A 111,478-nucleotide genomic window follows, 5' to 3' on the forward strand; every position below is an offset into this window, starting at 1 on the left:
TTCTTCCAGACGCTCGTAGGGTCTGGGGGAAAGAGGGGAGTGGAAACTTCGGGGTCAGAAGTTCGCAGTTTTGTACCGAAGTGGCTCTCCGGCCCGAATCAAACTGCGAACTTTGAATCGTCGATCCCCTCAAAACTACGCCAGAACCTCGGTGGAAGATTCGGAAGCGTGACGCGATCGAGCGCCGCGCAGCCGGCTAGCTGACCGGCCGAAATCTCTCAGAAAAAGCTCCGCCGCACTTGTGCTGGAAAATAGTGAAGTCCCGATGAATGAGCTGTCGACGCCATCAATAGGATTGTTACCGCCGTTTTGATTATCCCAGTAGTCGCCCGTGATGTCCTCGTACTTCGGTGAATTTAGGAACTTACTGTGGCGACGACTAAGGTTGCCTTGGGCATCCCCAGGGGAACTACATGATCTCCAAACAATTTGGTCTTGACCAAACGAATTTGCATCAAAAGCGGCTAACCCCACTCGGAACTCCGGCTTGTTCAGATGGTTGGACACGCGGCGTTTCCAGAACGATCGGCATCTGAGGAGGGCTCTTTGACATATAACGATGATCTTCACCCGGTGAACAACCGTCTGCGCTCGACAGTGCGGATCGCGAGTCGTCCTGTCCATCCAATGCTGGTGCCATTTCCGATCGTATGCTTCGTCGGTGCGCTGGTGACCGACATCGCCTATGCCCGAACAGCCAACGTGATGTGGGCGGATTTTTCCGATTGGCTGCTCGTGATCGGCATGATCATGGGCGGGCTGGCGACGATCGCCGGCCTGATCGATTTTCTCGGCAATCGTTTGATCCGTGCGCAAGCCCCGGCATGGCCCCACATGATCGGCAATATCGTCGTCCTGCTGCTCGCACTGCTCAACACCCTGGTGCATACGCGAGATGCCTGGACGTCGGTGATGCCCGTCGGACTTATTCTTTCGGTGATCGTCGTGCTGATCCTGCCCATCACGGGCTGGCTCGGTTGGTCGATGGTTTATCGTCACGGCGTCGGAGTGATCAAGTGATGTTTGCTGCAATGGATATGGCGCGGGCAACCCGGCTCGCGAGCCTCATGGCTTTTTGTGCCTCGGCCCTTTGCCTTGCTGGATGTAACGATCAGGGCGGCGATCCAAAGGCCCAGATCGGTCCTCATCCGAACTTGCCAGATCTGAAGCAATATCTCATTCCGCCCGTGCATATCGCCCATGTCGTCGGATGGAAAACGGACGAAACGCCGACGGTCGCGCAAGGACTCAAGATCCAGGCGCTGGCCAAAGGTTTGCAGCATCCGCGGTCGCTTTATGTGCTGCCCAATGGGGATGTCCTGGTCGTCGAATCGAAATCTCCGAATACGCAGCCTATCGCGCGGCCCAAGGATTTCGTGATGAGCCTGGTGGAATCATGGGCAACGTCCGGAGGCGATACCGGGGCCAGCAACCGCATCACGCTGTTGCGCGATGCCAATGGCGACGGTGTTCCCCAGACCCAGAGCGTATTTCTTGACCATCTCCACTCGCCATTTGGCGTGGCGCTGGTCGGCAACGATCTCTATGTCGCCGACACCGATGCGATCGTGAGATACCCCTACAAGGAAGGCGACACAAAAATCACCGAGGCCGGCACGCAGCTCACCGAACTGCCCGGCGGTCCGATCGACCATCATTGGACCAAGAGCCTCGTAGCCAGCCCGGATGGCTCGCTGCTGTATGTCGGCATCGGCTCCAACAGCAACATCACCGAGAACGGCATGGAGGCGGAGAGGGACCGCGCGGCGATCTGGCAGGTTGACCGCGCGACCGGCCGCCATCGCATCTTCGCCAGCGGTCTGCGTAATCCGAACGGCTTGAGCTTCGAGCCGCAGAGCGGCGCCCTGTGGGCGGTGGTGAACGAGCGGGACGAACTCGGCCCCGATCTGGTCCCCGACTATATGACCTCGGTGAAAGACGGCGCGTTTTACGGCTGGCCCTATAGCTATTACGGCCAGCACGTCGATCCGCGGGTCCAGCCGCAGCGGCCGGACCTGGTCGCAAAGGCCATTCCGCCGGATTATGCCCTGAGCTCGCATGTCGCTCCGCTCGGCCTTGCGTTCTACACGGGGTCCAATCTTCCGGAGGCTTACCGCGGCGGGGCATTTGTGGGCGAGCACGGCAGCTGGAACCGCGATCCGCTGAACGGGTACAAGGTTGTGTTCGTGCCGTTTAGCGGCGGCCAGCCCAACGGAATGGCGCAGGATGTCGTGACCGGATTCCTCGACAACGATAATCAGTCGCGCGGTCGTCCCGTCGGGCTTGCGGTAGACAAGTCAGGGGCTCTGCTGATTGCCGACGACGTCGGCAACACGGTGTGGCGGGTGACATCGGAGGGCGGTGGTTGATTGGCGGACTGTCAGCCCAAGGTGAAATCGGAACCGGGGTCTGCGACGACTTCGTTGGGATCGGCCTCGCATGGCTTGATTTCGAAATCATCATCCAGAACCATTTTTCCCTCGGGACCGGGGATGACGAGACCGGCGCGTTCGGCTGCCTTCCAGACCTCATCCCGGGTCGCAAAACTGCGGGTAAGCTTTTCCTCGTCCTCAAACAACGCGTATGACATGACCCTCTCCGAACTGAACCCCTCGCTATCGCAATCGCCGAAGGCGGCGCATGTTCCAGGCTTCGGCCGTTTCCGATCCGGTGCGGGAACGGATCGCCGATGGCCGGACTGTGAGTGATGGCCATCGCAATCATCGATGTTCTGTTAAAACCGATCGCTCGCATCAGGCGGACCTGCGAGATGGTGGGAGTTGCGGAAAAATTCAACCGGACCCTTCCACAACTTGAAACTTACCTCGAAGGCGAGATGACCAATGGCGAAACCAGCGAAACTCGGCTGACCTATGACGGCTCTGTTTCCTGAGGGAAGCGTTCGCGAAATCATAACAACGTCACGAAGCCACGAATCAGTGCAGCCGGCGCTGACGCCGGGCGGCGGAAACTAAATCCGGCCACGATAGCTGAGGCGTCGACTGTCTCACAGGAGCCCTCAGTGCATCCCAAGCGCGTTCTCGAGCTGACGCTTGCTCATCCAGGATCGTCCCTCGATGTGCCGGTTTCGGGCCTCCTGATACAGCTCCTGCCGGGTGTGTCCGTCGAGCTTGCGGGAACGGGAGATCGCCGCGCGATGTCCTCGCGCCGTCTGCTTACGCGCATCCTTTCCGCCCATGGTCCTGGTGCTCTCCCGCTTCCGCGAAGCGCCGACATGGGACTTGCCCTCGCGCTCCTGCTGCGCTGTACGGCCCTAGGTTTCCTTGCCTTCGGTCCGCTGCAGGTTGCGGCGGTTACGGCGCCTGCTTTCGTATTTTGACGCGCCGGCTTCCTCGAGTGCGATGGCAATCGCTTGACGGCGGTTCTTGACTTTACCGCCGCGGCCGCTCTTGAGCTCGCCATGCTTGAATTCGTGCATGACCCTGCCGGTGATCCGTTTCTGACGCGAAGATGGTGCTGCCATAGCTGGTCCCTCCATGGATTGGGCAAGAACCTTCTGCGATCGCCGAGTTCCAGGTGGATAGGAACAGCGGAGGGCGGGAGACGTTGGTCCTGGAGACGAGGAGGCAGCGATGACGAAAGTTCAAAAAATACGCATTCATCAATTTGGTGGGCCGGAAGCCCCACACGCCGACGAGGTCGATCAGTCGCAGCCGGACGCGGGACAGGTGCTGGTCGCGGTGCGCGCCGCCAGCATCAACCCGGTCGATTTCAAGATCCGCTCCGGCAAATATCCGGCCGTGAAGGAAGATCGTCTGCCTTATACCCTCGGACGTGATGTTTCCGGCGTGGTCGCAAAATGCGGCGCCCAGGCGTCGCGTTTCAAGGCCGGCGACGACGTGTTGGGCATGGTCGGGATTTGCGGCGGCGGTTACGCGGAGCAGGTGGTGCTGGCCCAGACCGCGGTTGCGGCGAAGCCGTCCGGTATCGATCATATACATGCGGCCGCCATTCCGCTGGCGGGCCAGACCGCCTGGCAGGGCCTGTTCCGGCATGGCGGCCTGAAGGCCGGTCAGTCCGTCCTGATCCACGGCGGCTCCGGCGGCGTCGGGCATTTCGCGGTGCAATTCGCCAAGGCCAAGGGTGCGCGCGTGTTGACGACAGTATCGACCGAGAATGTCGATTTTGCGCGGTCGCTCGGTGCTGATGTCGTCATCGACTACAAGAAGAAGCGTTTCGAGGAAGAAGTATCCGATCTGGATATGGTCTTCGACCTGATCGACGGCGACACCCGCGAGCGCTCCTGGAAGCTGCTGAAGAAAGGTGCGGTGCTGGTTTCGACGCTGACCGATCCGTCGCAGGAGAAGGCCAAAGAGCTCGGCGTCCGCGCCATGCGTTATACGGTCGAGGCCGATGGCGATGAACTGGCCGAGATTGCGAAGCTCGTGGTCACGGGAAAGGTCAAGCCGTATGTTCAGCAGACGTTTCCTTTGAAGGCAGCTGCTGAAGCCCTTGCTGCGGTGGAAAAGGGGCACTCGGTCGGGAAGGTCGTATTGACCGTTAAATGACCCGGAGAGGAATGGCATTCGGGCGCAGTCCACCAGCTAGAACGAACGGAAGGAACAGGCAACGCTTTTCGCCGTTCTTGTACCGCTTGGCAGAGGAGATCCGAAGATGGGACTGGCTCAGTATGCAATTGTTGCGGTCCGCGACCAATGGGGCGTGCTCCACGATGGCAACATCAACGGTGAATATGCCACGAAGGAAGCCGCGTTCGAATCGGCTGCCGCGGCAGCCTCATTGGCGATCCGCGACGGCCATGAAGTTCACGTCAGCGTGCCGGGCCGCGAAGAGGAGAGGACGGCATGATGATCACAAATGCATCGCCGCCTTTGTCGGATCCGGTGTTACGTGCGTAGACAAGGGGAGGGCAAGGATCGCGCGCGATTTTGTCCGCAATTTCAGCGCGGGAGGCGCCAATGACGAAGAGAAATCGGCAGAAACACGCCATTCCATTCGATCAACGATTGCAAAAAGCTGCCGAAGAAGCCCGCGCAGCCGCAGGAAAATTGCCGCAGAGCCTGGAGCGCGAAGCGTTGATTGAACGGGCAAGGCAGGCGGAAACGGCGGCTCGCATCAATGAATGGCTGACTTCGCCGGGATCGCAATCTCCGAAATAAAAATAGCGAAATGAATAGCCTCGAAGCCCGGCCATCATTCCAACAGCCGGCGTAGTCTGATCGCGTCGGCAGGTGCCGTACTCTTCTGGTCATTGTCGAAATAGACGAACACGTCGCATCCCTGCCGTTTCCACGACTTGATACGTCGTACCCAATCCGCCAGTACATCGGGACGATAATGCCCCTTGTAGCGCCCCGTCGGCCCGTGTCCACGTATATAGACGAAGTCGGCAGTGCGCTTCCATGGCGATGGCGCGTCATGGTGGTCGGAGAGGCAAAGCGAGATGTTTCGCTCGGACAATAATCCAAAAATGCGATTCTGATACCAGCTCGGGTGTCGGAATTCGAAACTGTAACGTCGCTTCTTCGACAGCAGCTTGATGAACGAAGCAAGCCGGTCGGAATCGGCTTCGAAATTCGGCGGCAATTGAAACAGGATCGGTCCAGCCTTGCCGCCGAGCAGCGAGAGACGATCTTCCAGCAATTCGAGGCTGTCGATTGAACGATGCGACAGCCTTTTCCAATGGGTGATGAATTTCGAGGCCTTCCAGGCGAAGACAAATTCCGTTCCGGTCTACGCTTGCCAGCTCGTGACGGCCTCCGGTGTCGGTGTCCGGTAAAAGACCCCGTTTAGTTCGGTGGTCTGAAACTGGCTGGCATAGTATTGAAGCTGGTTCTTGATCGGCAACCCCTTTGGGAAAAAGGCTTCCCGCCAGGAATCGTAATTCCAGCCTGAGGTGCCGATCAGGATGCGGGCCAGGGCTTCTTCATCCAACTGGCTTTTACCTGATTATCGCCCGTTCTCGGTGGTGAGCTCGAAGGATTTGACGCGGAAATGACGGTCGATCATTTGCAGGAGCTCAGTGGGGGGACCGGCCAGCTCGGGCTGCTTCCAGGACAACTCGAACGTATAGTCCATTCCGTCCGCATCCGGACTTTGTCGCTGCTCCTGAAAATGCGCACGGTACTTCATCGGTTGGACAAGCTTGGGCATGTCGACCAGCACATTCCATTGTGCCGGGCCGGTGACGACCAGCCTGGCGCGATGTTCGCGGGGGATGATGCGATCGACCCACTTCAAAGGCCCGAGCGTCAGAACACCCAGCAGGGTAGCGGCGATGCCGAGAATCAATTGGCCGCCACCCAGGCATAGTCCGATCACCGTCATCAGCCACAGGGTTGCTGCGGTCGTTACCCCCACGGCCAGATCGCCCTTCTTCAGGATCGTGCCGCCGCCGATGAAGCCTACGCCGGTCAGGATACCCAGCGGCAGGCGCATCAGGTCCATCACGGCAAAAGACTCCGGCGTCTTGCCGCTCAGCGGCAGCAGGATATTGGCCTGGATCATGGCGAGCGCGGCCGCCAGGCCGACCAGGATGGTGGTTCTAAACCCGGCGGCGTGACCGCGCGCGCCGCGGTTAAATCCGATGACGGCGCCGGCGAGCATCGTCAGTGCAAGACGGATCGCGATGTCAGGCCAGGAAGGTTCGAGGGGCATGTTCATGACGTCGCCCTGTCAAATTGGGAAATCAATGGGTGTCCATGTCCCGGCCGTAGCCGGTAAATCTCCGCAAGAGCCGCTCCGTGGCGACGCCGATCGCAAGCCCGACGACAACGTCGCTGGTCCAGTGGGCGAGCAGCACGATCCGGGTCGCGACCAGACCTGCACCAACGAGCCACACCGCGTTGCGTTGTCGCCGTGACAGCCGAGATGCGGCGGATGCCAGTGCGCCGACGTGGACAGCATGTCCGGACGGAAAGGCGTCAAATTGTTTCCCGGAGAGCGGCACTCCGCGGCCGTGACCTCGGATCGTCAACCGATCCGGGCGCTGTTGATCGAAGATCATCTTGAACAAATGCGGAAGCGCTGACGCGACCAGTGTCGTCAACAGAATGTGGTCAGCGGCCTGACGTTTGGTACGGTCTTGATGTCGCGTATAGAGCCACCATGCCGCCGTGAGCGCGCACAGCACATGTTCGTCCGCGCCCCACGTCACGACTTCCGCGACCTCTTCCGTAGGAGGATTGGTGTGCGATGCTATCGACCTTGCTATCGCAACATCGGCTGCTGTCGGACGAACGGTCGCTAAAGCCACTTCGAAGCACCCCCCTGAATGACAATATCAGTCAAATAAACGTCACATCCCCTTGTCGGTTCCGACAATGGAACGCCGGATCGGGAGCTTCTCGGCTCGGCGCCAATCTCCGCGGCGATGTCTTTGAACAGCCTATGTATGCTCAAGCGTCGGTCGGCCAGCCGTGGCCCGCATTTTGCCGGTGTGGAACGTGTCTTCCTTGAAAAGGTTCTAGACACTCAATCGCTCTGCAAAAGCGAGGTCCCGCGTGTCCCATTCCGTCACGTCTTCCGGCGTACCGATAACCCTGACCATCAATGGCCACCGTCATGAACTGAGGGTTGATCCATGGGTTACCCTGCTGGATCTTCTGCGCGAGCAATTGCAATTCACCGGCACGAAGAAGGGATGCGATCAAGGCCAGTGCGGCGCGTGTACGGTGCTGATCGGCGGCAGGCGGATCAATTCCTGCCTTGTGTTGGCGGTGGCGCGGGATGGCTCCGACATCATCACCATCGAAGGACTATCGGAGGGCGGGGAGTTGCATCCGCTGCAGACCGCCTTTGTCGAACATGACGCATTCCAGTGCGGTTACTGCACGCCCGGCCAGATCTGTTCCGCCGCGGGATTGCTCAGGGAAGGCCACGCCCATACCCGCGCCGATATTCGCGAGCAGATGAGCGGAAATCTCTGCCGGTGTGGCGCCTATACCAATATCGCGGATGCGATCGAGGACGTATTGCAGCAACGCACCAAGCGGGAGGCCGCCGAATGAACCGGTTCGATTATGTGAGGGCGGAATCCGTTGCCGATGCGGTGAAAGCGCTTGCCGCTGTGCCTGATGCCAGGGCCCTGGCCGGCGGCACCAATCTTGTCGATCTCATGAAGTATGACGTCGCCAAGCCATCCCGGATTGTCGACATCAATCGGCTGCCGCTGAAAGCCATCGAAGAGACGCCGAGCGGCGGACTTAGGATTGGCGCGCTCGTCACGAACAGCGATCTGGCTTGGGATCCGCGCGTCGTGAAGCGTTATGCGCTCCTCGCCAGCGCAATCCTCGCAGGGGCGTCGCCGCAACTGCGGAACGCTGCGACCACCGGCGGCAATCTGCTGCAGCGAACACGCTGCTATTACTTTTACGATCCGTCGACCGCCTGCAACAAGCGTGTCCCCGGCAGCGGTTGCTCAGCCATTGGCGGCGTCAACCGCATTCACGCCATCCTCGGCACAAGTGATGAATGCATCGCGGTTCACCCATCCGACATGTGCGTCGCGTTAGCCGCCCTCGATGCCGTTGTGCATGTTGAGGGACCGGGCGGTACGCGCACGATACCGTTTGCGGAGTTTCATCGTTTGCCGGCCAATGAGCCGGAACGCGATAATACGTTGCGGACAGGTGAGTTGATTATTGCTGTTGAATTGCCCGCCGCGACGTTCGGTCCGAACCACACCTACCTCAAGGTCCGAGACCGACTTTCCTATGCATTCGCGCTGGTAAGCGTCGCCGTTGGCCTGAAAATGTCCGGCGGCACCGTCGAGGAAGCCCGAATTGCGCTCGGCGGCGTCGCCCACAAGCCGTGGCGCGACCGCGCGGCGGAGGAGAGCCTGCGCGGTAAGCATGCCGACGAGGAGACCTTCAAGGCGTTTGCCGACGAGGTGCTCCAGCAGTCGAAGGGCCAGGGTCAAAATGACTTCAAGGTTGAGTTGGCGCGACGCACGATCGTCCGGGCGCTGCGGCAAGCCGCCGCCGGAACGCCCCAGGATCAATCCGACAAGACCATTCGCTAGGGAGACAGCCTGTGCAGTCAGCCGAACTCCATCACATCGGGCGCGCCACAAATCGCGTCGACGGCCGCCTCAAGGTCACCGGTCAGGCGAAATACGCGGCGGAATATGCTGCGACCGATCTGCTCTATGGGGTTATCGTATCGAGCACGATTGCCTCGGGCCACATCCGGAAGCTCTATATCGATCGAGCGAGGACGGTTCCAGGCGTAGTCGAAATCTTCACCCACGAAAATCGTGGCAAGGCTGCCCGGCTGGACCGCAGCTGGCGCGATGAGGTCGCGCCACCCGGCCATCCGTTTCGGCCCTTGAATTCGGATCGGATCATTTTTGATGGCCAGCCGATTGCGCTGGTCGTTGCTGACAGTTACGAGGCGGCGCGAGACGCGGCATCGCTGATCCACGCCGACTACCGGGTCGATGCGTACTGTACGGAACTAGAACGCAAGCGTTCCGAGGCGTATGATCCGCCGGAAAAGCGCAGCGGCATTCCGGCGCCCCCAGAGCCTCGCGGTGACGCCGAGACGGCGTTCTCGCAGGCGCCCCATCGGTTCAGCGGCGACTATCGCATCAACGCCGAGCATCACAACCCGATGGAAATGTTCGGCACGACCTGCGTCTATGAGGGTGATGGAAAGCTCACGATCTACGAAAAAACGCAGGGGCCGCAGGCCAGTCAGAGCTACGTCAGCTCCGTGTTCGGCCTGAAAGGCAGCGATGCCCGCGTCATCAATCGCTATGTGGGCGGCGCGTTCGGCTCCGGATTGCGGCCGCAGCAGCAGTTGTTCTTGGCGGTGATGGCCAGTATCGAGCTCAAGCGATCGGTCCGCGTAACGTTGACGCGGACGCAGATGTTCCACATCGGCTACCGGCCGGATACCTACCAGACGGTCTCGCTCGCCACGGACGGCAACGGTCAACTGACCTCCATCATGCACGACGCGGTCGCGGCCACGTCGCATCAGGAGGACTACCAGGAGGCGGTCGTGAACTGGTCCGGCATGATGTACCACTGCGACAACGTCAAGCTGACCTATGCGCTTGCCAAGCTCAACACTGCGACGCCCTGTGACATGCGCGCGCCGGGCGCGGCCGTCGGTATCACGGCGCTCGAATGCGCGATGGACGAGCTGTCCTACGAGGTCGGGATTGATCCGCTTGAATTGCGGAAGGTCAACTTCGCATCCAAGGATGAGAACACCGGAAAGATGTTCACCTCAAAGGCGCTGCTCGACTGCTATCGGCGAGGAGCGGCGGCGATCGGCTGGAGCAGGCGCAAGCCGCAGCCGCGCTCGATGCGCGCAGGACATGAACTGGTCGGACTCGGGATGGCCACCGGCACGTGGGACGCCTTCCTCATGAAGGCGGCCGCAAAGGCGAGATTGACGGCCGATGGCAAACTCGAGGTTTCGACCGCGGCGTCCGATATCGGCACGGGCACCTGGACCATCCTTGCCCAGATTGGCGCCGATGCGCTTGGCTTGCCGATCGAGTCGGTCACGCCGAATATCGGCGATTCCCTGCTGCCCGAGTCTCCCGTCGAGGGCGGGTCATGGACAGCCGCTTCGAATGGATCGGCCGTGCAGGCGGCCTGCGACGCGGTCAGACAGACGCTGTTCAAGCACGCGAAAAAGATGGCCAATTCTCCGTTGGCCGATTCCGGGTTCGAAGAGGTTGAATTCCATGCCGGCCGGATCGGGCGCAAAGACGATCCCGGCCGCAGCCTGTCGATCGCCGAAGTGATGCATGCCGCCGATCTCGATGAGATCGTCGAGGATGGCAAGGTCAGTCCGAACGCCAGGCAGATGCGGAAATATGTCAGCTACACCCATTCGGCGGTGTTTGCGGAAGTCCGCGTCGACGAGGAGCTGGGCATCGTCCGAATTCCCAGGATCGTATGTGCCGCCGCGGCCGGCCGCATCCTCAATCCGAAGACAGCGCGTAGCCAGATTCTGGGCGGCGTGGTCATGGGCATCGGAATGGCGCTGCATGAAGAGGCGATGACCGACCATCGGCTCGGCAAGATCATGAATCATGATTTTGCCGAATATCACGTTCCGGCCCACGCCGATATCGCGGATATCGAAGTCATCTTTGTCGACGAGCAGGACGACAAGGTCAGCCCGCTGGGTGTGAAGGGGCTGGGTGAAATCGGGATCGTCGGTACCGCTGCGGCCGTTGCCAACGCGATCTTTCATGCTACCGGCACGCGCGTGCGCGACTTTCCCATCACGATCGACAAGCTGATTGCTGCATGATCGTGATGATCGATCGGCCTCCGGCGACCAGGCCTGATCGAGACGAAATATCGACACTCAATTCGTGCAAAGTCCAACAGGCGCAGGAACTTCTTGTCCAGGCATCGGGTTTTCCTTGCAATCCATTGAAGGAGATCCGGCCGTGAGACAGAGAGTCAAGGTTGAACATTATGATGGCCCGGCGGGAGGTTGGGGATCGGTGAAGGCCGTCGCCAGCATCCTGACGCAAGAAGAGGTTGCGATCCTCGGCAGCGAAATCCTTCTCAAGCAGAACAAGCCCGACGGCTTCATGTGCGTCAGTTGCTCCTGGGCGAAACCGGCCAAGCCGCATCCGTTCGAATTCTGCGAGAACGGTGCCATGGCCACGGCATGGGAGGTGACGGGAAAAACCGTCACGCCGGATTTTTTCGCTGCTCATACCTTGGCTGAGCTGCGTAGCTGGTCAGACCACGAGTTGGAAGAGCAGGGGCGTTTAACGACGCCAATGCGATACGATGCATCGACCGACAAATATGTACCGGTGGATTGGAGCACTGCGTTCCGCGAAATCGGGGCCGAACTCAGCAGGCTCGGTCCACGTTCGGTCGTCATGTATACGTCGGGCCGGGCTTCGCTCGAAGCGAGCTACATGTATCAGCTGTTCGGCCGGATGTACGGGACCAACAATTTTCCGGACAGCTCCAACATGTGTCACGAGACCACGTCGGTGGCGCTTCCGGAAGTGATCGGGGTCCCGGTCGGTACCGTATTGCTTTCCGATTTCGAGCAGGCGGATTGCATCTTCTTCTTCGGCCATAATACCACGACCAATGCGCCGCGCATGCTGCATCCCCTGCAGGAGGCCGCCCAGCGCGGCGTGCCGATCATTACGTTCAACCCGTTGCGCGAACGCGGGCTTGAGCGCTTCACCAATCCCCAGAATCCGATTCAGATGGTGATGGGCGGCACCCGGATCAGCACGCAGTACCATCAGGTGCGCCTCGGCGGTGATGCGGCGGCGATTGCCGGAATATGCAAGGCCATCATCGACGCCGATGACGCTGCACGGGCGTCCGGATCCCCGCGTGTCGTCGATATGAATTTTATCGAGCAACATACGTCGGGCTTTGAAGAGTTCGCAGCCTTCTGTCGCCAGAACCATTGGAATGAGCTGGAGCGCGTTTCAGGACTAAGCCGTGCGTCGATGACCGACGCCGCCAATGTTTACATGGCGTCGAAAGCAGTCATCGCCAACTACGGAATGGGCATCACTCAGCACAGGCACGGCGTCGAAACCGTCAAGATGATCGTCAATCTGTTGTTGCTTCGCGGAAATATCGGCAAACCAGGCGCGGGTATATCTCCCATTCGCGGCCATTCCAATGTGCAGGGACAGCGTACGGTTGGAATCTCTGAAAAGACGAAGCTGGTGCCGCTCGACCGGCTTGCGGAACTTTACGATTTCGATCCGCCGCGCTGGGAAGGTCTCACCACGGTCGATGCGTGCAAGGGTATTCTCAAGGGCGACGTCTGCGGCTTCGTCAGCCTCGGCGGCAATTTCCTGCGCGCGGTTCCCGAACGGTCATTGATGGAGCCGGCGTGGACGGGATTGCGACTGTCGGTGCAGATCGCGACCAAACTGAACCGCAGCCACATCGTTCCGGGCGAGGTCACGTACCTGCTACCCTGCCTCGGCCGGATCGAGATCGATACCCAGGCAAGCGGGCCGCAGGCGATCTCAATGGAAGACTCCACCACGTCCATTCACGGTTCACGCGGCCAGCGCGAGCCGGTCGCAAAAAGCCTTCTGTCGGAGGTGAAGATCGTCGCCGAACTGGCCAAGGCGACCCTGAAAGCCAACCCGAAACTCGATTGGGACACCTGGGTTGCCGACTATTCGCTGGTGCGCGATGCGATCGAGCGGACTTATCCGGACCAGTTCAAGGAGTTCAACCGGCGGATGTTCGAACCCGGTGGTTTTCCGCGCCCGCTTGGCGCGCGTGAACGGAAATGGAAGACGCCGAACGGAAAGGCAAATTTCACCGTCCCCACATCGGCGCTGAATCCACCCGCGGAAGCGGACGACATCTACGAATTGATGACCATGCGCGCCGACGGCCAGTTCAATACCACGATCTACAACGAGGATGACCGCTTTCGCGGCATCCAGGGAGGTCGCTATGTCGTCCTTATCAATCCTGAAGACATGGCTGAGATGGAGCTGAAGTCGGGTGACTTCGTCACGCTGTCAACGGCGGTAAACGACGGCGTTGATCGCTCTCTCGGCGAACTCCAGGTCGTTCCGTATGACATACCGCGCAAGAGTATCGCCGGTTACTACCCGGAGTGCAACGAACTCATTCCGCTCTCGCATTTTGCCGAAGGAAGTAAAGTTCCCGCGGCAAAATCCATCCCCGTGCGAATCTCAAAAGATAACCCGCTTGAATATGTCGAGGCCGACGAGATTCCGATTTCGGTGACATGAGATCGACATTTTGAGCGCATCAGCAATGGGAACCAAGGTGACGCTTCCGGGATTGACGAAAGACAAATCATTGCTGGAGGCTTTAATGAATAAATTTGCAATCACCGTATCGACAGTAGCTCTTCTCGCATTTTCGCCAGCGTTCGCCCAGTCGATGGGTGAGAAAACCGGCGTCAACTCCGCGCTCGACATCAGCCCGACCACGGCGGATTTTGTCAAGGAAGCGGCGACCAGCGACATGCTGGAAATCGCTGCCGCCAAGATTGTGCAGGACAAGGGCAACGCCGAGGAAAGGAAATTCGCCGCACAGATGATCACGGATCACACCAAGACCAGCACCGATATAAAAGGCATGGTGAGCAGCGGAGAGGTCAAGGCCGACATTCCGGCGAAGCTTGACGATTCCTCGAAGAAAAAGCTCGGAAAGCTTCGGGATACCAAGCCCGACGACTTCGCCGCCGAGTACGATCCGATGCAGGTCAGCGCCCACAAGGATGCCGTCTCTTTGTTCGAGCGCTATTCAAAGTCGGGTGATAACCCCAAGCTGAAGGACTGGGCAGGTAAGACATTGCCGACGCTGCAGCATCACCTCGAAATGGCTCAGGCGATGAATAAGAACCGTAAGTGAAGCGGTCGTCCTGACGGGAGTTTGTCGCAGCTACGCCGCAAGGAGGTTTGGCAGGATGACGGAGCCTGACGTTCGCAAGGGAATGCCGCCTGTCAAACTCTCCCGCGACGAATTCGAAAAGCGCTACCGCCGCCGCTTTTCCGATCCTGTTTTCGCGCCGCTGCAGCGCGAGCTGGCTTCCATCATCGCGGCTGCATGGGATGCTTATAGCCATTCACGCAAGTCTCCGGTCACCCGCAAGGCGGGACCGGGATTCGCCGATCCGGAGTACGAAATCGCGGTGGACTGGCTCGTCGGCCGCGAGGCGATCCTGGATGCGCAGCGGCGACACGACGATTTGAGCGCAGCGCCACGTATCCTGATCATCAATGGTTCATCCCGCAGCGAACATACATGTCCGGGTGAAATGTCCAAGACGTGGCGCTTGGTCAAGCTCGTCGAACCGGTTCTCGTTGAAAAAGGATTCGCGGTCGATATTCTCGACCTTTCTCGGCTGGCGTCGGAATTCGGCAAGGAAATTCATCCCTGCAAAGCCTGTGTGTCGACGTCGATGGCGTTATGCCACTGGCCGTGCAGTTGTTACCCGAATTACTCGCTGGGACAGACCGACGACTGGATGAACGAGATCTATCCGCTATGGGTCGCGGCTCATGGCATCCTGATCGTCACTCCTGTCAACTGGTACCACGCGCCGACGGGATTGAAGGCCATGATGGACCGGCTGGTTTGTGCCGACGGCGGCAATCCAGATCCGTCTTCTACCCACGGCAAGACGGCGGCGGAGGCCAAGGCGCTCGAAATGGCGGGCTGGCCCTATCCGCGACATTTGGCTGGCCGATATTTTGGAATTGTCGTTCACGGCGACAACGTTGGCGCGGAAACGTTGCGTCGTTCATTATCGGATTGGCTCACCGACATGAGCTTGATATCGGCTGGCGGGATGGCGGAGGCCAACGGCTACATCGGCTATATGGAGCCATATGCCACGTCTCATCAAGCACTCGATGAGGACGAGGCGTTCCGGCAGGACGCGTTGAACGCGGCGCGTGCGCTCGGCAGCGCCGTAACGCTCAGCCGGGCTGGCAGGCTTGAAAATCCCGGCAAGGGCCTTGCTGATCCGAACCCGAAATAGTTGCTCAAGGCTGGCCCGAGCCGCCGGCCGCGCCGTAGACCTGGCCCGTGGCAAAGCTCGCATCGGCCGCTGCCAATTGCACGTAGATCCAGCCCAGCTCCGCCGGCTGCCCGGGGCGGCCCAGCGGGGTTTGGCTGCCGAACTTCTCCAGCTTCTCCATCGAGGCGCCCCCCGAAACCTGCAACGGAGTCCAGATCGGGCCCGGTGCGACGCCGTTGACCCGGATGCCCTTCGGGCCCAATTGCTTGGCCAGCGACTTCACGTAATTCATCGTCGCGGCCTTTGACGTTCTGGACTCCGTTGCTTACTGCACTCGGCGCCATCTACCTGCGTATCTCCCCCTTGCGGGCGTGCCCGCCGTGCTACGGCAGATCGTCCGATGGATCGATGACGACAACGAGATCCATCCTCACTCAGCGCTCACGATGCACTCCCCGAGGGAATTCATCCGTGCTCAAACCCAGTAGCCGGGTGTTCGGTGAAACGGGGGACACTCCAGTCACCACATATGGCCTTGAAAACCGGCACCGTTCTCTGGAGTCAACTGAGGCCAAGACGCCAAGGAAAACTGTGATGAGAATTGTAAGGAAAACTGTGATGAGAAAGGCCTTGTTCGCGCTGGCTATATCGGCCTTTTTGTTGCCGGCAGGCGCTTCGATGGCGCAGAGTCTTCCCGAGCCCTTGACGCCCATCGGCAATCTGAGCAGCCCCTTTAACCTCATCATTCCAAACTATAGCAAGGCGCCGCTTCCTTCCTCTTGGCAGGGATTCTACTTCAAGCCATCGATCGGCTATAATAGCATTTCATTCGGCGGCAATCAGCTGAGCGACGCTAAAGGAATCACACTCGGCGCCTCGGGCGGCTACGATTTCCGTTACAATCGCTTCGTGTTCGGCCCGACAGCGGATTTGAACTACGATTTCCTGAGTGGCGGCGAATCCAGCATAGACGGTATATCCGGATACAAAACCCGCATTGATTTCGATGGCTCGGTGGGTGCCAGAGCAGGGTATCTATGGGATCGCACCCTGATCTATGTGACCGGCGGCTATGCGTTCGCCAATATGAGTGTGAAGAACGACGCATTTGGCCTCAGCGATTCTCACACGCTATCCGGATGGACGGCCGGCGGCGGCCTGGAATATCTTTGGAGCGACCATGACAGTCTTCGCTTCGGATACCGGCGCGTACAATTCTTCGACGCGAGCTTTGATTCGCTACCGGTCGATCGCAATAAGGTGAAATTCAATATGGACAAGTTCGATATTGGTTTCGTACATCGCTTTTGACTGCACAGGAAAGTGATCGTCAAAGACAAGCGGGCTGTAGAACAACCGCAACCAGGCGGAAAACCCGTCGATGCCCTTCGCGATCTATCAAGCGCGACAGCTTGTCAGACAATGGCGATAACTTAGCAAACAAAGGCAATAACACTGTGCGCCGGCCTGTTGTATCGGAGACTTCCGCGGTTCAACCTGCAGGCGCAGCCAAGTCCGCTGTTTCGCGGAAAGCGTCGTCGCATCTCCGAACTCCGAAGGCAATATCAGACAGGGCTATGCCTGTCCGAGTCGAGCGGCTCGAAATCTGCTCAGTGGGATGTGAGATAAGAGGCCCGTTGATCGGGAGTCTTCTGTCGAAATCAGATATTCCATCGCCGGTCAGCGGACCTAAAGCGCGCCCCTTCGGCTTCGTTACCCTGGATGGAGGACCCAACGTCTTGGAGCAGGCCGCAGATAGGTCCGAAGCCATTCTTAGGGCCAGAGAGCAGGCGCTTTATGGCGTCGTTGGGATTCTACGGTAACGATCGAGGAGGTTCGGATGGCGTGGTCAGGTGGCGCCGATGTGATTACTGTATCGAAACCTCGATTGATGCTGTCGTTCGTGCTGGCCTCGTCATACTGTTCGCGGCGCTGTCTCCGGGGCGTGCCGTCGAGCCGTCGGCTGCGGGGCTATGGCAGAGCTCGAAGATGGCAAGCCGGTGGTGTAGGTCTTGGTGGTCGATGACGAAGGCATCTTCGAAGGCGTCATCGCCAAGACGTTTCTGCTTCCCGGCGAAGATAGCAATGATGCCTGCACGAAATGCACCGACGATCGCAAGGATGCATTGGTGCTCGGAATTTCCTTTATCAGGGACATGAAACGCAATGGACTGACGTACGAGAACGGCAACGTCCTCGATCCCCGCGACGGCAAGATCTATCACGCCAAAATGACGCTAGCCGCCGGTCGGGGCGGTTAAGCCGCCCGTTGCGGCGAAGAAGAACGCGCCGGCGCAGTTGCCGAGGTAGCGCACCCAAGCGAGCGTTTCGCTCCCCCATCAACTTTGATCCAGAGCGCTGCGGTTCTCGTCCGTTTCTTGCCGGCGCCGTTTTGCCGGACAGAATGAGCACCGAGGTGCGCGCAAGCCGAGCTTGCAGCCGATCAGACAATGGCACCGGCATTGGACTGGGACCGATCATCATCGAACCACATGATTTCCTGCTACATAACAGTTTTTCGAACAGCGGCTTCCCGGAGAGCGATTTTTCTTTTTGCTTTGTGTCGTTGGCGACCGTTCCCGCGCTTCTTGGCCGGGGCGTTCGGCTCGGAGTCGGCAAGACCTGAAGCAAGATTGTTCTGCGCGCGGCGATCGATCAGTTCAACCCGCACTTCGATCTCTCGCAGGTTCTGAACCGTGGCCTTCACGGCGGCCGGCTTATCTCGTCTTTTGATTGCGTCAACAAGACCCGAATGAAAGGGAAGCATGCCGGAAAGCAAACCGAGCTTAAGCACCGCTCCGACGTGAACGATAAAATCATTCGCATGCGTCGCGAAGGCTTTGGTCAGATAGGCGTTGTGGGATGCCGTGACGATGGACAGGTGAAAATCATAGTCCAGCTTCGCCATCTCATCGCTATCTTGGACATCTTCCATGCAGCGCTGCCAAGCCGACATGATCGCATCCATTTCGGCTTGCGAATGTCTTTCCGCCGCGAATCCGCTCGCGGGAATCTCGATCAATTTCCGAAATTCCAGAAACTCAGCGCGCGTCTTCTTAGACGTCGGCGTCAGCAGGTCGCGCTGCCACACCTCTGCACCGGTGACGTAGGTCCCCGAGCCGCTCCGGGCTTCAACAACGCCCAGATGGCCCAATACCCGCAACGCTTCTCGGACCGTGGAGCGACCCACGCCCAGAAGACGCCCAAGTTCGATCTCTGACGGCAACTTCGTCCCGGCCGCCCACGCATCCTCGGCCAGCATCTTTTTGATGACCGCGATGACCTCGTCGACCAGCGAGGTTCTCGCGACACGAGGCACTTGGACTTTTGGTGCTGTGTCCACCTGATCAATCGTCCCTGTGGGAAATGACGCAATCTTACGCACTGTGCCTCGTCTCAACAAGCAGAAGGGCTAAAAAACGGTCTGGCAGTCTGCTTGTCAGACAGCTTTTGCGGCGCTAATCATTAGGCCGAGACGGGCATTCTTGCAAGTGTGGTTGGAACAGGAAGACCAATATGCGTTTGATCCAAGCTCTCGTTCTTTTCTTTGCTTCATGCACCGCGACGATGGTGGAAGCTCAACAGCTCAGCCTCCCGATTATCGTCCCGCTGACAGGGCCTCTCGCTCAGGACGGCACGGCGCAACGAAATGCGACATTATTGGCGAAAGCTCACAGCTCCGCCGGTGGCAACGTCGCGATGGATGTGTTTGATACCGGTGGGGCGCCCGAGGGCGGGACTAATGCGCTGGAGCGCGTCGGCGATCAAAAGGGCGTCGTCGCCGTGGTGGCGCCCGTCTTCGGCACGCAAGTCTTGCCGATGCTGGACGTGGCGAATGAACTCAAGCTACCTATGATCACAGTCTCGGGGACGGCGGCAATCACGGAAAAAGGCAGTCCCTTCATCTTCCGCTATTATCCGTCGGACGCTGTAACCAAATATGCTCAGGCAAAATATGCCGTCGACACCCTCGGGAAGAAGCGCGTCGCCATCTTGTTCAATTCCGTCGCGTACGGCCAAAGCGGTGAATATCATCTGAAAAACTATGCGACCCGTTTCGGCGCAAAAGTTGTCTTTTCAGATTCCGTCGATTTGTCCATCAAGGACATGACTCCCCTGATCGCAAGGATACAAGCCGCTGAGCCAGACGTCATTCTGACGCAATTGCTGCCGACATCGATGGCTCTGTTTGCCAAACAATATGCTCAGTCGGGCGCCAAAATCACCGTCGTTGCAAATACATTCCTGACCTACCCATCGACCACAGCTTTGCTCGAGCCATCGGAGATCGGGATGACCTGCGCCGAGACATCGGCCTGGATCGGAAAAGGCGCATCGCCGGCAATGGATCGCTTCATCGACGACTACATAGCCAAGTTCGGCATCCAGCCGGATGGGAGCGCGTTGCAGCAATATGATGGCTCGATGATGGTCATGAAAGCAATCGAGGGTGGCGCCGCGACAGCGAAAGACGTCAAGGCGTTCCTGGACACACAGACGTTTCACGGCGTCAGCATGGACTTCAAGAATGACGGCCAGGGAAACATGGCGCATTCGGCTGTCGTGGTCTGCTTTGACGGAAAGTCCCGCACGCCGAACCTGGCTGCTCGCTTCGACAACGTCGATATTACGAAGTAGCCGCGTCGCTGCCGAGGATTTCACATGGTTCAAATTCTCTTCAGCACGGTGGCGCTCGCCTCTGCGTATGCTTTGATGTCGCTGGGATTTGTGCTCGTCTTGAATGCGACCCAAGCCGTGAATTTCGGCCATGGAGCAATCGTCACTCTCGGCAGTTACATATCGTTCACGCTCGGCAGCATCCTTGGGTCGAACGGATTGCTGTTGCTGCCGGTCGTGATCCTGCTGTCCGCGCCGATCGGTCTCGTGTTGTATCTGGTGGCCTATCTCCCCCTGCAGAAACAGCCTGTCGTCACGATCTTCATTTCGACGATCTCGGTCGGCACCATCATCGAAAATTTAACGCTGCTGATCTATGGGCCGGAACCGAAATCCTCTCCGCCGATCCTGGGAACGTCGATCCTGCATGTCGGATCGCAGGCGTTCAGCGAGCAATCCCTGGCCGTCATCGTAACGGCTGCGGTTCTCATCGCGATACAATACGTCCTGTTTACCCATACGCGTATCGGCAAACGTCTGCGCGCAGTCGCACAAGATCCGTTCATGGCGGCGGCCTGCGGCATCGATGTTCGGGTGATGGTGGCCTCGACCTTTATGATCGCCACTGCGCTGGCCGGTGCTGCCGGAGCCTTTTTAGGCGCCACCTATTATACGTCCCCTACGGACGGAGCAAATTACACCATCAAGGCCTATCTCGCTGCGACGATCGGTGGCTGGGGAAGCCTGCCGGGCGCGGTGCTAGGAGCGTTCCTGGTCGCGATCTTCGAGATTTTAATTCCCGCACTGCCGGCGTTGTTTCCCGCCATCGATCGCGTTCTGCCGGGCAGCGACGGCATCTTCACGATGACATCCTCGACCGTCGTTCTCTTTGCGGTCTTTATCCTCGTTCTTCTTTTCCGGCCGCAGGGATTGCTCGGAGAGGCCGTTGGCAAGAGAGCTTGAGATGCCTTTCTTGACCGCTCGCATGGCCGTATCGGCTGTAGGCGTCGCGCTTTTGATTGCCTGGCCGATCGTCTTTTCGTCGTTCTACGAACTCCGCGTGTTCGCGCTGGTTGGCGTCTTCGCGCTCCTCGCCATGGGGTATCAATTCATATTCGGTCATGCCGGCGCGCTGTCTCTCGCGCAGGGGCTATTTTTCGGGTTGGGGAGCTATACCACAGCCATACTCGCCGTTCGTCTGGGGCTCGGTTTCCCGGCCACCTTCGCCGCGTCCATCGCCTTGCCCGTGATCGCGGCAGCGCTGATTGCCCTATCCGTTTTGCGGCTCAGCTCGCATTATCTGGCGCTGGCCACGCTCGCCATCAGCCAGATCGTCATGCTCGAGGCCGTCGATCAAGTGTCGTTGACCGGCGGCGCGAACGGCTTGCCCGGCGTTCCGGCCCCGATGATGTTCGGCCTCACCGTCGGACGAGGTTTTCCGATGGTTGTGCTGATTTGGGGCCTGGTTGCGGTGGGAGCGGCATTTGCGCTTTGGGCCACCGGCGGTCTTCGCGGCAAGACGCTGCAGATCGTCCGCGAAGACGAAATCGCGGCGCGCTCCATCGGCATTGATACGGCTCGCATCCGCTTTTTCATGCTTCTGCTAAGCGCGGGCTATGCCGGAGCCGCCGGCGCGCTCTACGCCCACACCGTGCGGATCGCATCCCCGGAAGCGCTCGATCTCAAGACCATGATCACCTGCCTGACCATCGCCGTCATTGGTGGCCGGACCAATGTGTGGGGAGCGATCGTCGGCGCATTGTTTGTCATCAACCTTCCGGAATGGCTCCGCTTCCTCGAACAGTCTTATGTGCTCGTGACCGCGGTGCTGGTGCTCCTGGTTCTGATCGTCGCACCGGGAGGACTTGTGGGTCTGATCGAAAAGCTCTTTCCTCTCGCGCAAAGACCCGTTCCGAAAGATGTCACGTCGATCGGAAATATCGGCTCCGAAGACCGTGGGCCGGCGATCGGCGCCACTCGGACCACGGTCGCCGCGGCGCCATGCTCGCCATCAGCACAGTTACTTGAAATCGCGGCGATCAGCAAATCGTTTGGCGGAATCCGGGCTCTCAGCGACGTTTCATTCTCACTTGGCCACGGCTCCATCACCGGGCTCATTGGCGCCAATGGATCCGGAAAAACCACGCTCGTCAATTGTATCACAGGCGTCGAACACATCGACAACGGGCGGATTGTCCTTGACAGCACCGAGCTGTCCGGGTGGCGGGAGCACGATATCGCGAGAAAGGGCGTCGTCCGGACATTCCAGAATATTCGCCTCGTGGACGACATGTCGGTCTGGGACAATGTTGCCGTATCGAGCTTTTCCGGCCGGAGGCATCTTTCTGGTTACGACGCCAGCGCATCATACGCGCGCGCGGCCGACCTCCTCGATCATGTCGGGATAAGCGATCTCGGGCGGATGTGCGGCGCACTCCCTTATGGCGCGAAGCGACGTGTCGAGATCGCGCGGGCGCTCGCTCTTCAACCGCAGCTTATCCTTCTCGACGAGCCGGCTGCCGGCCTGAACGAATCCGAGCAGAACGATTTGGCCGCGCGGCTGCAGGGTTTGGCCAATACAGGCGCGACGATGCTGATCGTCGAGCACAACATGCCCTTTCTCACCCGGCTCGTGTCACGGATGATCTGCCTGGACCAGGGTAAGATCATCGCAGACGGATGCCCGCAAGACATCTACCGTAACCCGGACGTTCTGCGCGCTTATCTGGGATCGGATTTCACGCAGACGGATGTCCAGGGTAGCTAGATGACCGCCTCCGTTCTGAACATTGCGGGATGCAACGTTGCGTATGGGCAAATCAAAGCCTTGCATGACGTCGAGATCACCGTGGGGCCGGGCGAGATCATCGCGCTTGTCGGGGCCAACGGCGCCGGCAAAACCACGTTGATGAACGCCATCATCGGCCACTTGCCTGCTGTTTCGGGCAGCATCCGCCTCGAAGGTACGGAGATCAGCAGGTTGTCCGTCCACAAGCGAGTGCGGCTCGGACTCGGATACTCACCCGAGGGACGGCGGATATTTCCAGGGTTGAGCGTCAAGGAGAACCTCGATGTCGCCTCACGGGAGAGCTCGCTCGACTCCGCCCGGACCATCGATCAGGTCTATCACTTCTTTCCGGACCTCGCGGCAAGGCAGTCCTCGCTCGGATGGACTCTCTCGGGTGGACAGCAGCAGATGCTCGCGATCGGCCGCGCGTTGATGATGCGGCCGAAGCTTTTGTTGCTCGATGAGCCGTCGCTCGGCCTGTCGCCGAAACTGACCAACGAGGTGCTGACGCGGTTGCCGGAGATCGTCGCATCCGGAATGGCCGCTCTCATTGCCGAGCAGAATATGTTGAAGGCGCTGGATATTTCTCACCGGGCGTATGTGCTGCGGAACGGATCGATTGTTCAAAGTGGCGAGTCGCAGGTGTTGAAAAAGGACGACAATGTCCGGCGTGCATTCTTGGGTGGATCGTAAGGCGCCAATGAGGTGTCGTTTTTGGCTATTGGAGATGTGAAGTGGTTATGCGCTGTTGGGCCGTCGTCGAGCACGGAAAAGATCTGCAGGAAATCGAGATGCAAATTCCTGAGCCGAGCGGGGCTCAGGTTCTTCTGGAGGTGACGCATTGCGGCGTGTGCCATACCGACCTGCATGTTTGGGCGGGTTTCTATGACCTCGGCGCAGGCAAGCGAAGCTACCTCAGGGATCGCGGGGTCAAGCTACCGCTTGCCATGGGACACGAAATTGTCGGCCGTGTCGTCAAGATGGGACCGAAAGCGACTGGCGTGAGCGTGGGCGATGTACGTATCGTCTATCCATGGGTCGGATGCGGGCATTGCCGGCGCTGCCTCGCTGGCCAGGAAAATCTCTGTTCGGATGGACGGGCGATCGGAATATTCCAAAATGGCGGTTATGCGACCCATGTCATGGCACAAGCGTCACGACATCTGGTCGATCCCGGCAATCTCGATCCGGCTCTCGCGGCGACCTATGCCTGCAGCGGCATCACCGTCTATTCCGCGATCAAGAAGGTCTTGCCCTTGCCGCCGGATGAACCGATCGTCCTGATCGGCGCCGGTGGCTTGGGGTTGTCGGCGATCGCAATTCTCAAATCGATGGGACACCGTGCGATCATCAGCGTCGACGTAAACCAAGGCAAGCTGCAAGCTGCGCGCGATACCGGAGCCAGTCACACCGTGGACAGCACTACGCCCGACGTGGCCGACCGCATCCTCGCCGCGGCAGGAGCGCCTGTCATTGCGGTGATCGACTTTGTCAACGGCTCGACGACGGCTGCCTTTGCCGTCGACGTGCTATCCAAGGCAAAAGGCGGGCGCCTTGTCCAGGTTGGCCTGTTCGGTGGTGAGATCAAACTGGCTCTGCCAATCGTCGCGATGCGTGAACTGACGGTCGGCGGCAGTTATGTCGGGACATTGCAGGATTTGTTTGAATTGGTTGCGCTCGCCCAAAGTGGGAAGCTGGAGCCGACGGCCGTAACTATGGTTCCGATGGATCAGGCGAACGACGCCTTGAAACGACTTGAGCGTGGCGAGGTCGTGGGGCGTATCGTGCTCCAGTCTGAGCGGGCATAGACCACGGGCGCAGTTTGGCAAACTACGATTACAAATGCCGTTCGCGGCGATCACGACGAGCGCGGAAGCCGGCTCTTTTGTCACGCCGGTGCGTTCCGATCCCGCCCTCTGCGCTCTAACATCGATGGGCCGGCACAGAAAAACTCAAGAAAATTCCGAGAGGCCTGTACGCATGCTTAAGGGGAGCGCGCCCGCTCAACAACCTCGAGACGTACAGCGGGGCCCAGGAATTACGATGGGCTGGATTTTTGGTGCATCCGACGTCGCAGCCGGATAGGGGGGCGGAGTTATCGTTGGGCCAGGCGCGGCATCCTCGATCGCCTCCGCCGTCGTGCGCGCGCTATCCAATTAGGCGCGGCAGCTCACATAAACGTCTGTACCGGGCCGGGCACCAAAGCCAAGACACTTCTGGTCGTCTCTGGCGTTTGCGGCTGCAATCTGTTGATCGCGCGTCATGCAGCCTGCTACCGAGGTCGCCGCAGCGACCGCAACTAACAATATAAGCGTTTTCATTTCTTAGCCCCAGATTTTGAGTAGCCATCCAGATGCTGCTCCGTCAAGAGATCGGTAAGATCTATGGCGCTCGCGAGCGCACTTGAGGCGCTTTCCTCAACATTTTGGACGACTCTCCGATCAATCCGCGATTGTCGCCGCTGGATCGTCCGCACGCACGGAAGCCGCGATCTTGCCTGGATCAACCTTCCTCGATGCCGCCCAGGTCCGCAGCGCCGGCGGCCGGTAGGTCTTGTCCGCGCGCCAGCGCTCGAACACCGAGGTGTCGATGGTCTCGTTGATGTTGCTGACGCCGGGGCCTTCGTCCCTTGGCGCGATGCCGATCGGGCGATAATAGGGGCGGCCTAACGTCAGAAGGCGATACAGGCCCCACATGAATTCGGCATAAGAATCGGAGATCGGTGCAGCGTCGGCGGTAGCCTCGGCGGCAAAGCCGTCCTTGAAGGTGAGGCCGAGCGCCGCCGCCTTGCGCTCTAGCCATTTGAACGGAAGCTGCGCCAGCGGATCGCTGAAGCATCCGCCGCCGACATTGGCGTGGGCGCCGACGAACCAGCGCTGCTCGGTGCGCTCGATCGGCCGCGGCGTCGCGTGCGTCGCGCCTTCATTGGTCCAGAGCGTCGGCGCGAAGGCCTTGCGGTGCTCGTCGATCGCGAGCGCATGAAAGGCATATTCGTTGTTCAGGCGTAGCCCGGTGTTGAGGAACGGATAGGCCGATCCCTTCAGGCGGCGCAGCAGCGGGAAGGGCACGCCGAGCGCGCCGACCGTGTCGAACACGCCGAGGAATTTGATCGGCACGGCCTGCGCGAATTTCAGCATCCAGGATTCCTCGAAGCTGAAATCGGTCTTGCCGTTGTCCCGATCGGCCATCAGCTCGCGAATGGTTCGCTGGCCGGAGCGGCGGTAGCGCATGAACAACTGGTTGACGCCGAGCGGTGCGCCGCTTTGCAGCAGCCCGCATTTGGAAACGAACCCTGAGAGGCTGCGCGCGGTGTAGGCGCCGCGGCTGAAGCCGAAGATGAAGATCTCGTCGCCGGGCTGATAATGCTCCATCAGCCACTCATAGGCGCTGGTGATCGCGGTATCGATGCCGGCGCCGAACATGCCGCCGCTGATTTTTTCACCGAACTTGGTACCGAGGCCGGTCGAGTAATAGGCGCGCTGCTCGCGGCCGTCGGAGCCAACCGGCGAGAACAGCGCGCGGAAGCGCCAGATGTTGGTGTTGTCGCTGACCTCGTTCCAGGTGCCGTCCAGAAACAGCGCAAGACGTTTCATCGGTAGCTCGGGCATGGTCAGCCCCTCGAATCGAGAAATATTACCAAGTTTATCTCGCCGGCATGACGGATAGCCACGTAAGCAGATTGCCCGTCGGATTTCGCGGTTGCTTGCTCGCCAAGCGAAGGGGATGCTAGAAAGCAAAGAGAAAAGAGAGATTTCATTGAAAAAACAGGGATTTATTCCTCGCCTCGAATCTCTGCGCGGGATCGCCGCCCTCACGGTGGTCGGCTATCACGTCAACAACCAATTAGCGGGTGGCAGAGCGAACGGCTGGCTTGACAAGATGGCCGGCCGCCTTATTGGCGCCTGCGCCAATGGCACGGGGGCCGTGGTTACATTTTTCGTCTTGAGCGGCTTCGTTTTGGCACGCTCGCTCGACGGCAATTCGGATCCAGTCCGCTTCCTGCGCAACCGTCTGCTTCGGTTGTTCCCGGCCGCTGCGGCAGCCGTCGCATTGCTGACCGTGCTTTACTGGAAGTTCGGATTTTTCGTCGGATTCAGGGCATCATTCGATCCGATCAATGTCGTCCTGAATATGCTGCTGATCCGAAGCGACATCAACGTCGTGATGTGGTCGATGACCGTTGAATGCGTGGCGACACCGCTAATCCTGCTCAGCGTCTGGACGCTGCAAAAACGTAGCGACCCGCAACTGTGGGTTCTGATAATTGTCCTGATCGGCCTATCTTCCGTGGGACCCTATGTGCATCTGCTCGGCGGCTTCACCAACCTTGCGCCGCTCTACGCCTTCATCGTCGGCGTGTTGATTCATTTTAGGGGGGAGCAACGTGCGTCGTCGCTCAGCCCAAGGCTTGCTGTCGCTGTGGCGATCATCTCCATCGCGTTGTTTTGCTTCTGCGGATCGAGAACGCAGAGCGCGCTGGTTCTCCTGCTGGAATGTTTGAGTTCCGCGGCAATAATTGCACTGATCGCGTGGCGGCCAGCCATGGCTTTGTTCAAACCGCTCGATTCCCGGTTGGCTCGGTTTTATGGGCAGGTTTCCTATAGCTTCTACTTGCTGCACCTGATCGGAATCTCGATTGCCTTCCGCTTGACAGATCCTGCCGCACTGAATGCTGCGGGGCTTCCGCTATCCCTCACCGTTATGTTCGCAACCGCCGTTTCGATACTGCTGACAACGCCCGCGGCCTATCTGTCCTGGAGATTCATCGAAATGCCGGTGATTAATTTCGCAAAGTCGGTTGGCAGGAGACGCAGCCAAGACGTGATAGCAGCAAAAGAACGGACGACCGAACTGGATACGAACTCTAGTCTGATATAAGCCGATTGCCGTTATTACAATCCGTCTTAGAACGCGGCTGCGGGGAGGGGCATCTGGCTCAAGCTGCCTTCGGCAGAGCAAAATCAATCACCTGAGCTGATATCAGCGATGTGCTAACGAGCGAGATGACTTAACCTTTCCAACGCCAGATTTGAGAGCGGTGATTTCTTGGAGATTCCCTACGCTGGATATTGCCAGCGTGCTCACTGTTCGCGGCGATGGGTGCATGTATTGGTGTGTGTATATGATTGAAGCGGTGATCTGGGATTTCGGTGGGGTGCTCACGACCTCTCCCTTCGAGGCTTTTGCGAGGTTTGAGGCCGAACGTGGCTTGCCGGTCGATATCATCCGGCGCATCAACGCAGTTAATCATTTGGAAAATGCCTGGGCCAAGTTCGAACGTGCCGAGATCGATCTCGAAGCGTTCGATACGCTGTTCGCGATGGAATCGATGGCGCTCGGCGCGGAGGTGCGTGGCAGGGATATCTTGCCGCTGCTATACGGCGACTTGCGGCCGGAGATGGTCGAGGCGCTGCGGCGCGTGAAAGCAAAGTTCAAGACCGGCTGCATCACCAACAACCTTCCGGCCAACAGCACCGACAGCCCGGTCGGCCGCTCGCTCTATGTCGCCGAGGTGATCGTGCTGTTCGATCGCGTTATCGAGTCCGCCAGAATCGGGCTTCGCAAGCCGGATCCGCGCATTTACCGGATGATGACCGAAGCGCTTGGCGTCGACCCGAAACATTGCGTCTATCTGGACGATTTCGGCGTCAACCTGAAACCCGCACGCGAGATGGGCATGACGACGATCAAAGTACAATCCTCCGGTCAAGCGATCGCGGAGTTGGAAGCCGCAACGGCGCTGCGACTTCGATAGCTTTGGAACCATAAAGGTGCTGGTTGCCCCGTCGGGCAAATCAGTGATTTATGAGCTGCCTGGCGACTTCCAGGAGGCCTTCTCGTGTCGGATAATTTCTCAGAACTGGTCGAAATTTCTAAGCTGAACGGCGATTTCAAAAAGAATTACGGAAAGCTGCTAGGTGGGTATCTCTACCTTCGCTCGATCAGCGCCGCCCGTGGTCGGACTTATTTTTGGGGCGGCGTTCTCTTTGCCGTTGTTTCGATTGGATCGATTTCGTTGAAGATGCATGGTCTGTCTTGGCTAGGCGTTGGACGAGCGTTCGAATTAGCGTGTCGAAATCTTCGAACTGCTCTACTCCATGATTAAGCCGAGCTTCCTCAGAAAACCGTATTTGGCGTCCCGGCACCAGAGCCGTAGGCACCAGCAAGTAGTCGAGCAGGTCTGTGTTACGTTCAGTAAGCCTGATGGAGACGATCCAACCGGGGAAAAGGTGAGCGCGGACGTTTATCGACCACAAGGCAGCATGAGTGGCTTTCTTGCCTGGCTGCCATCTTGCAAGTCGAAAAGAGATGCCGGTTTTAGCGCTGAGGACGAGACAATTAGTCGCGCTATAGAAGGTGGGGCGCTTGCCGAGCCGCTGAATACTGTCTGCGAGTTGCGACGCCAAGTCGGTCATTAACCCGGCCCATTTTCCGCGAGATTCTAAGTACTCACAGTCTCGCTTGGACGCGTAACCGATTAAGCGATATGCGTTGCGCAGGCTCCCGAAGTGATTTTGGTAGGTTACAACGCAGGGAACACCGATGGCCTGTTCAATGATTGGGCCGTTGAGCTTTCTATGCTTCATCAGGAGTTTACGTAGTCGCGCCAGCATCTCCTCCTCGGATAGATCGACGCGGCGCTCTTCTATAATCTTTGCGGCGCGCAAGAACTCGTCTTGCTTGATAATCGGTTCGATGCAGCCTTCGCTTCTGACCCATAGGTCGGGCGGATTGTATTTTCTCGTTTCCTTGAGCTTATACGATCGGCGGTTGTATACGAGATTTCCGATGTAGTTTTCGTTTCTGAGGATGCGGCCTATTAATCCAGGATTCCACACGCGACCCGTGTTGGTGGGTATGCAATTTTTATTAAGTTCTTGAGCTATAGCTGCTTCTGACTGTCGTTGTAAGAACCGTTCAAAAATCCATTTGACAACCATCACCTCTTCGCAAGCGCCGGGGACGAGTCTTACATGGTCGGTGGCCAGATATTTGCGCTCGCCATTTCTGAGAATCGCCTTGGTCCTCTGCTTCTCGTCCACGAGTATCCGCCGTAGCCCGTATGCAGTTTGACCGCCCCTCGCAAAGCCAAGCCGAGCGAACCGGGAAGCTCCAGCGTGAACTTTAACTGAGAGCTCGCGACTGTATTCGGCCGCCATTACTCTTTTTAGATTCTTGACAATGCTGGACAGCATGGTGCCGTCATTGTCGAACTGCTCGGCGCAATACGTGATTTTAATGCCGGCTTGTTTGCAGAGAAATTCGTAGTGCGCACTTTCATCGATGTCTTGGAAACGTCCCCATCGGCTAACGTCGTAGACCAAGATGTGACTGAAATCGGCGCGGCCCGTGGAAACGTCTGCCAACAATTGCATCAGGCCAGGTCTGTTCTTAAGTTTCAGTCCACTTTCGCCTTCGTCTCGATATGTTCGGACGATAGATAGTTGGTGAATTTGAGCGTATGTCGCCATCACCGCGGCTTGATTTTCAATTGAATATCGCTGGTAGTCTGTGGACATGCGGACATATTGCGCCGCGCGTAGATCGGATTGCGATCGCGGTAGGTGAGTTCTTCGGACAACCAGCTCTTTGCCCATTGATGCAGCCCTGAATTTCGCTAGCAAAGCCTTCTGGCTCGAAATAAACAAAGCAGGTGCTTTTTTAGATGTGCCCGAAACGCAGCCCGGGGGACAATCCGTTCTCCCACCTCTTTGAGAGAGGATGGCCTTCATCTCGAATTATACCATAGCCGGCCTCTTATCGGCGAATTGCCTCAGAATATTTGGGACGTTCAGCACCACATTCACCTATGACCCCAATGGCAACCAGATCTCCAGGTTGGGGCGCAACATCGCCTACGCCTTCTATAACAAGCTCGTGAGCATCACCCAGGGCGGGCGGACCATCAGCTTTCTGGACGACACCGAGCATCAGCGCTTCAAGCAGGTGACGCCGGAAGGGCCGAGGTGAGCAATCCCCGGGGCGTCGACGACGAGCTGGACCGGGTATCTCTCGGTCGGTAGCCGGCAGAATGTGAGCGCTTCTCACCACCACCGTTGGCGCCCGGTGTACCAAGGCAGTACGGCGCTTTTTTGGATCAGCCAACCACGTCTAGCGTTCGAAGCGCCTGTTGGACAGGGTCGGCTGTCCGTCAGTCGTGTTGTCGTTATGTGAAGAGCTACATGCCGATAGTACCCCTCTGGGGGCAGGTTGCTGGTCGATCGGTCGGTAATCGGGCAGCGCCAACAACATCAAGGGCGCCGAGCAACAACAGGACGCGCAAACGATCAGAGATCAGGAGACGGAAAAAAATCGCATCAACGCCTATGTCATGCGGCTCGGCAAAAAGGCCCGGGCCAACCTACTCTATCCGGATGATGGCCGCAGTGGTTCCCCCGTCGTCGCCTTTACCGTCCTTGTCAGCGGCCAGATTCGCCCGGGTAGCCTGAAGATCGCGGAAAGCAGCGGTCAGGCCGCGCTCGACGCCAGCGCGCTGAAGACCATTCGTGCCAGCGCTCCTTTCGATCCGCCGCCGCGCGAGCTGCCGCTGGCGATCACGGTCGACTTCACCCGAAAGCGTTGATCGTCTCTAAAAATGCGGTCCGAGGTCGGGCAGCCGCGCAAGCCGGATCGGCGCGATAGGATGCCCGACCAGTAATTGCACGCTGTTCTGCCCGATTGCGCGATCACGAAACGCGGGGGATTGCGTCTCGATCCATTTTACCCGTTCCTATTTCCTGACGGATTTCATAGGACAGGAAAAAGCAATGCCATACGTTGATGCCTCCGGAGCAAAGCTCTATTTTGAGGAATACGGCGAAGGCTATCCGATCATTTTCATCCACGAACTCGGATCGGACCTTCGTCAATGGGAAGATCAGGTCCGCTACTTCTCGCGCGCATATCGTTGCGTCACCTGCAATGCTCGCGGCTATGTGCCCAGCGATGTTCCTGAAGATCCTGCCGCCTATGGTTGGGAACAATCGATCGATGATGTCACAGCCGTCATGCAGGGGCTGTCGATCGACTGCGCTCATCTGATCGGCCTAAGCATGGGCGCCTATACGGGGCTGCAATTTGGGCTACGACATCCGCGCAAGGTCAGCGCGATTGTCTGCGCAGCGGCAGGATCCGGCTCCCCGCCGTCCCAGCGTCATGCTTGGTTGAGAGAAACCTCAATTCTCGCTCGCGGCTTCGAGCGCAGCACGGATTCGATCTCCGAAAAAGTCGCGAACAGCGCAACACGCATTCAGCTCAAATATAAAGATCCAAAACGCTGGCAAGCGTTCGCAAGCCAATTGCGTGAACAATCGGGCAAGGGACTGTCCAACACGGTCATCCGTTGCCAGGCGATGCGCCCATCATTGCACGACCTGCGTGACCGGCTCGCGAGAATGATGGTGCCGGTCCTGCTGATCGTGGGCGACGAAGACGCGGCCTGTCTCGAAACCAACCTGATGCTGAAATCCACACTTCCAAATGCCGGCCTTTGAATTTCTCCCAACACCGGTCACTCGATCAACCTTGAAGAGCCAGCGTCGTTCAATATCCAGGTTGAAGCCTTCCTCAATGCCGTTGAGCGAGGGAGCTGGCGGCGCGGTTATCCAACAAGCGACTACATAACAACCAGCAGAATGCCCGAACTCAGATTGCTCGCCAACTCCACGATCGAGCTCGGAGAGGACACGACCGATGCCAACGTCGTCCCGTTGCATCAAGGGCAATCGCCGTTCTGAGCTGCTGCCGCTCGCCATTGACTTCGTCGGATCCGTGTCTTTGGTGAAACAACTTCCCGCGCCTGAAGGGAGGGCTCAATGAAACTTGCGGCCACCAGGTCGGCACCGAAAACAACGATCCCGCTTTCGGAGCGGCCGACACTGGCCGTCGATGAGTTTTGCAAGATGGTCGGAATCGGGCGCTCAACTTTCTACAAGGCGGTAGCGGCCGGGGACCTCAAGGTCCGCAAATACGGAAAACGGACCTTCATCACAAGGGAGGAGATGCTGAGGTTTGTCGAAAACATGCCGGCCGGCTGACCCGATGCAGATGCCCCGAAAAGGCGTTTGATGGGACGAAGGTGACGTGGCGCCACGTCATTTCAGAGTGACGACACGGACGCATTCCCTTCGGCGTCACCACGATGGGGCGATTGATCAGAACGAGATGCACCATCAAGGCCCTTAGTGGCGTATTCTTCCCAGGCGGTCATCAATTGGCGACGCTTCGCCAGCGCCGTGCGGCGTCGATATGCAGTCTCAGTTTCGTCGCCAACGGCATGCGCAATCGCGGCCTCCGCAACTTCCCATGCCACCTCCGTTTCGTCGCCGGCCCAGTCCCGGAAGGTCGAACGAAAGCCGTGCGTCGTGGCGGGTGTGCTGGTGTGCCGAGCGATGCGCTTGGAAAGCGACACGTCACTGACCGGCCGGAACGGCAATTGCGCCAGGGCGGCTGCGGTCAGGGGGATTTCATGCTTCCTTTCGCCCTTCATTCGGCCCGGCGGGATTGTCCATAGATCTCCCTTTATTTCGGCTTCAGAATCCATTTCATAGGCTTCATTGAAACGGCAGGCGGTGAGGATGATCCAGCGCAGCATGCGTGCCGCATCTGACGCGTCGGCCGAAAGCCGCTGCCAGAATTTCGGCAGTTCCTCATAGGGCAGGGCGGGGTGATGCTTCACCTCCGACTTGCGGCGCCGCGCCAGCACCTGGTCAAGGTGACCGCGCCAAAGGGCCGGATTTTCGCCCGCGCGCAGCCCTTCGGCCTTCGCGCCGTTCAGTACCGCCTCGATACGGCCGCGGACCCGTCGCGCAGTTTCCTTCTTCACAGTCCAGATCGGCCTCAGCACTTTCAGTACGGCCTCGGTGTCGACGTTGCCGACAGTCAGATGACCGATGTGCGGGTAAGCGTAATCGCGAAGTGAGTTGCGCCATTGCTGCCGGTGCTTCTCGTTTTTCCAGCCGGCCTCTTTTCCGGAAATGAAGGCATCCGCGTAAGCCTCGAACGTGATCGAGCGGGACGCGTCGGCCTTGGCTTCGGCGCGCCTGGTGTTGCGATCTTCGATCGGGTCTTTGCCATTGCGGAGCAGGGCGCGGGCGTCGTGCGCCGCGTCGCGCGCCTTCGCCAGCGTCACGTCGTCGGCGGTGCCGAGGCCCATGTACCGCTCCTTGCCGGTCAGCGGGCTTTTGAACCGAAACACCCAGGAGCGGTTGCCATTCTTGTCAACGTCGAGACGCAGTCCGCCGCCATCGCTCAGCCTGCTGCCAGGTTTGGCATGCTCAACCTGTTTTGCCGTTAGGATCATGAGATGTCCGCCTAACCCACGAGGACGTCGACCTGGCGTGAGTGTCCGCCTAACCCACGCGTCAACCCACGTCGATGAGATGGATTATGCCAGACTTCGGCGAACCCGCGAAGATGCATCGCGAACAAATGTGCTTGATATATCGAAGATTTTTGGACGCTGGCGGACGTTGGTGGATGTGTGCGGACGGGGTGCTGGCGGAGGGGTGTCCGCCGACGAGAAACACAAAACAGCTATAATCATAGGTCTTCTCGGCAGTTTAAGGCATATTGTAAAACAAAAACGTAAAACATAGTGTCAAACAATTGACTATCGAACTGACCGCCGATAGATCTGGCTTCATCATATTGAAGGCAGCGCGGCGAGGCAGAAATGGCGCACGAAGGGTTACGGCAACGGGGTAGTTTCTGGTGGTTCTTCCGCCGAACCCCCAAGGAATATGCGGCGGTTGAGAAGCGCCGCGTTGTCCAGCTCTCGACCGACATCCGGGTTGCCGATGACCCAAAGGCGATCTCCGCCCGCCGGAAGGCGAAAGAGTTGGACACCGAACTTCATAACGAATGGCGCATGATGTTATCGGGCTCGACCGCCGAACAGATGCAGGAATATCGCGCTGCTCGCGACGCCGCCCACAAGCTGCGGATATCCCCTCCGATCAGCAACCAAGCCGACCGTGACATTGTAGAGGCCGCCCGGCGCATTCTGGCCGCCCATGGCGCGAACCTTTTGATGGATCGCCCCACGGCTCTGGCCGTCACCGACCAAGCTCCAAAGCCATCTATTACGTTCGAGGAATGCGCCAAAGAGTACATCCGCATAAATGCGGATGCGTGGAAAAATGGCAAGCATTCGGCTCAATGGCCTTCGACATTGGAAGCCTATGTCTATCCGCATATCGGGAGGTTGCCGGTCGCCGAGATCGGCAAGGAACACGTTCTGCTTTGCATCAAACCGATCTGGGATGCGCGGAAGCTGGAAACCTTCCGCCGGGTGAGGGGCAGGATCGAGTCCATCCTGGATTACGCCAGCGCGCACGACTACCGATCCAAAGAGAATAACCCAGCCCAATGGAAGGGCAACTTGAGCCACATTTTTCCGAAGTCCGGCGCCGTCAAGCAGACGAAGCACCACGGAGCGATGCACTTCGATGAGGTTCCAGCATTCATTACCCGCTTGCAGAAACAGGCCGGATCTGCGGCCCGCGCGTTGGAGCTGACGATCTTGACCGGGTTGAGGACAGACGCCGTTCTTGGCGGCAAGTGGGCGGAGATCGATTTCGAAAAGAATGTATGGACGATTCCGGCGGCGAGATCGAAGCGCAAGCCGGAATTCGCCGATCTGCCGCATCGGGTGCCGCTGACCCCGCGCATGGTAGCGCTCCTGAAAGATCTGCCACGTGATGGCGAATACATCTTTGCCGGCGCGGCCAAGGGCAAGCCGCTCAGCAACATGTCCATGCTCGTCCTCCTGCGGCGCATGAAGATGGACGGCATCACGACGCATGGCTTTAGATCAACGTTCCGGGATTGGGCCGGCGAAAAGACGAACCACGAGGATCGGCTTTGCGAGTTCGTTTTGGGCCACGTCACCAGCGGCACTCGTGGAGCTTACCAGAGGATGGATATGCTCGATAAGCGCCGCGCCCTGATGGACGATTGGGGGAACTACTGCTACGGCGCGCCCATGGCGGTGGCGGCGTAATGAGAAGGGGAAAGCGTCGAAAGCGGCGCTCCCTATTGGTTATGCTATGCGGCGATCTGGCGCGGACTGGCGTTGTCGTTCCCTATGGTCGCGTTGATCGCACCGCGAGCCAGAACCCGGCGGGCGTAGTCGAGAGCGCCGCCTTCGGCGATCAGGCGGTCGCGCTCGGCTTCCATCCGGATCAGCAACGGCAGCGCGCCGGGCAGGTTATGATACTGGATCATAAAGGCCAGCGCTTGAACTGCGGTCTCATAATCCTCTGCGGTAAGTTCTTTCATCATGCTTTGACCCGCCGTCCAGTTATGCGGCCATTTGTACGGCTGGATTCCGCGTTCGCGACTTCCGCACCCAAAATCCCTTCCGCCTCGCGAGACTGCGAACGCGCTCTCGGACATCGCCTTCATCGCAGTTCCTTTCAAGGTTTGACAGGATCAACGGCGGCGAGAATGCGTACCCGATCGATCCGCATTCAAGCGGTCGCGAAAAAAGAAATCGTTTGCGGGACGCGTCGGAAGATCTGCGCGACGCCGACTGGTGCTAGGTCTGGCCAGTAACGCCGCTCATAGAAAAAGAGCCCCGGCAGGCGACGACAACCGGGGCTCTTTCTTCATCACGAATCACCGAGGGGCTGACTCGGTTTCTTCGCGCTGGTCCAGTAAAACCCACCCAGCGCGCCGACAATTGGTCCTTCGTATCGTAGTAATTTAGTTCGCGTTACTACATCCGAGCCGCGTTTGAGATGATTGAGAAATTTTCTCCGATTGGGCACCACGTTGTGCCGAATTGAAACGATTGAGAAATTTCCTCCGATTTGCCGCCACGTGGCGGCGGTTCAGCGCGACTGGCCGCCGCACTGCTTACCGACTAAACGTTGAATGAGGATTGATCGTCTGCCAGCCATTGGCAATGGCGGGCAGGGAAGGAAGTCATGATCCTTCTTTTGGCCGTGACCCCTCCGGTCGCCCGCCAGCTTCACTTTGGAGGGGCGACGGTGGTTCTCAATGACAATCAAAAACAATTCACAGGACGAGTCCGCCAAGCGCGGATTCTTGGTGGTGCATCGCGACCTCTGGGATGATCTTGTTTTCAAGCCGCTTCCGGAAAGCGAGCGTGGAGCCTGGCTCTGGCTGATGAAAGAGGCGGCTTATACCGACCGCGTATTTTGGATTGGTGACGTTTGCTATGATCTCCAGCGTGGCCAACTCGTTCACAGCTATGGATATATTGCCGAGAAGCTGATCTGGCTTACCGCCGATGGCAAGCCGAATGCGAAGGCGGCGGAGCGCTTTTTGAAGCGACTGGCGGCGCGCGGCAGGATCATGATGGAGCCGACCAAGGGCGGCTTCAAGTTGATTTCCATCGTCGGCTATGACGAAAGCCAGCTTGCGTCTGGCTACAACAAGGGGGCCTCTTCTCGACGAGGTGTCGAGGGGGATGGCAGGGAAAAGCCGCGCTCTGGTCGAGCTAATGCCGACCTCCTGTCGAGGGACTGTCAACCTCCTGTCAACAAACAGAAGTCAGGTAATGCAGGTAAGTCCGGTAACTCCGGTGATTCCCGTAATACCGGTAAGTCCGAAAATACCCGTGATACCGGTAATACTTTCGGATCAGCTTGCGCGATTGACGACCCTGATTCACCTAGCGCGGAAGAAATCCATGGCTCTGCCAACATAATCCCCTTTCGACGGACAACGATTTCCCCGGAAGAGGCCCATTCAACAGCGGAATCCATTTCCTACCCGCCCGGTGATTCATGCGAATTGACAGAAGAGACTCTTGAGACCTTGATCCCGGAGATTTTCGATCTGGCCAGCGTTCCGGTCGCCCAAGAATTGGCAGCGGCGGGCGGCCTGTCTTATCTGCGCACGGTCGTAGAGCGCGCCATCGATCTGCCGCGAGCCACCCGTTACAGGGCGCTGGCCGGAGCGGCGCGGTTTATGAGCGACGATTGGATTATGAGCGAAGATTGGAATGACGCCAGGTCGGACCCGAATGCCGGGCTTGAAGCGGGCAGGCTATATGTCGCGGATTTGCGCCGCCGGGCAGAGCAAAAACTGGGTGCCAACTGCGATTTCCTTGTTGATCGGGCCGTGAAGTTATCCGACTGCGATCTGGATAAAGCGCTGGCGGTTATCGAGGGTTCGCCCGACATCGCGTCATTCAAACTTGCCATTGAAAATCTCGCTGCCCGCAACGCGGCGTGACAGGTACCCCCGCCCTAGCCGTGAACTTGCCCTGTTTGTCGTCGATCGTCCCGTTCCAGCGCGCCGAAACAGCGGCTTGACCCGCTATGATCGCAATTCTCTGCATTCTACGGCGACCAAATCATTTCTGGCAGAGAGCCACTTGACGAACTCATCCCTTGCGGCGTCGAACGATGCGGCGGATGATTGCACCAGCCGCCGACATTCCTGGCCCCCGTTGCACGTCGCGTGGTCCTCAGCAGAGCAGGAGTTTCATCGGCCCGTTTTCAGTGTGGCGACCTCAAGCCGGGCGACGCAATCCATTCAGAAAGCCGGCTCGCAATTTCATCCTGGCGCGCGCGGCGGAGAAGCGTGTCGCGCTCGGGACCCGGCGGCAATGTTTTTGCCTTTTCACGGAGTTGGCGCGCCTCTTCGGCAAGACGCTCTTCGAGCGGACCATTCTGGACAAAACGACGGCGTTTATCTGGCATGGGACCCTCACATCGCTGGACGAAAGGTCGATGACCTGCGGATCGCAAATTATGCCAAGTTTTCGATTGAACGCGAGCGGAAAATGTTGAGTCGTTCCGGGAATAATTAGGAAAGTTTCGGCTAATTGACCGAAAATTATAGATCACGTTTTAGCTTTCGTGGGGCCCAGTACGGGCTTTTGTGTGCCGGATTGAAGACGCGCGCGACATCGCGATCGATGGCCCGATGAAGGCTTATCTTTGCAAACATCATCGGTGCGCGATCTTCCGCGGCATCGATCAGCATCTGAACGGCGGTCTGCCATTCCTTCATATCTTGCTCGGTTTTTGGAAGGTTTCCGATAAAATTTGCGGCGTCTCGCAGTGTTCGTGCCGGCGCGCCTTTCGGCAGGGGGACGGGCTGATCGAATGGGCGGTCCCAGGACACGACGCAAGACTCCGTGGGAGAAGCTGGGTAAAATCCAGATCTGCAGGATTGGTTCCTAGCTATTTGTTATCGGACTTCGGATCGCCCAAGAGTCGCCCGGACATCAGGTTGATGAAATGCAGCCCGCCGCAGGCCGGACAAGCGACAGACTCGAAAGTGTCCTCACGAACAGGGGTATTATCGGGCAGCCAATGCTGCACCCTTCTGCCGGTGATGGGGCATTTGAATAGAGGACGATGGGTCATGTCCAAAATGTGCCTGCAAAAATCGAAACACAAAATTCCGTATCTATACATCCGGAGATTTACCGGAATTTTGCAGGAACGATTGTTCCCACGTAGTTCGGCGCTGGCGCGGATCCACGGTCTTATGGCTCGCGCTTGGGATGGAGCGCGGCTTTTCGTGCCTCCAGTTCTTCTATCAGCGCCTTGAACCGTTCAATTGCGAACGGGTCGTTGATTGTGGCACAGATTCTCTGAATGCGCGCGATTTGTTCATTGAGTTCGACGCACCTTTCACACATTACGGGCTCACCTTCGTAGAAGGATTTAGTTCGTCCAAATGAAAAGGAGATGTTGGGCGACATGTTCCGCGCCGCGGCGATTACATATCGGGATAATCGTCTCGTTTGCGTGAGGCCAATATAACGGCTATGCGTACCATGCTCAGGTGTCGACCGGGGCAAACCAGCTAACTTGCGCGTAGGCCGAACCGCAGCGACAGTTGGCGGATCGAAGGTTCGTGACGCTTGATAAAATCGGCTAGTCCTGGCGGAATATCGCAGCCTTCCAGGTCGCATCTGCGGTGCAATTCCAGAGCGATGTCCTCGGAAACGTCCCGCGACCAACCCTCGGCGGTATTGAAGGAAAATATGCCGATCGGATTATTGTACTGGCCATCTAACAAATCGGTGACGACAGTCTCGAAATCGGTTGCCTCGTAATCGGCTTCTCGCCAGACGCGGCCGAGACGACCAAGATCATCGACCACAAGGTAGATATCTTGATCGTCTCCACGCGGCACGATGGACGGCGTCCGGGCTCCGGGCTTACGCATACGCAACTCCACGCCACAGCACCCGATTCAAGAACAGGACGGTTGAAAAGTTCCTCGGCGCCGATGGACCCGGCTTATCTCCTTGCTTTTCGCGGATCGAACTTCGGCAAATTCGAAGGCTGTTTCATCGGCGGTAGATCGTTCGGTCGCTGGGGATAGTGAAACTCCGTACCGAGCAGCCAGCGCCCTTCGAACCGGTCCCAGAACTGCATCGCATCGAGTTGCCAAGCAAACTCATAAACCCGCCAAAGACCGCCGTCGCTAATTTTCTCGCCGGTCGCATTGAACGGAACGCTGTTGATCTTGCATAATGCGTCAATCACGTCCCAATTCGCCCTGATATATCCGTCCTCAAGTGCGACATGATACGGGCGCTCCGGCCGCCAGCGCAGTCCTCCGCCACGTTGATTGAATCCCTTTCGCTGCATCAGGAATTCGGGAATGCGGGCGATCGCCTTGGCAATCCGCCGCGCCTCATCCGAGGTCAGATGGCTATGGCCGAACGACCATTTTTGCAGATCATCCCGGAAATGCACCAAGGCCAGCCGGAAGCCGTTGGCATCCCGCACCTCGAAACAGTCGGGACCTGGCTGTTCGACCCGCCAGGGTGGCGGAAACCGGCGTTTCGGATCGCTTGACTTCATGAGAACATAATGAGAACATTCAGGGCGTTCAGTCAACTTGGAACCCGCCATGCCGGAGCCTGCCGCGCCCAATCCACAGGCCGACGCCGACCGGCTTGAAGCGGCGGTCGACCAGACAATCGCGGCCTGCGGCGGTGACGTTCGCGCCGCGCTCAAGGCGGTGCTCGTCGCGAACGAGTATCTTGAGGCAGAACTGGAATCATCCGTCTCCGCAGGGTATTTGCGGGGTTATAAGCACGGGCGATTCAAGCCGTACAATGGCTGACGAAGGGATCGATTCACATGAGCACAGCCGGTCAGCAACTAGGCATCGACATTGCTCACAATCTTATGTTGATGACGTTGTTCGGCATCCTCGCCGATATGGCGCAAGACCCGGACGGGTTTCGAACCGACGTGAAGAAGGCGTTGTTCGATTTGGCCGACGAATACAGCTTGTCCGGAATTTCACCTGCAATGGCGACGGAGGCTCGCGAGGCCGCAAAGCTGATTATCGGCGCCATTCTCCAGAATCCAAAACCGTTCCAGCAAAACAGTTGACGCCTGCACAACTTCCGCACAACTTCTTGAATGCGCGTACATCAACTGCTAGTTATTTTTCCATACTAAAAAAATGTGTCTAGCGGCGGCCATCGGGCCGCCGTTTCCGTTTTAGAGCCCAGCGGCACGTCGGTAACAACCTAGTTTCTTGTAAAGCGCCGTTTCAACTGCTGGTCTCGAATCCCGGCGCGCGCCGGGCCTGCACTCGTCCACGGATGTACTGAGGCGAGCAGGCGGTAAGCCCGATCCGACTATCGGGCACCCCAACGGCAAACGAGATCGATGTTCGAAAACGCGGATGCGCCCGACAGTGGGCGTCCGGCGGTGATGCCTGTCATCTCGCCGAACAACGTGTTCGCACCCGAAGCGTTTGCCAGATTCATCGACTCCGAAGTCGATCTCATGATTAAGGGATTGGAGCGGATCGGAATCGCGGTCAAAGTCAGCGAACTAGCAGCGCTCCGCCACAGGATCGAGTTGATGACTTTGGTCGCGCTTGATCCCGCCGGCCGTTGCTGAGAAAAGACTACAGGAAATGACTACCGATACCGGCGCCGGCCTCACCGCCGAACGTGCCCGCGAGCTATTATCTTACGACGAACAATCCGGCGAACTGACGTGGCGAGTCCACAAGCGCCGCGTGAAACCCGGCACCATCGCTGGCACTCCCCATACCGGCGGATATATCTCCGTCAAGGTCGATGGGCGCCGATATTATGCCCACCGCCTGGCATTCTTAATCAAGACTGGCCGTTGGCCGTCAGAGATCGATCATATCGACGGCAGCAAATCGAATCGCTGGAGCAACCTTCGCGAGGCGACTCGCTCTCAGAACCTCGCCAACCGCCGTGCCGGCAGGCTTGATAAGGTGCTGCCCAAGGGCGTAGCCTTGTCTGCGAATGGGCAGCGGTATCTCAGCGCAATTTATTACAAGGGCGTTACGCGCCGTCTCGGCAGCTACACCACGCCGGAAGAGGCTCACGCCGCCTTTGTCGTCGCCGCCGCGCAGACGCACGGCGAATTCGCCCGCGCTGCATAATTTCAATTACTCATTTTAGGGCTACCACATGGCTAAAAGTTTCGAGATTTCGCCGCGCAAATCGCTGGCAATGGGTTCTGACCCGCTTGCAGGCGCAGGAGACTTCGGTGTCGATGCGACGCCGCTCAAGGGCGGCAAGGCCGCGCCAGATCGCGGCGAAAAGGTTCTTCGCGACCATGAGCGCGGCACCGGAAAGCCGGTGCGGTATTCCAAGGGCAAGCTTCCGGCACAGGCCGAGGCCGATCACGGTGACCACTTATAAGATGGCCAAGTCAGGCAAGCCGAAAAAGTGGATGGGGGCCGCAGTGAAGCGGCCCGGTGCCTTGACGGCAAAAGCAAAGCGCGCCGGACAGTCGCCGATGGCGTTCGCCCGTAAGCACTATCATGACTCCGGTCTCACCGGAGATCAGGCCCGGTTCGCCGTCAATGCTCAGAAGGGCAAGGACTAATGGCGAAGACGCCGGGCATGACCAAGCCGTTGACCGTTGCGCAGGGTTTGAACGCCGCTGATGTCCGCCCGTCATCCGCACCGCTTCTGACCGTCGCCAAGAAGTTTGAGCCCTCGAAGCGCAAGGCCCGCGCGTTCGGAAAGCTGCGGAACGGGACCTCGTTCACGAAGTCAAAGACCGCCGCACTCGCGTAATGCCGTTACTTGATGATCCACGCCACGAACTGTTCGCGCAGGCCATAGCGCGTGGCGAGATGCAGGGTCGGGCCTATGTTGAAGCCGGTTTCGAGGCCACGACCAAGCAGAGCATCAGCACCGGCGCGTCAAAGCTGGCTCTAAAGTCTCACATCTCGGCCCGTGTCGCCGAGATTCAAGAGCTAGCCGCCCGCAAGGCCGAACGCAAGATCGCGATCAAAAAAGCCGACATCTTGCAAATGTTGCTCGAGGATCGTGAGAGCGCCAGAGCCCGAAACCAGTTTGGTCCGGCGGTGCGCGCCACGGAGCTATTAGGCAAACAAATGGGCATGTTCGCCGATCGCCAGCAAATTGAAGTTGGTCCGCTTGATGACATGAGCGTCACCGAACTCGCGGAAATGTATGAACAAATCAACACCATCGCCAGAACAACTGGCGGCGCTGAAAGAAGCACTATCGAAGGCGATGCGGGAGCGGAAGCGGGAGACGCTGTTTCCGGCGACGGGACCGCTCTCGATCCGAAACTACCCGAAGCACTATGAGATTTTTGCCGCCGGTCGCATCCATCGTGAACGGTTGATGTTGGCCGCCAACCGCGTCGGCAAGACTGTTGCTGGCGCATTTGAGACTGCCAATCACGCGCTGGGCGAATATCCGGATTTCTGGCCGGGACATCGATTCGATGGTCCCGTAAGGATTTGGGCCGCAGGCGAACGCGCCGAAACCGTCCGCGATATTCTTCAAGCTGAGCTGCTTGGCCCGCCGGGTTCTTTCGGCACCGGCATGTTGCCTAAGAAATCCATTGTCAGAGTGACGGCACGTCGCGGTATCCCTGATGCGATCCAAGACATTTACGTCAAGCGTAAAGACGGTGGACAGAGCGTCATCCAGTTCAAGTCGTTTGAAGCTGGGATTGAGGCGTTCATGGGCACCAGCCAAGATTTTATTTGGTTGGACGAGGAGCCACCGCTGGATGTCTACACCGAATGCTTGATGCGAACCATGACCACGCGCGGTTTGGTTCTCTGCACCTTCACGCCGTTGCTCGGCCTCTCCGATGTCGTGAAGCACTTCATGCCCGGCGGGCAAATCCCAGCCGATCAAGAGCCGATCCTAGATGCCCTATTGGCGGCGTAAGTGGCACGCAACGGCAAAGTTTGCCGTTGCGTCTGAGGATATCATGTCAGTAAACAAGCATTCGGTTTGCGTAGCACTGGCGCTTGCCGCTGGTGTCATTGGATACAGCGGGCATGACGGCTGGGGTTGGTGCCTACTTCTCATCGCCATGATCGAGACGTGACAAGCGCGCCGATTTCTTGCGCGGCTTGAGCTTTTTGGAGCCCTCAAGCAACGCGTCATTGATCCGCGACTGCCATCCAGGACCCGTGGCGCGGAATGCATCGATAATCCATGTGTCGAGCCGAAGGGCGACTTGCACCTTGGGGCGCTTGCCGATCGGTGGCCGGCCACGCTTGGCCTTGCTCTTCGCCGGGTTTTCGTCGTTATCCTTTGGCGACTTCTTGCCCTTTTGCGAAGCGGCGGCTGCGAGGAGCCTCACGGCAATCGCGTGGAGGGTTGCCGGGTGCGGCGGATTCTCGTCAACGTCCTTCGGAGACTTTGCTTTACGAGACATGGCGTCGATCTCTTTCGCCGCGCTGAGGGCACGTTGATATTCCATCCTAGCGTCCATGCGCCCGAGTACCCTTGCAAGATCCAACCACTTCTCACGATGCATGGGGTGATTGATATTGCGCGGATCGTCCGGCGGCAGTTCATGAATGATGACATCCGGTCTGGTTCGTGGAGGCTTTCCCATGAGGTCGCTTCCTTTGCTGCTGGCGGAAGCATAGGCGGTTTTTGATCGCCGACCACAGAAATCACGCGGTGCCATTTTCAGTAGCGCCGCCAAGAAAAAGGGAAAAGGAATGCCGATGTCGGATGCCGAAATTGCTTCGAACGAATGCCAGAGCGCGGATATCGTGATAGCGCAGGGCGGCGGAGGCAGTGGTGCCGTTGGCCACGGAATGGGTGTCAGCGGTGGTGGAGGAAGCGGTGCCGCCGTGCCGTCCAGCCGTTTCCGCCCGCGATATCGGCAACTTACTGATGCCGAAAAGGCGCTGCACGATGAGATCAAATCGAAAGCGCAGGAACTTGAAGCGCTGATCAATCAAGTACCGAACGGACGATATCTGTCGCTGGCGCTTACGGATCTGGAGTCGGCGGTTATGTGGACGGTCAAGGCTGTCACCGCGTGATCCGGCTGCAGGTCGGCACGGATCGCGTTTAGTTCCGCTTTCTTACGCTGCGCGCCGTGGCGTTTTCGCCTTTCGCTTCTTTGCAGGCTTCTTGGTGACGATCCTAACCAGTTCGTCATCGATTTTCGTCTGCCAGCCCGGTCCCTTCGACTTGAAGTGTTCTAGGACGATAGGGCTCAGGCGGATATTCACCGCTACCTTGGTCGGCTCTTTTTGAGGTCCGCGCCGAGTGATCGTCTTGGCAAGCTCTGGCAGAACTTCTGCGAATGGCTTCATCCGAGCCAACTGTTCTTTAGTTAGCGACGGATTGTCGGAAACCTCATCCCAATCGGCTTTGGTGTAGCCCTGACCGGGCTTGAATGCTTTGGTTTTAGCCATCGATCCGTTTCCTTTCTTTCCGGTTGGCGGAGCGCATGCTGATGATGCTGACGCCTTCCGCGCCGAGAGTTGCGAAGATCACGGTTACGGCACCATTCGCCAAGCGGCCGATCGCGACAAAGCGACCGTTCTTGGCTGCATCGATCACCGCACCAATGAAGAACTCTTCCTTGATGTCGGCGAAATCCAGGCCGTGCTTGGCAATGTTCGCAAGGCGCTTCGGTTCGTCCCAAACGATTTTCATGAGTCAAATTGTAGATACAAATTGGCCGCATGTCAACGCGCGGAGAGGTGCCGTGGTCGCGATCCGCCCGCGAGAACCAATCGGCGTAGCTCAACTGGCAGAGCATCGGTCTCCAAAACCGGCGGTTCTAGGTTCGAGTCCTAGCGCCTTTGCCAGCACGATTTCGCCTCTGCCGTCTAATCGCTTTGCGCAATATCACGGCGAGGGCGTGGGCTCGTTTGTCGTCGGCAAGCGCCTGATATAGATGCTCCCGTTTGATGCCAGCGGCCTTTGCGATCTCGGTCATGCCGCGCGCTGTGATGATGGTGTTGATTGCGGAAATGATTTCTCCCGTGCTCCCATTCTCAAGCCTAGCCGACAGGAACTCGGCCTGAGCCTTCGGTTCTTCCAAGTGCGCCGCTACATCAAGGTGCGTCGGCTGCTTTCGTTTACGGGGCATGGCTTCTTTTACTGCGTTAGCGCTGCCGGAATGCTCACGCGCGTCGGGCTTCGTGCGTTTCTTCTGCGTTTCTGTAAGCCGCTTATATTCCTGCCTTGCAACGTGTCTGCCGATAGCCTTGGCAAACTCCATCAGAGCAGGCCAATGTTCCGGATGACCATGGTTGCGCGCATCCTCCAAATCAATAACGTTGATGTCTCGTTGGGGCTTCTTCACATCTAAGCATCTCCTTTGCTGTCGGTGGAAGCATAGGGCGATAGCAATCGATGGCAACAGGAATGTCGGTGCCGTTGTTATTAGTTCCGCTAAGAAAAAAAGGAAATCAATCAATGCCGTTCGCGGCCAATAAGGAAAAACAAGAATGACGCTTGAAGAAGCGCTCGCGACGATCGAGTTTCCGCAGGTTGACGGCCTGACGACGTATTTCTGTGAGACCGGAGAGCCATATGTCTCTCTCGTCTCCGGCGGCGTGAAGGCCGAAGGAAAAGATGCGCCGATTTTTTGCTCGACGGAAGATATCGCCGTTAGGTTTTGGTTGGATGCTTTTAATAACTACGCCAGGGACAAGTCCGGCGTTCTTTATTGGCGCGAGCGGCCTAATTTAATGGATTGGGATGTCCAGAATGTTCACTGCGATATCGATATCGATCGGAGCACCCTGTATTTCGTCTATTCAAGGCTGGTGATTAGCGACAGGCCCGCCGAATGGGCGCTGGACGCCGACTCGCGGGAATTCCGCCGACTATGAGAAGACAATCAATGCCACTGGCGATCCGGAATCGCCGGAACCAACGGCGTTAAAGGAGACGGGCCTATGCGCCACATTATCGCGTTGTTCAAGAAACTGTTCGCTGCCATCGGGCGGCTATTCACCGGCAAGCCCGCACCGGCCAAGGCGGCAACCACGACCGCTCCAGCGGCAACGACTACGCCAGCACCGGCTACGGCAAGCGTCACGCCAGCGGCAACCGCGTCAACCAAGTCCGCCGCGTAATTCCAGTAGCGCAAGCTGCACCAGTGGAAAATCAAACCGCCGAAACGGCGACTTGATCGGATTGACGAATTCGGACGATTTGCCGCTGAACAGCGCGACTACGGCTGCTTGAACGGGTTGTGGAATTTATGCCGTTGGCTCGTTAGCAGAGCTTAGATAAAAAGCTCCAACCGCAACCAGAATACCAATGAAGGCGCTGGGCAGTAGATACGCGCCGTGCTGGTCATAGTTGGCAAAGCCATAAGCGAAGTTTGCTGCCAAGCCCAAGAAAATGGCTCCCATCAGCCGCCGCGCGGTCCGTATAGACATAGAAACCCCCGCCCGTACCTGATATACCTAACTCAAGGCATATCAAAGGATCGGCCCTTGAGTAACCGAATCTGGAAAATCCGTGGTTTCGAAGGAACGGTATTGATCTTCGAACGGTCCTTACCAGAGGGCTCGTTATCTGAATCAGAGATCATAGTGATGCTGCAGCGACTGGTGGCGCGCCATCTAAATGAGGGCGAGGTAATCGGCGGCTCGTTAAGGCAAGGTACAGCGGGCTACCGGCACGATTTTGAGGTAGAACGCGCGCGAGGTCAGTCATTCTGCCTTATGACCAACGGCAGCGGAACTCATTATACCGCAACGATTGAGGTTGCCTAATCCACACCCGGAATCGCCGGGGATTAGGACATCACCGGACAAAAGACCCAGAGACAGAACCAAGGCAGCGCCGAACCCGGTTATCATGACGCCGGGCCGGGGAAGGGATAGAGTGGCCGGATCGGCCATTCTATCTGGATCAAGAGCAGATCGCTTCACCGCACAAGTTGCCGAGGCAAGCGGCGCTTTTCCAGTTCAGTCCTGATTTCCTCTATTTTCAAAAGCAGATCGGCTTTATTGCGTTCCTCGCGGCCATCAAAGGGCTGACCAAGCGGAGCCCCCAGCGCAAGCCGCAGCCCTTCCAATTCGGCCCTTAGATCGTCATCCGTAGATTGGGAGTGGGCCACTTATTCCTCCTAGCTTCCGCTAAACATCCGATATGCTAATGCTTCGCGGTAAGCTTCGCAACGGAGAGGCCATGACCGATGAAGATTTCTCGAAACGGCTCAACAAAAAGCTTCGGCCTGAGTTAGACCAAATTTTCGCAGAGCATGAACGTTTCATGCAGTTGGTCGCGAAAATGCCAGAGCCGACCGAAGATCAAAAGCGCGCCGTTGGTGAAGCCAATAGCTCCGAGGGATGGGCAAGAGCGTTAGACGAGGTTTCAAAGACAACAAAAAAGTCGCAACGCAAAGTGCCAGTGTGGTCTGTCGCGGTCTGGTTGGGGCTGGTCTTGATTACATGCCTTATCCTCGGGTCGATCAGGCTGATGATTTTGAACTGAGGCACCGCCGCAGTCATTGCAGGCTAATTAGTCATCCATGAGCACAGCCTATGGAGCACCAGTTAGCCTAGCCACGCTGGGATGATTGAAGAACCCAGAGATGCGAGAAACCATTGCAGCGCAGTGGTAACTTGGATCATGGGAGAGGTCGTGAGAGAGACGGGGCAGGGTGCTGGGCAACGGATTAGATGCATGTGCATCTAATTCTATACGGCGCTGCCTTCGACCTAGCTTCCACTGTGATATTTATGTCACAGAAATGGGCATATCCAGGTGTCAGAGGCAAGTCGTCAGAATGACAACTTGGCAGACAGCGTGACCGTCCTGACACTGCGGCGTAGAAATGCGCCGTGAGATTGATCCGCCAAATGTTTGCGTTTGTTTTACGTTTTCGGCTTTCGATCGTCTCTGGCTTCTGCTAAGCAATTGATATTGCTTATAGTACGGCGGACGATGTATCCGCCTCGATCCGACGAGGCCCTAGGAGCGCCGCTGAGCGCGCTGTTTCCCCGTCCGGCTCTCCGATACCCGCCAGCCAAATGAACGCACCAGCGGGCTCGGCAGCCGCATAGAACATATCAAGAACAAGCCTCGTCGACCTGGCTCTGGGAGGGTTCCATTCCCCAGCGAACCGGACCGGGTGCCACCCCCCAAACAGGCCGCCGTTGCAGGGAGGGTAGTACCCCCTCGATCCCCACGCGGACAGGTTTGAAGCGAATCAACCAAACCGTCAGTCAGACAAAAACACAACTTGAGTAAATACATCGTCCAAGCAACGTGGGATGACGCCCCACACCTAACGCCAGAACTGCGCGACGAATATTGGTCCGCGATTCCACCTTATCAGCGGGACGCCCGATCAAAGGGCATTCCGATGCTCGGGTCCGGTGCGATCTATCCCATCCTCGAGTCCGATATCATCGTTGAGCCGTTCAAGCTCTCGGCGGCCTGGCCTCGCGTGTTCGGTCTGGACGTTGGCTGGAACCGCACCGCCGCCGTCTGGGGCGCTTGGGATCAAACGACCGACACCGTGTTCCTTTACGACGAATGGTATCGATCACAGGGCGAGCCCGCCATTCATGTCGCTGGTATCAACGCGCGCGGCGGCAATTGGATGCCCGGCGTTATCGATCCGGCGTCTCGCGGCCGTTCGCAGGTTGACGGTCAAAAGCTGATCGATGTCTACGGCGGCATGGGCTTGATGCTGGCGCCCGCCAATAATGCGGTCGAGGCCGGGATCACGACCGTCTGGGAGCGCATGGCAGAGGGAAGGCTGAAAGTCTTTTCCTCTTTGCAAAATTGGCGTTCCGAATTTCGCATTTACCGTCGGGATAAAAACGGCAAAGTGGTCAAGAGCGACGACCATTTGATGGACGCCACGCGCTATTTGATGATGTCCGGGCTTGAAATTGCGCAGACGAAACCTGGCAACGAACAGCCGGATTACGACGCGCACTATTCCGATCAGACGCGATCGAGCGTGACTGGCTACTGATTTTTTATTGGATTTTGAATGGCTTTGAACCCCGCGCAAGCGGATGACGATAGCGCCTTGCCTGATGGCAACGCCGATGACGCAAACGCCAATTTGGCGGTTGCGTCCACACCGCCGGGTTCTGCCACTACAGATCCTCGCGACGAACGCCTACCGCCGCATATCCAGATGGCCGCTGCCATGGGTATGGACGTAGAGCAGGGCCAGAAGCTTCACCGGTGGGCCTATGCCGACAACATCGCCGATGAGATCGATGAATCCCTATTGGGCGCGATCGGCATGCGGGTTGTCCGCGAATACGAGATCGACAACGATAGCCGCTCCGAATGGGTCACCAAGACCAAGCGCGCTATTGAGCTGGCAACGCAGAAGACCACGCCGAAGACCTACCCATGGCCGAAGGCAGCCAACGTCATCCTGCCGATGATTACCAGCGCGTCCAATCAATTTGCCGCCCGCGCATATCCGGCGATCGTTGATGGCAGGGATATCGTCAAAGGCATCGTGATTGGCGACGACAGCGGCACGCCGATGGTCAACCCGCAAACCGGGCAACCCGTCATCGTCGCGGGACCGAATGGCCAGCCAATGCCGCAATGGGCCGTTGCGCCGGGAGCGAAGCAGGCGAGGGCAGATCGCATCGGCGATCATATGTCCTGGCAATTGCTGGACGAGATGCCGGAATGGGAACCGGATACGGACAAGCTGTTGCACATGCTCCCCACGATGGGCTGCGTGTTCCGCAAGACGTTCTTTGATCCGACCAAGGGTCGCAACTGCTCGCATGTCCGATCGGCCTTGAAGGTGGTGATGAATTACCACGCCAAGGACTGCGAGACCGCGCCACGCGTCACCGAAGAGATCGAATATTACCCGCGTGAGATCGAGGAGATGCGCCGGGCTGGCATATTCCGTGTTCCTGAGAACGGTTTCGCGGCTTCGGTCAACGCCGAGAACGCTAGCGACGATCCGGATGCACCGATTGATTTTCTGGAACAGCACCGCTGGCTTGATCTGGACGAAGACGGCCTCGATGAGCCGTACATCGTCACCGTCCACAAGGATTCCGCTTACGTCGCCCGCATCAAGGCACGCTATGAGCCGGAAGGCATCATTTACAGCAGCGCGCCGCACCGGTTGATGAAGATTGAGCCGGTTCACTACTATACGCAGTATATCTTCTTGCCGAACCCCGATGGCGGCTCTTACGGGCTCGGGTTTGGTCAACTGCTTGGCCCGATCAACGAGTCGGCCAACACCGTCATCAACATGCTCCTGGACGCCGGCACGCTACAGAACGCGGGCGGCGGATTCCTTGGCAAGGGATTCAGCACGAATACGGGCGCTGTCCGTTTCTCGCTGGGAGAATGGAAGCCGGTCAACGTCACCGGCGGCAATCTCCGGGACAACATCGTGCCGTTCCCCGCTCCGGGGCCGTCGCAGGTTCTTTTCCAACTACTGGGCCTCTTGGTCGAGTCTGCAAAAGAGATCGCATCCGTCAAGGACGTGCTCACCGGCGATCAGCAGCAAAGCAACGTGCCGGCGACTACCACCTTGGCGATGATCGAGCAGGGGTTAAAGACCTTTACCGCGATCTTCAAGCGGGTGCATCTGGCATTGAAGCACGAACTGGCCAAGCTGTACCGGTTGAACGGCATCTATTTGAACCAATCGACGCAATACAGGGTCGGAAGCGAGTGGCGCACGATCACGCGCGCCGATTATGCACAGGGCGACGGCGTTGAACCCGTATCCGATCCTACCATGGTGACGGATATGCAGCGGATGGGACGCGCGCAGCTTCTGATGTCGATGTTCGCCAACGATCCTTATTGTGACGGGTTGGAAATTCGTCATCGGGTGCTCGAAGCCGCGAATATCGATGGCATCGACAAAATCTTGCATGCACCACCGCCGAACCCCGAACTGATCGAGAAGGCGGGCCAGCTTCATATCAAGGCAAATCGCGAACAGGCGGCATCGCTCAAGGATCTGGCGCAAGCCGTGTTGTTCTTCGCACAGGCCGACAAGGCGGTCGGCGACAAGAACCTCGCTTGGGTTGAGCACCAGTTAGAGATTTTCAAAACCCAAATAGAGGCAATGCAGAATGCCGGAAACGGAAACGACCCAGGATCATCCGGACCTCAGTCAGGTTCAGGAAATAGCGGGGGTCCACCGCAGCCAGTTTCTGGAATGGCGGCATAACCCCGTAACCAAGCTCTTCTTCGCCTATCACGCGGCGAAGCGCGACTTCATGAAAATCAAGATCCTGGAAATGTGGATGAGCGGCAGCGCCGAGTTGTCCAAGGCCGAAGTACCGCGCGGCCAGATAATCGAAATCGAAGAAATGATGAATCTGCCGTTCGAGGCGTTTGTTGCCATGTTCGGGGAAAAACAGGAAGAGGAATCCGCAGAGAATGCAGCCGAAGTTAATTAAGACCCAGAACGCACAATACGTTCCCGGAGTCTTTGACGGCGATAATAAATCCGGCTGGACCCCGATCGGAGACAAGGTTCTTGTCCTGACCGACCAACCGGCGAAAGAAACATCCGGCGGCATCATGCTCCCGGAGGATCTGATTGAGCGCAACGGTATGGCAGCCGAAACCGGCATCCTAATCGAGTACGGCGAAGACGCGTTCAAATTCAGCAAGGACGGTATGCCGCGTTCTGGACCCAAGCCGAAGATTGGCAGCTATGTCTATATCGAGCGGTATTCCGGCCAGTTGATGCTCGGCGATGACGGCCAGTTCTATCGGATGATGTCCGACCATTGCATTGCAGCGGTGAAGCCATCCGTTGATGCCAATTTTGTTTAAGTAATGATCGAGAAATAATGAGCGATACAGACGATATTGAGTTAGAGCCGGTCGAGACCGGCATTGATACCGAGCGCGCCGATCTGGAAACGAAAGCCCGCCGCCTCGGGTGGGTGCCGCTTGACGAGTTCAAGGGCGATCATGCCCGCTGGCGTGATGCCGACGAATTCATGCGCCGTGGAGAAACCATTCTCCCGATCGTGCAGGAAAACAACCGGGTCCTTCACGACAAGCTGACCGCCACCGAGCGGCAGATGACCGAGATGCGGCAGGTTCTCGGCGAATTGCACGCCAGCCAGAAGGCGAACGAAGATCGTATTCGTGCGCAAGCCCGCGCCGAACTCGAAAACGAAATGCGCGTTGCGGTGCAGACCGCCGATACACAGCGGTTTGAAGCCGCAAATGCGCGGCTTCGCGAGGTTGAGAGACCCGCCGCCCCGGTGGTGCCTCAAGCGCAGAGCCCCATGCCTGGCGCTGCCCTTCCGCCCGGTATCGACCCATATGTCGAGCGATGGATGGCGGAAAATACGTGGATGCAAGACCCCGCGCTATCACTGTTCGCACAGGCACACAGCGCTCAACTCATGCAAGAGAAGCCGGGTCTCGGCATTCAGGATCGGCTCGCCGACGTTAAGCGCCGCGTGCAGGATCAGTTTCCGGAGAAGTTCGGACTCAATCCACGCCGCAACGAGGCGGCGTCCGTCGCCTTCGCAAGCGCTCCGCCGGTTGCACGCAGGAGCAACAAGCGCGGGTATGACGATCTGCCCGGCGAGGCGAAGGCCGCATGTGATCGTTTCGTCAAGATTATCCCCGGCTACAAGCGCGAGGACTATCTTAAATCTTACGAGTGGGAATAATTTCAGGAAATTTATTGATGAGTAAAGCACCAGTTCAGCGCGCCAGCGTTGAGGCCGCGGAAACGATTGTCCCGCAGGAACAGCCAAAGCGCCGAGTTACGAACCCCTTCGGTGCCGCCCGGCAGAAACTGAATTATCCGGCGCGTCCCGGATATCATCGTCATTGGTTCAATGACCAGCCGGGGCGGATCGATATCGCGAAACAAGCCGGTTATACGCACGTAACAGGAAACGACGGCGAGCACGTCAAGCGTGTCGTCGGCACGATGGAGGGCGGCGGCGGTCTTGTCGCATACCTGATGGAAATTCCCACGGAGTGGTGGGAAGACGATCTCCGTGCGCAGCAGGCGCGGGTCAATGAGATAGAAGCCCAAATGAAGCGCGGCGTCGGCGCGGGCAAGGAACACCTAGAGCCGGGCCAGTACGTGCCCATGAACGCGGACGGCACACCTCGGATTCGCTTCGGCGTTTCGTCCTCCCCGAACTAACCAACTCAAATCATCAATCCATTTTTCGAACGTGCCGGGATTCGTCCCGGCGCGACGGGAATCTATTTTGGAAATTTACTAAATGGCTAACAGCAATATCCCGCGCGGTCTTGTGCCCTACAAGCATCGCAGCGGCGCTCCTTATAATGGCGCGGCGAACGTCTATTACGTTCCGGCGTCTGTGACGAGCAACATCTATGTGGGCGATCCCGTCATTACGGCAAACGCCGATAACGACGCAAACGGCATTCCCGGCGTGATTTTGGCTTCTGCCGGGGCCTCGAGCCACGTCACCGGAGTCGTGCTCAGCGTTGTCAACGCGGGCCAGCCGATCATCACTGTTACGCAGGATAAGCCGGTTTATCACCCGGCCAATACGGCCGGTTATGTGCTCGTCGCTGACGACCCGGAATTGCTGTTCCTGATTCAGGACGATGGCACCGGCTCCGCCCAGGCGAATTGGGCGTCGCAGAACGCCAACTTGGTTTCTGGAACGGGTAACACCGCCACCGGCTGGTCCGGCTGGCAGCTTGCGGGCTCGACCGTCGCGGATACCGCGACCTTGCAGCTTCGCATTCAGCGTCCGCTGACGGAGACGGACAACGACATCACGTCAGCTAACGCCAAGTGGCTTGTCAGTCTGAATCTCCATCAGGTCCTGAACCCCGCTGGCACCTAAGCGCCAGCGATCATTTCACCTAACCTTTTTTAAAACGGGATATTTTTCTAATGGCTGTTATTACGACAGGCGCACATCCGAAAGCTTTGTGGCCTGGCATCGTCGCTTGGTGGGGCCGCGCTTATGCGGAGGTTCCGACCGAATACACCGATCTGTTCGACACCGAAACGAGCGACAAGTCGTATGAGGAGACGGTGGAAATCACCGGCTTCGGCTTGGCTCCGGTCAAGAACGAAGGCACGGCGACCTCTTACGACACCGAGACGCAGGGGGCGGTCACTCGCTTTACGAACGTAGCCTATTCGCTTGGCTACATCGTTACTTACGAAGAGCAGCGCGACAATCTCTATGAGAAAGTCTCGAAGACTCGAGCGAAGGCGCTGGCCTATTCGATGCGCCAGACCAAGGAAAATGTTGCGGCGGCGGTTTATAATCGCGCGTTCAATTCGTCCTTCATCGGCGGCGACGGTGCCTCGCTGATTTCGGCATCGCATCCGACCGCGAACGGTGCGCAAAGCAATCAGCTCAACACAGCGGCCGATCTCTCGGAAGCCGCGATCGAGGACATGCTGGTCCAGATCATGCAGACCAAGAATAACCGTGGTTTGCAGATTTCGAACGAGGCACAGAGCTTGATCGTTCCGTCTGCTCTGATGTTCGAGGCAAATCGCGTCGTCAAATCTGTGTTGCAGAACGACACTAATAACAACGCGATCAACGTTCTTCGGGCAGTCAACGCGTTCCCGAAGGGCATCAAGGTGAACCGCTATCTTTCGTCCGCGACGGCGTGGTTCATCCGTACCGGCATCCCGGAAGGCATGAAGCTGTTCCAGCGCGAAGAGCTTTCCCTCGATAATGATAACGACTTCGATACCAAGAACCTCAAGGCGCATTCTTACGAGCGGTATTCGGTCGGTTGGTCCGACTGGCGGCAGCTCTTTGGCACTGCTGGGGTCTGATCGACTTCGATGAGATCATGGGACGGCGTTCGCGCCGTCCCATTTCCTTGCTTTCTTTCAGTCCGGTCAAAGCATCGCCGGGAAAGCGCGAATGCTTTCAGCGCGGACTCGAAGACGATCACTACGGCGATCAACAAACCGCGTTAAGCGGTGCCGAATTAGTCCACGTTCATTTTCGAGACCGCAATGGCAGCGCCAATTTACGAAACCTACACGACCACGGGCGCGCAGGACCCGATCCCCCTCAATTATTATCAGACGCCCTTTAACGCGTCTGTCTTTGTCTACATCAACGGCGGTACCGCGACCTATGGCGTTCAATATACGGCGGACCCGACCAACTCAGCGAGCATTACCCCGCGTTGGTTTGACGACGCCAATATGCCCGCCGGGACAGCGGCAAGCGCCACGTCAAACTATATGTTTCCGGTGCGGGCCGTCCGCGTAAACATCACGGCGATCACCGGCTCTGTGGAATTCAAGATTCTACAGGGAGTCTAACATGGCGGATGGCGTTCAACTCAGTGGTGTCGGGGTCCAGTTGGTTCCGGACAAGGGCGGTGGCGGCGGACAACCCAGCACGCCGGGCGGCCCCAACGAAAGTATCCAGTTCAATAATAGCGGCGTCCTTGATGGCAGCACGGCGCTTACGTTTAACACCGAGACGGGCCAGGCGATCTTTGGCAATCGCCCCGCCTTCGGGGCAGATACACCATGGGATAGTGCGAACTTCACGCCCACAGACTATTTCCCGGCGTCCGGTGGCACGATATTCGGGAGTGTCATTGTCCCTGCGCTGGCGTTATCGATAACGGGCGCTGCCGGTTCTTATCGGCTCGTTACGATTACAAGCTCTGGATCGAACCGTTGGCAATTCGGGACGGACGCGACCGCCGAATCCGGTAGTAACGCCGGCGCGAACTTTGCGATCTATCGACAGAGCGACGCGGGTACAACGATTGATGCTCCGTTCTCGATCACCCGATCCTCTGGCATTGCGACGTTTTCTGAAATCCCACAACTCCCGACCGCGTCTGCCGGGGACAGCAGCACGAACGGGGCCAATACTCAGTTCGTTAATACTGCCGTGGCCGCCGGGGTCGGATCGCCGTGCATCATCTCGCGGAGCTACATGGGACCGAGTCCAGCTCCAGTGTTCACGGCAAATGAATACGTTCTTAATTATTTCGCGGTGCGGCCGGTCATTTTTCCAGAGAATTTCGCTGGTTCGGTTGCAGTCGCGCTTGGCGGCCCCGCCACGGCTACGACCGTCCTGCCGATCGAATTAAATGGCCTCGTTGGAACGCTGACGTTTGGTGCCGGAAGCAACGTCGGGCAATTCAGTACACAACCTGGCGCAACTCTTACATTGCAGACCCATCAATCGCTCGGAATTATCGGCCCCTCCGTACCAGACGCCACGTTGGCCGGCCTGACGATCACAATGATGGGTTCGTATGCGAACTAGCGCAGCGGCGCCTATAAATTTGCGCCGTCTCTCGGCGATCTTGTTCACCACACAATCCATATCTGAGGCTTTTATTGAATGGCTGATGCCGTAACGACGCAGATTATCGAGAACAGCTCTCGGAATCTCGTCATGACCTTCACGAACATTTCTGACGGGACAGGGGAGGCGGCCGTCATCAAGGTTGATGCGACCGCTCTGAATCTCACCCCGCATCTGAAAGTCCGCAAGATCGAATACAACGTGACGCAAGGGGCTGTTCAATTGCAGTGGTGCGCCGATGTTAATGTCACGTTCGCGTATCTCACCGGATTTGGCTGCATGGACCTGCGCGATACGCAGGGTATTTGGAACAACGCTGGTTCGGGCGTCAACTCCAGCATCTGTCTCACCACGTCCGCGTTCCATGCGCCCGGCACGTCCCCGGAGACCAGCCCGCCGCCCGCGTCAGGCTACACCATCACCCTCTACATGATTAAAGGAAGTTAATGACTGGACAAGTCACCTTACTTACGAGCAACGGCGGTCCGCATCCGGCCGATCGTTGGGCGGCTCTCGCTGCTGCGCAGGTATCCAGCCTCATCGTAATTGATGAGGATTCTGTCACGGCGGATGCGGCCACCGCCCGGAAAGCGCAACCGGTGTTTCAGATCGCGTTTGCCAATGCGGTAGAGCCGATTTTTGACCAAGTCGCCGCTGCCGAAACCGCAAACGTTGCGGCCAATCCATCGATCAAGCGAAGCGATCCATATTCGATCACCAGCTTTCTTCCGGGCGTAATCACGGCAGTTACCGGCGCGGCTGCGAATACCCCGTTCACGTCTCACTTTCAGGACGCGACGGTCCAGGCATATATCCAAAAGATGTTCACTCAGTATTTTCTCGACGCCGCGAACATTTCGCGTTCGTGGGCGCTCGACGCTAAAGGACTTTAATTGATGTCGACCACCACGGCAATGTGTACTTCCTTCAAGGCGGAAGTTGCACAGGCTCTTCATAATTTCACCGCAGGCACGGGCAACGCATTTAAGATGGCGTTGATTAAGGTTGCGCCGACCGGAACTTATGATGCAACGACGACGAACTATTCCAATCTCACGGGCAATGCTGATGAAGTAAGCGGTCCCGGTTATACGGCGACGGGCGCGGCCCTTACGTGCGTTACGCCCGTTACTTCCGGCACCACCGCTTATTGGACGTTCTCTCCGAATCCGTCTTGGACTTCGGCAACGTTCTCGGCGACCGCTTGTTTGATTTACAACGTGACCAGCGGCGGAAATTCGGTTTCGACGCACGACTTCGGCGGTACGCAGCAGGTTTCCAACGGCACCTTCACGGTCGTTATGCCTACCGCCGACGCCAACAACGCAATCCTCCGGATTCAGTAAGCAGAACAAAATTAGCGCGAGAGGCGCGGTGGCTTCGGCTGCCGCGCCTTTGCGCGTTTTTAGTTCCGGGGCAGTTCGCGCCAGTGGCCAGTACCGACGCCGTTTCGACGGTTTATACCTTCACCACAAGCGGCACGTTCACTGCTCCCGATAATCCTCCTTGCTCGATCGAATATTTAATTGTCGCGGGCGGCGGTGCGGGAGGCGGCGGCGTAGATGGCGGCGGTGGCGGTGGCGGCGGTGTTGTCTCCGGCTCGCTGCCGATATTGGAGCCGGGTGATTACCCGGTAGTTGTCGGTCTCGGTGGCGTTGGCGGGAGTGGCGCCGGTCCAAACGGCGGTAACAGCAGCTTCAATGGCGTCACTGCGGTTGGTGGCGGCGGCGGTGCCACGGAGGGCGGCGCTGGTAGCAGCGGCGGATCTGGCGGCGGCGGCGGGGGCCAGGGCGGTCTTGCTGGTGGAGCCGGAACGTCAGGACAAGGCCAGAGCGGCGGCGCTGGTTCTGGTGGCTCGCCGCGAAGGTCGGGCGGCGGCGGGGGTGCAGCCGCCAGCGGTCAGAATGGCTCGGCCAATAACGGCCAAGGCGGCAATGGTGGCGCCGGGGTTGCGAGTTCAATCACCGGAACGTCAGTGTTTTATGCTGGCGGCGGTGGTGGTGGCAGCGAAGGAACGGGGGACGGCGGTCAGGGAGGCGTTGGCGGCGGCGGTGCCTCCAATGGCAACAACGCCGGCGGCAACGGCGCTGCGGGCACCAATGGTCTTGGCGGCGGTGGCGGCGGTGCCGCTCGTAACAACGGCAGCTCCACATGGACGGGCGGTAGTGGTGGCTCCGGCATTGTCATCATTGTATGCACGCCGCTCCCGATCACGAATGTTTCGATCGTTGGTGTCGCGGCAAGCGGCGCTATCGGCAATGCCGTCGTCAGCACGCAAAGCAATATCCCCGTCCTTGGCGCAAGCGGGCAGGGCGTTGCTGGGATCGTCCAGCCAAATCCCGGCGCTAATCCGGTCGGTGCCTTCGGTGTTGGCGCTGTCGGTTCTCCAAAGACCAATGAAGGCATTCTTGGGGTATCCGGTTTCGCCGTTGCTGGCTCACCGGTCAGCGGGGTCAGGATTGTCATTCCCGGTGTCGCGGCAAGCGCTGTCGCCGGCGCTCTTGCAACCCAGCATACCGCCAGCGTTACAGGCGTAAGCGCAACTGGCGTAGCGGGCGAAGTTGGAGACAGCGAACGCCATAACATTTTTGGCGCGTTTGGTCTCGGCATCGCTAACCCGCCCGGCAAAAACGTCGCAGTCCTCATCTCCGGAGTGGGCGCTACCGGGGCGGTCGGCTCGGTGTCGCAAGGCCGTGGCGCGGCTGCGCTTGGTGTCGCCGCATCCGGTTTCGCGGGCAACGTAAGCGAAGATATCGGAGCGGTGTTGGTCGGCGTGTCCGCCAATGGCTTGGCCAGTGGTCTCACGCTCGATCTCGCTGCCCTCATCACAGGTGCATCAGGCGAAGGTATCGCGGGAGAAGTCTTCCCGATCCCGCCCGCGCCAATTCATAGACCGCCGCTTCCAATGCGGCACAGGGGCCGAACCTCTCAAGGTTCGATCTGGAAAGGCAGCTTGGGTCACGGACTCCGGCGTGAGAGCCCGTGACCGTAAGCGTTATCTATTTAACAACCGTTGGCGCTGGCTCATGGGTAGTCCCCGCCGACTGGAATCCAAACAATAACTCGATCGAGTGTCTGGGGGCGGGAGGCAACGGCGCTGGAGGTGGCAGCGGCGGAGGCGGCGGCGGGGGTGGCGGCGCTTTCGCAAAAGCCATCAACGTATCTCTCGCCGGCACTGTAAATTTTACCGTTGGCGCTCCTGGCGGTGGCGCGGGCGGGGCAGGCGATACCTCTTTCGATTTTGTCTGCACCGCGACGGGCGGAGGGAATGGCTCCTCAAGCGGCGGTGGCGCAGGCGGTAGCGCCGCTTCAAGCTTTGGCGACATCACATTCAGCGGCGGGAATGGTGCTGGCCCAAACTCGGCGTTCTTCCCCGTTGGCGGCGGTGGCGGCGGTGCGGCGGGACGAAGCGGCGAAGGCAACAGTTCCGCCAGCACTTCTGGCGGCAGCGGCGATCTTGGTAACGGCGGTGCTGGCGGCTTAGGTGGCTCTGATGGCCCCGGCGGCGCTGGCGGTAATGGCGCCGAGTGGGATTCCGACCATGGTTCTGGCGGCGGCGGCGGCTGTGGATCGTTCGAGACTGACACAACAGCTCCCGCGTCGGGTAACGGTGGTGAATTCGGTGGCGGTGGTGGTGGCGGCTCTTCCCTCAACGGATCTCCCGGCGCGGGTGGTCAGGGCCTCATCGTCATTACCTATGACACTTCACCGCCCGCCCAAATTCAGACCTTCCTTACCGACACCGGTTCTGGCCACTCGTGGCAGGTCCCATCCGATTGGAATCCAAATAACAACACCGTCGAATGCATCGGTGGCGGCGGCAACGCGGGCACAGGATCAGGACTCGGCGGCGCGGGCGGGGCAGGCGCTTATTCAAAAAGCATAAACCTTGATCTCACGCCCGGCTCCGTCATTGCGGTTCAAGTCGGTGGCGTCGCTCAAGATACTTACTTCAACCCGGCAGGCGCGGGCTTTCCGTCGTCTGGTCAGGCTTGCGGTGCAAAGGCCGGCGCAAGCGCGACAACGATTGCTGGCGCTGCTGGTGGCCTTGCGTCAAGCGGCTACGCAACTGGCCCTAATAGTGTTCGATACAACGGCGGTAATGGCGGAGGAGGTACCGCTTCTGGTGACGTAAACCAGGCTGGTGGAGGCGGAGGCGGCGCTGGCGGCCCGCTCGGCAACGGCGGCAATGGCGGTGGGGCGAACCAAAGCGAAACCAGCACTGGTGTTGGCGGTGGTGGTGGTGGTGCGGGCGGCGGCTCAGCCGGAACCGTTGGCTCGATTTCACCCGCGATCGGCGGCCGGGGCGGCAACAATGACGCTGGCGTTGGCGGGGGTTTGGGTGGGGGCAATGGCGGCGGTAGCGGCATTGGCCAACCGGGCACGAACCCATCTGGCGTCGGTCACTCTGCTGGCGGTGGTGGAGGCAGCACCGAAGGTCTCGCGGCTGGCGCGGGCGGCAACGGCCAAGAGTGGGATTTAACTCACGGCTCTGGCGGGGGTGGCGGCGGAGGCGGCGCTTTCTTCGGTGGAGGCGCTGGTGCCAATGCTGGCGTTTACGGAGCTGGTGGCGGAGCTGGTGGTTCGGGCGCGGCAGGTGCCGGCGCGCAAGGTATTATCGTCATTACCTATGCGCCGCTTTCACCGGACGTATCTGTGTCTGTTGTCGGTGCGGCGGCGTCTGGCGCGGCGGGTCAATTTAGTTTCGGACTCAGTGCGGGCATCACCGGTGCGTTCGGCGTTGGTGCCGCTGGGCTTCCTGTTGCCGGTGTTGGCCCCGCCGTTATGGGTACCTCCGCGACCGGCGTTGTTGGTCGCATATCCGCGACTGATGGCATTCCGAGCACTGCGGCCACGGGTCTGATCGGCACGATTAGAGGTGCGGTCCAAATCGTTCTGCCCGGTGTCGCGGCAACCGGCGCTATCGGAAATATCAGGACCGGCGTCTTGTCCGAGGCATTTCCCGTTGGCGCGTTCGGCATTGGCATAGCGGGCGACGCTTTCGCGGTTCCTCCGACTCCAGACCGTCGGTCGCGATTATTCATCCAAGGAAACGACCGCGCCGCATCATCAATCTGGCGTGGAAGATTCGAACAATAATGGCTGACGACAAGCATTACGTCCCCGGCGATTTCTATCGCATCTGCGATCGCTCGGGTTTCAAGGTTCGCGCCTCAGCGACGATGAAGGAATGGGACAACCTCATTGTCCGCAACAAAAGCTGGGAGCCGCGGCAGCCGCAGGATTTCGTTCGCGGCGTACCGGATAACCAAAACGTACCGGAGCCACGCCCGCGTCAAGTCAACACCTTTGACGGTCCGCTCCAAACAACCCTTACCGCGCCCGCCATTCCCGGTGCTGTCTCTGTCTCCGTACAAAGCTCGGCGCGCATGTACGCAGGCGATGATGCTTCGCTCATTCTCGACAATGGCGAGGCTTTCCAGGCGGTCATCGTAAGAGCCGCACCGGGCCAGATCACGTTCGGGAAACCTCTGCCGTGGTCGGCCTCTGCCGGAAATATTTTGACGGATTACACGGCGATCTCTCCGCCGAATATCGGATAATTAATGACGACTTCGGGTTCGACCGACTTCAACTATAATCGCGATCAGATTATCAGGGCTTCCCTCCGAAAGATTGGCGCTATCGCGGCCGGCGAAACGCCCGGCGCGCAAATGGTTCAAGACGCCGCCGATGCTCTCAACATCATGGCCAAGGAATGGGATGCACAGGGCATCCATCTTTGGACCGAGACAGAGGGCACGCTGTTCCTCCAGCCGTTCCAATCCCGGTATTCGCTTGGCCCAACCTCGCCCGATCATGCGACCGAGAGCTACAGCCAGACATTTCTTACGGCAGATGCGCAAGCGGGTGACACCTCTGTCGTTGTGAGTCGTCCGCAACCCATCTCCGCCGGGGATTATATCGGGGTCACGGTCGCGACCGGCCAGATATTCTGGACAACGGTAAACGGCGCACCGAACGGGCAGACGGTCACGCTGGCAACGGCGCTTCCGGATTCGGCGGCGACTGGCAGCAACACCATCACTTACACCAAGCCGCTCTTGCGTCCGCTTCGTGTGGTGGATGCCCGGCGGTATCAGATGCAAAGTCGCATCGAAACGCCGATGACCCGGATGTCGCGGCTTGATTATCGCGATCTCCCCAACAAGTCGAACGTCGGCGAACCGACTTCTTTTTTCTACGACCCGCAACTTGGGCTCGGCCAGCTTTATGTCTGGCAAGCGCCGCTGGATAACACCGACGCCGTAAAGTTCACTTGGTATCGCCAGATTCAGGATTTCACCAACGCGGCTGACACTCCAGATCTTCCGCAGGAATGGATTGGCGCACTGATCTGGGGCCTGGCCCTCGAAATCGCTCCCGAATACGACGTTCCGGTGCAGCGGCAGGCGGCGCTCAAAACTCAATTCGATGAGAAATTCCAGCGTGTGACCGGGTTCGATGTCGAGCCGGAGAGCATCTATTTCGGCTTTTCTTACGAGCCGTTCCAGCATTAATGCCGATCATTCCTTTTGCGACCAACAGCTACCGGTCGGACTCTCTCCCGGTATCTGCTCAGCGCGCCGTCAACGTCTACGCCGAAAAAGAGCCGCAGGACGCCAAGAACCAAGTCGCGGTCTTTGGCGCGCCCGGTCTCACGGCGTTCTCAAATTGCGGTGCCGGCCCCGTGCGCGGAATGCACGTCATGAACGGCGTGCTCTACATCGTGTCAGGCCCGACGCTCTATAGCATCGCGGCGGACGGGACTTGCACCGCCCTGGGCGGACAGGTCAGCGGGACAAATCTTGTCTCGATTTCCGATAATGGCACACAGATTTGCATCGTCAATGGTGTCAACGGATACATTTACGGCAGCGATATCGGGTTCACGATTATCTCTGACCCGAATTTCCACGCTGCCAAGACCGTATCGTTCTTTGATGACGTGTTTGTCTTTGACTGGCTGGGAACGAATAAGTTCTTTCTGTCAAACCAGCTCGACGGCACCACCTATAACGGTCTCGCATTCGCATCTGCCGAAGTAGCGCCGGACTTCGTTCTCTCGACTGTCAATCAGCAAGAGAACCTGATGATCTTCGGCGGCAGCACGATCGAGCTTTGGTTCGACGCCGGGACTGCCAATATGCCGTTCCAGCGGCTTGACGGTGGCGTGATCGAACGCGGCTGCGCCGCAGCAATGACGCCGGTCAAAGAGGACAACACGGTCTTCTTTCTCGGCGAAGATCTGATCTTTTATCGCCTCAATGGCGTGATCCCAGAGCGCGTCAGCACGCACGCGATCGAGGCCGAATGGCGCAAGTATCACGATGTCACGGACGCCTACACGTTCTCCTATACCTGGAACGGTCATAAGTTCATCGTTCTGACCTTCGTCAGCGCGAACGCCACGTGGGTCTACGACGTGGCGACTGGCCTTTGGCACGAGCGGGAAAGCTTCGATGCCAATAACCGATCCTACGGCCGCTGGCGCGGAAACTGCCAGGCGAACTGCTACGGCTTGCAGCTCATCGGCGATGCCTTCTCCGGCACCGTGGGGTATCTGGACGAGTCTGCATATACCGAGTTCGGCAACATGATGCAGGGCTATATGGTCTCTCCGTATTTGCAAGAAGACCGGAAGCGCATCTTCGTCTCCCGCTTTGAACTCGACGTTGAGACCGGTGTTGGCGTCACCACCGGGCAGGGCAGTGACCCACAGGTCATGCTGCAATGGTCCAAGGACGGCGGCCGGACCTTTAGCGATCTCCAACTCTGGCACAGCGCCGGAAAGATCGGCGATTACCTTACGCGGCTCCGCTGGCTCCGTCTGGGGCAGGCGCGCCAATGGTGCTTCAAAGTAACCATCTCCGACCCTGTGCGGCGAACGATTATCGCCAACAGCGTTGATGTCTCCGCAGGGATGTAATGGCCACGACTATTAGCACCGCAGCGCAGCCATCTCCAACGACCGCGCCGCAAGCCGGTGCTTCGTTTGTTGATATGAGCACCGGGAAGCCGACCAGCACGGCAACTCAGTTCATGCAACAGCAATACAATTTGACCAAAGGGATGAGCCGCAACATCCCATGCAACTGCGCAAGCTCTAACAACGTCTACACATTGTCGATGCTTTCGGCTCAACCGACATACACCGGTTATGCCGCTCACGATCAGTTCGGCTTTGTCGCGGATACCACTTCCACCGGAACCGTGACGGCGAACGTTGTCACCAGCACGGGCGCTTTAGAGACGCTACCGGTTCACGTCAGTAACGGTGCATCTCAAGCTGGTGCGAACAGTATCGTTGCGGGCGGTCAATATTTCGCAACCTACGTTGACAGCCTCAACGGCGGCGCTGGCGGATTTGTCCTGCGTTGATCGAACGTCATCTGACTGCCGACCGGCTCAATGAGATCGTCAACGACCCGTCCGTCTATCCATGGGTTAGAGGCGCGTGTGATGCCCCGTTGGACCTCGCGCCACTGCTGAGCGACAAGAGACACGTATGTTTGCTGGGCGAGTTCGGCGGCTGCGTTTTCGTGCAGCATCAGCCCGGCCTCTATGAGGTTCACACGCAAATGCTGCCCGGCGGTCGTGGCCAATGGGCGCTTGATACCGTGAATGAATGCCTCCGCTGGATGTTCACTCGCACCGACGCCGTTGAGATTTGGACTCGGTGTCCGCGTGGCAATCTGGCCGCCCGCGCCCTCGCACGCGCGATCAGCGGACAACACGAAATGGATCTCCAGCGCGGTTGGGTCAAGGACGGGGAGGTCATCCCGGCGGCGATCTTCTCCTTGACGTTACAGCAATGGATGAAAACCGCACCCGGCCTCGAAGAGGTTGGGCACTGGTTTCATATGCGACTTGCTGACGAATACCGCGCCGTTGGCTTCTCGGAAGATATCCACGCCGATGACGCCAGCCATGACCGCTATGTCGGCGCGGCTGTTGAAATGCTCCGCAGCGGTCAGCCGGAGAAGGGCGTCATTTTCTACAACCGCTGGGCCGTGATGGCTGGCTATGAGCCGATCAAGCTGCTCGGGACCGCCCCGGTGATGGTCGACATCAAGGACGCGGTCTTGGCGATCGGCCGGAATGATTTCTTCGTCGCGTCCGTTGCCCGCCCGACCGCCTAACTTTTTTTTATATTTTCTCGGAGAGTTTGTTTTGCCTATTTCAGCAGGAATGGGAGCGCTTATTGGCGGCGCTGCCACAGGAATCGGAGGTATTGCCAGCGGTATTCTCGGGTCTAACGCCGCTGAGAGCGCCGCGCAGACGCAAGCGCAATCGGCCGCGAATGCGCTGGGGTTTCAGCAGCAGGTTTACGGTAACGCGCAGGGCTATCTCAATCCTTTCGTTACGACGGGGCAGGGCGCAAACTCGTCGCTTGCCAGTCTGTTCGGCTTGAACGGTCAGCCAGCCAATTATTCGTCGTTCTATAACTCGCCGAATTATCAGTTCGCTCTACAGCAAGGACAGAACGCCACGCAAAACCTTGCGGCGAAAACCGGCACGCTACAGTCCGGCGCTGGTTTGCAGTCGCTTGAGAACTTCGGGCAGGGCCTCGCCTCGCAGCAGTATGGTAATTACGTCAACCAACTTATGGGGCTCTCCGGGCAGGGCGTGCAAGCTGGTAGCGCTCTCGCTGGCACCGGATCGAATATGGCCAACACGATCGGCAACACCACCATGGCCCAAGGCCAAGCGCAGGCGGCCGGAACCGTTGGGTCGGCAAACGCTTGGAACAGCGCAATCCAGAATCTCACCAAGGGACTCCAGACTTACTCCCAGACCGCCAATCTCGGCGGTGCCAGCTCATATGGAAGCGGCAGCGTGCCCAGTTGGAATAGCAACCCCGGTAATGGCGCTGGCGGCTTGTCATATCCCCAGTTTTAAGCAGAACTAATAAACGATGCCGTATCAAAACGACAACGCTATCGCGCTGCAAATCCAGCAGCCGAATCTTGATCCCAGCGAGCCGATCAAGGCGATGGCTTACGCCAATCAGGCGAACGCGCAGACCGCTCTCACGAATCAGCAGGTGCAGCGGCAGGCGGCGATCTTGAAAGCGCTGCAAGGCGGCGGGCAAAGCGGCAACGGCGGTGATGTAGCATCACAGCTTGCGATGGTCGATCCCGAAACTGCAAACAAGATGCGGGACTACCAGTCGAAGACCGCCGATCTGGTTGGCCGGGGCGCTAACATGTACCTCGCCAATCCGAAACCTGAGACGTGGAGTAACGTCATCTCTTCATTGAGTGGCTTGATTTCGCCAGCGCAGGTTCAGCAGTTGCAGATGATGAATCCGGATCAGCGAATGGCCGCTGCCAGGGCGTATTCCGGATACGGTCAATCGAGCCAGAGTTTTGCGGATACGCCGTCACAGAAAGCGCCGTATGAAACTGTCACAGGCCCGAACGGCGAGGTCTATAACAAGGCTGCGGCTCTCGGCGTTTCGTCGCCGGCGGGCTCACCAGATGGCCAAGCCGCCCCGCGTGGTCTCCGTAACAACAATCCGTTGAATATCGAGGCCGGTCCTTATGCACAGGGACAGCCGGGGTTCGCGGGTTCCGATGGCAGGTTCGCACAGTTCCAAACGCCAGCACAGGGAATCGCCGCCGCCGACAATCTTCTCTCGGGATATGGGGCCAAGGGCATCAACACCATTTCTGGCGTCGTGAACCGCTGGGCTCCTGCCCGCGATAGCAACAATCCGGCAGCCTACGCCGCGTTCGTCAGCAAGGCGACCGGCATCGGTCCCGACGACAAGATCGATTTGTCAGACCCGACGACGCGAGCCAGCATTATCGGCGCGATGGGGCGATACGAGAATGGCGCTTATCAAGCACCGGTCGGCAATCAAGGTCCGGGTGTTGCGGCACCGCAGCCCGGCGGCGCTCAAGCGGTACCGGGATCGCCTCAACCGTTGATTCCGGGCATCACTCCACTTGATAGAGCGCGTCAGACGAACGAGGCCGCGAGCGATCAAGAGTTCAAAAACGCGGCCTACGACAAGTACGAGGGCGCGCAGAACAATCTCTATTCCCTCAAGCAGATGCTCGATCAGGCGCGCGATCTCAAATCGGGACCTCTGGCGATGGGGTCGACCAATGAATTTCGCACTGAATGGGCGAAACGATTCAATTCCGTTATTGCGGCTGCTGGCCTCGACCCCCAAAAATACGGGGCAGTCGATCCAGACAAGATCGCATCGGTGGAAGATCTGAATAAGCTGGCCACTCGCGCGGCGTTCACGCTGGGGAAGGACGCCGACCCGCGTGGTGCTGCGGTCGTCGCTCAGATGGCATTGAGGGGCGTCCCGAATCCGGCGAATACTCCCCAAGGTTTCAACACCGTGTTGTCAGGTCTTTGGCAGGGTGTCGCGCGGGACCGCGATAGGGCTGTTGCGATACACAATAGCGCAGGCCCGCCGCGAGCGGCAGCTATGGCGTTCGATCAGTCGCATCCTGTTTCGCTATATGCCGACCGCGCGAAGTTGGGAGCATACATTGGCCCCGAAGCCATTGACTATCTGGCTGCCCACCCCGACACGGCGCAGCAATTCGACGCCACCTATGGCCCGATCGCAGGCAAGATTCCCGGCTTCGCAAATGGCGGCTCTCTTTCATCGCGCCTTCTACCGCAAGGTCGCTAATTAGTGCCGAACCCTTACGATCAATTCAGCGCGAATATTTCGCCAGATCTGTTGTCCGCGTCGCCCGCTGCTGGCGCTACTTCGCCGCCCGTTGTCGCGAATCCGGATGCCGCCTCTGCCACACCGCCCGCCGCTTCGTCCTCGGATGCCTCGGCTCCTCCACGGCCTCCGGGCGCGCCGCCGATAAGAGTCTACATCACAAAACCATCGCCCGGCGATCAGGACTCCAATCCTTACAGCCAATTCCAGGGCGATATCTCGCCGGATTTGCTTGCAGACAGAAACGGCAGCGATCGAACAATTTCCGGATGGGAGGCCGCTGGGCGTGGCGCTCTGGCTGGTGCAACGCTCAATTTCGGCGATGAGCTGCACGGTCTTGTTAATTCGTTCTCTGGCGGCCCTGACGCCGTGCAGCGCTATAACGACACCGTTGCGGCGGATCGTGCCGCGGATAAAGCCGCTGTCGAGCAGCACCCGTACCTATATGGTGCGGGTGCCGTTGGTGGCGGCCTAGCGCTTGCCCCGCTCGCCCCAGAGATGTTGGGCGGGCGTGCGGCAACGGCGGGCGCTAGATTCGCTAGGGGCGCTGCGCAAGGTGCTTTATACAGCGGTGCGGCCGGTGTAGGCGCTGGCGAAACACCCGAAGACAGGGTCGTTGGCGGCGTAACCGGTGCTGCTCTTGGTGGGTTGGCCGGTGGCGTACTTGATACGGCTGTCGGTCCACGTATCCCCAAAACAGAAACGCCATCTGCTGCGGATGTGGCGGCGGCGGCCCAGCGGCTTAATATCGCAAAGGACCTCCCGGTTGGACTTGCGAGCAACAGCGGTGCCTTGCAAAAGGCCACCCAAGGTCTCGCGCAGGTGCCGTTTGCCGGGTCCTGGCTCATTTCAAATCCTATAGCCAGAGCGGCGGAATCGCTTGGGCAAAGGGCGGAAGAAGCTGGCAACAGAATGGCCTCGGCTGTTGGTGCTGGCGGCGATCGTGCGACGATTGGCGCTGCCGCAAGGGATTCCTTGCAACGAGCTGTTGATGCAGCCGACGGAAAGGCCGATGTGGCATTTTCGAACCTGCGTGGCGCGATCGATCCTAACAAGACCGTTCCGGTGCCCGGCAACGTTATCACGCCCTTGGACAAGATCGTCCAAAGCCGTATCGCGGCGGGCGAGAATGGCGTACCGATCACCGGGCTAGAGGCCACGACGGATCTGCTAACCCGTCTGGAAGGCGCATCGTTCAATGGATTGCAGCGAGCGCGCACCCAACTTAGCAAGGCCATTAATTGGGATCAGCGCAACGGCGGGTTCTATGTCGCCGACTTGAAGCATGCTTACGACGCTCTTTCCGACGCGATGGAGAATGCCGTCCGGTCCACCGCAAGAGGTGACGGCGATGAAGCCGTGAAACTCTACAAGGATGCGAACAAGACTTATGCAGATACGTTGACCCATAACAAAGACCTTCGCCGGTTCCTTGCCAATGGCTCGGATGAGCGTATCGTTGATCGTATTCTTAGTTTTGGTTCGGACAAATCGGGACAGGGAGACATCCATAAACTTGCGCAGCTAATGAACAGCATGGGGAAGGAAGAATGGGGCGGTATCTCCGGTTATGCCATTCATCAAATGGGAACCGACGCCTCCGGTAATTTTTCGAACGCGGCGTTCTTGAGGCGCTACAAGTCCCTTTCCGACAAGGCAAAGGAAATGCTGTTCGGACGGCAGGGTACGAATACACGTGAATATATCGATGACATCGCGACCGTGGCGGACCGCCTCAAGAGTTCGGGGAAATACGCGAACCACTCCAATACGGCCGGAACTCTCGCGCTGCTGGGCCTGCTTGGTCTCGGTGAAGGGCCTGACCTCATAGATAAAATCGAAGATCATCCATACGCGACCGGATTGTCCTTGGTCGCGGCTCTTGCCCTATCGCGTCCAGCAACCGCGCGCTGGATGGCAAATTATTCCCGTCTTGGCGCGGTGTTCCTCAAAGCGCCAACTGCTGCATCGCGGGCGGCATTGATGGTCGGCGCAAGAGAATTGTCTGCCAGCTTTGGTCACACGCTCGGCGTTAAGATTGATCCGAACGCATTGGTGCCACAGCAATAGTGGAGGATCACCCTATAGGCCACGGCGTGATCCGCAGAGCTGCGCCGATAGCGTGGATTGCGATAAGGATAATCATAAACCCACCTACCGGGTTTAATAGCGAGTAAACGGCCAGAAGCACCACGGGAATCCCCATGAGGCACATTGCGCAGACCGCAATGGTTTGAGCGGTTTCGAGGAGCTTGTGTAATCGTTCCTCACGTCGGCGCTTTTTCCGGTGGTATTCGAATAGAGGATGCCACAAAGACCTAAGCGGGGAGCCCTCGTAAATCCAGTGCCGAGATTGCTGGTTCACGTGGCGCCTCTTGGCGCGCCTTTCAGCGTCCTCGTGCCGCCGCTTCCGTATATCCTCTATATCGTAATCAATGCTCGTTTTTGTGACGGAGTCGTTGAACGCGCTGATGACGCACCACCAGAACAGAAAACCCGGCGGGACCAGCACAACGAATATCATGGCAAGCGTCTCCGATATTCGGCCGTCCAATAGCGGACGTAAGCAGCCCCGTAGCGGCAATAACCGATAGCCCTCAAGGTCCAGCCAGCGACCACGCAGAAGATCAACAGAGCCGCGATAGCTTCCAGAACGAATATCAAGGCCGGGATCAAGTAGGGCATCGCCCGCTCACCTATCATCTCGCCCCCCGGCACGCACAGGCCCTCATAACTCCAGCGCGCGAACGACTCCAGGGTTAATTCGGCGAAAGCCATCGAAACAATTTTGTACCTACAAAAATAGCAAATCTCCGGAATCGTTTTTGACGAACAGATTTTATTCGCCCGATCAGCAATTCGCCGATCAGACGGGCAAGCCATATGCGAACGGGTCTCTCTATTTCTACTCATCCGGCACCAGCGCGCCGCTTGCCACGTTCTCGGATGAGGCGCTGACGATCGCCAACGCAAACCCGATCGTTCTCGACGCCGCCGGATCGGCGGGCAGCATTTTCCTGCAAGACCGCGCCTACAAAGTGGCGCTGGTTGACGCGAACGGGCTCCAGATCTGGACGGAAGACCCGGTTTATTCGTCGGACTATTCCACGTTGGCGCAAGTACAGAGCACCAACGGCGACCCAGACGGCCAACTCGCCGGGATGCAGGCCAGCACGACAATGCCGGCCTCGATGGACTGGGATTGCCTCAACAATCTGCTCTATGTCTGCACAGAGAGTGGCACCGCCGCCACCGCGCGGTGGACTCCCATCAACCCGCCGGTAGCGCAAACCAATGTCGTCACGACACCGCAGGGCCGTCTCACTCCGGTAAGCCAGACGCCATTCATATCGACCGATGTTTTCAGCGCGGTCGGCATTTTCTACACGCCCTATGTCGGCAGTATTGTCCCGATTTACAACGGGACATCTTTTGTCCCGACCGAGTTCACCGAGCTAACGCTGAATCTCACGTCGTCGCATCAGGCGAACACGATCTATGATGTCTTCGTTATCAATTACAAGGACATCCCGACGCTTGTTACCGGTCCCGCATGGGCCAGCTCGGCTGCGGGCACCTCGAGTCGCGGATCGGGCAACGGCACGACGCAAGTTGCGAGGCTTTCCGGCGTCTATGTTAACGCGGCCGGATTCAGCGGGCTCAATGGCACCACGGATTATTCGGTATCACCGAATGAAGGGACCTACGTCGGCTCGATCTTCATTGATGCGTCGCCCGGCGAGGTCTCTTGCAATTTTGCTTATGGCCAGTCGCGCAAGTGGGGTGTGTGGAATGCGTATTATCGCGGGGAGGTCTCTCTGCTGGTCGGCGACCCGAGCGTTGACTGGGAATATACCACGGGCATCGCGTTGCAGCCCGCGCATAACAACACCGCCAACTCTCTGACGGTCTTTAGCGGGCTACAGGAAGAACCCGCCACGATAACTTTTACGCAGCGGTTCACTGCGCAGAGTCAACTAGCCGGGAGCGAGTCACAGCAGCGATCCGGTATTGGCGTCAACACGACCGCCGAGTATTCGGGCAACATCAATTCCTATGATGCCATCCTACAGCAGAACGGATCGCTGGAAGTCACGTCGCAAGCCATTTATCCGCTGGCCCCCTTTATCGGCATTAACACGATCTATGCGGTGGAAGATGTCCTGGTCTCTGACGGCGACATCGCGGTCTTCTTCTACGGCACTCAAGCGGACATGCTTTTGAGAGCCACATGGCGCGCGTAATCATCAACTAAAGTCTGGATCATTTCTTTTGGCAAATCGGTTTTTCTCGCCGGATCAACAGTTCGTTGGTCCGAACGGGACGCCATACGCTGGCGCGTTACTCAATTTCTATGCGTCCGGCTCCGACATCCGGCAGGACACGTTCTCAGATAGTGCGCTGACGATAGCGAATTCAAATCCCGTCGTGACGGATTCCGCCGGTCGGGCTGGTTCGATCTTTCTGCAAAACCTGTCTTATAAGGTTGTCCTTACAGACGCCAGCGGCAACGAAATCTGGTCAGAAGACCCGGTTTACGCGTCGGACTTTAGCACCGTTGCGCAGGTGCAGGGCACGAACGGCTCTCCGAACGGCCAGCTCGCGGGCAACGCGGGGAGCGCGACCATCCCGGCCTCGATGGCGTGGGATTTCATCAACAACGTCCTTTATATCTGCACTTCAACGGGCAACGCCGCATCAGCGGTATGGACGGCAGTAAATCCGGCAGGATCGTCCGCCGTCGTGATTCCGGCGCCGCAGGGACGCCTAACGCTGGAATCTGGGACGCCCGTTCCGCCTTCCGACGTAACGTCAACGACGATCTATTACACGCCATACACCGGCAACACGATCCCGGTCTATGGCGGCACCGCGTTTGTCCCGACGACGTTTAGCGAACTATCGTGCGCTCTGTCGCCCGGCAATCTGCCCAATCAACTTTACGATATGTACGTCATTAACAACGACGGCACGCCGACGCTGGCGGTGAGTCCGGGCTGGGCAAACTCTACCGCCGGCCTTGGAAATCGGGGCACCGGAGGCGGCAGCGTTCAACTGACCACCATCAACGGCATCTATGTCAATGCCATCCAAATGACGGTCAGCAATGGCAGCACGACTTACAGCCTTGCGCCCAGCGCTGGAACTTACGTCGGCTCGATCTTTATAGACAGCACGGCAGGGCAGGTTACTTGCAACTGGAGCCCCGGCCAGTCGCGCAAATGGGGAGTCTGGAACGCCTATAACCGAACGCCGGTGATTCTTTCCATGCGACAGTCGAACAGCGCGTCGTGGGCCTACAACGGGGGTGTGCGTATCTCGGACGGCAATCCCGCCAACACCGCTGCGGCATTCTGCGGACTGGCAACGGACCCGATCATTGCGACGATTGCACAGTATGCCGGCGGCACTTCATCAGGGACGATCATTGGTATTGGCGTCAACACGACATCATCAATGAGCAGTTCGGGCGGCGCTTATGGCGGCAACGTGGAATCCGACGCCACCATCACCACCACGGCGTCTGTCATGATCCCGCCAGCCCTTGGGGTCACCAACATCAATGCGGTCGAGAGCGGAGACGGCACCTTCTACGGCGGCGACTACCAAATCATGACCGCATCTTGGATGGCGTAAAGTTCTCTTCTTTTCAATGTCCAGCATCAATCTCAAAGTAATCGACGTATCCCATTACAATCCGATCACGTCATTCCAGAATATCTATGACGCCGGAATTCGCGGCATCATCCACAAGGCAACGCAGGGCCAGAGTTATGCTGACCCGAGTTATGCGACGGCGCGCGCCGGATCTCTTGCCGCCGGACATCTCTGGGGAGCCTATCACTTCGGCGATGACAGCGACCCCGTAACACAAGCCCAGCACTTCGTCTCGATCGCCGATCCTGACGCGGAAACGTTGATGGCGCTCGATTTCGAGCCCAACGGCAATAGCACCATGACGCTTGATGGGGCTCGGGCGTTCATGCAAGAGACCGAAAAGCTGATCGGCCGCGATTGCGTGCTGTATTCTGGCAACCTCATCAAGGAAACGCTCGGCAACGATGTCGACCCTTATTTCTCCGCCCGGCGTCTCTGGCTCGCGGAATATGGACCGAAAGCCATCGTCCCGGCGGCATGGGCGAAGCCTGGTGCTTGGCTCTGGCAGTTTTCGGACGGCGTTGTAAATCGCAATGGCCTCTCGGTGCCCGGTGTGTCCGGCAAGGTCGATATGAACTCTTACGCCGGCTCTGACGATGAGTTGGCGATGGCATGGGCGGGGGAAGTGCTCGACGGCTATTCCCCCGCGCCAGCCCCGGCGAGCCCATCGCTGATCTCCCGAGTCGAATCCTACTTCACCGGTAAGGGCTGATGGGAGACGACGGGGACCGGAGCGCGGACCCGGTTGAGCATTGGCTACAGGCATATTGGCGGCCCGCTATGGCGTGGTCCTATTTGGTCGTCTGCGTCTGCGATTTCATCATCTTCCCGGCGGTGAACGCGGCGGCCTTCGCGGTATCGCATCAACCCTATCAGGAATGGCACCCGCTCACTCTACAGGGCGGCGGCCTCTATCACATCGCCATGGGCGCGATTGTCGGCGTCACGTCGTGGCAACGGACGCGCGAGAAAATGGCGGCATTCGACAACAACGATGACAGGCACAACTAGGTCATGCTCTCTTTTATTTTGGACTGGATCGGCATCAGTGCCGATTATCTGGTCTCTGGACTATTCTTTGTCGGCGGCGGATTCCTCGCCTTCTATCTGGGTCTGATCGCGCCAGCGCCGTTCTCTTCCGTCGTCAAGTGGATCGGGTACGTGCTGATGATTATCGGCGTCGTATTCGGCTTCTTTAGTTACGGCAGGTCGGTAGGCGCGGCCGACTGCTACGCGGCCTGGCACAAGGCCGATGTTGCATTTGAAGCCGCAAAGCAGAATCAGGAAGCCAACGCAGGCAATGTTGCGGCGAGTACCGCAGCAGCGCAGGCACAAACTCTAACGAAACAGAACGATGATCTCCAAAAGCAGATTCAGAAATATCAATCGTCAATTTCTCCGACCGCTACTTGCCGTCTCGCTACTGTCGATGACGACCGCAGGATGTGTCACCTTGTCGGGAACGGCGCCGCTGGCTGTAAAAATTCCAAGTGACTGCGACAAGAACGCCGTCGCGGTAGCATATCCCACGATCGCGAAGGAGGACCTTGGCGTTCGCTCTGCCCGGTACGCCGCCGCTCTCAAAACCGCCAATGGTCGGCTATCAGCCGTTGCGAAGTGTGATGCCGCTGTCCGGAAAGCCTTCTCGGCGCCCCTGTAATGGAAGACGAAACGGTATTGAACTTCGTGAAGACTACCGGTGACGATGACCGGCAGGCCAGTCAATGGCATGTGCAAAAGGGCATCCCGATCAGTCTGCTCTTTGCGCTGGCGCTCCAAACCGGAGCCTTCGTCTGGTGGGCCTCTAGGACCGAGCAGCGAGTCAGCGACATCGAGATTCGGCTGAATGCGGCGTCAAACCAGCCCGAACGTCTCGCGCGCGTCGAAGAGAAGATCGATTCCGCGAACAGCGGGATCGCCGACATCAAGACCTATCTCAGAAACAACCAAAAGGCGGCGCTCCCATAGTTTCCCCAGCGCGGGCGGAAATTACGTCGCCGCGCGCTTCTTATTTCAGAACCAAACACAGGCCCCGGCGGTTTTCCCGCTGGGGCTTTTTCTCGTCTCGGGAGGCGCGATCTGGTCCATATGTTGGATCAGTCGATAGGACATCGAAGCGGATCGTTTAGGTGTAGGTCGGCGTCCAGCGGTCCTTAAAGCGATCGCCGTATCGCGCTTCGTCAAGGATATCCTTCAATGTCTTGCGGACCTCTTGAATGTCAGCGTCCCAAACGTGTCCCTTGCATCGGGTCGTCGCGAGCGCATAGGCGTGGCTCTCTGCGTAGGCGCTGTAGCAGCTTACGAAGTGCTCGCCCTCTTCGTCCATCTTTATCGCTCCGGTTTCCGTAGCGATCTTCATCAGGTTTAATCTCATTTCTTCCGCTGCTTCGGCGTGACGCTGTACTGCACTCATTCCGGTTGCTCCAATCGGTTGCGGTTATCGATCATAGCGGGGTATCGCCCCATCGAAATTGACAATTTGCCGTTCCTCGCGAATTTACTGCTATAAATGGGAACGGAGCCAAAGCCGAACTTGATACCTGCGCGATCTTGGATGTTTGCTCAAGTCACAGGGAAAACGCAGCGACGCTAAAGACTGAGGCCGGTGAAGCACCAAGAGCCGACACAGTGGGTTCGGTCTACAATGAGAGAGGTCGCCAACCGAGGTGGTTATTTTGAGGATAGAACGATGCGCGTTCAAATATTTCAAGCTGTCGGAACCGGTGCCATTGCTGATCTTGAGTCTAAGCTGAATGCTTGGCTGGCAAATGATATCGATGCGAAGGGGTGGAAGGTGACCAACACCAACATGGTGAGCTATCAAGAACCCGACCCGTATGATGAAGGGAAGACGCAGCCGGGAGCTACGCTGCTGGTTTGGTTTGAGGAAAAGGCCACCAACTGAAGCCGCCTTCTCATTTTATGCTGCGTTCGATTCCTGCGGTTTTGCTTTGGGCTTGGGGACCGCAATGAGGTGATTCAAGACTGATTGAACACCTAGTACGAAGCCCCAACACTCGCCGTACTTGTTGACCGTGGCTCGATATTTCCCGGCGAACAATGAAATGTCGATACCGCCGGTGTTCCCGAAGCCGACGCCGTTAGAATAGATATGGCCCACGACTTCATTTGTATCCTCGTCGATTATCTCTCGGTACTTGAAGCCCCGACCATCGAACCAATCGAACTTTAAGCGCATGGTCCCTTCTCCATTGCTCAACCTCACAGTGTAAGTGTTGGCTTGAACAAAACGTTCTATTTTGGGCCGAATAGGGGCCCCCCCTCAAAGTGAGCGTCGGCCTGACCGAATTAGCAGAAGATGCCGGGCAGGGCATGGCGAAGTCGAACCCGACAGGGCCGGTCAAGTGGCTGCCGACTGACAACAGAGCGTAAAACAAAGCTGAGGAGCGATCTCTCTAAGTCACTGATTTTATTGATATTGACGAGGCAAATGTTTTACACTGGCGGAAGGGGTGGGATTCGAACCCACGGTACCCTTGCAGGCACGCCGGTTTTCAAGACCGGTGCCTTAAACCACTCGGCCACCCTTCCAGCGCAGCCACATCAATCACTTGGCGCTGGGAAGATCAAGAACCGTTGGCAACCGGGCCTGTCAAAGTGGATCCAACACGCCGCTCAACCCTGAAAGGGCTGGCTGCCGGCGGGGCTGCTGTCGTAGACGAAATCAAGTTGCCTGTGGTGTTCTTCTTCCGGCTTAGACTCTGGGGAGGGCGGTCCGCCCAAACAAAAAGCCGCCCGAAGGCGGTCTCCCTGTAACCCGATAGGACAGGTGATCAAGCTGCGTGAAACGACGGGCCGCTCTTTCGCCGATCAGCTCAGCACAAAAACAAGCAGGCTGGAGGAGAGCAGCACAAGACAGGCGGCGGTCAGGGCAAGAAAGCTGTCGGAGACAAGATCGTGGTTGCGCATGATGCACCTGCCATTTCCGACCAATGCTCGTCCCAATTTATTAAATATTTCCGAATCAGATCCGGCTCAGGGCAGTGATTCGCGGTCTCGCACCCGAAAGTGATGGCGCCAAGCGTTCATCCCGCATCAAGCGTTCACCCAGCATGAGTCCCCTCGAAAGTCCGGTCCAAGGGACCAGATCGAAACATCAGATTCTGGAGCGAAAGCCTTCAAGGGCGTGGGCCATGAAAATAGCGGCGCTGAACAGGCCCATAACTGCTGTGACTGTCTCGATCATCGGAAAAATCCTTTGCGCCCCTGCGCGAGCACAGAACGCCACGGCCCCTTACACAGTCAAAAAGATTCCTCGCCGAACACGAAGATCGGGCCGGGGTGATGATTTGATGCAACAGCTTCGCCGGTAGAGGCCGCGTTCCGCTCTATATCGGCCAGCCGCCAGGGTGGAACTGTTCGTTTACCAACCCGTGACCAACTTGCACTGACTTCGCCTGCGGCGCTGTGTCTCCCCATTTCTGCCGCGTTCGGCCTGCGATATGCTTCCCGACTGGTGCGGAAGCGGGCTGCACGGGGGACAACCGGCCGATGATCGCCTTTCGTTGGGCGCGCGGGCGGTGCAATGGTAATTGGGGCACGTTAATTGGGGCGCATGGGGATTCGAACGTCAGATCGGATGGTCCGGGCGGCGCGGGGTTTTGCCGCCGTCGCGGGCTGCCTTCTGGTCGCCAATTGCGCTTCCTCGAACAAATTCGCCAGCCAGGTCGATCCCAGATACGGCGTTTCATCGAGTCCCCGGGTTGTCGCCTTTGGCGACCCCGTGCCGAAGGGCGGGGGCACCTACCGAATAGGTAAGCCGTATATCGTCGGCGGACGGGTTTACGTGCCTGAAGAAAACGTCCACTACCGCGAAGAGGGCCTGGCGTCCTGGTATGGCGACGATTTCCACGGACGGCTGACCGCCAACGGCGAAGTGTTCGACATGGGCGGGCTGACCGCCGCCCATCCGACCCTTCCGATGCCGTGTTATGCGCGGGTCACGAATCTCGGCAATGGCAAATCGCTGATCGTCCGGGTCAATGACCGCGGTCCCTACCATGGCAACCGGCTTATCGACGTTTCCAACAAAGCCGCTGAACTGCTTGAATTCAAAGGCAATGGCGTGGCCCGCGTGCGGGTGGAGTATGTCGGCGCGGCGCCGCTCGAAGGCTCCGACGACCGTCTGCTGATGGCAACCCTGCGCACCGGCATACCGGCGCCATCGCCCTCTCTGGTCCGGGTTGCGTCGGCCCGTCCGTTCGTTCCGGAATCACTGTCCTCCGGCCGCGCGATCCGCGGCGAGGTTCCGATGCCGGAAGGCCGGCCCTACAGCCTCGGCAATACAGTGGCGGACCAGGCCTCGATCAATGCGACCTCGGAAATGTCCGCTTCCGCCCGTTCGCGTTCGGCCGGGCGCGTCCTCGATAATCCGCGCGAAGTGTCCTACGAAAACGACGCGCGCTACACCCCGGATGTCCGCCCGGTCGCGGCCTATGCGCCGGTCGATTCGCGCGGGCCCAGCGAGTTGTTGGCCGGCCGCGGACTCTATTGAGCGCCGGCTGAACGGGTATTGAAGGCCCGGCAAGACCTGTTCCATGTCAGTGATATGCTTGCCCCGATCAGGGCGGTGACGATGGCATCCTTCGATCCCGTGATGAACGGCGACGGCTGAGCGATCCGCGCGCTGCGCCACGTCGTGGTCAGTTCCCGGTTGCGGCCGATGTTTGTTGGATCAGCAGAACCGGTGACTACATGAAACCCGTGTTGTTCGGGTCACTGCCAACTGTTAGAACGCCGCGCCCAGGACGTCGCCGATGGCCATCGAAATATCCCGCTCCCGTCGATCAGGATCCGCCGCCCGCGCCCGGTACGGCCTGATCGCGGCCGCAATCGCGCTGGCGGTCGGCTGGGTCGGCCTGGTGCATGCCGCCAACCACAGTGTGCAGGGGGCGCCGAAGGAGGAGGGCGGTTTCGATGGCGACGCGCCGACCGCGATCCTGATCGAAGCCTCCAGCGGCAGCGTGCTGTTTGAGAAGAACGCCGACGAACTGCGCGCACCGTCCAGCATGATGAAGCTGATGACCGCCGAGGTGGTTCTGCATACGATCCAGCAGGGCGGCGTCAAGCTGACCGACGAATACCGGATCAGCGAAAACGCCTGGCGCAAGGGCGGCGCCCCCTCCGGCACCTCGACGATGTTTGCCGCCCTCAACAGCAAGGTCTCGGTCGACGATCTCCTGCACGGCGCCATCATCCAGAGCGGCAACGATGCCTGCATCGCGCTCGCCGAGGGGATGGCCGGCAACGAGCAGAGCTTCGCCGAAATGATGACGAAACGCGCCCGCGAGATCGGCCTGACGCAATCGACCTTCGCCAATTCCAACGGCCTGCCCGACCCCGGCAACAAGATGACCGCGCGCGAACTGGCTAAACTGGCGCGCTACCTCATCCTGACCTATCCGGAATCCTACAAACTGTTCGGCGAGAAGGAATTCACCTGGAACAAGATCAGGCAGCTGAACCGCAATCCGCTGCTGGCTTCGCTGGATGGCGCCGACGGTCTCAAGACCGGCTACACCAAGGAGGGCGGCTACGGCATGGCCGGCTCGGCCGTGCAGAACGGGATACGGCTGATCGGCGTCGTCAACGGGCTCGAGGATTCCGAAGACCGCGCCTCCGAGACCAAGAAAATGCTGGAATGGGGATTTCGCAATTTCGAGGTCAAAACCCTGTTCGCGGCGCAGCAATTGGTCGGATACGCCAAGGTGTTCGGCGGCGACAGCGGCTCGGTCAAGCTTGCGAGCCCCGAGCCGATCGACGTGATGGTGCAGAAGAACGGAAACGACAAGCTGATCGCGCGTATCGTCTACAATGGACCGGTACGGGCGCCGATCGAGCCGGGCCAGCCGGTCGGCGTCGTCAGGGTCTGGCGAAACGGCAACATCGCCGTGGAGACGCCGGTTTATGCGGCGGAATCGATCGGCAGGGGATCGATGATGCGGCGGGCGATGGACGGTGTCGGCGAACTCGTGATCGGAGCGTTTCGCGCAGGCATCGAGAAGCTCTGAACATGGCCAAAGCTCTGAACACGGCCAAGACAGCGGTCAAACGATCCTCCGGGCGCGGGCGCTTCATCACATTCGAGGGCGGCGAGGGGGCGGGCAAATCCACCCAGATCAAGACGCTCGCGGAGCATCTCAACGCGGCGAAGCTGCGTACCCTGGTCACGCGCGAGCCGGGCGGATCGCCGGGCGCCGAGATCATCCGGCATCTGCTGTTGTCCGGCATGGGCAAGCTGCTGGGCCCCGATGCCGAAACGCTGCTGTTCGCGGCCGCGCGCGACGACCATGTGCGTTCCGTGATTCAGCCGGCGCTGAGTCAAGGAACCTGGGTGCTGTGCGACCGTTTCTCGGATTCCACGCGCGTCTACCAGGGCAAGCTCGGACATGTGGCCCCTGCGGTATTGAATGCGCTGGAGCGGGTGACGATCGGCGATCTCAAGCCGGATCTGACGATCATTCTGGATGTTCCGGTCGAGGTCGGCCTGCAACGCGCGGCCGCCCGCCGCGGCGCCGGCGTAGCCGACCGGTTCGAGTCCGAAGACGTCAGGTTTCACCGGGAATTGCGCGAGGCCTACCGGCAGATCGCCTCGCGCGAGCCGCAACGCTGCGTGCTGATCGATGCCGACGCCGATCCCGCGACGGTTGCCACCGCCGTATGGTCTGCCGTGCGCGACCGCCTGCTTCCCGCCAACGCCGGCAAGGCGGTCCATTCAGCATGAGTCCCCGTCAAACCGAATCGCAGGTCGCCGCCCGGCATCCGCGCGAAACCACCGAGCTGTTCGGACATCGCGAGGCCGAGACGGCCTTGCTGAATGCCTATCGCGGCGGGCGCATTCCGCATGCCTGGCTGATCGGAGGCGCGCAGGGCATCGGCAAGGCGACGCTGGCCTATCGCATGGCCAAATTCGTGCTCGCCCATCGCGATCCGCTTGGAATGGACGTGCAGCACGCCGGGACATTGCGGGTCGATCCATCCGATTCCGTCGCCCGCCAGGTCGGCGCCGGCGCGCATGGCGGCCTGCTGACGCTGGAACGCACCGCCAATGACAAGGGCGTGATGCGCACCGTGATCACGGTCGACGAGACGCGGGAGACGATTTCGTTCTTCGGCTCGACGGCGGCGGTGGAGGGCTGGCGGGTCTGCATCGTCGATACCGTCGATGAACTCAATCCCAACGCCGCCAATGCGCTGCTCAAGGTGCTGGAGGAGCCGCCGCAACGCTCGCTGTTCCTGCTGGTCAGCCACGCCCCGGCGCGCGTCCTGCCGACCATCCTCTCCCGCTGCCGCAAACTGCTGTTGCGGCCGCTGGCGGCCGCCGACGTGATCCGCGCTGCGGCCGGGGCCGCGGGCCTTTCGGCCGACGACCCCGCATTGGCCGATGCCGCCGCAGCGGCAGAGGGCAGCGTGGCTCGCGCGCTGACCCTGCTCGGCGGCGATGCCCTGAAGCTTCAGCAACGGACGGCGGTGCTGCTGGCGGGGTTGCCGCGGCTCGACCTGCGCGAACTGCACGCGCTGGGCGACACGCTCGGCGGCAGCGACCGGGGCGCATTGACCGCCTTTGTCGACAGCGTGGAGCGCTGGGTCGGCGAGCGCTTGCGCGCGGGCGCCCGCGACAACGCGAACCTGCCCCGCCTTGCACGGCTGGCGGAGGTATGGGAAAAGATCAATCGCGCCGCGCGCGATGCCGAAACCTATAATCTCGACAGAAAGCCGCTGGTTTTCTCGGTGTTCGGGCTGCTTGCAGAAGCAACGCAGTAACGCCTCAACAAGATTATTTCCGGCAATCCCGTTTGACCAAGTGAAGGAATTTGTGGTGGCGACGCCGAAGAGAAAGTCTCCGAAAAAAGCTTCCAAAAAGCAGCCGGCCAGGAAGGCGCGGGCGGCCCGCGCCGGCAAGGCTGCGGCAACGAAAAAACGCGTCAAGAAGAGCAAGGTTGCGGCCAGCAAAGCCAGCAAGGCGGCGAAGAAAGCCGCTAAAAAAACCACCAAGCAAAGCACCAAGAAAACGGTCAAGCGGACGGTGGCGAAAAAAGCTGCCAAGAAAGACGCCAAGAAGGCTGCCAAGAAAAAGGCCCCAGCGAAGTCTGTGAAAAAGACCGCGCCGAAGACGCGCCAGTCCGCGCCGGCGAAAACCGCTGCGAAAAAGCCGGAGAAGATCATCGCAAGCGGGCAGATCGCTCCGGTCGCAAAGAGCGGGAACCCGGCAGATCGAAATTCCTACTACATCACGACCGCGATCGCATATCCGAACGGCACGCCGCATATCGGTCACGCCTATGAGGCGATCGCGACCGATGCGCTGGCGCGCTTTCAGCGGCTCGACGGCAAGGACGTCTTTTTCCTGACCGGCACCGACGAACACGGCCTGAAGATGATTCAGACCGCGCAAAACGAGGGCATGACTCCGGCCGATCTCGCCGCGCGCAATGCCGGCCGGTTCAAGCAAATGGATCAGCGCCTGAACGTTTCGTTCGACCGTTTCATCCGCACTTCCGAACCGGCGCACCACCGGTCGGTGCAGGAAATCTGGCGCCGGATGCAAGAGGCCGGCGACATTTACATCGACGCCTATTCCGGCTGGTATTCGGTGCGCGACGAGGCCTATTACGCCGAGGACGAAACCAAGATCGGCGAAGATAATATACGCCGCGGCCCGCAGGGTTCGCCAGTCGAGTGGGTCGAGGAGAAAAGCTATTTCTTCCGGCTCTCCGCCTATCAGGACAGGCTGCTCGCGCTTTACAGGGACCAGCCCGATTTCATCGGACCGGACTCGCGCCGCAACGAAGTTGTCAGCTTCGTCAAGGGCGGGCTGAAGGATCTGTCGATCTCGCGCACCACGTTCGACTGGGGCGTCAAGGTGCCGAACGACCCCGAGCATGTCATGTATGTCTGGGTCGATGCATTGACCAACTACATCACCGGCGTCGGCTTTCCCGACGAGAGCGATGCCAACTGGCACTATTGGCCGGCCGACGTACACATCATCGGCAAGGACATCATCCGCTTCCATGCGGTGTACTGGCCGGCCTTCCTGATGTCGGCCGGCATTCCCATACAGAAGCGCGTCTACGCCCACGGCTTCCTGTTCAACAGGGGCGAGAAGATGTCGAAATCGGTCGGCAATGTCGTCGACCCCTTCAACCTCGCCGATCAATATGGCGTCGATCAGATGCGCTATTTCTTCCTGCGCGAGGTGCCGTTCGGGCAGGATGGCAGCTACAACCACGAAGCCATCGTCGCACGCATCAACGCCGATCTCGCCAACGATTTCGGCAATCTGGCGCAACGCTCGCTGTCGATGATCGCCAAACAACATGGCGGCGTGCTGCCCGAGCCCGGCACCTTCAGCGCGACCGATCAGGCCATCCTTGCCGAGGCCGACGCCATGATCGGACACGCACGAACGGCGATGGCGACGCAGCAGATTCACCAATGGCTCAACGCGGTCTGGTCCGTGGTGGCGGAGGCCAACCGTTATTTCGCGGGCGAGGCGCCGTGGGCGCTGGCGAAGACCGATCCGGCGCGCCAGCGTACCGTGTTATACGTGGCGGCGGAGGTGGTCCGGCAGATCGCCATCCTGGTTCAGCCGGCGATGCCGGAGGCCTCGGTACGGATGCTGGATATTCTCGGCATTCCCGAGGACGCCCGAGATTTTGCGGCCCTTGGCACGCGGATCAAGCCCGGTACGGTGCTGCCGACGCCTGCGCCCGTGTTCCCGCGTTACATCGAACCGACTGCCGACTGAACGTTGACGCCGATGCTGATCGATAGCCATTGCCATCTCGATTTTCCGGACTTCGCCGACGATCTCGACGCCATCGTCGCGCGTGCCGAAGCCGCCGGGATCTGGCGCATGGTCACGATCTCGACCCGGGTGAGGCGGCTTCCCGCTTTACTCGAGATCGCCGCGCGTTTTCCGAACGTCTATTGCTCGGTCGGCACCCATCCGCTTCAGGCCGACGAAGAAGACGGTATTCCGGCAAGCGAGCTGATCGAGCTGACAGCGCACCCGAAGGTCGTTGCGCTGGGCGAGGCCGGACTGGATCATTTCTATGAGCCCGGCTCGAGCGAAGCGCAGGAGCGGGGCTTCCGCGCGCATATCGCCGCCGCACGCGCAACCGGCCTGCCGCTGGTCATCCATACCCGCGAGGCCGACGATGAATGCGGCCGCATCCTTGAAGATGAAATGTCAAAGGGGCCGTTTCGCGCGGTGCTGCATTGCTACACCGGCGGACGCGAACTCGCGATGAAAGCGATCGGCCTCGGGCTTTCGATTTCGTTCACCGGGATATTGACCTTCAAGAAGTCGCAGGCCTTGCGGGACCTCGCGGCTGAATTGCCGGCGGACCGTATCATGGTCGAGACCGACGCGCCGTATCTGGCTCCCGGCAAATTCCGCGGCAAGCGCAACGAACCGTCTTATGTCGTGGAAACAGCCAAGGTGTTGGCAGAGACCCGCGGCGTATCGCTGGAGGAGATTTCGCGACAGACGACCGAGAATTTCTTCCGCCTGTTCAGCAAAGTCCCGGCCGTGGAAACCGCGGCATGACGCTGACACTGACCATTCTGGGCTGCGGCTCATCCGCCGGCGTTCCGCGCCCCGCGCTCGGCTGGGGCGCGTGCGATCCCACCAACCCGAAGAACCGCCGCCGCCGCTGCTCGCTGATGGCCGAACGGGCATCCGACAATGGCGTGACCCGGATCGTCATCGATACCGCGCCGGATTTGCGCGAACAGTTGATCGATGCCGAAGTCGATCACATCGACGCGGTGTTTCTCACGCATGAGCATGCCGACCAGACCCACGGGATCGACGATCTGCGTTCGGTGGTAATGAATCAGCGCCGCCGTATCCCGGTTTATTTGAACCAGTTAACCGCCAAGGACGTCGTCACGCGGTTTTCCTATTGCTTCGTCGCGCCTGAAGGCAGCGACTATCCGCCGATTCTCGACCATCGCGCGATCGAAGCCGGCGAGAGCCGCATCATCGACGGGAAGGGCGGCGCGTTGACGGTATCGGCGTTCATCCTGCAACATGGCCATATTCCGGCGCTGGGCTACCGCATCGGCGATGCCGCCTACACGCCCGACCTCAACGATATTCCCGCCGAGAGCTGGCCCTTTTTGGAAAATCTTGAGCTGTGGATTGTCGACGGTTTGCGCTATGCCGGGCACCCGAGCCATTTCAGCGTCAACGACGCCCTGTCCTGGATCGATCGCTTCAAGCCGCGCCGGGCCGTCATCACCAACATGCATGCCGACCTGGATTACGAGGTGCTGCGCCAGAGCCTGCCGCCGAATGTCATCCCGGCCTATGACGGGATGCGGCTGACGCTGGAACAACCGCGATAGGGCGCGTTGCCATGTCAATCGGAGCCGGTGCGTTTCTTGCTCAGCCTCACATCACATGGCGGCGAGCATCCACCGAGCAGCCGTGCAAACCCTCTCGGTCGGCATGTTTGTTGCATTAAAATAGCTCGACACAGGAGCTAGTTTGATGACATCCAGGATCCGCCGTCGTGAATTCATTGCCGCCCTTGGGGTCGGAATTTTCGCAGCCCCCGCCATCGTGCGCGCCGAGGGCGAGCCGATTGTCATTCGCGCCGGCGCCCTGAAGCTGATCCATTCCATTGCGCCGTATTTCTATGACCAGTTCGTGCCCGCCGGCTACAAGATCGAAGTGCTGCCGTTCGAAACGCCGACCGAATGCAAGAATGCCGTCGTGACCAAGTCGGTCGACTTCGGCTCGTTCGGTATTGCCGCTGCGATCCTCGGTGCCGCGGCCGGTGAGCCGGTGGTGGTGATCGCCTCGACCTGCAATCGCGGCATGGCCATCATCGCGAAGAAAGGTGAGGGCATCACTTCGATCAGGGATCTCAAGGGTAAACGCGTCGCGGTCTTTCCGGGAACCACACAGGAAGTCTTCTTTCTGGAGCGATTGCGCATGGAAGGTATGACGATCAAGGACGTCGAGCCGGTCCGCGTTTCCTTCAGCGAAATGCATATCGCGCTGTCACGCGGCGATATCGACGCCTATGTCGGCGCCGAACCCGGTCCTGGCGTATCGCTGTCCAGCGGTGTCGGCACGCTGGTCGAATATCCGTATTCGACCGCGATGGGCTCGCTCAACATGGTGTTCGGCACGCATCGCGACGTCATCACCGAGAAACCAGATCTCGTGCGGGTGATGATGGGCATTCACCAGCGGGCGACCGATTTCGCGGCGACCAACAAGGACGCGATGGTCGCGATGGCGTCCGGCAAGCTCGGGCAGAAGAAGGAAGCGATCGAGGCTTCGGTGCCCAATGTCGAACTGACGTGGCGGCTTGGGCCGAAGGAAATCGAGGAATCCAAAGTCTATGCGGACCACATGCTGGCGCTGAAACAGATCAAGCGCCTGCCTGACTTCGCCACCTTCATCGATACCAGCTTCGTCGATGCGATGAAGCCGACCTGATGGTGACGACGCTCGCATCCGATACCGGAGACGAGACCGCCTCTGCGCATAAGGTTTCATGGGCCGCGACATGGTGGCCGCGGCTGCGGCCCGTGCTGTTGGCGGTCACGTTTCCGATTGTGCTGCTGGCGATCTGGCATTTTTCCACGGTGGGACGGCCGGGCAGCCTGATCCCGCCGCCCTATGACGTCTGGCTCGAATTGAGGGATCTCGCCGTTGGCGGCATCAATGACGATGCCTATAGCGGCACCCTGTACATTCATTTGCTGGCATCGGTCAGCCGGGTCTATGGCGGCTTCGCGCTGGCCCTGATGGTGGCGCTGCCGTTGGGAATGCTGATCGGCCGGGTACCGCTGGTGCGGCAGGTGGTTGATCCAACCCTTCAAATTCTTCGGCCGGTGCCGGTCACGGCGTGGCTGCCGCTGGCGATGATCATCTTCGGGCTTGGGCCGCGCTCGGCGTTCTTTCTGGTCTTTCTCGGCGCGTTCTATCCCATCCTGGTGAACACCATTTTTGGCGTGCGTTCGGTCGAGCCGCGATTGTTCGAAGCCGCGGCAATGCTTGGCTGCAGCGGTTCGGCGCAATTTTTTCGCGTCGTGCTGCCCGCCGCGCTGCCATCCATCTTCACCGGCATGCGGCTCGGACTGGGCTTCGCATGGGTGGTGATCGTCGTCGGCGAAATGACCGGTGTGCAAACCGGGCTCGGAGCCATCATCATGGAAGCCCGTCAGCTCTCGCGAACCGAAATCGTGATCTCCGGAATGATCGTGATCGGCACTGTGGGTTTCCTGTCCGACCAATTGGTGATGCTGACCGGACGACGGCTTCTGGCCTGGAGTCCGTCGCATGGCTGAAGCCACGATCCCGATCCTGGAAATGAAAAATGTCGGGAAGACCTATTCGCAGAACGGGCGCTCCATCGAGGCCCTGCGGGGCGCCAATCTGCGGGTAAAAAAGGGCGAATTCATCTGTCTGATCGGCGCTTCGGGTTGCGGCAAATCCACGCTGCTGCGGATGGCCGCCGGGTTCGAAACCGCGACCCACGGCGACAACCTGATGTGGGGCATGCCGATATCGGGTCCGGGGCCGAGCCGTGGCATGGTGTTCCAGGATTACGGTCTGTTTCCCTGGCTCAGCGTTCGCGACAATATCGGCTTCGGACCTAAATCGAGGGGGCGCGCCAAGTCCGAAATCCGCGAAACAGTGGATCATTTCATCGATCTCGTCGGGCTACAGCACTTCGCCGACGTCTATCCGCACCAGCTCTCCGGCGGCATGAAGCAGCGTGTCGCCATCGCCCGCGTTCTCGCCAATGATGCCGAAGTCGTGCTGATGGATGAGCCGTTCGGTGCGCTCGACGCGATGACGCGTGAACGGCTGCAGGACGAGTTGATCGAGATATGGTCGCGGACCGGCCTTACGGTTTTGTTCGTCACCCATGCGATCGACGAGGCGATCTTCCTGGCCGACCGGGTCGTGGTGATGTCGCCCGGACCGGGCCGGATCGACCATGAATATAACATCGACCTTCCGCGGCCGCGCGATACCGCGAGTACGGAATTCAACGAATGGCGGCGCATGCTGTCGTCGCAACTGCATAGCCATCACGGTCGCAAAGCGGGTTGATGCCGCGCTTACGCCGATATGGCGTCGACCGAATGCACCTGGTCGCGCAGCACGAATTTCTGGATCTTTCCGGTCGACGTCTTCGGGATCGATCCGAACACCACGGCCTTCGGCGTTTTGAAGCCCGACATGTGGCTGCGGCAGAACGCGATGATCTCGGCTTCGGTGGCCTGCGCGCCTTGCTTTAATTCCACGAAAGCGCAGGGCACTTCGCCCCATTTTGCATCGGGCTTTGCCACCACGGCCGCGAACAGCACCGCGGGATGCTTATAGAGGACATCCTCGACCTCGACCGAGGAGATGTTCTCTCCGCCGGAAATGATGATGTCCTTGGAACGGTCCTTGATGATGACATAGCCATGCTCGTCGCGCACGCCGAGATCGCCGGTGTGAAACCAGCCGCCGGCAAAGGCTTCCTGCGTGGCCTTCTCGTTCTTCAGGTATCCCTTCATCACGATGTTGCCGCGGAACATGACTTCTCCGATGGTCTCGCCGTCGCACGGCACTTCCCGCATGGTTACGGGATCGATCACCGTCACCGCTTCCTGCAGCGGGTAGGGCACGCCCTGGCGGCGTTTGAGCTCCGCCCGCTGATGGGCCGGGAGTTCGTCCCAGCCGGGCTGCTCCGCACAGACTGACGCCGGGCCGTAAACTTCGGTCAGGCCATAGACGTGCGTGAGCTTGATGCCGATGCGCTCGGCACCCTCGATCACGGCCACCGGCGGCGCCGCGCCCGCGATCAGTCCGGCGACCGGCCGAACGGCCGCTCCCTTCGGCGCACTGGGCGCGTTGATCAGCGTGTTGTAGACGATCGGAGCTCCGCACATGTGGGTGACGCCGCGCCTCATGATCAGTTCGAAGATCTTGGCGGGGTCCACCTTGCGCAGGCAAACATTGATGCCGGCGGCCGCGGCGATGGTCCAGGGAAAGCACCAGCCGTTGCAGTGAAACATCGGCAGCGTCCAGAGATAGACCGGATGCTGGCCGAGGTTACCCGCCAGGATGTTGCTGACCGCGTTGAGGTAGGCGCCGCGGTGGTGAGTCACCACGCCCTTGGGATTGCCCGTGGTGCCCGATGTGTAGCCGAGCGCGATCGCGTCCCATTCATCGTGCGGCGGCAGCGCCGTGAAAGCTGGATCGCCTTGGGCCAGCGCATCTTCATATTCGATCTTGCCAATGCGTTCGCCGCCCGCAAAGGCCTCGTCGTCGACGTCAACGACAAACGGCTTCGGACCCTTCATTAGCGTCAGCGCTTCCGCGATCACGCCGGCGAATTCCGGATCGACCAGGATCAGCTTCGCGCCGCCATGATCGAGCTGGAATGCGATCGAAGGCGCATCGAGCCGGATGTTGAGCGCGTTGAGCACGGCGCCGGCCATCGGCACGGCGAAGTGCGCTTCGTTCATCGCGGGGATATTCGGCAGCATCGCCGCGACGGTGTCGCCGTAGCCGATATTGCGGCGGGAGAGGAACGACGCAAAGCGACGGCAACGGGCATGGGTCTCCGACCAGGTGAAGACGCGGCCTTCGTAAACCGTGCTGATATGATCGGGATAGATCGAGGCGGTCCGCGCCAGAAAACTCAGCGGCGTCAGGGCCACGAAATTGGCCGGCGTCTTGTCTAATCCGATAGTGTATTGGCTTTGGCTGGCGTTCATCGGCCACCCACCTTTCATCGAAATATCTAGCCTTGGACTTGCCCCTGAAGGAGCGACCGATTCCTCGAAAACAACATGCCCGAACAAATAGATAGGCGATAAATCTGATCCAGCGAAGTAGAATTACATTCTACAGGAAGCCGATCGATATCCAGGGAAAGATCGCCACCACGATCAGGCCTGCCAGCAGCGCCAGCATGTAGCCCCAGATCGGCCTGATCCCCTCGGCGGGATCAACCCGGCCGATGGCGCAGGCTGCATAATAGCCAACCCCGAACGGCGGCGCGAACAGCCCCATGCCCATCGCCAGGATGATGATCATCGCATAATGGACCTCGTGTACGCCGACTGCACGCGCGATCGGAAATAGCAGCGGGCCGAACAGCACGACCGCCGGGATACCCTCGAGCACGCTGCCGAGGATCGCGAACGCCACGATCGAAACCGCGATGAACGACGCCGGACCGCCGGGCAGGCCGGTCATGGCGGCCGCGAGCGCGCGCGAAAATCCGGATTGGGTCAATCCCCAGGCCATGCCGGTCGCCGAGCCGATGATCAGCAGGATTGCGCCGGACAGGCAGGCGGTATCGACCAGCATCGGCCCCAGCCGCCGCCAGTCGAAGCGGCGGTAGATCAGAAGGCCGACGATGCAGCCATAGACGATGCCGATGGTCGACACTTCGGTCGCAGTGGCGATGCCTTCGACCACGGCGGCGCGGATCACGAAGGGCAGGGCCAGCGCGGGCAGGGCGACGACGAAGGTTCTGAAAATCTCGCCGGCGCCGGCCCGCTTGACGTGACCCAGATCCTCGGTCCGATAGCGCCACCACACCAGCGCCGCCAGCGTGATCGCCAGCACCACGCCCGGCAGCAGGCCGCCGGTGAACAGCGCCGAGATCGAAACGCCGGTCACCGAACCGATCGTGATCAGCACCAGACTCGGCGGAATGGTTTCGGTCTGCGCGCCGGTCGCGGCGAGCAGGGCAACGAGATCGCCGGGCTTGGCGCCGCGCTGCTTCATCTCCGGAAACAGCACCGGCGCCACGGCGGCCATATCGGCGGCCTTCGAGCCCGAAATGCCCGACACCAGATACATCGCTCCCAACAGCACGTAATGCAGGCCGCCGCGGACATGACCGAGCAGGCTCGCCAGGAACGCCACCATGGCGCGCGCCATCCCGGTCATCTCGATCAGCAGCCCCAGAAACACGAACAGCGGCACCGCCAGCAGGATCAGGTGGCTCATGCCCTCGTCCATGCGGCCGACCAGCACCATCAGCGGCGTGTGCGTCGTCAGCGCCAGATAGCCATAGACCGCCAGTCCGAAGCCGAAGGCGATCGGAACGCCGGCGAAGACGCAAAAGCCGGCCACGCCGACAAAGAAGATGATCAGGTTGATATTGCCGAGCGGCCGCAGCCACGGCTGCGCCAGCCAGAAAATCGCGATCAAGGCGGCCACCGACAGCACCGCGCTCAGCAGGATCCTGAAATCGCCGGTCCGCGCCAGCCGCAGCAATGCGAACAGCCCCATCAGGCAAACGCCGATCGGCAGCGCGATCGCGCGCCAGATGTTGGGGATTTGCAGCGCCGGCGTGGTGATGAAGCTTTCCTCATAGGCGTAATCATAGGCCGGCCAGACGATCAGCAGCAGGAACGCCAGCGCGGCGCAGGTCGCAACGACATCGAGATAGGCCCGCATCGCCGGCCTGGCGCTGGCGACGATCGCCGTCATCCGCATATGCTCGGCGCGGCGAAACGCGACCGCCGCGCCCAGCATCGCAAGCCACAGAAAAAGAATCGAGGCCAGTTCGTCCGACCAGACCAGCGGCTGGTGCAGCACGTAACGCCAGATCACGCCGGCGAACAGGATCGCGATCTCGGCGACCACAAGCATAGCCGCCGGAATTTCCACGAGCCTGCCAAGGAAAGCCTCAAGCGATGCTGCGACCGAGCGGCGGCGAGGGGACGTCACCTCGCCGATCGTCACTTGCGTGAATTCGATCTGAACCATGCCCCGCGGTTCTCCCCTATGGTTTTATTCTGCGGGCTATCCGTGTCCGTCCGTTACGACAGCTTGCCGACGGCCTTTTCGAGCAGCGACCATGCCTCCTCGCCGTATTTGCCTTTCCACTCGGAATAGAAACCGGCCGAACGGAGTTTTTCACGGAACGGCGCGGCATCCGGCTGGTTGAACGCCAGGCCCTGAGACGCGAGTTCGTCGCGCACGGTGGCGTTGAGCTTCGCGGTGTCCTCCCGGGCCTTCAGGGCGGCGCCGTTGACGTTGTTGCTGACGATGGTCCGGATATCGTCCGGCAGCGCCTCCCAGGCGCGGCGGTTGGCCAGGAACCAGTAGCCGTCCCACATGTGGTTGGTCAGCGAACAATATTTCTGGACTTCATAGAATTTCGCGGTCGAAATCAGCGCCAGCGGATTTTCCTGTCCCTCGACGATCTTGGTCTGCAGCGCCGAATAGACCTCGCTGAGATTGATCGAGGCCGGCGCCGCGTCGAACGCCTTGAACATGGATGTCCATAATGGCGAAACCGGCACGCGGATCTTGAAGCCTTTATAATCGTCCGGTCCGGTAATCGGTTTGGTCGAGGAGGTGGTCTGCCGGAAGCCGTTGTCCCAGATCTTCTCCATCGCCACGATATTGGCCTTGGCGACCTCCTTGCGGACATAGGTGCCCAGATCGCCATCCATGGCCTTCCAGACCGTGGGATAATCCGGAAACACAAACCCCATCCCGTTGATCGAGGCCGCCGGCACCAGCGTCGCCAGGATCAGCCCGGACAAGGTGAAAAATTCGACGCCGCCGGAACGGAGCTGGCTCAGCGTATCGGTGTCGGAGCCGAGCTGGCTGTTGGGGAAAACCTGAAGATCGAACCGGCCATCGGTTTCGGTCTTGATCGCCGCCGACATCTCCTTGGCGCGGATGTTGAGCGGATGCGAGTCCGGCAAATTATTGGCGAACTTGTAGCTGAACTCGGCCTGCTGCGCCCGCGCCACCAACGGCGCGCCAACACCGCCGATAACGGCCGATGCCGCGGTCGCCTTGAGCAACGAGCGTCTCGAGAAGCTCATCCGGTTTTCTCCCTTGGGACGTATTGTTGTTGAGAGACCTATACGAGCCCGGCGCCGCCGGGTCATCTGCGATCTCGCTTGATGCGCGTTATTTCAGCGTCAGCACGCGACGGCAAGAACGGCTTTCGGACCATGCCGTCGGATCCTCAGGGCTATCGGCAGAGCCACCACGGGCAGGCGCTTCAGGGCGGTGTTGAAACTGATGTCAGTCGTCAGGATTTCACGCTAAATATCTGATCCAATTGTACATATAAATATTCCATAATATACCTTATGCGAATTGTATATTCTGGCCGCCGCCCAGCGGATTGTGCCGTTATAGCGTTCGCTCTCGCCGGCTCCGAGCCGTCCAGACGACTTCCGCTCCGACGGCCGATGGGCTCCGCCTTGTAAAAGCGAGTTCTTTGAAGATCAGCGAAAAGGACATCAAGCGCTGCGCCGCGGGGCCCGCGTCGTGACTTGTTCGCTTTGACGTAGGGCATGGGCAAGAGGCGACGAAGGCCCCTACCTAGTGGAACTGTTTCAACGCGCGAGACCTCTGCCTCATCGCTCCATTTTCGAGATACACAACCCCGCTTGGAGCCGGGTTGCTGATGTACTCAGCGACAAAGGCGCGCCCGATATCGTCTTGCTCGATCGTGCCGAACCGTCCCGGAATCAGACGCCCCAACCAAGCTGCATAGAGCGGTGTGTGAACATTGCCTGCAATAATTCCCGGACGAAAAATCGCGAGATGCTGGAAGCCGATCCCTTGAACCATCTCTTCCTTCAACCCCATGACCCGCACATAGCGAATCCTGCTTTTCGCGGAGCTTCCCACGGCAGAGAGCAGAGAAAACCGTGTAATGCCGCCGGCCTGACAACCGCGGGCAAAACCGCCGACCACGCCGATTTCGAGGGCTTTCAATTCCTCCTCGCTCCACTTCATGCTGCCTTGACCGACGCCCACACAGGATGCCCCGTAAACAGGATCCCCTTGCGCCACCATGCTCTGCGCAAGCTTGGTCACTTCAGCCGAAAACTGGGCGGCCGCCGTATCCAGGATCACCTGCCGCACATGGGGATGGGCGGTCAGAGAAACCGCCCTGCGATTGACCATCACGACTTCAGCGCAGGACGGCTCTGCGGCCAGCGCCCGCATCACCGCAGCTCCCACCTGCCCCGTGCCGCCGATGATCAAGACGCGAAATCCCATTTAGGCCTCTCCTCGAGCGCGCTTCCGCGCCGCATCCAACCCACTGCTTCTCTTTTCCTGACACGTATATTCGGCCATTGAGACAGTGATTGGCTCGATTGGCCCTGCCCCAGCAGCACGCTTTATTGCCGGTTTGATAAGGGCTTCGGTGGCCCGCCAATTGCTTCCATGCAGCCATATAGTATCAAGGGGATGCTGATCGTTGATGAACGCGGGTGTTCGCCAAGGTCAAAAAGCTGATCCGTTCTACCCAAGGTGCAGTCATAAGCTATCAAGTCAACGGCAAGGATTTTTTCGAACGTCCCGGGACCGGGCAGTGCTTGCGAACGTTTCTGCGCGATCTCGGGCATTTTGGCGTGAAGAAAGGCTGCGACGCTGGTGACTGTGGCGCCTGCACAGTGCTGCTCGACGGCGAACCGGTGCATAGTTGCCTGATCCCGGCGTTCCGCGCCGATGGCCATGCCATCACGACGATTGAAGGCCTCGCCCCCGATGGCGGCATCCATCCGATGCAGCAGGCATTCCTTGACGCCCAGGCTTTTCAATGCGGGTTTTGCACCGCCGGCATGATCCTGACCTGCGCCTCGCTGAACCAGGCGCAGCGGCGGGATCTCGATGCGGCGTTGAAAGGCAACCTCTGCCGTTGCACCGGCTACCGCGCCATCGAAGACGCGCTCAACGACCGGAACAATGTGGAAGACGCCGCGGCCGGTACGGCGTTCGGCCGCAGCCTGCCCGCCCCGGCCGGGCCGCAAGTGGTCACCGGGGCCGTGCGCTATACGTTCGATATCGCGATGGAAGGCCTGCTGCACATCAAAATGGCGCGCTCGCCGCATCCGCACGCCAATATCCGCTCGATCGACAAGACCGCCGCGCTGGCGGTGCCCGGCGTGCATGCGGTGTTCACGCATGAGGATGCGCCGGACCGGCTGTTTTCCACCGCGCGGCATGAGCGCCTGACCCGGAATCCCGACGATACCCGCGTGCTCGACAATGTCGTGCGCTTCATCGGCCAGAAGGTCGCTGCCGTGGTCGCCGATAGCGAGGCCGCCGCCGAGGAAGGCTGCCGCCGTCTCAAGATCGAATACGATATCCTGCCCGCCGTGTTCGACCCCGCGGAGGCGATCGCGCCTGGCGCGCCCGCCATCCATCCCGACAAGACGGTCGAACAGCGCGTCAGCAATGCGTCACGCAATATCATCGTCGAAATCCATGGTGAATTCGGCGATGTCGCGGCTGCATTGGCGCAGGCCGCCGTCACCTATGAGGGCACGTTCACGACCCAGCGGGTTCAGCACGGCCATCTGGAAACCCATGGCGGCGTTGCCTGGGTCGATGCGGATGGCGTCCTCAACGTCCGCTCCAGCACCCAGACGCCGTTCCTGGCGCGCCGCGGGCTGGCCGAGATCTTCGATCTGGCGCCGGAAAAGGTCCGCGTGTTTTGCGAGCGCGTCGGCGGCGGTTTTGGCGGCAAGCAGGAAATGTTCGTCGAGGACATTCTGGCGCTCGCCGCGCTCAAGACCGGGCGTCCGGTCAAGCTTGAACTGACCCGCGAAGAGCAGTTCACCGCAACGTCGACGCGGCATCCGATGCGGGTGACTGTCAAAGCCGGCGCCGCCGCGGACGGAACGCTGACGGCGCTGCAAATCGACGTACTCTCCGACACCGGCGCTTACGGCAATCATGGACGCTCGGTGCTGTTTCACGCCTGCAACGAGTCCATCAGCGCCTATAATTGTCCGAACAAAAAGGTCGACGCCGCCGTCGTCTATACCAATACGGTGCCGGCCGGGGCGTTTCGCGGCTACGGCCTGCCGCAAACCACCTTTGCGGTCGAGGCGGCGATGGATGAACTGGCGAGAAGCCTCGGCATCAGCCCGTATGATTTTCGCCGACGCAACGTGGTGAAGGCAGGCGATCCGATCCTGGCTCCGCCCGGACCGGGCCACGATGATGTCGTATATGGCAGCTACGGGCTGGACCAATGCCTCGACCTGGTGGAGCGTGCCATGCAGGACGACACATCCGCGCCGGAGCTATCGGCCGAGTGGTTGACCGGCGAAGGCATGGCGTTGACGATGATCACGACCGTTCCGCCGGATGGCCATATCGCCGACGCCAGAATCTCGCTCCGCGAGGATGGCGGCTTCGAGCTTGTGGTCGGCACCGCCGAATTCGGCAACGGCACCAGCACGGTGCATCGGCAAATCGCCGCCACCGCGCTGGCGACGACCGTGGAACGAATCCACCTGCGCCAATCCGACACCGCCAATGGCGGACACGACACCGGCGCCTATGGCAGCACCGGAACATTCGTCGCCGGACGCGCGACCCAGGCGGCGGCCGAAAGCCTCGCCGCCGATCTGAAGAATTTTGCCGCGGCCGAAACCAAAATGAATGCCGAGGCCTGCGTGCTTGAAAACGATGCCGTGATCTGCGGCAATCGGCGCATGTCGTTCGCCCACCTCGCGACAGCGGCGCGGGCACAAGGAAAAACGCTGATCGCACACGGCAATTCGGCCGGCACGCCGCGCTCGGTGGCGTTCAATGTGCAGGGCTTCCGCATCGCCGTGAACAAGGATACCGGCATCATCAGGATATTAAAGAGCGTGCAGGCTGCGGATGCCGGCATCGTCGCCAATCCGATGCAGTGCCGCGGCCAGATCGAGGGCGGTGTCGCGCAGTCGCTCGGCGCGACGCTATACGAGGAAATGGAACTGAATGGCGGCCGCGTGATGAATCCGAAGTTCCGGGAATATCACCTGATTTCATTTGCGGATGTACCCCGCACCGAGGTGTATTTCGCCGACACCAGCGACACAATCGGGCCGATGGGCGCGAAATCGATGAGTGAAAGCCCGTACAATCCGGTGGCCGCGGCGCTCGGCAATGCGCTCAAGGACGCAACCGGTATCCGCTTCACCGCGGTGCCGTTCAAGCCGGACCGGCTGTTTCCCGCCCTGCATGAGAAGTACGGTCGCACGGCTCGCCGATAGACTTTAGCCCAAAGCCAATCGCGCGCCTCGTCCCATGCAACCCAAGTAATCGTTTCAGAAGTGATCGCTTCCATCGCTTTCGAACCGTGCGGGATTACAGGCTTCGAATTTGTCCGACCACTTCTTCGCGCAGAATATCGAGATGCTCCAGCATGGCATTTCTCGCGCCTTGAGCGTCGTTGGCGATCAAGGCATCGATCAGCTTCAGGTGTTCAATACGATCCGATCGATTTTTCCCGGGAAACTCCGTCAGTTCGAACAGTCGGGTGCGACGCCGCAGGTTACGGACCAGATCGGCCAGGCAATCGTTTCGCAGTGAGTTCGCGATGTTCAGATGGATGCTTTCATCGAGGGCGAAAAGATCCGCGCTGGTTTGATTTTCCGGCGCCGCCAGCACCTTTTGCTTGAGGCCGGCGAGCAGGGACAGATCCATTTTTCCGGTGGCGAGGAACGCAGCCTCCGGCTCGATCAATCTGCGGACGTGAAGCATATCCAGGAACTCCTTGACGGAGACCCGACGCACCACGAGCGCGCGGCCCGACCGCTCCAGAAGCCCCTCTCCTTCGAGCCGTCCCAGCGCGTCGCGAATCGGCGTCCGCGACAGATTGAGCTTCTCGGCGAGCCGGCTCTCCTGAATGACGTCCCCTCCCCGGAGCGATCCGTTGGACAACCTCTCCGTGAGATAATCATAAGCCCGGTCCGCCATGCTGGGCGCGCTTGTATGCGCATCCAGAACGCTCACCCTGCCGGCCCGCTTCCGTATCGTGCTTTTGCGGCTATGCGCGACCCGTTCGAGCTTCGGCTTGGCCTTTTGCCGGCCCGGTTCGGTTTTGCTCTTCGTTTTCATCTTCTTCATGGGCTTCCTATCGCAAGAATCGCTTCCACGATCGCGCTTCTCACATTGTCGATATGATCCGCCATCGATTTGCGCGCCGCGACGGCGTCTCCGGATGCCACGGCGTCCAGAATGGCAAGATGCTCGGTCGCTCCCGGATGCAATCTGTCCGGAATGCGCTCGGTCGAGAAAATATGTGTCCGCCGGCGCAGATCGAGGATGGTCGTCGCCAGCAGCCTGTTCTGGGCAGCGTCGGAAACCATGCCGTGAACCAGATCGTCGACGGCCCAATGTTCGGCAACGCTCGGCTTTTCTTTCTCGAGAAGCCCGGCGATTGCATCGCGGCCCGACTGAACCAGGCGCGGCGCCAGCCCCTTTTCGGCAGCCAGACCGGCCGCCTCGACCTCGAACAACTTTCTCGTCTTCAATATCTGCACGTATTTCTGTACGGGCATTTTGGAGACCATCGGCGAGCGATTTTCAAATGGCGTCACGAGGCCCTCGGCCGCCAGCCGCGATATCGCCTCGCGCAGCGGCGTCCTCGAGATACCCAGTTTTTCCGCAAGCCTGCGCTCCTGCAGGATCGTCCCCGGCGCCAGTTCCCCGGCCAGGTACAGATCCAGCAATTTTGTATAAGCGACCTCGCTCAGCGGGCGCTTTTCCAAACTTTCGTCCGGGTCAGAAGCAGTTCCCGGCGGCCTTCCGAGCTTTAATGCCATTAATTACCGAGATTCAATTATCGAGATGCAACGACCGAGATTCTTGGGAAACACCGTGAGAAGACTTCGTGTATACCAGCGCAATGCCTTAGCACTGGAGCGCCGCAGGGCGCAATTGCTGCAGATCAAGACGCAAGGTGGAATTTGTAGGCAACATGCTGTTTAAGCAAGGTAAAAGCGAACTTCAAAGGTAAAACTGTGAATACCAGGGCAACAGGCCGACCAGATCCCGGAGCCCGGGGCGCCGACCTCTTGCGGCCGGAAAGCCTCGGCGAACAAGCTTACAACCGCCTGATCGAAATGATGCTCGCCGGCGAGTTCAGGCCCGGAACCATCCTGCAGGAGCGAGGATTAGCCTCGATCCTGAATGTCTCGAGAACGCCGCTTCGGGAAGCATTGGGCCGACTGGCGAACAAGGGGCTGATCGCACGCGAGGCGGGCCGTTTCGTCATGGTGGACGGGTTGGACGTCCAGCGGCTGGTCGAGACCTTCAGCTTGCGCCGGCTGCTTGAAACGGAATTTGCCGGCCTGGCTGCGGGCAAAGTTGCGAAAGAACAGATCGAGCATCAGCGGGCCCGGGCGCATGAATTCCTGGCATTGCCCTCGCCGTCCCCCGGCGACTATTGGAACGCAGATAATGCCCTGCACAGTCTGATCGCGGATGCGGCTGGCAACGAGTTCGCGGCATCGCTGGCATTGGATGTGAGACGCCTGACCCATGTTCTCGTTCCCCATCGCACGAAAGATCAGATCAGGTCGGGCGTTATGGAGCATTTTGCCATCATGGACGCCGTTTTGGCCGGAGACGCGTTGCGATCCCGCGAACTCATGGAAGAGCACCTGGCCGGGGAAAAAAGCGCAGGCTTGGCCAGCGCGCTAGGCGATCCGATCGAGGTTTCCGCCTGACCGCTTTTGACACTCGACTATCTTCTCACCGGCCCTTTTCAAGGAAGGCAAGCGAGCGTTTGCCAAGCCGCTCCCGGTGGAGTTAAGACGCCCCTGCCAGCACCTCGAATTGGCAGTGCCAACACGGATCACGGCTCAATTCACGTCGGCGTTAATTTTATGAGGCGGGACTCATGCAAAGCCTAACCTTTCGCAGGCCAAGCGACCTTCACGTTCACTTTCGCGATTCAGAGGTTCTTGAAGCCGTGGTTCCCTTTACCGCGCGTGCCTTCTGTACCGCGACCGTGATGCCGAATTTGGTCCCTCCGGTCCGGACCGCCCGGGAGGCCGCCGCCTACCGTGACCGTATCAACGCCGCGGTGCCAAACGGCGTCCGGTTCGAGCCGCGCATGACATGCTATTTGACCGACCAATCCGATCCGCAGGATCTCTCGGAAGGCCACAAGGCCGGGATTTTTACCGCCGCCAAACTCTATCCGGCTCACGCCACCACGAATTCGGGGCACGGCGTGACCTCGATCGACAAGATTCAGCGGGTGCTGGAAACCATGCAGGATCGCGGCATTCCGCTGCTCATTCATGGCGAGGTGACCCGCCATGACGTGGATATCTTTGACCGCGAGAAAATATTCATCGACGAAATTCTGATTCCGACATTGCAGCGTTACCCTCGCCTGCGAGTCGTTCTGGAGCACATCACGACCAAGGAAGGCGCGGACGTCGCGTCGTCATTCGGCAACCGGCTTGGGGCGACGATTACGCCCCAGCACCTGCTGTTCAATCGCAATGCGCTGTTCGATGGCGGGCTGCGGCCGCATATGTACTGCCTGCCGGTGCTCAAGCGCGAGGTACACCGCGAAGCGCTCCGGAAAGCCGCCACCAGCGGCCTGCCGAACTACTTCCTCGGCACCGATTCCGCACCGCATTTTCAGCATTTGAAGGAAGCCGACTGCGGCTGCGCGGGCGTCTTCAGCGCGCCGGTCGCGGTCGAGGCCTATCTTCAGGTCTTCGACGAAGAAAACGCGCTGGATAAATTCGAGAACTTCGCCTCGGTGTTCGGTCCGCAATTCTACGGTTTTGAGCCCTCTTCGACCCTGGTGACCTACGTCAAGAAGCCACGACAGGTGCCGGCATCGGTGCAGGTCGCCAATGTCGGCTCCCTGAAATCGCTCTTCGCCAATGACGAAGTGGCATGGTCCCTTGCGGGCTGATCATCTCAGGCGATTTTTTCAAGATGGAGCGGGCTTTCGGCAAGCCGTCGCTCCAGCCGTTGAACGAGCCCTTCCAGTTCTTCGAGATCATCACGCGATAGTCTTGGTCCCGGCGCGCGGACGAAGCTGCTTTTGATGGCGCCGCGACGGCGCAATATTTCCTTGCGTAGCGCCAATCCGATCCCCGGTTGCGCCTCGTGGCGCAACAGCGGCAGATAGATATCGAAGACGTCCTCGCCTCCCGCCGCGTCGCCGGCTGCGAAACGGCGCGTCACCTCGACCAGCATTTCCGGATAGCCAAAGCCCGTCATCGCACCGTCGGCGCCCCTGGCCAGTTCCTGGGGCAGATAGAGACCGCCATTGCCGACCAGGATGCTGATCCGCCGGTGTTTTCCGTCGAGCGAACCGCGCCGCAGGCTCGTCAGCTTGTTGAAGCCCGGGCAATCCTCGTGCTTGAGCATCACCAATTGGGGAAAGGCGTCGATGAGCTTGTTGATGGTGTCGACCGAAATATGAACCAGCGTGGCCAGCGGAAAGTCCTGCAGGACCATCGGAACCGAATGACCCAGCCCCTCGCAGACGCTGGCGAAATATTTGAACGTCTGCTCCTCCGTTCGCAGCGTCGAAATCGGCGCTACCATGACGCCGGCCGCTCCGGCCTCCATCGAATCCATCGCAAACCGCAGCAGCAGATCGGTCCCGGGATTGCTGACGCCGACGATGACCGGAATCTTGCCGCCGATCCGGCTGATAAACCGCTTGGTAACCGTGCGGCTTTCTTCCTCGGACAGTTTCGTGGCCTCGCCCATCATCCCGAGAATGGTCATGCCGGTGACGCCGCATCCGAGATAAAAATCGACCAGCCTGTCGATGCTGTTCAGATCGACCTTTCCGTCGTCCTGAAACGGCGTCGCGGCGATCACACATACGCCCTTCTCATCGGCAGTTATCAATCGGCTCATCTTTGATTCCCAAAAGCTGTACTTGCGTCGCATCCGGAACGGATGTCGTCATCGCTCCGTTCGCTGCGAAACATGCCAGGGTATCAGCCTGCGTTCGATCAGCTCGATAACCCAGTAGAACGCCATGCCCAGCGCGGAGAGCAGGACGATCGCGGCGAATTGGCGCGTGATGTCGAAATTCGAGGACGCCGCCAGGATCACATAGCCCAACCCGGCGTCGGCACCGACGAATTCGGCGACTACGGCGCCGATCACGGCAAGAACCGCCGCCATCTTCATGCCGGCCAGAACGCTCGGCAGCGCCTGCGGCAGACAGAAGCGCCAGAAGATTTGCCAGAGGTTCGCTCCCATCGAGTGAGCCAGATAGACCATCTGGGGCGGCGTCGCGCGCAGGCCGACGACGGAGTTGATGACGACCGGGAAAAACGCGATCGCGATCACGATCGCCACTTTCGGCGTGAGGCCGAAGCCGAACCACGCCAGCATTACTGGCGCGATCGCCACTTTGGGCACGACCTGGGATCCGACGATCAGCGGATAAAGCGACTTGTTGAAGAACGGCGAGTAGCTCAGCAGGATGGCCAGGGGAAGACCGACCGCGACGCTGGCGGCGAAGCCAAGAAGTATGACGACGGAAGTGGCGAGCACATGAGGCATGAAGTAGCCCATATGAAGCGCGAGGTCTTTTCCGATATCATACGGCGCGGGAAGAAGATAAGCCGGCACTCCCATGAACGAACATGCGAACTGCCATAACAAAATCAGGACCACCAGCGCGATGAAGGCATAGGGCAGTTCAAACCGCTCGCGCCAATAGCGGCGGAATGCGTTCGATCCGACCATGCCGGAATCCACCGCCTCGACGGTCATGCCTCGTCCTCCTTCAGCACACCCAGCGACTTGAAGATATCGGTTACCTGGTGAACATGGCGCGCGTATTGGGGCGTATCGCGTACGGCCAACCGCCGGGGCCGTTCGAGTTCGACGTCGATGATCGTCTCGATCCGCCCCGGCCGCGGCGACATCACGACAATACGGTCGCTCAGGAACACCGCTTCCGAGATCGAATGCGTAATGAACACGACGGTCATCTTCTGGTCGGTCCATAGACGCAGCAAATCGACCTGCAATTGATCACGCGTCAAAGCGTCGAGAGCTCCGAACGGCTCGTCCATCACCAATAGCGGCGGGCTATGCAGGAGCGCTCTGCAAATCGATACGCGCTGGCGCATGCCACCGGACAGTTCATGCGGCAGAGCGGCGTGGAACTGCTCCAGCCCGACCATCTTCAGAAGTTCCTCCGCCCGGGCGTTCGAGGCGGCATGGTCGAGCTTTCTGATCTCGCATTGAAGCATGACGTTGGAGAGCGCATTGCGCCAGTCGAGCAGCGCGTCCTGCTGAAATACGATTCCAATGTCGGAATTCGGCCCCTTGATTTGCCGTTTATCGATTTCGATCGTGCCGCTGGTCGCCGCATCAAGACCGGCCATCAGCATCAGCAGCGTGCTCTTGCCGCAGCCGCTGGGGCCGATGATCGAGACGAACTCGCCCCGCCGGATATCGAGGTCTACGGACGTCAAGGCGTGGACAACGCTCTTCTTGGTCCGGAAGCTTTTTGAGACGTTTCGAATCGTGACGGAACTTCCCGCCCCTTCCGGCAACTCCCCGGCTCCCCGCCGAACGTCGTTCCTGACTACCTGCAGCATGGTTGTGTTCTCCGCCACATGGCCGTTGCGCCCATTGCCGTCCGCTCGGGTCTGCCGGAGGCCTGCAGTTCCGCCCGCTGTATCGACATGCGGGGCTGGCTAGGACGGCAAGCGAGGAATGAAGACGCCATGTCCCGGACTACCTTCAATTTGCGTGCCATTCCAAACGAGCCGGCCCCTCACGAACGTGGCCTGGATGCGGGCCGAGAAAATCTCGCCGTCATAGGGACTCCAGTTCAGCCCATCCAGGGTTTGCGACGCGTCGAATTTCCATTCCTCGTTCCGAACGATGGCGAAATCCGCGTCCGCTCCAACCTGGATGCCGCCCTTCCGGGGCCAAATGCCGAAGAATTTGGCAGGGCGCTCCGACAAATACAGCGCCGCAAGCCTCGGCGCGTCCTTTCGACGTTGGCTCAGTCCGGTAAAGAATGCCGGCAAAAGCGTCTCAAGCCCGGGAATTCCGGCAGGCGCATCGAATGACGATTTTACCTTCTTGCGCTCCAACGGCCAGGCGCTGTGATCGGACGACACGAATTCGGCGCCGCTCTTTTCGAGCTCGTCCCACAATCCGTCGCGGACGCCGCTTCGAATCGGCGGGTTGACCTTCATCAGCGTTCCGAGCCGTGTCATGTCTTCGGCCGCATCAAAATGCAGATAGTGAACGCACATCTCGCCGGTCGCGCGCACGCCATCGGACTGGTATCGCCGCACAAGTTCGAATCCGGCCGGAGACGACAGGTGAACGATATGCACATGCGCTCCCGCCGCGCGTCCCATTTCCAGAAATGTCGCTGTGGCGACCAGCTCCGCTGATTCAGGCCGGCTGAATTCATGGTCCTCGGGGCCGGTCCGATTCTGCGCCACGAATTCAGCCATCGTGGCGCGCACGATTTCCTGGTCCTCGTTATGCAGTCCTGTCGGCACGTCCGTGTCCGCCAGCAAGTTCAGCAGAGCCAGGGCCCTGTCGTTTCGAATCCGCGGGAATCTGGATGGATGATTCTCAAACGAGGAAATCTTGAAGGCGCAGGCTCCGGCGTCCCGCAACAATCCCACTTCCGACAGATCGCTGTCGTTGGTGATGGTGGCGTACAGCGCCACGTCACCATAGGCGTGCTTTTCGATCGCGGCGATTTTATCCCGCATGATCTGAAGCGTATAAACCGGATCAGGCTGATCATAGGGCATATCGACAATGGTCGTGATACCGCCGGCTACCGCCGATCTTGTCGTCTGCTCAAGGCCCGCGAATCCGAACTGGCTCCCTGCATGGGTTTGACCGTCGATCACCCCGGGAAGAATGACGCATCCGGAAGCATCATAGGAGCGTTCAGCTGCCGGCTTGTCGCCGATACCGATCGAAACGATTTTGCCGTTCTTAACGGCGATCCATGCGTCTTCCTGATAGCTTTCGGGAGTGACCACGCTTCCCGACACGACAAGATCGATCTCAGGCATGCGTGGCTTCCCCGCGCGGCAGCAAATACAGATATTCCGGCAACATCAAATGATGCCCGAAACCAGAGCCAACCCAATTCCCCATCCCGAACGGCGCTCCTGAAATGATGCGAGCACGGAAGCACGGCATTTCCGATTCAGATTTCCTGCAATCCGACCCGGAGATATCCGCTTCTGTCGACCAAGTGTATACCAATGCAACACATCGCGAATGCCGGCCCGTGTCAAGGCCGAAGTCGAGACAGCCCACTCCATTGCATCGGCATCCCCGATCTTCACGGAGACGGCGTTCGTCCCGCATCTTTGCAGCGTCACGAAGGGCTTTGCTGGCGCGGCACGAATTGCCCCAGATCCTTTTGTCCAATGACATCCGCGCCGTTCCAGACCTGCCTGCCTCGCACGAAGGTCGATGCCACCTTCGCGGTGAAGGTCATGCCGTCGAACGGGCTCCAGTTCACATCGTCATGCGCTTTCGATGAATCGTATATGAAGCGGCCGGGTTGAAGCACCGCGAGATCGGCGTCCGCGCCGACCGCGATGGCGCCCTTCTTGGGCCAAAGGCCAAAAAGCTTGGCCGGCTTTTCAGACATGAATCGCGCGACAGCGGCGGGCGCGTCCATCTCGTGAGCCTCAACACCGGTAAAGAACGCGGGCATCAGCGATTCAATTCCCGGAACGCCGGGGCCGGCATCGAAGATCGATCCGCCGAGCTTGTTCTCGCGCGACATCGTCGAATGATCCGACGATATGCACTGCACGCGGTCGTTGCGGATCTGGTCCCACAGCGCTTCACGAACGCCCGGTCGGATCGGCGGATTGACCTTGATCAGCGCGCCCAGCTTCTCACCATCGCTTTCGGGATCGAACAGCAGGTAATGCACGCAAATTTCGCCCGTGGTCTTGTGGCCGCCTTTTCGATAGCCATCGAGCAATTCGAAGCCGCGGGGCGTCGAAATATGGACGATGTGGGCCTGGGCTCCCGTGACCGCGGCAAGTTCAAGAAACAGCGCCGTCGCGGCAAGCTCGGCCGCTTCGGGCCTGCAGGCGGAATGAACCGCGAGCCCTTCCTTGCCGGTCTCACGCATACGCTGCGTGTTGTAGCGCACGATTTCCTGGTCCTCGTTATGGATACCGAGCGGAAGGCCCAGTTCAGCACAGGCCTGCAACATCGCCAGCTGCTGATCCGCGGGGATTCTCGGAAACCGCACCGGATGGCTTTCGCATACCGAGATCTTGAAGGCACAGACACCCGCCTCCGCCAATCGGTACATTTCATCGGTGTCTTGATGGGGCGCACAGGTGCCGTACAGCGCAACATCGCAGTAGGAGAGATTCTCGATCGCCTTCACCTTGGCGTGAAATAATTCCATGGTGCTGAGCGGTATCGGATTGTCGAACGGCATTTCGACCATGGTGGTGATGCCGCCACACACCGCCGCGCGGCTGGTCGGCTCCAGACCGGCGAGCCCCCAATAACTGCCGGCATGAGTCTGCGCATCGATCCCGCCGGGCACGATCCAGGATTGTCCGAAATCATGAACCTCCAGCGCCGCGGGCGGCTTGCCCTCCCCGATCTCGCGGATTGTCTCGCCATCGATCGCAATCCATCCGCCGGGAATGGAGGCTTCCGGCGTTACCACCGTGCCGCGCACGACTTTTTCATAACTCATATCAAACGCCTTTCGCGGGATGAGAAGTGGGAGGAGAAATATGTTCCGCGGTTTTGCCCATCGCCGTTCCCAGCCGGATCGGCATGGCCGCGAACTTGTCGAAGAAATCGGCCAGCCGGTCGGCGATGAGCTGCATGATCTTCTGGCCGGTCTCGATGGTGGCCGCCGCCGGATCACCGTGATAGCCAGCGTCGTTGCCTTGAAAAATGGGCGGCCAGGCTGCGCGGACTTCGCTGATCGGATCGGACGATTCACCCGGAACGACCCAGGGCTGCAAGGTGCGCAGTTTGAGCGGCGCCGAACGCTCGCGGATGGCCTGGTTTGCCGTCGGATCGCCCTCGCCCACCGCAAGCATCAACGAGGTTTCGAATTCGCAGGCGTGCCCGAAACGCCGCAATCCGCCCTTGAGCATGTTCAGCCATTCGGCGTCCGCGACCGCCCAATAATCAACCCCGGTTACCGGGATGCCATCGGTGACGAGCTCCGCGATTTTCGAACGAAACGGCGCGGAGTTTCCACCATGCCCATTGACGAAGACAATTCTGCGAAATCCGGTCTGCGCCAGCGAAGACGCGATGTCGCCGAGAACCGCGAGGTAGGTCGAAAGCCTGAGGCTGATGGTGCCGGCATGGCTCAGATGATGCGGCGAAAACCCATAAGGCAGGCTCGGCGCAACCAGCACCTTCGTAGCCTTCACACGGGTGGCCGCCAGTCTGGTGATCGCCGTGGATAGCCGCGCATCGGTATCGACCGGAAGATGCGAGCCGTGTTGTTCAATCGCGCCGATCGGAATGGCGACCACCGCGCCTGCGTCCCGCGCTTGCGTAATCTCGTCGCGTGTCAGGTTCTGCCAAAGACTGTCGCGATCTGTCATACCATATCCTCTTCATTTCGAGCGTCACAGGTCGAGCACGAGCTTATCGGTCTTGCTGCCCGAACAGCAGATCATCATCATCTTGTTGGCTTCGCGTTCCCGCTTGGACAATACCGAGTCCCGGTGATCCGGAACGCCTTCAAGAACCGGCGTCTCGCAGGTTCCGCACACGCCTTCCATGCAGGACCGGCTCACTTCGATGCCTTCGGAGAGCAGAACTTCCAGAATCGTTTTATCGGCCGGGATCAGGAAAGACCGCCCGGATTTGGCGAGGGTGACTTCAAAGCCTCCGCGCGCCGGCGCTTGTTCCGATGAAAAGCGTTCGAGGTGGACCGTCGCCGGATCCAGCGAAGACGTCGCCGCCTCAAACGCGTTCAACAGACCGGCAGGACCGCAACAATAGAAATGAGCCACCGGCGACTGGCTGCGGACGATGGCTTCCAGATTCAGCCCGGCAACATTCGGTTCCTGGTCAAAGACGATGGTGACCCGGTCGGGGTATTGCGATTGCAATGCGAGAAGTTCGGCCAGGAACGCCGCACGCTCTCTGGTCCGCGCCGTATAAAACAGCCTCCACGAACGGTTGATCTGCACCAGCCGCTGCAGCATCGACCAGATCGGCGTGATGCCGATGCCGCCGGCGATGAGAACCGTTTCCGCGGCGTCTTCCGCAAGCGCGAAATTGTTGCTCGGCTCGCTGATCTGCAGCTCGTGGCCCGGCCGCAAGATGTCGCACATATATTCCGAGCCGCCTCGGCTTTGCGGATCCCTGGCAACGGCCACGACATATCTATGGGTTTCGTGCTGCGGATTGACCAGCGAATAGCTGCGCTCCAATCCGTTCTTGATCAGGATCTCGATATGCGACCCGGCCGTAAACCGAGGAAGCTCCGCGCCATCGATGGAGCGCAACTCGAACGAAAAGATATCCTCGGCTTCGTAGCGAATGCCGTGAACACGCACCTTCAGAAGCCGCCGGGGGATCATCTGATTATCGGCCATTGAGATGGTAGAACGGCTTCGGAACCGGCAGCTTCCAGTCCTTGTAAAAATCGCGAACGTAAGGAAACACTTCGCGGGAAAATTCGGCCCTTGCCGCTTCGTCCGCCCGAAGCGGACGATTGAGATCGGCCGACAGTTTTTGCGCTGTATGATCGCGATCGACGTTCGCGAATTTTCCGTTTCGATACACGATTTTTCCGTCGATCATGACGGCGCTGACATGTTCGGTCTTGGCGCGATAGATCAGGGCGTCGACGATCGGAATTTCGCTGTCCAGAAAGGGCGCCGCGATGCGCTTGTAATCGAGAGATACCAGATCGGCGCGTTTGCCGACTTCCAGAGTCCCGATTTCCGATCCAAAGCCGATCGACTTCGCGCCGTGCTCGGTCGCCATCTGGAATATCTGCGCGGCACCGAGCGGTTTCTGGTAGATTCCGGGCTGGGCGTGCAGGTGTTTCACCAGCCTCATCTCCTGCAGCATGTCGCGATCGTCATTGAGGCCGGCTTCGTCGATGCCCAGCGCGACCGGGATGCCGCGCGCGACAAACTCCCGCACCGGCGCGATCCCGCTTCTCAAGCGAAGATTCGAGCTGGCGTTATGGCAGATGCACATACCATGCTTGGCGATGACATCGAGATCGGCTTCACAGACCCAGGTGCCGTGCCCGACCGTCAAATGCGGGCCCAGAAATCCGATGTCGTCCAGATGCTGGATCGATGTCTTGCCATATTGACGCGCCGAGAATTCCTTTTGATACGGCGTCTCCGACAGGTGAAGATGGATTCCAATGCCATATTTGTGCGCCCAATCCCGGGTCAGGCCGAGCAACCGGTCGCTGCTTCGTTCGAGATTGATGGGGGCCAGCCAGATCCGGACCAAGGGCTGTTTGCCGCCGCCAAATCGATCCAGCATCGGCTTCAGATATTCGGTCTCGTAATCCTCCAGATCGAAATGCGTCCTTTGCAGAAACGCGCTCGTTTTGTGCCGCAGCGGCTCGGGAAGCGACGCGATGAAAACGTCATCATCTTCGTAAACCAGCCGGTGCTGGTCGCGATTGCAGAAGGCGAAACTCACGCGCATGCCGAGATCGACATAGGCCTGGATGATCGCGGAAGCATTTTCCGGCCAGGAACGCACCGGACCCGGCTTCATGCCGCCGAGGTGCTGAACGGCCGTGACCCCTGAGGCGACCAGTTCGAACGCCGAATAAAGCGTATCGAGATACGGATCGACGTCGCGATGGCGGATATGATGGGTCAGCCATGTTTCCAGCGGCATGTCTTCGCTGCCCAGCTGAACTGGCGTTATCCCGATGTGGTGATGGGCATTGACCAGTCCGGGGATCACGACATCA

The 111,478-nt window shown here is 59.3% G+C and carries 123 protein-coding genes, 2 tRNA genes and 2 pseudogenes (1 of these 127 cut by a window edge); 85 read left to right on the forward strand and 42 right to left on the reverse strand.

Annotation, left to right across the window (positions count from 1 at the left end; translation table 11 throughout):
- Window positions 1–135: 135 nt before the first annotated feature.
- Entirely contained in the window at window positions 136–507 is a 372-nt protein-coding gene (locus HB630_RS23310; RefSeq protein WP_213775018.1) for a hypothetical protein, read from the reverse strand.
- A 66-nt stretch (window positions 508–573) separates the two neighbouring features.
- On the opposite strand from HB630_RS23310, the gene HB630_RS23315 reads away from it, so the two are divergent.
- Together HB630_RS23315 and HB630_RS23320 are read left to right on the forward strand one after the other, a co-directional pair.
- Window positions 574–1,020, forward strand: coding sequence for a DUF2231 domain-containing protein (locus tag HB630_RS23315; RefSeq protein ID WP_346656129.1), 447 nt, complete (start codon window positions 574–576; stop codon window positions 1,018–1,020).
- 47 nt (window positions 1,021–1,067) lie between these two features.
- On the forward strand, window positions 1,068–2,369 hold the full coding sequence (locus HB630_RS23320; protein ID WP_249781021.1) for a sorbosone dehydrogenase family protein: 1,302 nt from the start codon (window positions 1,068–1,070) through the stop codon (window positions 2,367–2,369).
- 11 nt (window positions 2,370–2,380) lie between these two features.
- On the opposite strand, the gene HB630_RS23325 is transcribed toward HB630_RS23320, so the two are convergent.
- Window positions 2,381–2,590, reverse strand: a complete 210-nt coding sequence (locus HB630_RS23325; protein ID WP_213775020.1) for a hypothetical protein — start codon at window positions 2,588–2,590, stop codon at window positions 2,381–2,383.
- A gap of 117 nt (window positions 2,591–2,707) precedes the next feature.
- Here HB630_RS23325 and HB630_RS23330 point away from each other — a divergent pair, with 117 nt between their 5' ends.
- Complete coding sequence (locus tag HB630_RS23330; protein WP_213775021.1) at window positions 2,708–2,893, forward strand: hypothetical protein; 186 nt, start codon at window positions 2,708–2,710, stop codon at window positions 2,891–2,893.
- 126 nt (window positions 2,894–3,019) lie between these two features.
- On the opposite strand, the gene HB630_RS23335 is transcribed toward HB630_RS23330, so the two are convergent.
- Window positions 3,020–3,199 (reverse strand): hypothetical protein, encoded by a 180-nt coding sequence (locus HB630_RS23335; RefSeq protein ID WP_213775022.1) that lies wholly within the window; start codon window positions 3,197–3,199, stop codon window positions 3,020–3,022.
- A 75-nt stretch (window positions 3,200–3,274) separates the two neighbouring features.
- The gene (locus HB630_RS23340; protein ID WP_213775023.1) at window positions 3,275–3,484 is read right to left on the reverse strand and encodes a DUF6496 domain-containing protein; all 210 of its coding nucleotides are present in this window, start codon (window positions 3,482–3,484) and stop codon (window positions 3,275–3,277) included.
- Between the two features lie 109 nt (window positions 3,485–3,593).
- Between HB630_RS23340 and HB630_RS23345 the strand changes: the two genes are divergently transcribed.
- The 3 genes from HB630_RS23345 (at window position 3,594) to HB630_RS23355 (ending at window position 5,141) form a co-directional block, all read left to right on the forward strand.
- The gene (locus HB630_RS23345) at window positions 3,594–4,529 is read left to right on the forward strand and encodes an NADP-dependent oxidoreductase (RefSeq protein ID WP_213775025.1); all 936 of its coding nucleotides are present in this window, start codon (window positions 3,594–3,596) and stop codon (window positions 4,527–4,529) included.
- 106 nt (window positions 4,530–4,635) lie between these two features.
- Entirely contained in the window at window positions 4,636–4,830 is a 195-nt protein-coding gene (locus HB630_RS23350; protein ID WP_213775027.1) for a hypothetical protein, read from the forward strand.
- An 80-nt stretch (window positions 4,831–4,910) separates the two neighbouring features.
- Window positions 4,911–5,141, forward strand: coding sequence for a hypothetical protein (locus HB630_RS23355; RefSeq protein WP_249781010.1), 231 nt, complete (start codon window positions 4,911–4,913; stop codon window positions 5,139–5,141).
- A 34-nt stretch (window positions 5,142–5,175) separates the two neighbouring features.
- Here the strand turns inward: HB630_RS23355 and HB630_RS23360 are convergent.
- From HB630_RS23360 to HB630_RS23370, 3 genes and pseudogenes are all read right to left on the reverse strand, one after another.
- A pseudogene (locus HB630_RS23360) lies at window positions 5,176–5,901 on the reverse strand (DUF72 domain-containing protein).
- A 30-nt stretch (window positions 5,902–5,931) separates the two neighbouring features.
- Window positions 5,932–6,645 carry an MgtC/SapB family protein gene (locus HB630_RS23365; RefSeq protein WP_213775029.1) on the reverse strand — a complete coding sequence of 238 codons (714 nt, stop codon included), beginning with the start codon at window positions 6,643–6,645 and terminating at the stop codon, window positions 5,932–5,934.
- 25 nt (window positions 6,646–6,670) lie between these two features.
- Window positions 6,671–7,138: a phosphatase PAP2 family protein gene (locus HB630_RS23370; protein WP_346656126.1), complete on the reverse strand. Its 468-nt coding sequence runs from the start codon at window positions 7,136–7,138 to the stop codon at window positions 6,671–6,673.
- Window positions 7,139–7,484: 346 nt separating this feature from the next.
- Here HB630_RS23370 and HB630_RS23375 point away from each other — a divergent pair, with 346 nt between their 5' ends.
- From HB630_RS23375 to HB630_RS23400, 6 genes are all read left to right on the forward strand, one after another.
- Window positions 7,485–7,991: a 2Fe-2S iron-sulfur cluster-binding protein gene (locus HB630_RS23375; RefSeq protein ID WP_213775033.1), complete on the forward strand. Its 507-nt coding sequence runs from the start codon at window positions 7,485–7,487 to the stop codon at window positions 7,989–7,991.
- A complete protein-coding gene (locus HB630_RS23380) occupies window positions 7,988–9,004 on the forward strand; it encodes a xanthine dehydrogenase family protein subunit M (RefSeq protein ID WP_213775035.1) in 1,017 nt (338 codons plus the stop codon). The genes HB630_RS23375 and HB630_RS23380 overlap by 4 nt, the downstream gene beginning before the upstream one ends.
- Before the next feature lie 11 nt (window positions 9,005–9,015).
- On the forward strand, window positions 9,016–11,259 hold the full coding sequence (locus tag HB630_RS23385) for a molybdopterin cofactor-binding domain-containing protein (protein ID WP_213775037.1): 2,244 nt from the start codon (window positions 9,016–9,018) through the stop codon (window positions 11,257–11,259).
- A 142-nt stretch (window positions 11,260–11,401) separates the two neighbouring features.
- Entirely contained in the window at window positions 11,402–13,723 is a 2,322-nt protein-coding gene (locus tag HB630_RS23390) for an FdhF/YdeP family oxidoreductase (RefSeq protein WP_213775039.1), read from the forward strand.
- Window positions 13,724–13,808: 85 nt separating this feature from the next.
- On the forward strand, window positions 13,809–14,351 hold the full coding sequence (locus tag HB630_RS23395; protein WP_213775207.1) for a DUF4142 domain-containing protein: 543 nt from the start codon (window positions 13,809–13,811) through the stop codon (window positions 14,349–14,351).
- A 55-nt stretch (window positions 14,352–14,406) separates the two neighbouring features.
- Window positions 14,407–15,483, forward strand: coding sequence for a flavodoxin family protein (locus HB630_RS23400; RefSeq protein ID WP_213775041.1), 1,077 nt, complete (start codon window positions 14,407–14,409; stop codon window positions 15,481–15,483).
- Between the two features lie 4 nt (window positions 15,484–15,487).
- On the opposite strand, the pseudogene HB630_RS23405 reads toward HB630_RS23400, so the two are convergent.
- A pseudogene (locus HB630_RS23405) lies at window positions 15,488–15,769 on the reverse strand (SDR family oxidoreductase); the annotation flags it as partial.
- Between the two features lie 311 nt (window positions 15,770–16,080).
- On the opposite strand from HB630_RS23405, the gene HB630_RS23410 reads away from it, so the two are divergent.
- Together HB630_RS23410 and HB630_RS23415 are read left to right on the forward strand one after the other, a co-directional pair.
- On the forward strand, window positions 16,081–16,773 hold the full coding sequence (locus HB630_RS23410; RefSeq protein WP_213775042.1) for an outer membrane beta-barrel protein: 693 nt from the start codon (window positions 16,081–16,083) through the stop codon (window positions 16,771–16,773).
- Between the two features lie 704 nt (window positions 16,774–17,477).
- On the forward strand, window positions 17,478–17,723 hold the full coding sequence (locus tag HB630_RS23415; RefSeq protein ID WP_346656130.1) for a DUF2147 domain-containing protein: 246 nt from the start codon (window positions 17,478–17,480) through the stop codon (window positions 17,721–17,723).
- 242 nt (window positions 17,724–17,965) lie between these two features.
- Here HB630_RS23415 and HB630_RS23420 read toward each other — a convergent pair whose 3' ends face one another.
- On the reverse strand, window positions 17,966–18,847 hold the full coding sequence (locus HB630_RS23420) for a FadR/GntR family transcriptional regulator (RefSeq protein WP_213775043.1): 882 nt from the start codon (window positions 18,845–18,847) through the stop codon (window positions 17,966–17,968).
- Window positions 18,848–18,978: 131 nt separating this feature from the next.
- Here HB630_RS23420 and HB630_RS23425 point away from each other — a divergent pair, with 131 nt between their 5' ends.
- From HB630_RS23425 to HB630_RS23445, 5 genes are all read left to right on the forward strand, one after another.
- The gene (locus HB630_RS23425) at window positions 18,979–20,100 is read left to right on the forward strand and encodes an ABC transporter substrate-binding protein (protein WP_213775045.1); all 1,122 of its coding nucleotides are present in this window, start codon (window positions 18,979–18,981) and stop codon (window positions 20,098–20,100) included.
- A gap of 24 nt (window positions 20,101–20,124) precedes the next feature.
- Window positions 20,125–21,042 carry a branched-chain amino acid ABC transporter permease gene (locus tag HB630_RS23430; protein ID WP_213775046.1) on the forward strand — a complete coding sequence of 306 codons (918 nt, stop codon included), beginning with the start codon at window positions 20,125–20,127 and terminating at the stop codon, window positions 21,040–21,042.
- 1 nt (window position 21,043) lies between these two features.
- A complete protein-coding gene (locus HB630_RS23435) occupies window positions 21,044–22,846 on the forward strand; it encodes a branched-chain amino acid ABC transporter ATP-binding protein/permease (protein ID WP_213775047.1) in 1,803 nt (600 codons plus the stop codon).
- Window positions 22,847–23,560 (forward strand): ABC transporter ATP-binding protein, encoded by a 714-nt coding sequence (locus HB630_RS23440; RefSeq protein WP_213775049.1) that lies wholly within the window; start codon window positions 22,847–22,849, stop codon window positions 23,558–23,560.
- 98 nt (window positions 23,561–23,658) lie between these two features.
- Entirely contained in the window at window positions 23,659–24,675 is a 1,017-nt protein-coding gene (locus HB630_RS23445; protein ID WP_249781011.1) for an alcohol dehydrogenase, read from the forward strand.
- A 633-nt stretch (window positions 24,676–25,308) separates the two neighbouring features.
- Here HB630_RS23445 and HB630_RS23450 read toward each other — a convergent pair.
- Window positions 25,309–26,475 carry a DUF2235 domain-containing protein gene (locus HB630_RS23450; protein ID WP_213775050.1) on the reverse strand — a complete coding sequence of 389 codons (1,167 nt, stop codon included), beginning with the start codon at window positions 26,473–26,475 and terminating at the stop codon, window positions 25,309–25,311.
- Between the two features lie 115 nt (window positions 26,476–26,590).
- Here HB630_RS23450 and HB630_RS23455 point away from each other — a divergent pair, with 115 nt between their 5' ends.
- Together HB630_RS23455 and HB630_RS23460 are read left to right on the forward strand one after the other, a co-directional pair.
- The gene (locus HB630_RS23455; RefSeq protein WP_213775051.1) at window positions 26,591–27,745 is read left to right on the forward strand and encodes an acyltransferase; all 1,155 of its coding nucleotides are present in this window, start codon (window positions 26,591–26,593) and stop codon (window positions 27,743–27,745) included.
- 244 nt (window positions 27,746–27,989) lie between these two features.
- On the forward strand, window positions 27,990–28,622 hold the full coding sequence (locus tag HB630_RS23460) for an HAD-IA family hydrolase (protein WP_213775209.1): 633 nt from the start codon (window positions 27,990–27,992) through the stop codon (window positions 28,620–28,622).
- Between the two features lie 187 nt (window positions 28,623–28,809).
- Here HB630_RS23460 and HB630_RS23465 read toward each other — a convergent pair whose 3' ends face one another.
- On the reverse strand, window positions 28,810–30,600 hold the full coding sequence (locus HB630_RS23465) for a recombinase family protein (protein ID WP_249781012.1): 1,791 nt from the start codon (window positions 30,598–30,600) through the stop codon (window positions 28,810–28,812).
- On the opposite strand from HB630_RS23465, the gene HB630_RS23470 reads away from it, so the two are divergent.
- The 4 genes from HB630_RS23470 to HB630_RS23485 all read left to right on the forward strand — a co-directional run bounded on the left by HB630_RS23470 (window position 30,590) and on the right by HB630_RS23485 (window position 32,904).
- Window positions 30,590–30,838, forward strand: a complete 249-nt coding sequence (locus HB630_RS23470) for a hypothetical protein (protein ID WP_213775053.1) — start codon at window positions 30,590–30,592, stop codon at window positions 30,836–30,838. The two genes, HB630_RS23465 and HB630_RS23470, sit on opposite strands and share 11 nt — an antisense overlap.
- Before the next feature lie 361 nt (window positions 30,839–31,199).
- Window positions 31,200–31,451 carry an energy transducer TonB gene (locus tag HB630_RS23475; protein ID WP_213775054.1) on the forward strand — a complete coding sequence of 84 codons (252 nt, stop codon included), beginning with the start codon at window positions 31,200–31,202 and terminating at the stop codon, window positions 31,449–31,451.
- Window positions 31,452–31,635: 184 nt separating this feature from the next.
- Entirely contained in the window at window positions 31,636–32,361 is a 726-nt protein-coding gene (locus HB630_RS23480) for an alpha/beta hydrolase (RefSeq protein ID WP_249781013.1), read from the forward strand.
- A 321-nt stretch (window positions 32,362–32,682) separates the two neighbouring features.
- Entirely contained in the window at window positions 32,683–32,904 is a 222-nt protein-coding gene (locus HB630_RS23485; protein ID WP_213775056.1) for a helix-turn-helix domain-containing protein, read from the forward strand.
- 62 nt (window positions 32,905–32,966) lie between these two features.
- Here HB630_RS23485 and HB630_RS23495 read toward each other — a convergent pair whose 3' ends face one another.
- On the reverse strand, window positions 32,967–34,169 hold the full coding sequence (locus HB630_RS23495) for an integrase arm-type DNA-binding domain-containing protein (RefSeq protein ID WP_213775058.1): 1,203 nt from the start codon (window positions 34,167–34,169) through the stop codon (window positions 32,967–32,969).
- A 372-nt stretch (window positions 34,170–34,541) separates the two neighbouring features.
- On the opposite strand from HB630_RS23495, the gene HB630_RS23500 reads away from it, so the two are divergent.
- Window positions 34,542–35,870 (forward strand): site-specific integrase, encoded by a 1,329-nt coding sequence (locus HB630_RS23500; RefSeq protein ID WP_213775059.1) that lies wholly within the window; start codon window positions 34,542–34,544, stop codon window positions 35,868–35,870.
- A 44-nt stretch (window positions 35,871–35,914) separates the two neighbouring features.
- On the opposite strand, the gene HB630_RS23505 is transcribed toward HB630_RS23500, so the two are convergent.
- Window positions 35,915–36,274, reverse strand: coding sequence for a hypothetical protein (locus HB630_RS23505; protein ID WP_213775061.1), 360 nt, complete (start codon window positions 36,272–36,274; stop codon window positions 35,915–35,917).
- A 597-nt stretch (window positions 36,275–36,871) separates the two neighbouring features.
- On the opposite strand from HB630_RS23505, the gene HB630_RS23510 reads away from it, so the two are divergent.
- Window positions 36,872–38,074: a hypothetical protein gene (locus HB630_RS23510; protein ID WP_213775062.1), complete on the forward strand. Its 1,203-nt coding sequence runs from the start codon at window positions 36,872–36,874 to the stop codon at window positions 38,072–38,074.
- Window positions 38,075–38,340: 266 nt separating this feature from the next.
- Here the strand turns inward: HB630_RS23510 and HB630_RS23515 are convergent, their stop codons facing one another.
- From HB630_RS23515 to HB630_RS23535, 5 genes are all read right to left on the reverse strand, one after another.
- Window positions 38,341–38,544, reverse strand: a complete 204-nt coding sequence (locus HB630_RS23515) for a hypothetical protein (protein ID WP_213775064.1) — start codon at window positions 38,542–38,544, stop codon at window positions 38,341–38,343.
- A 136-nt stretch (window positions 38,545–38,680) separates the two neighbouring features.
- Window positions 38,681–38,971: a hypothetical protein gene (locus HB630_RS23520; RefSeq protein WP_213775065.1), complete on the reverse strand. Its 291-nt coding sequence runs from the start codon at window positions 38,969–38,971 to the stop codon at window positions 38,681–38,683.
- 367 nt (window positions 38,972–39,338) lie between these two features.
- Window positions 39,339–39,557, reverse strand: coding sequence for a hypothetical protein (locus HB630_RS23525; RefSeq protein WP_213775066.1), 219 nt, complete (start codon window positions 39,555–39,557; stop codon window positions 39,339–39,341).
- 104 nt (window positions 39,558–39,661) lie between these two features.
- Window positions 39,662–40,027 (reverse strand): hypothetical protein, encoded by a 366-nt coding sequence (locus tag HB630_RS23530; RefSeq protein ID WP_213775068.1) that lies wholly within the window; start codon window positions 40,025–40,027, stop codon window positions 39,662–39,664.
- Between the two features lie 74 nt (window positions 40,028–40,101).
- On the reverse strand, window positions 40,102–40,743 hold the full coding sequence (locus tag HB630_RS23535; RefSeq protein ID WP_249781014.1) for a hypothetical protein: 642 nt from the start codon (window positions 40,741–40,743) through the stop codon (window positions 40,102–40,104).
- On the opposite strand from HB630_RS23535, the gene HB630_RS23540 reads away from it, so the two are divergent.
- The 9 genes from HB630_RS23540 to HB630_RS23575 all read left to right on the forward strand — a co-directional run bounded on the left by HB630_RS23540 (window position 40,721) and on the right by HB630_RS23575 (window position 44,030).
- Window positions 40,721–40,936 (forward strand): hypothetical protein, encoded by a 216-nt coding sequence (locus HB630_RS23540; RefSeq protein WP_213775069.1) that lies wholly within the window; start codon window positions 40,721–40,723, stop codon window positions 40,934–40,936. The genes HB630_RS23535 and HB630_RS23540 overlap by 23 nt on opposite strands.
- Window positions 40,937–40,953: 17 nt before the next feature.
- Complete coding sequence (locus HB630_RS23545) at window positions 40,954–41,211, forward strand: hypothetical protein (protein WP_213775071.1); 258 nt, start codon at window positions 40,954–40,956, stop codon at window positions 41,209–41,211.
- A gap of 282 nt (window positions 41,212–41,493) precedes the next feature.
- On the forward strand, window positions 41,494–41,730 hold the full coding sequence (locus HB630_RS23550) for a hypothetical protein (protein ID WP_213775073.1): 237 nt from the start codon (window positions 41,494–41,496) through the stop codon (window positions 41,728–41,730).
- Between the two features lie 16 nt (window positions 41,731–41,746).
- Window positions 41,747–42,250, forward strand: coding sequence for an HNH endonuclease signature motif containing protein (locus HB630_RS23555; protein WP_213775075.1), 504 nt, complete (start codon window positions 41,747–41,749; stop codon window positions 42,248–42,250).
- Between the two features lie 28 nt (window positions 42,251–42,278).
- Window positions 42,279–42,512, forward strand: coding sequence for a hypothetical protein (locus HB630_RS23560; protein ID WP_213775076.1), 234 nt, complete (start codon window positions 42,279–42,281; stop codon window positions 42,510–42,512).
- Window positions 42,499–42,699, forward strand: coding sequence for a hypothetical protein (locus HB630_RS23565; RefSeq protein WP_213775078.1), 201 nt, complete (start codon window positions 42,499–42,501; stop codon window positions 42,697–42,699). Before HB630_RS23560 ends, HB630_RS23565 begins: the two co-directional genes overlap by 14 nt.
- The gene (locus HB630_RS23570; protein WP_213775080.1) at window positions 42,699–42,893 is read left to right on the forward strand and encodes a hypothetical protein; all 195 of its coding nucleotides are present in this window, start codon (window positions 42,699–42,701) and stop codon (window positions 42,891–42,893) included. Before HB630_RS23565 ends, HB630_RS23570 begins: the two co-directional genes overlap by 1 nt.
- Complete coding sequence (locus tag HB630_RS28480; protein ID WP_249781015.1) at window positions 42,893–43,435, forward strand: hypothetical protein; 543 nt, start codon at window positions 42,893–42,895, stop codon at window positions 43,433–43,435. The genes HB630_RS23570 and HB630_RS28480 overlap by 1 nt, the downstream gene beginning before the upstream one ends.
- A 37-nt stretch (window positions 43,436–43,472) precedes the next feature.
- Window positions 43,473–44,030, forward strand: a complete 558-nt coding sequence (locus HB630_RS23575) for a terminase family protein (protein WP_249781024.1) — start codon at window positions 43,473–43,475, stop codon at window positions 44,028–44,030.
- A gap of 133 nt (window positions 44,031–44,163) precedes the next feature.
- Here HB630_RS23575 and HB630_RS28485 read toward each other — a convergent pair whose 3' ends face one another.
- A complete protein-coding gene (locus HB630_RS28485) occupies window positions 44,164–44,784 on the reverse strand; it encodes a BrnA antitoxin family protein (RefSeq protein WP_249781016.1) in 621 nt (206 codons plus the stop codon).
- A gap of 40 nt (window positions 44,785–44,824) precedes the next feature.
- On the opposite strand from HB630_RS28485, the gene HB630_RS23585 reads away from it, so the two are divergent.
- Window positions 44,825–45,148: a hypothetical protein gene (locus HB630_RS23585; protein ID WP_213775084.1), complete on the forward strand. Its 324-nt coding sequence runs from the start codon at window positions 44,825–44,827 to the stop codon at window positions 45,146–45,148.
- A 42-nt stretch (window positions 45,149–45,190) separates the two neighbouring features.
- Here HB630_RS23585 and HB630_RS23590 read toward each other — a convergent pair whose 3' ends face one another.
- Together HB630_RS23590 and HB630_RS23595 are read right to left on the reverse strand one after the other, a co-directional pair.
- On the reverse strand, window positions 45,191–45,526 hold the full coding sequence (locus HB630_RS23590; protein ID WP_213775085.1) for a BrnA antitoxin family protein: 336 nt from the start codon (window positions 45,524–45,526) through the stop codon (window positions 45,191–45,193).
- Window positions 45,519–45,770 carry a BrnT family toxin gene (locus tag HB630_RS23595; RefSeq protein ID WP_213775087.1) on the reverse strand — a complete coding sequence of 84 codons (252 nt, stop codon included), beginning with the start codon at window positions 45,768–45,770 and terminating at the stop codon, window positions 45,519–45,521. The genes HB630_RS23590 and HB630_RS23595 overlap by 8 nt, the downstream gene beginning before the upstream one ends.
- A 77-nt stretch (window positions 45,771–45,847) precedes the next feature.
- Between HB630_RS23595 and HB630_RS23600 the strand changes: the two genes are divergently transcribed.
- A tRNA-Trp gene (locus HB630_RS23600) sits at window positions 45,848–45,925 on the forward strand.
- Here HB630_RS23600 and HB630_RS23605 read toward each other — a convergent pair.
- Entirely contained in the window at window positions 45,898–46,425 is a 528-nt protein-coding gene (locus HB630_RS23605; protein WP_213775088.1) for a hypothetical protein, read from the reverse strand. The genes HB630_RS23600 and HB630_RS23605 overlap by 28 nt on opposite strands.
- Window positions 46,426–46,570: 145 nt before the next feature.
- Between HB630_RS23605 and HB630_RS23610 the strand changes: the two genes are divergently transcribed.
- The 3 genes from HB630_RS23610 to HB630_RS23620 all read left to right on the forward strand — a co-directional run bounded on the left by HB630_RS23610 (window position 46,571) and on the right by HB630_RS23620 (window position 47,851).
- A complete protein-coding gene (locus HB630_RS23610) occupies window positions 46,571–46,957 on the forward strand; it encodes a hypothetical protein (RefSeq protein WP_213775089.1) in 387 nt (128 codons plus the stop codon).
- Between the two features lie 66 nt (window positions 46,958–47,023).
- Complete coding sequence (locus tag HB630_RS23615) at window positions 47,024–47,203, forward strand: hypothetical protein (protein WP_213775090.1); 180 nt, start codon at window positions 47,024–47,026, stop codon at window positions 47,201–47,203.
- Between the two features lie 366 nt (window positions 47,204–47,569).
- Window positions 47,570–47,851, forward strand: a complete 282-nt coding sequence (locus tag HB630_RS23620; RefSeq protein WP_213775092.1) for a hypothetical protein — start codon at window positions 47,570–47,572, stop codon at window positions 47,849–47,851.
- A gap of 155 nt (window positions 47,852–48,006) precedes the next feature.
- On the opposite strand, the gene HB630_RS23625 is transcribed toward HB630_RS23620, so the two are convergent.
- Entirely contained in the window at window positions 48,007–48,198 is a 192-nt protein-coding gene (locus tag HB630_RS23625; protein ID WP_213775094.1) for a hypothetical protein, read from the reverse strand.
- Between the two features lie 71 nt (window positions 48,199–48,269).
- Here HB630_RS23625 and HB630_RS23630 point away from each other — a divergent pair, with 71 nt between their 5' ends.
- From HB630_RS23630 to HB630_RS23745, 24 genes are all read left to right on the forward strand, one after another.
- Complete coding sequence (locus HB630_RS23630; protein ID WP_213775096.1) at window positions 48,270–48,575, forward strand: hypothetical protein; 306 nt, start codon at window positions 48,270–48,272, stop codon at window positions 48,573–48,575.
- A 751-nt stretch (window positions 48,576–49,326) separates the two neighbouring features.
- A complete protein-coding gene (locus tag HB630_RS23635) occupies window positions 49,327–50,070 on the forward strand; it encodes a terminase (protein ID WP_213775097.1) in 744 nt (247 codons plus the stop codon).
- A gap of 18 nt (window positions 50,071–50,088) precedes the next feature.
- Window positions 50,089–52,275 carry a hypothetical protein gene (locus tag HB630_RS23640; RefSeq protein ID WP_213775099.1) on the forward strand — a complete coding sequence of 729 codons (2,187 nt, stop codon included), beginning with the start codon at window positions 50,089–50,091 and terminating at the stop codon, window positions 52,273–52,275.
- A 49-nt stretch (window positions 52,276–52,324) separates the two neighbouring features.
- The gene (locus HB630_RS23645) at window positions 52,325–52,507 is read left to right on the forward strand and encodes a hypothetical protein (protein ID WP_213775100.1); all 183 of its coding nucleotides are present in this window, start codon (window positions 52,325–52,327) and stop codon (window positions 52,505–52,507) included.
- Window positions 52,488–52,889, forward strand: a complete 402-nt coding sequence (locus tag HB630_RS23650; protein ID WP_213775101.1) for a hypothetical protein — start codon at window positions 52,488–52,490, stop codon at window positions 52,887–52,889. Before HB630_RS23645 ends, HB630_RS23650 begins: the two co-directional genes overlap by 20 nt.
- A 17-nt stretch (window positions 52,890–52,906) precedes the next feature.
- Window positions 52,907–53,746 (forward strand): hypothetical protein, encoded by an 840-nt coding sequence (locus HB630_RS23655; protein ID WP_213775103.1) that lies wholly within the window; start codon window positions 52,907–52,909, stop codon window positions 53,744–53,746.
- A gap of 17 nt (window positions 53,747–53,763) precedes the next feature.
- The gene (locus tag HB630_RS23660; RefSeq protein WP_213775104.1) at window positions 53,764–54,234 is read left to right on the forward strand and encodes a hypothetical protein; all 471 of its coding nucleotides are present in this window, start codon (window positions 53,764–53,766) and stop codon (window positions 54,232–54,234) included.
- A 112-nt stretch (window positions 54,235–54,346) separates the two neighbouring features.
- On the forward strand, window positions 54,347–54,913 hold the full coding sequence (locus HB630_RS23665) for a hypothetical protein (RefSeq protein ID WP_213775105.1): 567 nt from the start codon (window positions 54,347–54,349) through the stop codon (window positions 54,911–54,913).
- Between the two features lie 50 nt (window positions 54,914–54,963).
- Window positions 54,964–55,872 carry a hypothetical protein gene (locus HB630_RS23670; RefSeq protein WP_213775106.1) on the forward strand — a complete coding sequence of 303 codons (909 nt, stop codon included), beginning with the start codon at window positions 54,964–54,966 and terminating at the stop codon, window positions 55,870–55,872.
- Window positions 55,873–56,058: 186 nt separating this feature from the next.
- Window positions 56,059–56,373, forward strand: a complete 315-nt coding sequence (locus HB630_RS23675) for a hypothetical protein (RefSeq protein WP_213775107.1) — start codon at window positions 56,059–56,061, stop codon at window positions 56,371–56,373.
- Window position 56,374: 1 nt separating this feature from the next.
- Window positions 56,375–57,340 carry a hypothetical protein gene (locus tag HB630_RS23680; RefSeq protein WP_213775109.1) on the forward strand — a complete coding sequence of 322 codons (966 nt, stop codon included), beginning with the start codon at window positions 56,375–56,377 and terminating at the stop codon, window positions 57,338–57,340.
- 78 nt (window positions 57,341–57,418) lie between these two features.
- Window positions 57,419–57,829 carry a hypothetical protein gene (locus tag HB630_RS23685; RefSeq protein WP_213775111.1) on the forward strand — a complete coding sequence of 137 codons (411 nt, stop codon included), beginning with the start codon at window positions 57,419–57,421 and terminating at the stop codon, window positions 57,827–57,829.
- On the forward strand, window positions 57,829–58,275 hold the full coding sequence (locus tag HB630_RS23690; protein ID WP_213775112.1) for a hypothetical protein: 447 nt from the start codon (window positions 57,829–57,831) through the stop codon (window positions 58,273–58,275). The genes HB630_RS23685 and HB630_RS23690 overlap by 1 nt, the downstream gene beginning before the upstream one ends.
- Window positions 58,276–58,278: 3 nt before the next feature.
- The gene (locus tag HB630_RS23695) at window positions 58,279–58,728 is read left to right on the forward strand and encodes a hypothetical protein (RefSeq protein WP_213775113.1); all 450 of its coding nucleotides are present in this window, start codon (window positions 58,279–58,281) and stop codon (window positions 58,726–58,728) included.
- Window positions 58,729–58,811: 83 nt separating this feature from the next.
- Complete coding sequence (locus HB630_RS23700; RefSeq protein ID WP_213775114.1) at window positions 58,812–60,368, forward strand: glycine-rich domain-containing protein; 1,557 nt, start codon at window positions 58,812–58,814, stop codon at window positions 60,366–60,368.
- The gene (locus HB630_RS28700; protein ID WP_276571633.1) at window positions 60,365–62,482 is read left to right on the forward strand and encodes a hypothetical protein; all 2,118 of its coding nucleotides are present in this window, start codon (window positions 60,365–60,367) and stop codon (window positions 62,480–62,482) included. Before HB630_RS23700 ends, HB630_RS28700 begins: the two co-directional genes overlap by 4 nt.
- Window positions 62,482–62,946: a hypothetical protein gene (locus HB630_RS23710; RefSeq protein ID WP_213775116.1), complete on the forward strand. Its 465-nt coding sequence runs from the start codon at window positions 62,482–62,484 to the stop codon at window positions 62,944–62,946. The genes HB630_RS28700 and HB630_RS23710 overlap by 1 nt, the downstream gene beginning before the upstream one ends.
- Before the next feature lie 3 nt (window positions 62,947–62,949).
- Complete coding sequence (locus tag HB630_RS23715) at window positions 62,950–63,903, forward strand: hypothetical protein (protein WP_213775117.1); 954 nt, start codon at window positions 62,950–62,952, stop codon at window positions 63,901–63,903.
- Window positions 63,903–65,312, forward strand: coding sequence for a packaged DNA stabilization protein (locus HB630_RS23720; protein ID WP_213775118.1), 1,410 nt, complete (start codon window positions 63,903–63,905; stop codon window positions 65,310–65,312). The genes HB630_RS23715 and HB630_RS23720 overlap by 1 nt, the downstream gene beginning before the upstream one ends.
- Window positions 65,312–65,764 carry a hypothetical protein gene (locus HB630_RS23725; RefSeq protein WP_213775120.1) on the forward strand — a complete coding sequence of 151 codons (453 nt, stop codon included), beginning with the start codon at window positions 65,312–65,314 and terminating at the stop codon, window positions 65,762–65,764. Before HB630_RS23720 ends, HB630_RS23725 begins: the two co-directional genes overlap by 1 nt.
- Window positions 65,761–66,525, forward strand: a complete 765-nt coding sequence (locus tag HB630_RS23730; RefSeq protein WP_213775121.1) for a hypothetical protein — start codon at window positions 65,761–65,763, stop codon at window positions 66,523–66,525. Before HB630_RS23725 ends, HB630_RS23730 begins: the two co-directional genes overlap by 4 nt.
- Complete coding sequence (locus HB630_RS23735; protein ID WP_213775122.1) at window positions 66,485–67,285, forward strand: hypothetical protein; 801 nt, start codon at window positions 66,485–66,487, stop codon at window positions 67,283–67,285. Before HB630_RS23730 ends, HB630_RS23735 begins: the two co-directional genes overlap by 41 nt.
- A 16-nt stretch (window positions 67,286–67,301) precedes the next feature.
- A complete protein-coding gene (locus HB630_RS23740) occupies window positions 67,302–69,044 on the forward strand; it encodes a hypothetical protein (RefSeq protein ID WP_213775124.1) in 1,743 nt (580 codons plus the stop codon).
- A gap of 3 nt (window positions 69,045–69,047) precedes the next feature.
- Window positions 69,048–71,153 carry a hypothetical protein gene (locus HB630_RS23745; RefSeq protein ID WP_213775125.1) on the forward strand — a complete coding sequence of 702 codons (2,106 nt, stop codon included), beginning with the start codon at window positions 69,048–69,050 and terminating at the stop codon, window positions 71,151–71,153.
- 7 nt (window positions 71,154–71,160) lie between these two features.
- Here the strand turns inward: HB630_RS23745 and HB630_RS23750 are convergent, their stop codons facing one another.
- On the reverse strand, window positions 71,161–71,607 hold the full coding sequence (locus HB630_RS23750) for a hypothetical protein (RefSeq protein WP_213775127.1): 447 nt from the start codon (window positions 71,605–71,607) through the stop codon (window positions 71,161–71,163).
- Window positions 71,604–71,861, reverse strand: a complete 258-nt coding sequence (locus HB630_RS23755; protein ID WP_213775128.1) for a hypothetical protein — start codon at window positions 71,859–71,861, stop codon at window positions 71,604–71,606. Before HB630_RS23755 ends, HB630_RS23750 begins: the two co-directional genes overlap by 4 nt.
- Window positions 71,862–71,908: 47 nt before the next feature.
- Between HB630_RS23755 and HB630_RS23760 the strand changes: the two genes are divergently transcribed.
- The 6 genes from HB630_RS23760 (at window position 71,909) to HB630_RS23785 (ending at window position 76,709) form a co-directional block, all read left to right on the forward strand.
- Window positions 71,909–73,327 carry a hypothetical protein gene (locus HB630_RS23760; protein WP_213775129.1) on the forward strand — a complete coding sequence of 473 codons (1,419 nt, stop codon included), beginning with the start codon at window positions 71,909–71,911 and terminating at the stop codon, window positions 73,325–73,327.
- Window positions 73,328–73,355: 28 nt separating this feature from the next.
- A complete protein-coding gene (locus tag HB630_RS23765; RefSeq protein WP_213775130.1) occupies window positions 73,356–74,720 on the forward strand; it encodes a hypothetical protein in 1,365 nt (454 codons plus the stop codon).
- A 16-nt stretch (window positions 74,721–74,736) separates the two neighbouring features.
- Window positions 74,737–75,453, forward strand: a complete 717-nt coding sequence (locus HB630_RS23770; RefSeq protein WP_213775132.1) for a glycoside hydrolase family 25 protein — start codon at window positions 74,737–74,739, stop codon at window positions 75,451–75,453.
- A gap of 68 nt (window positions 75,454–75,521) precedes the next feature.
- Window positions 75,522–75,752: a hypothetical protein gene (locus HB630_RS23775; protein WP_213775133.1), complete on the forward strand. Its 231-nt coding sequence runs from the start codon at window positions 75,522–75,524 to the stop codon at window positions 75,750–75,752.
- Window positions 75,753–75,755: 3 nt separating this feature from the next.
- Window positions 75,756–76,235, forward strand: a complete 480-nt coding sequence (locus HB630_RS23780) for a hypothetical protein (protein ID WP_213775134.1) — start codon at window positions 75,756–75,758, stop codon at window positions 76,233–76,235.
- Window positions 76,236–76,400: 165 nt separating this feature from the next.
- The gene (locus HB630_RS23785) at window positions 76,401–76,709 is read left to right on the forward strand and encodes a hypothetical protein (RefSeq protein ID WP_213775135.1); all 309 of its coding nucleotides are present in this window, start codon (window positions 76,401–76,403) and stop codon (window positions 76,707–76,709) included.
- Between the two features lie 157 nt (window positions 76,710–76,866).
- Here the strand turns inward: HB630_RS23785 and HB630_RS23790 are convergent, their stop codons facing one another.
- The gene (locus HB630_RS23790; protein WP_213775137.1) at window positions 76,867–77,154 is read right to left on the reverse strand and encodes a hypothetical protein; all 288 of its coding nucleotides are present in this window, start codon (window positions 77,152–77,154) and stop codon (window positions 76,867–76,869) included.
- A 276-nt stretch (window positions 77,155–77,430) separates the two neighbouring features.
- On the opposite strand from HB630_RS23790, the gene HB630_RS23795 reads away from it, so the two are divergent.
- Window positions 77,431–77,646: a hypothetical protein gene (locus HB630_RS23795; RefSeq protein ID WP_213775138.1), complete on the forward strand. Its 216-nt coding sequence runs from the start codon at window positions 77,431–77,433 to the stop codon at window positions 77,644–77,646.
- Window positions 77,647–77,661: 15 nt separating this feature from the next.
- Here HB630_RS23795 and HB630_RS23800 read toward each other — a convergent pair whose 3' ends face one another.
- Both HB630_RS23800 and HB630_RS23805 read right to left on the reverse strand, forming a co-directional pair.
- Window positions 77,662–77,940, reverse strand: coding sequence for a hypothetical protein (locus tag HB630_RS23800; protein ID WP_213775139.1), 279 nt, complete (start codon window positions 77,938–77,940; stop codon window positions 77,662–77,664).
- A 263-nt stretch (window positions 77,941–78,203) separates the two neighbouring features.
- Window positions 78,204–78,293 (reverse strand) — tRNA-Ser (locus HB630_RS23805).
- A gap of 1,048 nt (window positions 78,294–79,341) precedes the next feature.
- Between HB630_RS23805 and HB630_RS23810 the strand changes: the two genes are divergently transcribed.
- The 10 genes from HB630_RS23810 (at window position 79,342) to HB630_RS23855 (ending at window position 89,850) form a co-directional block, all read left to right on the forward strand.
- The gene (locus HB630_RS23810; protein ID WP_249781017.1) at window positions 79,342–80,256 is read left to right on the forward strand and encodes a septal ring lytic transglycosylase RlpA family protein; all 915 of its coding nucleotides are present in this window, start codon (window positions 79,342–79,344) and stop codon (window positions 80,254–80,256) included.
- Window positions 80,257–80,620: 364 nt separating this feature from the next.
- The gene (locus tag HB630_RS23815; RefSeq protein WP_249781025.1) at window positions 80,621–81,772 is read left to right on the forward strand and encodes a D-alanyl-D-alanine carboxypeptidase family protein; all 1,152 of its coding nucleotides are present in this window, start codon (window positions 80,621–80,623) and stop codon (window positions 81,770–81,772) included.
- Between the two features lie 2 nt (window positions 81,773–81,774).
- A complete protein-coding gene (tmk, locus tag HB630_RS23820) occupies window positions 81,775–82,485 on the forward strand; it encodes a dTMP kinase (RefSeq protein ID WP_213775145.1) in 711 nt (236 codons plus the stop codon).
- Window positions 82,482–83,525: a DNA polymerase III subunit delta' gene (locus HB630_RS23825; RefSeq protein WP_213775147.1), complete on the forward strand. Its 1,044-nt coding sequence runs from the start codon at window positions 82,482–82,484 to the stop codon at window positions 83,523–83,525. Before tmk ends, HB630_RS23825 begins: the two co-directional genes overlap by 4 nt.
- A 55-nt stretch (window positions 83,526–83,580) precedes the next feature.
- A complete protein-coding gene (gene metG / locus HB630_RS23830) occupies window positions 83,581–85,512 on the forward strand; it encodes a methionine--tRNA ligase (protein WP_346656127.1) in 1,932 nt (643 codons plus the stop codon).
- Window positions 85,513–85,524: 12 nt separating this feature from the next.
- Window positions 85,525–86,316, forward strand: coding sequence for a TatD family hydrolase (locus HB630_RS23835; protein ID WP_213775150.1), 792 nt, complete (start codon window positions 85,525–85,527; stop codon window positions 86,314–86,316).
- Window positions 86,313–87,119: an MBL fold metallo-hydrolase gene (locus HB630_RS23840; protein ID WP_213775151.1), complete on the forward strand. Its 807-nt coding sequence runs from the start codon at window positions 86,313–86,315 to the stop codon at window positions 87,117–87,119. Before HB630_RS23835 ends, HB630_RS23840 begins: the two co-directional genes overlap by 4 nt.
- A 145-nt stretch (window positions 87,120–87,264) precedes the next feature.
- Window positions 87,265–88,224, forward strand: coding sequence for an NrtA/SsuA/CpmA family ABC transporter substrate-binding protein (locus HB630_RS23845; protein WP_213775152.1), 960 nt, complete (start codon window positions 87,265–87,267; stop codon window positions 88,222–88,224).
- Window positions 88,224–89,078: an ABC transporter permease gene (locus tag HB630_RS23850; RefSeq protein ID WP_213775153.1), complete on the forward strand. Its 855-nt coding sequence runs from the start codon at window positions 88,224–88,226 to the stop codon at window positions 89,076–89,078. Before HB630_RS23845 ends, HB630_RS23850 begins: the two co-directional genes overlap by 1 nt.
- Window positions 89,071–89,850, forward strand: a complete 780-nt coding sequence (locus HB630_RS23855; protein WP_213775154.1) for an ABC transporter ATP-binding protein — start codon at window positions 89,071–89,073, stop codon at window positions 89,848–89,850. Before HB630_RS23850 ends, HB630_RS23855 begins: the two co-directional genes overlap by 8 nt.
- Before the next feature lie 8 nt (window positions 89,851–89,858).
- Here the strand turns inward: HB630_RS23855 and HB630_RS23860 are convergent, their stop codons facing one another.
- From HB630_RS23860 to HB630_RS23875, 4 genes are all read right to left on the reverse strand, one after another.
- The gene (locus tag HB630_RS23860; protein WP_213775155.1) at window positions 89,859–91,508 is read right to left on the reverse strand and encodes an acyl-CoA synthetase; all 1,650 of its coding nucleotides are present in this window, start codon (window positions 91,506–91,508) and stop codon (window positions 89,859–89,861) included.
- Between the two features lie 130 nt (window positions 91,509–91,638).
- The gene (locus tag HB630_RS23865) at window positions 91,639–93,519 is read right to left on the reverse strand and encodes a TRAP transporter large permease subunit (RefSeq protein WP_213775156.1); all 1,881 of its coding nucleotides are present in this window, start codon (window positions 93,517–93,519) and stop codon (window positions 91,639–91,641) included.
- Between the two features lie 53 nt (window positions 93,520–93,572).
- On the reverse strand, window positions 93,573–94,592 hold the full coding sequence (locus HB630_RS23870; RefSeq protein WP_213775157.1) for a TRAP transporter substrate-binding protein: 1,020 nt from the start codon (window positions 94,590–94,592) through the stop codon (window positions 93,573–93,575).
- Between the two features lie 508 nt (window positions 94,593–95,100).
- Window positions 95,101–95,787 carry a hypothetical protein gene (locus HB630_RS23875; protein ID WP_213775158.1) on the reverse strand — a complete coding sequence of 229 codons (687 nt, stop codon included), beginning with the start codon at window positions 95,785–95,787 and terminating at the stop codon, window positions 95,101–95,103.
- Window positions 95,788–96,050: 263 nt separating this feature from the next.
- Here HB630_RS23875 and HB630_RS23880 point away from each other — a divergent pair, with 263 nt between their 5' ends.
- Window positions 96,051–98,783, forward strand: a complete 2,733-nt coding sequence (locus HB630_RS23880; protein ID WP_213775213.1) for a molybdopterin cofactor-binding domain-containing protein — start codon at window positions 96,051–96,053, stop codon at window positions 98,781–98,783.
- 94 nt (window positions 98,784–98,877) lie between these two features.
- Here HB630_RS23880 and HB630_RS23885 read toward each other — a convergent pair whose 3' ends face one another.
- On the reverse strand, window positions 98,878–99,639 hold the full coding sequence (locus HB630_RS23885; protein WP_213775159.1) for a GntR family transcriptional regulator: 762 nt from the start codon (window positions 99,637–99,639) through the stop codon (window positions 98,878–98,880).
- On the reverse strand, window positions 99,636–100,283 hold the full coding sequence (locus HB630_RS23890) for a GntR family transcriptional regulator (RefSeq protein WP_213775160.1): 648 nt from the start codon (window positions 100,281–100,283) through the stop codon (window positions 99,636–99,638). The genes HB630_RS23885 and HB630_RS23890 overlap by 4 nt, the downstream gene beginning before the upstream one ends.
- 306 nt (window positions 100,284–100,589) lie before the next feature.
- Here HB630_RS23890 and HB630_RS23895 point away from each other — a divergent pair, with 306 nt between their 5' ends.
- Both HB630_RS23895 and pyrC read left to right on the forward strand, forming a co-directional pair.
- Complete coding sequence (locus HB630_RS23895) at window positions 100,590–101,243, forward strand: GntR family transcriptional regulator (RefSeq protein ID WP_213775161.1); 654 nt, start codon at window positions 100,590–100,592, stop codon at window positions 101,241–101,243.
- 173 nt (window positions 101,244–101,416) lie between these two features.
- Window positions 101,417–102,454: a dihydroorotase gene (gene pyrC / locus HB630_RS23900; protein WP_213775162.1), complete on the forward strand. Its 1,038-nt coding sequence runs from the start codon at window positions 101,417–101,419 to the stop codon at window positions 102,452–102,454.
- A 5-nt stretch (window positions 102,455–102,459) separates the two neighbouring features.
- Here pyrC and HB630_RS23905 read toward each other — a convergent pair whose 3' ends face one another.
- From HB630_RS23905 to HB630_RS23940, 8 genes are all read right to left on the reverse strand, one after another.
- Window positions 102,460–103,416: a dihydrodipicolinate synthase family protein gene (locus HB630_RS23905; protein WP_213775163.1), complete on the reverse strand. Its 957-nt coding sequence runs from the start codon at window positions 103,414–103,416 to the stop codon at window positions 102,460–102,462.
- A gap of 48 nt (window positions 103,417–103,464) precedes the next feature.
- Window positions 103,465–104,286, reverse strand: coding sequence for an ABC transporter permease (locus tag HB630_RS23910; RefSeq protein ID WP_213775164.1), 822 nt, complete (start codon window positions 104,284–104,286; stop codon window positions 103,465–103,467).
- Entirely contained in the window at window positions 104,283–105,122 is an 840-nt protein-coding gene (locus HB630_RS23915) for an ABC transporter ATP-binding protein (protein ID WP_213775165.1), read from the reverse strand. Before HB630_RS23915 ends, HB630_RS23910 begins: the two co-directional genes overlap by 4 nt.
- 99 nt (window positions 105,123–105,221) lie before the next feature.
- Window positions 105,222–106,577: an amidohydrolase family protein gene (locus HB630_RS23920; protein ID WP_213775166.1), complete on the reverse strand. Its 1,356-nt coding sequence runs from the start codon at window positions 106,575–106,577 to the stop codon at window positions 105,222–105,224.
- A 311-nt stretch (window positions 106,578–106,888) separates the two neighbouring features.
- Window positions 106,889–108,247, reverse strand: coding sequence for a dihydroorotase family protein (locus tag HB630_RS23925; protein ID WP_213775167.1), 1,359 nt, complete (start codon window positions 108,245–108,247; stop codon window positions 106,889–106,891).
- A gap of 1 nt (window position 108,248) precedes the next feature.
- Entirely contained in the window at window positions 108,249–109,121 is an 873-nt protein-coding gene (locus HB630_RS23930) for a creatininase family protein (RefSeq protein ID WP_213775168.1), read from the reverse strand.
- Window positions 109,122–109,145: 24 nt separating this feature from the next.
- Window positions 109,146–110,108 carry a PDR/VanB family oxidoreductase gene (locus HB630_RS23935; RefSeq protein ID WP_213775169.1) on the reverse strand — a complete coding sequence of 321 codons (963 nt, stop codon included), beginning with the start codon at window positions 110,106–110,108 and terminating at the stop codon, window positions 109,146–109,148.
- Window positions 110,109–110,112: 4 nt separating this feature from the next.
- Window positions 110,113–111,478, reverse strand: the 3' portion of a protein-coding gene (locus HB630_RS23940) for an amidohydrolase family protein (RefSeq protein ID WP_213775170.1). Its footprint extends 209 nt past the window's final position; only the last 1,366 of its 1,575 coding nucleotides appear in the window; its start codon lies beyond the right edge, outside the window; it ends in the stop codon at window positions 110,113–110,115.

The sequence above is a fragment of the Bradyrhizobium sp. dw_78 genome (assembly GCF_018449525.1).
In the GTDB taxonomy this organism is placed as follows: Bacteria; Pseudomonadota; Alphaproteobacteria; order Rhizobiales; family Xanthobacteraceae; genus Bradyrhizobium.

Bases quoted from the DNA above. Each gene is read 5' to 3' on its own strand.
- HB630_RS23525 (WP_213775066.1), bottom strand. From the start codon at position 39,557: ATGTCGCCCAACATCTCCTTTTCATTTGGACGAACTAAATCCTTCTAC.
- HB630_RS23865 (WP_213775156.1), bottom strand. From the start codon at position 93,519: ATGGTTCAGATCGAATTCACGCAAGTGACGATCGGCGAGGTGACGTCC.
- HB630_RS23770 (WP_213775132.1), top strand. From the start codon at position 74,737: ATGTCCAGCATCAATCTCAAAGTAATCGACGTATCCCATTACAATCCG.
- HB630_RS23675 (WP_213775107.1), top strand. From the start codon at position 56,059: ATGGCAGCGCCAATTTACGAAACCTACACGACCACGGGCGCGCAGGAC.
- HB630_RS23460 (WP_213775209.1), top strand. From the start codon at position 27,990: ATGATTGAAGCGGTGATCTGGGATTTCGGTGGGGTGCTCACGACCTCT.
- HB630_RS23340 (WP_213775023.1), bottom strand. From the start codon at position 3,484: ATGGCAGCACCATCTTCGCGTCAGAAACGGATCACCGGCAGGGTCATG.
- HB630_RS23925 (WP_213775167.1), bottom strand. From the start codon at position 108,247: ATGAGTTATGAAAAAGTCGTGCGCGGCACGGTGGTAACGCCGGAAGCC.
- HB630_RS23430 (WP_213775046.1), top strand. From the start codon at position 20,125: ATGGTTCAAATTCTCTTCAGCACGGTGGCGCTCGCCTCTGCGTATGCT.
- HB630_RS23905 (WP_213775163.1), bottom strand. From the start codon at position 103,416: ATGAGCCGATTGATAACTGCCGATGAGAAGGGCGTATGTGTGATCGCC.
- HB630_RS23570 (WP_213775080.1), top strand. From the start codon at position 42,699: ATGGCGAAGACGCCGGGCATGACCAAGCCGTTGACCGTTGCGCAGGGT.
- HB630_RS23330 (WP_213775021.1), top strand. From the start codon at position 2,708: ATGGCCATCGCAATCATCGATGTTCTGTTAAAACCGATCGCTCGCATC.
- HB630_RS23840 (WP_213775151.1), top strand. From the start codon at position 86,313: ATGACGCTGACACTGACCATTCTGGGCTGCGGCTCATCCGCCGGCGTT.
- HB630_RS23505 (WP_213775061.1), bottom strand. From the start codon at position 36,274: ATGAAGGCGATGTCCGAGAGCGCGTTCGCAGTCTCGCGAGGCGGAAGG.
- HB630_RS23545 (WP_213775071.1), top strand. From the start codon at position 40,954: ATGAGCACAGCCGGTCAGCAACTAGGCATCGACATTGCTCACAATCTT.
- HB630_RS23440 (WP_213775049.1), top strand. From the start codon at position 22,847: ATGACCGCCTCCGTTCTGAACATTGCGGGATGCAACGTTGCGTATGGG.
- HB630_RS23755 (WP_213775128.1), bottom strand. From the start codon at position 71,861: ATGGCTTTCGCCGAATTAACCCTGGAGTCGTTCGCGCGCTGGAGTTAT.
- HB630_RS23720 (WP_213775118.1), top strand. From the start codon at position 63,903: ATGCCGATCATTCCTTTTGCGACCAACAGCTACCGGTCGGACTCTCTC.
- HB630_RS23850 (WP_213775153.1), top strand. From the start codon at position 88,224: ATGGTGACGACGCTCGCATCCGATACCGGAGACGAGACCGCCTCTGCG.
- HB630_RS23870 (WP_213775157.1), bottom strand. From the start codon at position 94,592: ATGAGCTTCTCGAGACGCTCGTTGCTCAAGGCGACCGCGGCATCGGCC.
- HB630_RS23365 (WP_213775029.1), bottom strand. From the start codon at position 6,645: ATGAACATGCCCCTCGAACCTTCCTGGCCTGACATCGCGATCCGTCTT.
- HB630_RS23655 (WP_213775103.1), top strand. From the start codon at position 52,907: ATGAGCGATACAGACGATATTGAGTTAGAGCCGGTCGAGACCGGCATT.
- HB630_RS23550 (WP_213775073.1), top strand. From the start codon at position 41,494: ATGTTCGAAAACGCGGATGCGCCCGACAGTGGGCGTCCGGCGGTGATG.
- HB630_RS23465 (WP_249781012.1), bottom strand. From the start codon at position 30,600: ATGAAGGCCATCCTCTCTCAAAGAGGTGGGAGAACGGATTGTCCCCCG.
- HB630_RS23680 (WP_213775109.1), top strand. From the start codon at position 56,375: ATGGCGGATGGCGTTCAACTCAGTGGTGTCGGGGTCCAGTTGGTTCCG.
- HB630_RS23650 (WP_213775101.1), top strand. From the start codon at position 52,488: ATGCAGCCGAAGTTAATTAAGACCCAGAACGCACAATACGTTCCCGGA.
- HB630_RS23470 (WP_213775053.1), top strand. From the start codon at position 30,590: ATGGCCTTCATCTCGAATTATACCATAGCCGGCCTCTTATCGGCGAAT.
- HB630_RS28485 (WP_249781016.1), bottom strand. From the start codon at position 44,784: ATGGCACCGCGTGATTTCTGTGGTCGGCGATCAAAAACCGCCTATGCT.
- HB630_RS23855 (WP_213775154.1), top strand. From the start codon at position 89,071: ATGGCTGAAGCCACGATCCCGATCCTGGAAATGAAAAATGTCGGGAAG.
- HB630_RS23350 (WP_213775027.1), top strand. From the start codon at position 4,636: ATGGGACTGGCTCAGTATGCAATTGTTGCGGTCCGCGACCAATGGGGC.
- HB630_RS23920 (WP_213775166.1), bottom strand. From the start codon at position 106,577: ATGCCTGAGATCGATCTTGTCGTGTCGGGAAGCGTGGTCACTCCCGAA.
- HB630_RS23810 (WP_249781017.1), top strand. From the start codon at position 79,342: ATGGTCCGGGCGGCGCGGGGTTTTGCCGCCGTCGCGGGCTGCCTTCTG.
- HB630_RS23785 (WP_213775135.1), top strand. From the start codon at position 76,401: ATGGAAGACGAAACGGTATTGAACTTCGTGAAGACTACCGGTGACGAT.
- HB630_RS23510 (WP_213775062.1), top strand. From the start codon at position 36,872: ATGACAATCAAAAACAATTCACAGGACGAGTCCGCCAAGCGCGGATTC.
- HB630_RS23445 (WP_249781011.1), top strand. From the start codon at position 23,659: ATGCAAATTCCTGAGCCGAGCGGGGCTCAGGTTCTTCTGGAGGTGACG.
- HB630_RS23320 (WP_249781021.1), top strand. From the start codon at position 1,068: ATGGCTTTTTGTGCCTCGGCCCTTTGCCTTGCTGGATGTAACGATCAG.
- HB630_RS23575 (WP_249781024.1), top strand. From the start codon at position 43,473: ATGTTGGCCGCCAACCGCGTCGGCAAGACTGTTGCTGGCGCATTTGAG.
- HB630_RS23640 (WP_213775099.1), top strand. From the start codon at position 50,089: ATGGCTTTGAACCCCGCGCAAGCGGATGACGATAGCGCCTTGCCTGAT.
- HB630_RS23845 (WP_213775152.1), top strand. From the start codon at position 87,265: ATGACATCCAGGATCCGCCGTCGTGAATTCATTGCCGCCCTTGGGGTC.
- HB630_RS23555 (WP_213775075.1), top strand. From the start codon at position 41,747: ATGACTACCGATACCGGCGCCGGCCTCACCGCCGAACGTGCCCGCGAG.
- HB630_RS23660 (WP_213775104.1), top strand. From the start codon at position 53,764: ATGAGTAAAGCACCAGTTCAGCGCGCCAGCGTTGAGGCCGCGGAAACG.
- HB630_RS23685 (WP_213775111.1), top strand. From the start codon at position 57,419: ATGGCTGATGCCGTAACGACGCAGATTATCGAGAACAGCTCTCGGAAT.
- HB630_RS23560 (WP_213775076.1), top strand. From the start codon at position 42,279: ATGGCTAAAAGTTTCGAGATTTCGCCGCGCAAATCGCTGGCAATGGGT.
- HB630_RS23335 (WP_213775022.1), bottom strand. From the start codon at position 3,199: ATGGGCGGAAAGGATGCGCGTAAGCAGACGGCGCGAGGACATCGCGCG.
- HB630_RS23595 (WP_213775087.1), bottom strand. From the start codon at position 45,770: ATGAAAATCGTTTGGGACGAACCGAAGCGCCTTGCGAACATTGCCAAG.
- HB630_RS23795 (WP_213775138.1), top strand. From the start codon at position 77,431: ATGCGCGTTCAAATATTTCAAGCTGTCGGAACCGGTGCCATTGCTGAT.
- HB630_RS23435 (WP_213775047.1), top strand. From the start codon at position 21,044: ATGCCTTTCTTGACCGCTCGCATGGCCGTATCGGCTGTAGGCGTCGCG.
- HB630_RS23790 (WP_213775137.1), bottom strand. From the start codon at position 77,154: ATGAGTGCAGTACAGCGTCACGCCGAAGCAGCGGAAGAAATGAGATTA.
- HB630_RS28480 (WP_249781015.1), top strand. From the start codon at position 42,893: ATGCCGTTACTTGATGATCCACGCCACGAACTGTTCGCGCAGGCCATA.
- pyrC (WP_213775162.1), top strand. From the start codon at position 101,417: ATGCAAAGCCTAACCTTTCGCAGGCCAAGCGACCTTCACGTTCACTTT.
- HB630_RS23395 (WP_213775207.1), top strand. From the start codon at position 13,809: ATGAATAAATTTGCAATCACCGTATCGACAGTAGCTCTTCTCGCATTT.
- HB630_RS23800 (WP_213775139.1), bottom strand. From the start codon at position 77,940: ATGCGCTTAAAGTTCGATTGGTTCGATGGTCGGGGCTTCAAGTACCGA.
- HB630_RS23475 (WP_213775054.1), top strand. From the start codon at position 31,200: ATGCGGCTCGGCAAAAAGGCCCGGGCCAACCTACTCTATCCGGATGAT.
- tmk (WP_213775145.1), top strand. From the start codon at position 81,775: ATGGCCAAAGCTCTGAACACGGCCAAGACAGCGGTCAAACGATCCTCC.
- HB630_RS23690 (WP_213775112.1), top strand. From the start codon at position 57,829: ATGACTGGACAAGTCACCTTACTTACGAGCAACGGCGGTCCGCATCCG.
- HB630_RS23825 (WP_213775147.1), top strand. From the start codon at position 82,482: ATGAGTCCCCGTCAAACCGAATCGCAGGTCGCCGCCCGGCATCCGCGC.
- HB630_RS23410 (WP_213775042.1), top strand. From the start codon at position 16,081: ATGAGAAAGGCCTTGTTCGCGCTGGCTATATCGGCCTTTTTGTTGCCG.
- HB630_RS23540 (WP_213775069.1), top strand. From the start codon at position 40,721: ATGCCGGAGCCTGCCGCGCCCAATCCACAGGCCGACGCCGACCGGCTT.
- HB630_RS23780 (WP_213775134.1), top strand. From the start codon at position 75,756: ATGCTCTCTTTTATTTTGGACTGGATCGGCATCAGTGCCGATTATCTG.
- HB630_RS23480 (WP_249781013.1), top strand. From the start codon at position 31,636: ATGCCATACGTTGATGCCTCCGGAGCAAAGCTCTATTTTGAGGAATAC.
- HB630_RS23455 (WP_213775051.1), top strand. From the start codon at position 26,591: ATGCTAGAAAGCAAAGAGAAAAGAGAGATTTCATTGAAAAAACAGGGA.
- HB630_RS23930 (WP_213775168.1), bottom strand. From the start codon at position 109,121: ATGACAGATCGCGACAGTCTTTGGCAGAACCTGACACGCGACGAGATT.
- HB630_RS23835 (WP_213775150.1), top strand. From the start codon at position 85,525: ATGCTGATCGATAGCCATTGCCATCTCGATTTTCCGGACTTCGCCGAC.
- HB630_RS23750 (WP_213775127.1), bottom strand. From the start codon at position 71,607: ATGATATTCGTTGTGCTGGTCCCGCCGGGTTTTCTGTTCTGGTGGTGC.
- HB630_RS23425 (WP_213775045.1), top strand. From the start codon at position 18,979: ATGCGTTTGATCCAAGCTCTCGTTCTTTTCTTTGCTTCATGCACCGCG.
- HB630_RS23325 (WP_213775020.1), bottom strand. From the start codon at position 2,590: ATGTCATACGCGTTGTTTGAGGACGAGGAAAAGCTTACCCGCAGTTTT.
- HB630_RS23860 (WP_213775155.1), bottom strand. From the start codon at position 91,508: ATGAACGCCAGCCAAAGCCAATACACTATCGGATTAGACAAGACGCCG.
- HB630_RS23610 (WP_213775089.1), top strand. From the start codon at position 46,571: ATGACGCTTGAAGAAGCGCTCGCGACGATCGAGTTTCCGCAGGTTGAC.
- HB630_RS23715 (WP_213775117.1), top strand. From the start codon at position 62,950: ATGACGACTTCGGGTTCGACCGACTTCAACTATAATCGCGATCAGATT.
- HB630_RS23670 (WP_213775106.1), top strand. From the start codon at position 54,964: ATGGCTGTTATTACGACAGGCGCACATCCGAAAGCTTTGTGGCCTGGC.
- HB630_RS23500 (WP_213775059.1), top strand. From the start codon at position 34,542: ATGGCGCACGAAGGGTTACGGCAACGGGGTAGTTTCTGGTGGTTCTTC.
- HB630_RS23695 (WP_213775113.1), top strand. From the start codon at position 58,279: ATGTCGACCACCACGGCAATGTGTACTTCCTTCAAGGCGGAAGTTGCA.
- HB630_RS23645 (WP_213775100.1), top strand. From the start codon at position 52,325: ATGAAAATCAAGATCCTGGAAATGTGGATGAGCGGCAGCGCCGAGTTG.
- HB630_RS23935 (WP_213775169.1), bottom strand. From the start codon at position 110,108: ATGATCCCCCGGCGGCTTCTGAAGGTGCGTGTTCACGGCATTCGCTAC.
- HB630_RS23910 (WP_213775164.1), bottom strand. From the start codon at position 104,286: ATGACCGTCGAGGCGGTGGATTCCGGCATGGTCGGATCGAACGCATTC.
- HB630_RS23885 (WP_213775159.1), bottom strand. From the start codon at position 99,639: ATGAAGAAGATGAAAACGAAGAGCAAAACCGAACCGGGCCGGCAAAAG.
- HB630_RS23630 (WP_213775096.1), top strand. From the start codon at position 48,270: ATGACCGATGAAGATTTCTCGAAACGGCTCAACAAAAAGCTTCGGCCT.
- HB630_RS23485 (WP_213775056.1), top strand. From the start codon at position 32,683: ATGAAACTTGCGGCCACCAGGTCGGCACCGAAAACAACGATCCCGCTT.
- HB630_RS23710 (WP_213775116.1), top strand. From the start codon at position 62,482: ATGGCTGACGACAAGCATTACGTCCCCGGCGATTTCTATCGCATCTGC.
- HB630_RS23530 (WP_213775068.1), bottom strand. From the start codon at position 40,027: ATGCGTAAGCCCGGAGCCCGGACGCCGTCCATCGTGCCGCGTGGAGAC.
- HB630_RS23590 (WP_213775085.1), bottom strand. From the start codon at position 45,526: ATGGCTAAAACCAAAGCATTCAAGCCCGGTCAGGGCTACACCAAAGCC.
- HB630_RS23915 (WP_213775165.1), bottom strand. From the start codon at position 105,122: ATGCTGCAGGTAGTCAGGAACGACGTTCGGCGGGGAGCCGGGGAGTTG.
- HB630_RS23740 (WP_213775124.1), top strand. From the start codon at position 67,302: ATGCCGTATCAAAACGACAACGCTATCGCGCTGCAAATCCAGCAGCCG.
- HB630_RS23450 (WP_213775050.1), bottom strand. From the start codon at position 26,475: ATGCCCGAGCTACCGATGAAACGTCTTGCGCTGTTTCTGGACGGCACC.
- HB630_RS23400 (WP_213775041.1), top strand. From the start codon at position 14,407: ATGACGGAGCCTGACGTTCGCAAGGGAATGCCGCCTGTCAAACTCTCC.
- HB630_RS23585 (WP_213775084.1), top strand. From the start codon at position 44,825: ATGTCGGATGCCGAAATTGCTTCGAACGAATGCCAGAGCGCGGATATC.
- HB630_RS23380 (WP_213775035.1), top strand. From the start codon at position 7,988: ATGAACCGGTTCGATTATGTGAGGGCGGAATCCGTTGCCGATGCGGTG.
- HB630_RS23875 (WP_213775158.1), bottom strand. From the start codon at position 95,787: ATGGGATTTCGCGTCTTGATCATCGGCGGCACGGGGCAGGTGGGAGCT.
- HB630_RS23615 (WP_213775090.1), top strand. From the start codon at position 47,024: ATGCGCCACATTATCGCGTTGTTCAAGAAACTGTTCGCTGCCATCGGG.
- HB630_RS23725 (WP_213775120.1), top strand. From the start codon at position 65,312: ATGGCCACGACTATTAGCACCGCAGCGCAGCCATCTCCAACGACCGCG.
- HB630_RS23515 (WP_213775064.1), bottom strand. From the start codon at position 38,544: ATGCCAGATAAACGCCGTCGTTTTGTCCAGAATGGTCCGCTCGAAGAG.
- HB630_RS23775 (WP_213775133.1), top strand. From the start codon at position 75,522: ATGGCGTGGTCCTATTTGGTCGTCTGCGTCTGCGATTTCATCATCTTC.
- HB630_RS23495 (WP_213775058.1), bottom strand. From the start codon at position 34,169: ATGATCCTAACGGCAAAACAGGTTGAGCATGCCAAACCTGGCAGCAGG.
- HB630_RS23735 (WP_213775122.1), top strand. From the start codon at position 66,485: ATGATTTCTTCGTCGCGTCCGTTGCCCGCCCGACCGCCTAACTTTTTT.
- HB630_RS23345 (WP_213775025.1), top strand. From the start codon at position 3,594: ATGACGAAAGTTCAAAAAATACGCATTCATCAATTTGGTGGGCCGGAA.